This is a genomic window from Parvularcula bermudensis HTCC2503, assembly GCF_000152825.2.
Lineage (GTDB): Bacteria > Pseudomonadota > Alphaproteobacteria > Caulobacterales > Parvularculaceae > Parvularcula > Parvularcula bermudensis.
In genome coordinates, this window is record NC_014414.1 from 2,811,604 (window position 1) to 2,902,643 (window position 91,040).

Sequence of the window (91,040 nt, forward strand, 5' to 3'; positions counted from 1 at the left end):
GGGTGTCGTCGGCCAGGAAAGTGAGATAGCCGATCCCCGACACAGCGAGCGAGTTGGCGGCGACACCAGCGAGCAGCATGGTCGCGACGATGACCCGGCCCTCCTGCATCGCGAGGCGGTAGATCAGAAAGACGATCACCAGTGATCCGAAGAAGGCCGCGACGGGAAGGGCGAAAGAGCCAAGCGCCTCGGTGAGCCCCGAAAGAACCGCGCCACCAAGGACGATCACCGCGACGGCAGCCAGCGCGCCGCCCGCCGACACCCCAATCAAGGCGGGATCCGCCAGCGGATTACGGAAGAAACCCTGCATCGCTGCGCCCGACACGCCGAGGCTCGCGCCGACCGCAAAGCCCAGCACCATGCGCGGCAGGCGGATATTCAGCACAACGCCTGTCTTGACCTGTCCGGCTATATCCGACCCCGTCAAAATGGCCAAGACGTCGGGAAGACTGACCTTCAACGGTCCCAGCAGGATCCCGAGCACACCAAAGACGAGCGCCAGCACCCCGCAGGACAGGACGACCACGCGACCACGAGCGGTTCGCCGTGTGGGGTTCACCTTGGGCTTATTCACCGAGGGCGTCGGCGATCTTCTCGGCCAGCTCGGCGACCGATTGGGGTGTGCGCGGGCCGAACTGCATGACGCTGTACTGGTCGACCAGGAACACCCGTCCTTCCTGTGCCGCCGTGGTCAGCAACAGGGCCGGATGGGTTCGCACGGCCTCGATCCCGCCTTCGCGCTCCGCATGATGGGTCATGACCAGGATGATGTCGGGATCGGCGGCGACCGCGGCCTCGAGCGACAGCGCGTTGTATCCCGGCCGCCCGGCAAAGACGTTCGTGCCGCCCAGCATGTCGATAACGCCAGCGGCGGCCGTCTCATCGCCTGCGGCGCGGGGGGCGCCATCCGGCACCGACGCGAAAAAGAGAATGGAGGGTGAGATGCCAACGCGTTCGACGTCGCGACGCGCCGCGGCAATCGTCTTCTCAAGGTCGGCTTTCATCGTCTCCCCTGCGTCCTCTCGGCCCAGCGCCGTGGCAACGACCCCGACCTTGTCGAGGATGGCTTGCGGCGTGTATTCCGTCTCGAGGCTGATGATTTCGACACCGGAGGCCTCAATCTGCGCCAGGGCGGTCTCTGGGCCCGCCGCGCCGCTGATCAGCACGAGGTCAGGCTCCACCGAGAGCACCCCCTCCGCCGACAGCCGACGAACATAGCCGACTTTCGGCTTCGCGGCCGCATCGTCCGGGTAGCGGCTGTCCCGATCTGTGCCGACCACCCGATCCCCCTCCCCCAAGGCATAGATGATCTCGGTGAGATCTCCGCCTAGCGACACGATGCGGTCCTGCGCTGATGCGGTGCCGACGAAGGCGGCGGCGACAGACAGGATCGTAAGAAGACGGCGCATTCTACTGCCCTCCGGATTGAGTGAGCCGAACAAGAGAGAGCGCTCTGGTATGCATCGCAAAGAGCCGGATCACGCTCCTAATATGCGAATAATTCGCATTATCGAATGGTGATGTCCAGTGTGGTATTGCTTGTCACCAGCGCTTCCAGGCGTTCAGGCTCCTGTGAGCGTAGGACCCGCTTCAGGCCAAACTCTCGTAAGATCGTTTTCCTCTAGCTCTCCGCGACGGAGAGCAGCGCGACACGGGCTCTGCTTCAGTCGCGATAAGGCACGCTACGCGCTGTACAAGAAAGCCGTGTTCCAATCATCCAACCAGTTAGGCGAAGAGCGATTTCGTAATCGCGTTTAGTACCCTCCAATCTCACGCAATTCGTGCACACACGTGCCGGATCAGCAAAGCGGCCCGACACCAGATGATGAGCGGCTAACGGGAGGAATGGGAAAACCAACTTAATGCCACAATCAAAGGTTGTGGCGCGAGTAACGGGCCGAGAAACGAACGATTTCGCTTTTTAGTTCAATGACGTAACCGTCGCCTACCCGATCCTTGTAGCACAGTCTGACGTCGTTCTGTGGCACACGGCCCTTCCTTTCGGGCCTCCCGACTGCGAACTATCCCAGGCCAAGGCGATGGCTTACCACCCCTCGACGGCAAGATCGCCAGCTGAGCCGCGTGCTATCCCGGAGATCGTAGATTGCCGCAGAGGTCGCGGAGCCACACCAGTCGATACCCCTGCCCCCGTGCTGACTGAAAAAGCTCGAGCCTCAATGCAGGGGAGAAGTCGGTCTCCGTCACGAAGCTCACGCCTTAACCAGAAGCGCCTCCCACCGCCCCGCATCGATAAGACGCCGGCAGCAGCGGGTCAGAGTCATTCGTCGCTAGCTTGCGTCATATGTAGGCAAATCATCCAGCGCCTCGTAATCAAACGGCTCCTCGCGGAAAAGCTTCGGGTAGAAGAACGCCCGAAGATCGGCATGAAAGGCACGCACCCGGTCTTCGTAGTCGAGCATGGCACCAGCATCCGTCCCGGCAATACGCTGAAAGCGCCGCTCCACGAGCGCCGGTGGCGAGAAGAGGGCGAGACGGCCGGCCATCCGGTCACGCGCCGCACGCCCGTTGCGATAGGCCTCCGACAAGGCTTCCGCCTTCTGATCGCCGACCTGCTGGAAAGCGAAATACCACTTCCACTCGAAGGCGCGTTCCACCGCCGCGAAATCCGCCCATTCGGGGTGACGCTCGAGGAAGGCCGTCATCGTCGCCTCCTTCGGCAGATCCCAGGCGTCGTTGACCGCCTCACGCTGCGTCATGATGATCTCGCCGCCGGTGGGGACCTGTATGCTCTGCTCAATGAGGATCTTTCCAGCCGCCGGAAAGACGATGACCAAAAGGGCCCACACCCCGAGAAGCGACGCGAGGATCACCGGGGCCGGCTGCTGCCGCGCGGCGAACCAGAGGCAAACAGCCCACCACACGCCGACGGACCCGATGACGACCGCAACAGCCAAGAAAAGCCTCCCTGGCGACGTCCCGTCGACCAAGCCGCCGATGAGCAGCGGGATCAGCAGGCAAAGGATCAGCGCAGCGGCTCGCAACAGCGAACGAAGTCGCCAGAGCGATCCGTCACTCCCCGCCGTGGCGGTGAGAAGCTCATACCGCCCCACACTACGTTCGGTCGCCTGAAGATCGTAGAGCATCACGATCAGGATCAGTGGCACGACGACGGCGACCAAGAACGCGAAATCGAACCGACCGACCAGCGCAAGCACGGGATTCCCAACATCGCTTTCATAAATCTGCCCTTCGAGGGCGAGCATTCGGACGCGGTGTTTCCACGGTGCGGCATCGCGTTGGCCCATCGCGGCAAAGGCAAAGTCCGATGGCGGATCGTAGGTCAGATAGAAACCGTAATAGGCCGCCCCACCCCAATCCTCCTGCTTGGCGAGCTGGGCTGTCCGGCCTTCCCGGTCCATCTCGATCAGCTCATCGATCGTTGCTCGCTGTTCCGCAACTTCCGAAAGACCCGACCAGACGGCGAAGGACGACAGGAACAGGACGATGAGCAACCAGACGATCACCGACCGGTCCCGCAACATGAAGGCTGTTTCCCGAGAGACAGACGATGCGATGCTAATGGCTGGAGCTTTCGTGAAAGATGAAGACTGAGTGCGAGCATGAGACCGGACCAGACGATCAGCATGATGAGGGGCGATCCGGCATGGGACAGCCTGACCGAGGCGGGCGCCGCGGTGAACTCAAACTCATCTAGTACGGACCAATTCTCGGACGACACCCGCGTCCGGCGTTCGGCTTCGGTGTCGCTGCTACGGTTGATGTCATCTGCATAGGTGAGCTGTTCGGCATGAACCTCATTAAGGGACTGCACGAAATCGAAGCGCAACTGCTCCGCCTCCCGCAGGAACCGGTGGTGCATTTCGAGATCGGTCCCGGCAATGGCGCGGGACGCTGCGCCAAGAGCCAACATGGGCGAGGCCCATCCGAACCGGGAGAGGACATGGGATTGCTCCAGCTCCGCTTCCATCCGCCCTTCGGCATATTCATTCAGAACTCGCGTCAGCTCCCCTTCCGCATATTGTGCGACGATACCGCGGAAGTTAATTGGAAGCTCTTCGACCGTCTCCACATCGTACTGTTCCAGCAGGTCGTCGCGGAGGCGGGCAAAGGCGGGATCGTTTGCATTGTGGCCGTCACCGACCTCCCGAAGCGCTTCGAGAATGTCCAGATCGGTTTCGATCTTGCCCGGCACTGGCGCGATATAAGCGGCGGCACTGACGCCGATCGCGGGCACGAGCAGCGTGACCGCGATCCAGACGGCCGATAGCCCAGCCAGGACGCTCGCGCGCCGTCGCAACGCTGTGCTCGCGACTAAGGTCATCAGCCCCCAGAGGACGAGATAGACGAAATAGGAGAGCGCGATTGAGACAACGCTGAGGAAGACCTCGCCGGCAGCCAAGGCCATACCCGATACCACGAACAGCGGCACCAGGAGCAACACAATCGCCCCCACCAGCGCGACGAGCTTACCCGCCAACAATGTGCGACCGCCAACACCCTGAGCGAGAAGCGGCGCGAGGGTTCGGCTCTCACGCTCTCGAACGATGGCGCTGTGTCCCAGAAGGATGACCAGCAGCGGCGCAATGACCTGATAGACGAATGCCGGCGTCAGGAGCGCCATGCCCCCAAGATCCGCACTGGCGCGGGTCTCGGCAAACATCGCCGAGTTCTGTCGGTGTCCTTCGAGGAAGATGGATTGCCCCGTAACCGGATCGACGCCCGGATCGAAGATCGCCAACGGCACCGGGGTACGAAAGACATAGTGCCCATAGTGCACCATCCGGTGGGGGTGGCGATCCGGCTGGGCAAGGAAGGTTTCTTCCGCCTGCTCCTGCTGGTGGTCTCGCACGTGGCGATCTTCGGCAATCCGACTGGTCGTGATGATCGACGTTGCGACGATCAGTACCGCGAAGAGAACGAAACCCGCGAGGGCGAGGTGGGACCGGCGCCAATAGCGCCACTCATCCGCCGCAATGGTCAGTACGGTGTTCATGCGGCCTCCCGCTCGGCAAAGGCGCGGTGGACGGTTTCGGTATCGATGGAGCCGCCCTCCGGTGCAGTAAATTCGTCAACGAGAACCCCGCGCCGCAAAAGGCCGATCCGCCCGGCAACCTGACAGGCCCCGTACACATCATGGGTGACCATGAGGACGGTTTTTCCATCATCGGCGAGGCTGCGAGTCAGGGCGTGGAACTCATCGATGGCAATGGGATCGAGGCCGCTGGTCGGCTCATCCATCAGGAGGATGTCCGTATCCCGAAGGATAGCGAGCGCAATGGCCACCTTCTGGCGCACCCCCTTGGAGTAGCCCTTCATCTTCCGTCCTCTGGCTTCCTCGGCAAGAGACACCCGCGTGAGCGCCTCTTCTATCGCCGACGACGAACGCGGGGTTGCCGCGAGGGATAGAAAATAGCGTAGGTTCTCCCTGGCGTTCATGTGCTCATAGAGCGACGCCGCTTCGGGCAGGAACGCGATGGCTTGTCTTGCCCCTCCCACATCCTGCGGAACGCTTTTGCCATTCACCGTGACCTCGCCACCTGACGGGGCGAGAAAACCCAAGAACGTCAGCAGGGTCGTCGACTTGCCGGCGCCATTACCGCCCAAGAGCGCGTAGATCTCACCTTCTCCGACGGAAAAGGAGATGCCTCTCAGCACTTCCGCTCCGGAACGGGCCACACGGAGGTTTTCAGCTTTCAATCGCATGGGGGTGATCCTTCAGAACTTGAACGAGGCGGAGACGCGGAAATTCCGCGGCGCCCCCGGCTCGACCCAAAGCTGGGAGTAGGAGTTCGAGTAGTATTCCTCATCGAACAGATTATCGACGTCCGCCCGCAGACTGACGGCTTCGGTCAGGTCATATTCGGCGAAGGCCCGCGCGACCGTGTAGGCGGGGAGTTCGAAGTCACCGAGACCCTGGCCGAAGAAATCACCGAACTGGCCAAGGCGGTCGCCGACGTGAGTGACCCCGCCTCCTACGCGGAGGGGAAGGCCATGCACCGCGAAGTCCTTGACCAGTTGGACCGCCAACTGATGTTCGGGAATGTTGAGGAGGCGCTGACCGGCAGAGATGGTGACGCCGAAGTCAGGATCGTTAAAATCATTCTCCGTCTGCGCATCGACATAGGCGTAGGAGAACCACAGATCGAGGCCTTCCTTAATCTCGCCGTTCAGGTCGAATTCAAAGCCGGTGCTTTGCGCCTCCCCGATCGCTGTAGCGTTGAAGTTCTCATCGACCGTCGAGATGTTCTCCTGCTCGACGAGGAAGACCGTCGCCGTCCCGACTAAGGCGCCATCGCGCAGCTCGAACTTCACCCCCGCCTCGGTCGAGACAGAGGTGTTTGGATCGAGCCCGCCGGACAGGGGACGGAAGTTCTCTCCATAGGCGGCGTAAAGCGAGACGGCATCGGTCACCTGATAGACGATACCGAACTGGGGGCTGACGCGGGTGTCGCTCACCTCAGTCACGCTATCCGCCGCGCGGTTATTCAGCTTACTGCTGAAATCGTCATATCGCGCCCCGATCCGGATATCGAGGCGGTCGGTCAGGCTGATCTGGTCCTGGATGAAGATGCCCACCGATTCTTGCGTTTCCATGCGGTCGGTCAGCGGGCTGGGCGTGGGCAGATCGAACTGCCCGTAGACAGGATCGAAGATGTTGATGACCTGAAGGCGCTCGGCAACGGTCGGGTCGGTCGGGCTTTCCCCGTCCTGAATGCCGCCCCCACGAGCGCGCAGGAACACCTGATCGTTCTCGAACTCGTCCATGTCCGCACCGATCAGGATACGGTGCTCAAGATTGCCGGTGCTGAACTCACCGGCGATCTCCCCGCGAACGACGAAATAGGTCGCGTCATAGTCCCGGAAGCGCCGCTCGCGAGACATGTTCTCACCGTCAACGAACAGGAATTGGCGGGAACCGGACAGGGTAGCCGCCGTGTCGAAACCTTCGAGCGACGTGTCGCGATAGTTGACGCCGAAGAGACCGCTCCAGTTCGAGGAGAAGTCCGTCTGCAGCTCGAATTGATGGCCGATCACCTCGGCATCCATCGGGCCATTGCCGGGCTCGCCCAGAAAGGTCTCGATGGGAATCACGCCAAGCTCGTTCTCGACGGCGACGACCCCGCGGTCAAACGGCACTTCCTGGTCCGTATACTCTAGATCGTAGACAACCTTTGACCGGGGCGTGAGCTGCACAGCAACAGACGGATAGACCCCCAACTTCGTCGTTTCGATGGTGTCGCGGAAACTCTCAGCATCCTCGTAGAACCCGACGAGACGCAGCCCGATATTGTCCGCCACGACAAGGTCCACATCCGCGTCGGCACGGTAGGTGTCAAAACTCCCCGCCGAGAGTCGGATTTCGCTTTCTGGATCGAAGGTCGGTCGCTTGGTGACCAGGTTGATCGTCCCGCCCGGCTCACCTCGGCCGAGCAGCGCCGCGCGCGGACCTTTCAGCACCTCAACGCTTTCGATGCCAGCGAGGTCACGAGGACCTGCGAAACCCCGACCGGCGTTGAACCCGTTCACGAGGTAGTTGCTCGGCAGGTTCGCATCGCCCACGAAGCCGCGCAGCGCAAAGGCATTCCACAGGCCACCGAAATTGTTCTGGCGTGCCACCGAGGCGGAGAGATCCAGGGCATCGTTCAGATCGAGAGCATTCGCATTGCGCAAGACTTCGGCGTCGAGCGTCAGTTCTGCCTGCGGCACTTCGAGCGGATCGAAATCACCCTGATAGGCTTGGCGGATGCCGACGACAGTGATGGTATCTTCGTCCGCCTCCTGGGCCGATACGGGGGCCAGGAGCGCGACGGCTGAACAGGCAGTGAGAAGATACGCGGAACGGAAAAGGGACGTCATGACAAACCTCGTGACAGAGAAACGGTACAGGCAAACTTTTGTGCTGACGGTCCCGACATCGTACGAAGTCATCTGTATACTCGCGGCCTATGCCATCCGTGTGGAGAGCAGCCGCGGGATCAAGGGGAGAACAGGTCAGCGGTACACTGACCATGAGGGGGGCGCGCGGGCGTCCGCTCCCCAGAAGGCAGCCAAGGGGTTGATCTCCCTCTGAGCGGCCCAATTCAGCGGGCTCAAGATCGCTCGAGGCTCTAGCTCGCCTGCATCGGCGGGGGGGAGCCCCACATCGTCAGGCTGCGTTGCCGCGAAGAGGCAGATCTCGCATGCATGGAGGGGCGCTTCGCCGTGGCCCCCCTTACCATCATGGTGATGGACGGTGACAATAGCCTGGACAAGGGTGAATAGCAGCGCAAGCGCTGCTGTCCCCATTACCCGCCTGCCCCGGTCAACCACCTTCATGCTATTGCCCCTGCTGCCTGCATCCCGAAGCAGCACAGCAAATTGCGCGAGAGGATCCTCACTGACCTCTTGTATTGACTTCCCTTCGCTCACGCAACATCAGATGTTTCATGAAACGCGATAGTCGTCTCTCCGGCGCCCTCCACGTCCTCCTCCATCTTGCAGAGGCCGACGCCCCGATGACGTCGGAGCGATTGGCCAAGGCCATGGCCACCAATCCTGTCGTGGTGCGCCGGGTCATGGCTGGCCTGCGGGACGAGGGGCTCGTCGCCTCCGAGAAGGGTCATGGGGGCGGCTGGACCCTAACCTGCAACCTGTCGAAGACGACGTTGCGTGATGTGTACCAAGCCCTTGGCCACCCCCCTCTTTTCGGCATGGGGCACCGTAACGAAGCGTCACAATGTGCTGTCGAGCAAGCCGTGAACGCGGCACTCGGCGACGCGCTCGACGCGGCCGAGGCGGTCCTCCTTGATCGCTTCGGCAATGTCACTCTCGCCGACCTGAGCCGTGATTTTCACGAGCGAATGGTTGCTCGGCCGGATCTAGGGAAAGCAGATAGCTATGCAGACCACTGACGACCCTGTCCGAAACCCGTTCCTCACCATGTTCGACGATGCGGAGCAGGCGGCGCGGTATAAGGACGGACCGCCGAAGTTCATGCCGGGCTTTTGGGACGTGCACCGGATGACGTCGGTTCTCCTTGCCGAGCGCGTGCCGGAACATGGCCATGTGCTCGTGCACGGTGCCGGTGGCGGGCTGGAGCTGTTGTCCTTTGCCGCGGCCCACGTTTCATGGCAATTCACGGGCGTCGATCCGGCGGCCCCAATGATTGAGCAGGCGCGAGCCCTGACGGCGGAACACACAAGCCGGATCGAGCTGCATCATGGCTTCATCGACACCGCGCCGGAAGGTCCGTTCGATGGGGCCACGAGCCTCCTCACCCTTCACTTCCTTCCGATGGAGGAGCGCCGACGGACGGCCAGCGAGATCATCCAAAGACTGAAGCCCGGCGCGCCCTTCGTGGTCGTTCATTCAAGTTTTGCGCAAAATGATGCCTCAAAGCACCAATGGCTTGATCGGTATGCGGCGTTTGCCGTTGCGTCCGGCGCCGATCCCGAGATGGCAGGCAAGGCACGCGATGCGGTGGCCGCGAGTAGGGACCTGTTCGATCCGGAGACCGATGCCCAGATTCTTCTTAAGGCGGGACTGCGAGAGGTGACATCCTTCTATTCAGCGTTCACCTGGCACGGATGGGTCGGGTATGCGCCGTGACCCCTGACAGATCACTGTCCCGCCGCCGACCGCTTTATTGAATTAGGCTATTCCGAAACCGCGTCTTCGGAGTCATCAATGACGTCAACATCTTCGTCGATCGCCTTGGCGACCATAGCATTCTCAACTTCTGACTCTTGAGCGGCGGCGGGGCTGCCCGCCATGGCGAGCGCTACGATTCCGAGCGTCGTTCTACTCATCAACGACTCCTCCTGTCAGGGCCTTCCGGTTGTCAATGCAGGTAGCGCCTCAGCGTTCCGCCCGTGATACAATCACGTCTTGGCCTTCGGTATCAACACCGTGACCGATCAAAGGACAGTCACAAACCGCGCTTAAGTCCTGTGATTGCTGAACGACGAAAAGGAGTCGGGGCCGTGGATGATAGTGAAAACACACCGGTAAATCCCCGCATCGGGACGGGCGCCGCCACCATCGGCGATGTGATCGAGACCCGATTGTCGCGACGCGGGCTGCTCATGGGCCTCGGCGCAGTCGGCGCTCTGGCGGCGACCGGCTGTGCGACGAGGGGATCGCGCCCGCGGGTGTCGTCAGCCCCCATTCCGTTCCGCAGTCCGTTCCGCTTCGACGAAATCGCGCGGGGGATGGACGGGACCCACCACGTGCCGAGCGGCTACCGTGCCGACATCCTGCTGCGCTGGGGTGACCCCCTGTTTCCGGACGCTCCGGCGTTCGACGTGATGTCCCAGACCGCCGCAGCGCAGGAACGTCAGTTCGGGTATAATAACGACTTCATCGGCTTCTACCCCCTACCCACGACCGCATCGGGGGCCGCGCGCGGATTGCTCTGCGTCAATCACGAATACACGAGCACCAACCTCATGTTCCCGGGTCTGACGGACCGGGAGATCTCGGCCGCCGAATGCGACGTCGAAATGGCGGCCCAGGGCGGGTCGATCGTCGAAATTGTTCAGCAGTCCGACGGCACCTGGCAGCTCGATGTCTCGTCTCGCTACAACCGTCGGATCACGACCCGCTCCACGGCGATGGACATCACCGGGCCCGCGGCCGGGTCCGACCGGCTGAAGACATCCGACGATCCGACGGGCCAACGCGTCATCGGGACCATGAACAACTGCGCCGGGGGGATTACGCCCTGGGGTACCTATTTGATGACGGAAGAGAACTTCAACGGCAACTTCCTCGGCGAATTACCGGCGAACCATCCGGAAACGGTGAATTATGCCCGCTACGGTGTCCCCGGCGGCTGGTACGCCTGGGGCCGCCATTTCGACCGGTTCGATGTGTCGAAGGAACCGAACGAGCCAAACCGGTTCGGCTGGGTAGTCGAGGTCGACATTCTCGACCCGACTTCCGCCCCGAAGAAACGCACCGCCCTCGGACGGTTCAAGCACGAAGGTGCCGAGAGCGTGGTGGCGCCGGATGGGCGCGTTGTCGTCTATATGGGCGATGACCAGCGCTTTGATTACGTTTACAAGTTCGTCAGCGCTCGTCCGGTCGATCCCGCGAACCGCGCCGCCAACATGGACCTGCTGGACGATGGGACGCTCTACGTCGCCCGCTTCGACGCGGACGGCACGGTCGAATGGATGCCCCTCATTCACGGCAATGGGCCGCTCACCGCAGCGAACGGTTTTGCTTCCCAGGCGGACGTTCTGATCGAAACCCGCCGGGCTGCGGATCTTTTGGGCGCAACCCCCATGGACCGGCCGGAGGACGTCGAGCCGGATCCGAAGAGCGGGCGGGTCTATGTCATGCTCACCAACAATACGCGGCGCACCGAAGAGCAGGTCGATGCGGCAAATCCGCGTGCCAATAACGCGTTCGGACACATCATCGAGATCGTAGAGCCGGATGGCGACTTCACGGCGACCCGTTCCGGTTGGGAAATCCTGGTACGATGCGGCGACCCCGCCGACGGGAGCGTCGGGGCGACATGGAACCCGGAAACGTCCGAAAACGGATGGTTCGGCTCGCCGGACAATTGCGCGATCGATCCGTCGGGGCGCTTGTGGGTCGCGACCGATGGCAATGAGGGGACAGGCCTGCCGACGGGCTCTGGGCTGTGGCCACAGAGGGCGAAAGCCGCGGGACGGGACGCGCCTTCTTCCGGGCGCCGATCGGTGCCGAGCTGTGCGGTCCGCGGTTCACGCCCGATGGCGAGACACTGTTCGTCGCCGTCCAGCACCCTGGCGATGGCGACGACGCAACCTTCGAGACGCCGACCACGCGGTGGCCTGACTTTACCGATGGCATGCCCCCTCGCCCCAGCGTGATGATCATTCACAAGAGCGGGGGTGGCTTGATCGGCGCGTGATCCGACCGGGATGGTAGGCGCATTTGCGCCCTACCCGTCCCGGCGAAGCTTCCGACCGAAGGCTGGCGAAACCCACTTTGCATCGGCAGCGCGCCGCGACGATTTTATCGGCAATGCGTCGTGTGCGTACGGTGCGGCCGGGCGAGACGACCGAAATGCGCGACGGCGAGCAACGCCGCACCTCCGACGGTCACCGTCCTTTCCATGTCCTCCGATATGGGCGCAAAAGCCGCATACAGTACGGCGACATTCCCAAGCGCCGCAAGGCCGAGGAACCATCGAGCGACAGGGCGAGACCCAAACACCACCGCGATGCTGGCAAGCAGTGTCAGGACAGCCAGCGTCTGATGAACGATCGGAACCTCAGCCACCGCTACCAGGGTGGGAAGGACGATCGCGACGACCGGCAGCGCGATGCAATGAACGATGCAAAGGGTCGAAAAAGTGGCACCCAATGCATCTGCCATACGCATGCTGCGGACCGCGGCACTTTCGGATTTCGTCATGACGTCAATCTTCAAATGGAGTGAAAGCTGCGCCGACCACCTACGCAGCAGCCGGACGTGAAAGCCGAACCGATCAATCCTCCGTCACAATCTCCATTTCGTCGATCAGCCGCTGTGCGCCATCAACCTTTTCCATGACCCAAAGCATGTAGCGCGAGTCCACATGAATGGTCCGCGTCGTACGCGGATCGAAATCCCAGTCTGAGTTCACGCTTTCGATCGTCCCATCGAACAGCAAACCGACCAATTCGCCGTTTGCGTTCAAGGTCGGGGACCCGGAATTGCCGCCGGTTGAGTCGAGATTCGAGAGGAAGTTGACGGGGACGGAGCCGAGCCCCTCCAGAGCATAGGATCCATAGTCACCCGCCTCAATCACGTCGAGCTGACGCTCCGGCGCATCGAACGGCGCCTCCCCGGTCGCCTTGGCGGCGAGCCCTTCAAGCGTCGTGAACGGATCATAGCGCAGGCCATCCTGCGGGGAACCGCCAAGTACCGTCCCGTAGGTCACGCGCAGGGTAGAGTTTGCATCGGGGTAGGCAGCAAAACCCTGGCTTTCCTGCCAATCGATGATAGCACGCATATAATCCGGACGAAGTTCGGCCATGCGGCCCGCACGATCCTTTGCGGCGTTCTCAAGCGCCATCTCATGGTCGTATAGCGCGACAGCCAGCTTGATGAAGGGATCGCGGCTGCGCTCAAACTGGTCAGGGTCCGCTTCCATCAGGGCCAGCCGTGTTTCGACGTCGTCGAGTTCACTTCTGTCGTAGAAGCGATCCAGAATTTTCGACACCTTCTCCGGGTCCCAATCCCGCGGCAGATCGAGCGCCCGATCGAATGCCTCCACACGGACATTGTCGTCGGCGGTCATGTAGTCTTCGATGAACAACATCCATTCGGCCTTGTCGACGACCGGATCGTACCGACGATCAATCGCCTGCATCCCCTCACGGAAGAACGTCATGTCGCGTTCCTGATAGCCGCTTTCCCGCTCGGTGTTGGGCTTCTGGCGCTCCCTCGCCAGACGGTAGAGACGTTGCGCGGCGGAGAGAAGCTGTGGGCGCGTGGCGTTATTATAGACCCAGTTGGTCTGTTGTGCCTGGGCGCCTTCTTCAGTGAGCGCATCGACTTCGACTAATGTCGCGGCGAATTTTTCGCGCGCGCCGTCAGCCGCTATCCATTCATTCAGCGCGGCCTCCCGCGCCGCCCGGCGCTCGACCAGATTGACCCGCCGGGCGCCGGAAATCTGGCCGCCTAGATTTTTCATGTAGTTGTTGAGGCCGGCCAAGCGCGCCTCATATTTGAGGCGCGCATCGGAGCCCTTCGGCGCGGCCGTCTCGATCGCTTCGATCCACCTTGCCAGGAGGGTTTCAAAGGTCGGATACTGCCAGTCGAAAGTATGTTTCACTTCGGCCAGTCGCGTGTATCGCTGGGTTGAGCCAGGATAGCCGGCCGCCATGACGAAATCGCCTTCGTCCAGGCCGCCAGCGGAAACTTTGAGAACGTGCTCGGGCGCGAAAGGGACATTCGCGTCGCTGTGGTCGGCAGGCAGACCATCCGGCCCCACATAAGCGCGGTAGAAAGCGAAATCGCCCGTGTGTCGCGGCCACATCCAGTTATCGATGTCGCCGCCATATTTTCCGATATTGTCTCCCGGCGCATAGACAATCCGCACATCCCGTATTTCGAGACGGTCGATCAACTTGTATTGCAAACCGCCATAGAAGGACGCGACCTGACAGCGGTGGCCTGCCTGCTCTTCGCACGCCGCCACCAGCGCTTTTTCAGCTGCATCGATCGCGGCGAAGACCTCTTCACCAGACATCTCACCGTCAATGCCGCTGCGGATCTGGTCCGTGACATCGTCAACCTGTACCGTCACATAGACGCGCGTACCGGGCGCTGCTGGGAGTTCATCCGTATTCGCCGCAGCGAGGAACCCGTCGGCGAGGTAGTTGTTCTCTTCGGTCGAGTTATACTGAACCGAACCCCGAGCGCAGTGATGGTTCGTCACGACCAGACCCTCATCGGACACGAAAGACGCCGTGCAGCCACCTAGGGAAATGACCGCGCCCATGGGAAAGCCGGTCAGATCCGTCAGTGCGGCCGGATCAAGCTCCAGACCCGTCTCCCGCAGATCATCGGCGATCGCGGGCAATTGGTCCGGCGTCCACATGCCTTCGTCGGCACGGACCAAGCCGATAAAGCCGATTCCGATAGCAAGGGCGCTGGCGCCAACCTTTAAATAGCTCATAGGTCTCGATCCCTCGGAAGCGAAATGATATCTTGTTGCATGTGTGATACCCGACATGGTGAGTGTCAACGGCGAAGGCATGTGGCCTGCACCAAGTCCGCGGCCACTTCTTGTGGTGAAGAAACAGAACGGGAAAGCCGATGAACGCGCACCGTCATCCATCGACGACCGATCCGACCCCGAAACTCCCGAAGAACGCCCGTAGGGTGCTCCAAATTCTGAAAGACGCGGGCCGTCCGCTCACCGCCTACCAGGTCCTCGACGAATTGCGCGCGTTCGGTGTCACCGCCGCCCCTACCGCCTATCGCTCGCTCGACCGCCTTGTCGCCACAGGCCTCGTCCATCGTCTCGAGACGCTTAGCGCCTTCGTCGCGTGCGACCGCGCCGAGTGCCATGGGCCTGCGGCGATCGCGGTGTGCACCGAGTGCCGCCAGACAACCGAAATGACGGGGGACATGGTCCCCGGTTATCTCCAAGGCTGGGCGGATGCCGAGGATTTTGCCATCGACACTGTTGCGATCGAAATGCTCGGCCGTTGCGCGGACTGTCGGCGGAATCACCAAGACCCGTGACATTGGCGCGCTGACGCCGCTGCCTTTCAATATGAGGAATGTCGCTAGCAAGGCCACGCAAGCGCCTGAATATCACCTTGACGTCCAACGCCGCCGCTGTCATCAAATGCAATATTATTGCATTTTGCAGGATTGGCATGAACACCCATCAAGACCATCGGCTCCCAGTTACCGTCCTGTCGGGCTTTCTCGGCGCAGGAAAGACGACGCTGCTCAACCGCGTTCTCAACAACCGTGAAGGGCGCGTGCCCCGAACAAGTGGACGCTGCACGCAAAATCATCCGCAGTTTGAATGCGGATGTCCGGATCATTGAGGCGAATTATTCAGACGTGCCCGCCGATACCATATTGGACACGGGCCTCTTTGATTTCGATAAAGCGCATGAGCATCCGATGTGGGCGAAAGAGCTCTATGGGTATGCTGACCATACGCCGGAAACCGAAGAATATGGTGTCACGTCATATGTCTATCGGGCGCGTCGGCCGTTTGAACCGGAAGCCATTCATAGACTTCTCAATGGCCCGCTTGCTGGCGTTATTCGAGCCAAGGGGCACTTCTGGATCGCGACTCGCCCAGATTGGGTGGCGGAGTTCTCTCTCGCCGGGGCGCTATCGAGCATCTTACCGCTTGGCACTTGGTGGGCCAGTGTTCCGCGCGAGCGGTGGCCGGCTGGCGAGTCCATCGAAGCCTATATGAAAGACAATTGGCGGGAACCGCTCGGCGACCGACGGCAAGAGATCGTTTTCATCGGTGCAGGGATTGATTGGCCTCAGCTCAAAGCACGCCTCGACGCGGCTCTCATTCCCGAAGAGGTGCCGTACTCGCCCGATGCCGCGCCGGTGCTCCCCGACCCCTTCCCGCAGTGGCGGCGCGCCGAGCCTGCTGCGCTCGTGAAGATCGGACCGCCAAAGCCCGAAACAAACTCATCTCGCCACCGGCCGCTAGTGCTGCTCGGCTATTTGGAGCAGCAAGCTTTCAATCCGCTCCATCGCGGAGAGCGACTCCAATGGCCGGTCATTTACGATGATCGAGAACACCAGCACCTTTCCGCTTTGCGCTACTAGGTAGCCAGACAGCGCGTCGACATGGTTGAGCGTCCCCGTCTTTGCAAAGACGTTGTTTTCCAGCGCTGTTCCTCGAAATCTGTATTTCAGCGTACCGATCGGTGCGCCGCCAACAGGCAAGCTTTCACGGTAGGCATCGCCCCAGTCTTGAGCGGCCGCATATCGCAGGAGCGCTGTTATGGTGGCGGGTGTCACACGGTTATAGCTGGAAAGGCCAGACGCGTCAGCGAAATCGTAGGAGGAACGAGGGACACCGACATCGTTCAAGAAGCGTTCTATATGCAGCAGTCCGCAAAAGGATGAGGCCGTCCCCTCAATCCACCCCAATTGCCGTAGGAGGACCTCAGCGTACAAATTTTGGCTATCGCGGTTGATCGTGTTCACGATGTCGCGGATCGGCGTTGCCGGGAGCGATGCGATAACCACTCCATCGGATTTTACTGGTGGAGAAACGCGGCACGTCTTGGGCGAGTCTGGATCATCCAAGTCTGCCTTGATCGTCTCATCCGTATACTGCAAGGCCCGATGCCGTGATCGAAGCTCGCCCTGAACAGTCACACCCTCGGCCTTGAGGGCCTGTTCGAAGTACCAAACTGCCAGGTGAGCGGGGTCGTCGACGCCGAGATCGAGGGTCATTGATCGCGACCCGCTTGGCATTTCTCCGTAGAGTCTGGCGGCCCGCTCTCCCTCACGCCGCTCTAGCCGTAAGGCCAGTTCACCGCTGGACGCGCTGGTCTTTGCTTGGTTTTGAAGGGTGAAGTATCCATCCCCCGCATCAAGCCACGCCGTTTGTACTTGTGCCCCGGGCGACTCAGACGGCCGCACCCTCAGGGGAAGGATGTTGTCGTTGACGGCGATCGATGAGATCGATGTTGCATAGCCAAACTTAAGATCGTCCCAACTCCAGCCGAGAGGACGGCGTTCGTCAGCGAACCAACGGTCGTCGCCAACGATGTCTTCAATCTCCGTGATTCCGCTATCCGCCACAGCCTCAGCGAGTGTTTCCAGACATGGCATTTCGCAACCAGGTCCAAACCCGACCGTCGGGTCTCCGCGGCCGACCAGCGTCAGGCTCGGCAATCCCGAGCTTCCGCGCACTGACATAACCTGCAGCCCTCGCTCGACCGCAGACAATTCCGCCGCCGCCGCGAGCGCCGCTGCCGTCACGAACAGTTTCGCGTTCGACGCGGGCATGAACCGTTCTTCCGAACGATGGGCGATAAGGACATTGCCGTCGAGATCGGTCACCGAGATCCCATAACGCAGCCCGGCAAGAGCTTGGTGCGCGTCCATATCGCCTGCGTCACTCGCGGAGGCTGGAACAGCCATGACCATCAGTACCGCTAGACGAAGGGCAAGACGACACCAAGGGTGCAATCGCAGCCTGACTATCTTCGCGGGTTCCCTGCCGTTTGCCCTCTCGAATGAAAGATCGTTCTGCATTGGCACGCCTTAGTGATTAGACGCCTTACTAGCAGATTTTGAGAACGGCGACAGTCGGAGGTCACTTGCAACTCCCCACCGTCCGAACCTGAAAACATGCAAAAATTCATGACGCAAATTATATTCCGCACTGGATAGTACAACACTAGAGCTTTCGCCCAACTCCATCAGTAGGGAGAATTATTTCATCATGGCCGGTCTTCTCCCGAGAAAGTTGTTCGGGTATCGAGTTCGCTCTAGCCTTAACTGAGGAGCATCAGAAAAGCTCGGCGCGTTGGACCCGTCTAGCTTACTCGCCCGCGTCACGCAGAACGACTGAGGGACCTCGCCAATGCTGACGCCCGCGGCAGTGCCGAGGGTGGGTTCTTCATTGAAGCCAGAGCCAACTCAAAGACCGAACCACTTTTCGGGAGGCAGCCCCCTCACCATGAGCAGTGGTGAAGCGCATTTTGGGGATATTTTGTAGCTCGATCCCCGGTTGGAACGCACCACCCGCGCGGAACAAACGAGAAACCATTTGCTTTCAATGCTTTGGCCAATTTCTGTTGAGCAGAAAATGGCGCGAGTGACGGGCCTAGAAACGAACTTTTTCCCTTTATATATCAATGACATAATTCATGTCGAGACAAATTTTGTAGCACAGTCCCGGGCCGATTTGTGGCACAGTTCTTACCGGCCACAGTTTGCCTCTCGGCCGCTATAGGACGCCCCGATACCGGCGAACAGACTGGACATTGACATGTGACGGGCGAAAGATGATATACACACGATAAGATGTATATCTAGATCGGACATCACTATGCAAGTGTCGAAATGGGGAAACAGTTTGGCGGTACGCTTGCCCGCCGATCTCGTCGATAAACTCGGATTGAAAGAAGGCGACGACATTGAGCTTCTTTCTCTCGGGAAGCATCAGTTCGGCGTCGAGCGAGCCCTGACCCTCGATGAGCGCTTCGCGCTCCTCCGCCAGGCACGGGGCCGGTTAAGCGAGACCGTCGAGATAGATCGCGACGCCACCCATGAGCGGTGAGCCGCGGGTTTTCATCGACACGAACGTCCTTCTCTACCTTCTATCTGCCGACACCCGGAAAGCGGACCGAGCCGAAGAGATCCTGCGATCGGATCGGCTCGACCGGCGGGTCTCGACACAGGTAATCGCCGAATTCGCTGTCAATCTACACCGCAAGGCGGGTCTGGACTGGCCGACGATCCGCGTTCACATCGAGACGCTCCGCCTCGTCTGCGCCGTCGAAACCGTTCTGAGTAGAGACCAGGACACCGCGATGGAGCTCGCCGAACGATATCGCTTCAGTTGGTGGGATGCGCAGATCCTTGCCGTCGCGCAGCGCTGTGGCGCGAAAACCCTCTATTCGGAGGATCTCCAGCACGGACAGGACGTGAGAGGTCTCAGGATCGAGAATCCCTTCCTGTAGCCGTGACGACCGACGCAAAGCGTTCCCGCATCAGGCTTGACATCGTTAGCCCAGGTAGAGCGCAAGAAGAACCATACCAAGTCCGACATCTATCCAGACACAAAAAGGGATATACCATCCGGGCACGTCAGACCGGAAGAGATTGCTGTGATGGTCAAGATCCCAGCCCGCATGCAGGATGAGCGCGACCGGAATGACGACAGGATGCCAGAGCAGACCGAGAAGCGCGGCGATGCCGAAAAGACTGGCCCCGCCCAATTCTTCGACCAGCGCCCTCACCTGCCCGGTGGCAGCGGCGAAACCGATATAGGCGCCGGCAATGGCCGCGAGGGTCACGGCGCCGAGGGCGACTGACGCTTCGGGCGGCAGCAGGAGATGAGCAGGAACAAGTACGCCGAGCACCAAAGCAGCGGGAAGTATGCTGCGCATCAGCGCCGCCGTCGTGTGGATTGCCACTGTCCGTAGGAACGGCGCATTCGGAACACCAAAATCGTCAGCCCGGAGACAGACACGATCAGACCAAGTCCTGCCGAAATAATGAGCAGCGGGTGGTTAAAATCGGCGCCGTCGTCATAATCCATGACGTGAAGGCGCCAGAAGAAATCGAACAGCCGCCAGGTATCCGAACGGCGGGCACGGACGACCCCCGTATCAGGATCGATATACAGACGCGTGTTTCCGTCATCGTCGAACTGCACTTGCCAGACGGGCCCGCCCGGTCCGTATTCAGAGGGCGGATCACTCAACATCCGTACCGTGGAGACATGGCCATCGCCGGCGAAGTCGTATTCGGCCACTCGCCTCGCGAGCTCTTCGGATATCGGCGAGAGGATGATTCCCGCTTCAGCATCGACGATTGCGGTACGCGCCCCTCCGCGCAACTCCCAGACGGGCTCGCCGAGAAGACGGCTCAGCGCCGACTGCTCGACAGCGTCCATACCGGCAGCCTCCACCGCCTCCTGCAGGGAGACGATGGCGCCGGGCCGCACGGCCTGAGTTGGGTGGTCGGCAATCTTGTGTTCACCGCGGACGCGTTCGATGGGCAGAACGCTCATCACAAAGCCGCCGAGAATCCAGAGCATCACCTGGAGTCCGATGATCAGCGCAAGCCATTTGTGAAGGCGGACGGCCCATCGCAGGAGCACCATGGATCAGTGATCCATCTCGGCCATGCAGTCGCTCATCTCCGCGCCCTGATCGCACGCATGGGTGACCCGCCAGGACCCGTCGCGGCCCTGCTTGACCATGAACATGATCTCGTCACCCGCTGAGAGGGTCTCCAGATCGACATCGCGCGTGGTCCCGAAGAACATGGTCATCGCCCCCATATCGGCGCCTTCTAGCGGGCCATGATCGATCTCGATCCGACGCCCCTCGAGATCTACCGAAACGATCCGTCCCTCGCCGTGGGCCGAGCCTTCGCCCATCGATCCGCCGTGGCCGGGCATATCGTGGTCGGCCATGTCATGGGGTGCGGATGGCGTCTCAGCGCTGTCCGGCGCGGTCGCGTCACCGGATCCCCCACAGCCCGTGAGGGCCAGCATTGACGCGGTCAGTAAAATGATCGGTTTCATGAAGTTTCTCCTATCAGGTCAATTTTGCGGCACGGGACGGCGGTCGCCAGGAGCGGAAGCGTGCCGATCTTCCAATTGGCGGGAGACCCAGACCGTATAGATCACGGGGATCACGATCAGCGTCAGGAGGGTTGTCGAGATCATCCCGCCCAGCATGGGCAGGGCGATGCGGCGCATCACGTCCGACCCGAGACCTTCGGTGAAGAAGATCGGCGCCAGCCCGACAATGATCGTCAAGACGGTCATCAGCTTCGGCCGCACGCGGAGGACTGCGCCATGGCTGACGGCCCGCACAAGGGCCGTGAGATCGCCGGGGCGCTCCTCGCGCACCTGCGCATCGATATAGAGAAGCATCACCACAGCCGTCTCCACCGCGATCCCGCCGAGCGCGATGAAGCCGACAGCGACAGCAACGGAGAAGTCGTATCCGGCGATCCACAGCGCCCAGAGCCCGCCAAGAAGGCCGAAGGGGAGCGACGCCATGATCATCAGCGTCCGGTCGAGACGCCCGAAATGCAGCATGAGCAGCAGGAAGATCAGGCCCGCCGCAGCGGGAATGGCGATCTGTAGCCGGGCGGCGGCCTTCTCAAGCTGCTCGTATTGCCCTGACCATTCGATGGCGTAGCCGGGGGGCAACTCGACCGCATCGGCGACCACCTCCCTTGCTTCGGACACATAGCCGCCGAGGTCTCGGCCAGCGATGTCCACGAAGACCCAGCCCGTCAGCCTTGCGTTCTCCGACCGGATCATGGGCGGGCCCTCGGCGAAGACGATATCCGCCACCTCGCCCAGCGGGATATGCGCGCCCGACGCTCCGGGCACGAGGATGTTCTGGAGGTCCTCGGGGCGCTCACGGAAAGGACGATCATAGCGCAGAAGGATGTCGTAACGCTCTCGGCCTTCGACGCTCTGCGACAGAGGCATTCCCCCGATGGCGGTCTGGACGACCATCTGGAACGTGCCCATGTCGATATTGCGCCGGGCGAGCTCGGCCCGGTCCGGGCGGATTTCGAGATAGCGTCCGCCCAGAACCCGATCGGCGAAGGCTGAGCGGGTTCCCGGAATATCGGTCACCACCGCCTCGACCTCCTGGGCGATCCCTTCGATCTCGGCCAAATCGTCTCCCGTGACCTTGATCCCCACCGGTGTACGCACACCGGTCGAAACCATATCCATACGGATCTTGATGGGATATCCCCAGCTGTTGACGAGGCCCGGCATTTGAAGCCGGGCATTCAGGTCGTCGATCAGAGCGTCCGGCGTTATCCCGTCGCGCCATTCCTCGCGCGGCTTCAGCCGGATCCATGTCTCTATCATGGTCAGCGGCGCAGGGTCGGTGGCTGTGTCCGCCCGCCCCGCCTTGCCGAAGACGCTCTCGACCTCAGGGACGGCGGCGATGATCCGGTTCGTCTGCCCCAGGATCTCTCGCACCTTGGTCTGCGAAACACCCGGCAGGGTGGACGGCATATAAAGAAGCTCGCCCTCATAAAGCGCGGGCATGAACTCCGATCCCGTGCGCGACAGCGGGATCAAGGCGCTCAGCATCAGGAGCGCCGTGAGCCCGATGGTCAGCCACCGGAACCGCATGGCGAGGGCGAGGGCCGGCTTGTACGCCGCGACGAAGAAACGGTTCACCGGGTTCGCCTCCTCCCGCCGGATGCGCCCGCGCAACAGCCAGATCATCAGTACCGGGACCAGCGTCACCGAGAGGAGTGCTGCGAACGCCATGGCATAGGTCTTGGTGAAGGCGAGCGGCGAGAACAGACGGAAGCTCTGCCCCGTCAAGGCGAAGACCGGCAGGAAGGAGACGACGATGATGAGGAGAGAGAAGAAGACACCGGGTCCCACCTCCTTGGCTGCCGTCAGGATGGCGGCGCGCCGTTCCGCCGGGGACGGATCGTCAATTCCCGATAGCCTGCGGCTGGCGTTCTCCACCATGACGATGGACGCATCGACCATGGCGCCGATGGCGATGGCAATGCCGCCCAGTGACATGATATTTGCCGTCACCCCCTGACCGGACATGACCAGGAAAGCGCCCAGCACACCGAGCGGCAGGGTGATGATCGCCACAAAGGCCGCGCGCACATGGAGAAGAAAGATCAGCGTGACGAGCGCCACGGCGATCCCCTCCTCGATCAGCTTGTGCTCGAGGTAGGACACGGCGCCCTCGATGAGCGGCGCGCGATTGTAGACAGGCACGATCTCGACCCCCTCCGGCAACCCGTTGCGGAGTTGGTCGAGCTTCGCCTCGACCCGGTCGATCACCTCCAGCGCATTCTCGCCGTCGCGCATGACGACGATCCCGGCGACGACTTCGCCTTCGCCGTTCAGCTCCACGACACCGCGGCGCAGGGCTGGGCCCTCGACGATGCGAGCGATGTCGCCGAGGGTCACCGGCGTTCCGTCCTCGGCGTAAACGACCGCCTGTTCGAGGTCTTCCCGCTCATCCACATAGCCCGATGAGCGGACCATGAACTCCGTCTCGCCCTGCTCGATGACACGCCCGCCGACCTCTGCGCTCGCGGTCCGGACAGCCTCGGCGATCCGGCCGATGGGCACATCGAAGGCCCGCAGGCGGTTAGGGTCGATCAGCACCTGATACTCGCGCACATACCCGCCGACGGAGGCGACCTCGGCGACGCCTTCGACGCCAGAAAGCTCGAGCTTCAGGAACCAGTCCTGGATCGAGCGCAGCTCGGCGAGATCGGTTCCGCCCGTCCGGTCCACCAGTGCATACTGATAAACCCAGCCCACCCCCGTTGCGTCCGGGCCGATCTGCGGGGTTGCCGCATCCGGCAGAACATCCCCCAGCCGGGACAGCGCCTCCACCACCCGCGAGCGAGCCCAGTAGAGGTCCACATCGTCCTCGAATATGACGTAGACGAAGCTCGTTCCGAACATCGATGCGCCGCGCACGTCCTTGGTCTTCGGCAGCCCAAGAAGCTGCGTCGACAGAGGATAGGTGACAAGGTCTTCGACGATTTGCGGTGACTGGCCGGGGAAATCCGTCCGGATGATCACTTGAGTGTCGGTGAGATCCGGGATGGCATCGAGGGGGGTCCGCTGCACGGCCAACCAGCCCGCCACAGCCAACGCCGCCGCGAGGGCCAGCACGATGAGCTGATTACGGACGGACCAGTCGATGACCGCCGCCACCCAGCTCTTTGTCGGGTCATGGCCAGTGAGGGAAGGGTCGTGTTCGCTCATGATACCGCCCTAATGATTGTGTCCGGCCATGGCAGGCCGATCCGAGGCATCGTCCATCGCCATGACGTCCGGCCACACGATCCGCTCGGCGTCGCCGTCGCCATACGGGTTGGCGGGCTGACTGCCTTCCTGGACCCAGAGGCGATCCTCTCCGGCACGGAAGAGCGTCAGTCCCTCGTCGGCATAGTGTTGGGGGGCGCCTTCGAGGAGCCACGGGCGCAGGCCCTCCATCAGATCGGACAGCGCATCTGCCAGTTCCGCGGGGCCCCCCGCCTCCTGCGCCGCCCGGACTGCGCCTTCCGCATGGAGAATGATGGGCGAAAGACGCGTGTTCGCGTAGCGCGCGCGCAGCGTTTCCCCAACACCGAGGGTAGGATCGAGGAAGCTCGGCTGCACCGCATACCCATCAACCAGCGCCTCGTGAAAATAAAGCGCCGCATCAACGAAGTGATCGACCATGGCCAGCGTTTCATCCGTCATCGGCAGGTCCGAAAGGGGAACCTCCGGGCCGAGCCCGCCGCCCATCTTCGAAAACCCTTCCCGGAGGCTCGCCTCGGAATCGAGGAGGAACTGCCCGCTGGTGACGATCTCTTCGCCCGGTTCCAGCCCGGCGACGATCTCCGTTTGCCCCAGGGCCGACAGCCCCGTCTGCACCGGTCGCGGCGCGAACCGCCCGCCGCCCAGCGCCATCACCACATGGGCGCCGCGACTGTCGCGGAGGATCGCCTCGCTCGGTACCGAAAGTCGGGGCCGATCGTCGACGGCGAAGGTGACATCGGCATAGGCGCCGGTCCGCAGGGCCTGGTCGTCGTTCGACAGGACGATCCGGACGCGGCCCGTCCGGGTTTCCGGATCGATAGTGGGGTAGACGTAGTCGACCGTCGCCTCGCGCTCCGGCACGGCGGCAGCGGACACAGTGACCGTCGCGGGCGTCCCCTCGGCGATTAAGGGGAGGTCCTGCTCCGCCACCGAGGCGATGATCCACACCTCGTCGTAACGCTGTAGCCGAAGGATCACATCGCCAGGCGTGACATAGGTTCCTTCGCGCACGGACAGCGCCGATACCACCCCGTCCTCCTCCGCGGTCACCGGCATCCGCTCGATAACGGCTCGGCCCTCACGCAAGGTCGCGATGACGCCATCCTGCATGCCGAGGGAGCGCAGACGCTGCGCCGCCGCCTCGATCCTTCCGCCCGCGCCGCTGCGCAACGCCGCGAGGTAGTCCTGCTGCGCCCCGATCAGGTCCGGGCTGTAGACGCGGTAGAGAAGGTCCCCGGCTTCGACACGATCTCCTTCCGCTGTGACCGCCAGGTCTTCGATCCATCCCTCTACCCGAGAAGCAGCAACCGTCTCCGCGCGCGTGCTCGGTTCGACACGACCAAAGGCGCGGACCTGCCGGGCGAAGGAGACGACCTCCGCCGGCGCCGTCCGTACCCCCATGGTCTGGATCATGGCGGGGGATACGGCAATGCCGGCCTGGTCTCCGCCATCGACCAGGGGGGCTTCGGAGACCGGCACCAGGTCCATCCCGCAGATCGGACAGACCCCGTCTGCATCCATGGAGATGTAATGAGGGTGCATCGGACAGGTATAGGTCTCGGTCTCCTGCGCGTGGGCGGCCCCCGCGAACAGAACGATCAGAATGAGGATGAGATGTTTCATGGCGTCACCAAGAGGCTGTTGGCTTCGGCGGTCAGCGCAATCACACGCGCCCGTTCCGCGGCCAGTTGAGAACGGAGTTCGAGGGCAGCGAGCTCCGCGTCGATGACCGAGGAATAGGTACCGTATCCCGCTTCGTAATCCGCCCGGGCTGCGCGCGCCTGCTCCGCGAGCCCGGCGATCTTGGCCTCCAGCAGGTCGACACTGTCCTCTGCCGCCACGCGCGCCGCATCGAGCCGGCTCCAGGCCGCCTGGGCCATCCGGGCGGCGGTGGCGAGGTCGGATCGGGCGGCCGCCTCCCGCGCCTTCGCCGCGCGCAGCTTGGGGTCCTGATTGTTTCGCTGCCACAGGGGCACGGTGAAGGTCACCTGCGCCGAGACCCAGTCATCGCCCCGGAAAATCTCGCCCGGCAGACCGCTGCCCTCCTCCCGTTGCTGATAGGTCAGTCCCACGCCCCAATTGGGCCAGTACGCCGCCTCGGCCCGCATCGTGCCCGCTGCGGCAATATCGATCCCGGCATCGGCGAGGCGGACGGCATGGAAGGCGCTTGCCTCCCCGATCCATTGCTGCGGCTCGATGGGCGGAAGATCCGTTTGCGGCACATCGCCCACGAGGTCGATGAGCGCCGCCTCCACAGCGGCCATTTCGGCAGCGAGGTCTGCCCGGCGGCGACTCAGATCGACGCGTTCGACATCGACCTGCGCCAGCCGGAAAGCGACGGCCCGTCCGGCCGCAAGGTCGGCCTCGACCGTCTCGGTCAGGGCATCGAGGGCTTCAGCCTGTGCTTCGAGTACGTTCTGCTGCTCGATAATCCGTCGCCGGTCCGCCAGCGCGGTGATGAGACGGGCGCGCAGGGCGGCGAAGCGTTGTTCCGCCATCAATTCCAGCCGCGCCGCTTCCCCGTCGGACATTGCCGCGCCCGCCCGTCGGCTCTTCAGATTGGGGATGTCCTGCCGGACGCCGATGGCCTTGTGCGTGGGCAGAAACCGGTCGAACGCCGGATCTTCCACTGGGAGATTGTTGATGCCCAGACTGACGACAGGATCCGGCAGCCCAAGGGCCGCCCGGCCCTCCGCCCCCACCGCTTCTGTCTCCCATTTAAGGGACTGAAGCGCGGGGTGGTCGCGAAGGCGCGCCTCGAGATCGTCGACGGATTGACCGTGGGCTGAGGCGAGCAGGAGCGGCCCGGCCAGAAGGGCCGAGAACACGGGGCTGAGCGATAGGGAATGAGACATAGAAAATCCGACAGCTGAACGAACGAAGCGGACGGGCGGAGCCGCATCCGAGGGGTTCAGCGTCGGATCAAAGAAGCAAACGTTGCTTAAGGACCAGCGGCGTCTGCGCCGGGGGGGCGGTACCGGGGGGCCGGACAAAGCCTGAAGTCACCGGCGGGATACGGATTGCGAGGGCCGGCAAGGGCACCAAGGCGACGACCACCGGCGCCCGTTCGTGGGCGGCCTTAAGGGTCTGGTTCGCCGTCGCCGACGCCTGGGTCAGACAGGCATCGCATCCAGGGCATTCTGCCGGATCGGGTGGCGCATGCTCCGCCTCGCCATGGCAGGGCGGGGCCGCCTCCGCAGCGCTGGCCATGTCGGCATGACCGCCTTCGGTCAGGCAACAGGCCATGACCGGCCCTGCCATCACCAGCAGCGCCGCAACCAGGCCGAGAAGGCGAGCCGAAAGCGTCATGGAAGGGACCCTACCCGCAATCCGTTAACACCGATACCCCCTGGGTGCATTGTCACTTCTTGCGCCCCCCCAGCACGGCGACCAGTTCCTCTACCTTCTCCCGGCGCTCATCGAGATCGTCCGAACCGAGCGCGTGCTCGACGCAGGTGCCCAAGTGATCGTCCAGAACCACTTTCTCGAGGCTTGTGAGCGCAGCCTTGATGGCCTGCACCTGCCGCACGACGTCGATGCAGTAGCGGTCGCCATCGACCATTTTCGCGACACCCCGCACCTGACCCTCGATACGGGCGAGGCGCTTGATCGCGGCAGCTTTGGTTTCGTCTCTCATCGCATACTCCGTTGGGGGTATAATTGATGTGTGAACGCGGCCGGCGCAACCGGGGTTTTGCCTTTCTAGCGGTCAGTTCCGAGCTTCGCCCATCGGAACGGCATTTTTGTCAGAGCATTTCGTCTTCAGCGAAGAACAAGGCGGCGTCCGTCAGAGGAGCATGTCTTACCGCAGCTGAAAGCCACGATTGAGCTTGCCTTGCAAAACGTATACCCCACATGGGTATAAACACGAACCGAAGAGGAGCGTTCGACGTGGGTCGAGCATCGCAAGAACAGATCACCGCGCTGGCACTACCCCACCGCCGAGACTGTCTCTTTGTTCTCGCGTCCGTGATTCTGGCTGGCCTACTTCTGGGCCTTCCAGGGCGCGCTGTCGCACTGCCAACATCCGTAGACGCAACCCTAGCCCCTTTTTCGGAGACCGAGATCCATGCCGGGTCTCACAAGGCTTGCCGCGGCGCCTGTATCTTTTGCCGGTCCAGCCCCGCTCAAATACCACGAAGCGCCGAAACCGCTCCGATTGATCCGGTTGTCCTGTCGCGCACAGCAAGCGACCGACAGTTAGCGCGTAGCGAAGAGACACGGGCTCCGCGTGTTGCAACCCCTTTCAGGCACCTTCCCGATCCGGTCACTCTATTCGATTTGATTCGGTGGTGATCCTGTCTTGGCAGTCCCCAGGAGAAAACAACGCACCAGACAGGATATCAGCATGCTGAACAGACGCCATTTCATCGGAACCGCCGCTACCGCCCTTGCGGCGCAGTCCCTCCTTCCGGCCTGGGCTCAGTCGGGTCGGCAAGGAAATCGCGGCCTCGATCCGCTGACGCGCAACCAATTCGACCTGACCATCGGCCGAACGCCCGTGCGTATCGATGGGCGCGCGGGGCACGCCGTCACCGTGAACGACACCCTGCCCGCGCCCCTCATCCGAATGCAGGAAGGGGAGGACATCGTTCTGCGCGTGACCAACACGCTCGACGAATGGTCCTCGATCCACTGGCATGGCCTGCTCGTGCCGGCCTCGATGGACGGCGTGCCGGGGGTCAGCTTTCCCGGCATCGCGCCCCGTTCGACCTTCGAGTATCGCTTCCCGCTCAAGCAGGCGGGCACCTATTGGTACCACAGCCATTCGGCCTTTCAGGAACAGCTCGGGCTCTACGGCCCCCTGGTCATCGATCCTGCCCGAACCGAGGCCCAGAGCTATGACCGGGAATTCGTTATCGTCCTGTCGGACTGGACGTTTGCCGATCCCCACCGGCTTTTCGCCCAGCTGAAGAAGATGGGCGACACGCTCAATTACCAGAAACGCACCGCGGCGGATCTCGCGGCCGATGCGCGCGAAGACGGCCTCGGCGCCGCCCTCGGGAACCGGGCGATGTGGGGACGCATGCGGATGATGCCGACCGACCTCGCCGATGTGAACGGGGCGCAATACACATACCTCGTTAATGGTCATGGTCCGGACGATGACTGGACCGGCCTCTTCGAACCCGGTGAACGCGTCCGCCTCCGGATCATCAATGCGAGCGCCATGTCGATCTTCAACGTGCGGATTCCTGGCCTGCCGATGACAGTCATCAACGCCCACGGGCTCGACGTACGGCCGGTCACCTTCGAGGAATTTCAGATTGGCACCGCGGAGACCTATGACGTCATCGTGGAGCCAAAGGATCGGGCCTACCGTCTGGTCGCCGCCTCGATCGACAGTTCCGGTCAGGCGCTGGCGACGCTGACGCCACGTCTTGGGGAGACCGCGGAGGCCCCGCCCCTGAGGCCACGGCCGCTCCTCACCATGAAGGACATGGGGATGAGCAGCATGATGGCGTCCGACATGGCGACGCCCGCAGAGCCCGGCATGGAGGGTCAGGGCCATGCCCTCACCTATCCCGAGACTGGGGAACCGGGCGGCACCATGGCGGGTATGGGGATGGATCATGGAGACATGACGATGGCGGACCACCATCACCCGATGGGCGCCGGCGTCGCCAATGTCGCGATGAACCCCGTCAGTCGCCTGCATGAGCCGGGGCTCGGCCTTGAGCGCGTCCCGCACCGCACCCTGAGCTATGCTCAGCTGCGGAGTCTCCGTCCGAACACGGACCGACGACCGACCGAGCGGGAAGTCGAGATCCATCTGACCTCTAATATGGAGCGCTATATGTGGTCCTTCGACGGCGTGAAATTCTCCGAAGTCGAAGAATCGATCAAGTTCTACGAGGGCGAGCGGGTCCGGCTGACCCTCGTGAACGACACGATGATGCCGCACCCGATCCACCTGCACGGGATGTTCTTCGATCTCGTCATCCCGGACTATGATGAGGACGAGGACGGCGAGCGCTACCTTCCCGGCCTCCACACCATCCTGACCAAGCCCGGCGAGAAGCTGTCCGTGGACATCACGCCGCCCGAACGTGGTGATTGGGCCTTTCACTGCCACCTTCTCTACCACATGCATGCCGGCATGATGCAGGTCGTCAGCGTGCTGCCGCGCGACGACCGTCCACCCCTGAGCGAGATCGGGGCAGGACCGCCCCAAGCCACCCATCCAGCGGAGACGCCGGTCAAGCACGACATGGACCATGGCGAGCATGGAGGGACGCACTGATGAGAACCGCTTTTCTGATCGGCCTTCTGGCCCCCCTCACCCTGACACCCCTTCACGCCCAGGAGCAAAGCGATCCCCCTTGGGAAGCCGCCGATGGCGTTTATGGCCCGGAGGCCATGCGCGAGGCTCGCAGCCGGGTCCAGAACGAGAACGGCGACATCCGCTATGGCCTCGCCATGATCGACCGCCTCGAATGGCAGGACACGGAAGGAGACGGGACGCTCGTCTGGGATGTCCAGGGCTATTATGGTGGCGATATCAACAAGGTCTGGGTGAAGTCCGAAGGCGACTATTCGCTCACCGATGATGAGGTCGAGGAAGCGGAGGTTCAGCTCCTCTATTCGCGGGCGATCTTCCCCTATTTCGACCTTCAGACGGGTATTCGGCAGGACCTCGAGCCCGACGGGCTGTCCCACGCGGTTCTCGGCATTCAGGGGCTCGCGCCCTATTGGTTCGAGACGGACGCCGCGCTCTTTCTCTCCGAAGAGGGCGACCTGACCGGTCGCATGGAGGCCGAAGTCGAATGGTTCCTGACCCAGCGACTGATCCTTCAGCCGCGTCTCGAAGCAGGCCTCAGTGCCCAGAGCATTGAGGAACGCGATCTCGGCGCGGGTCTGACGGATGTCAGCCTCGGGGCCCGGCTGCGCTATGAGGTGAAGCGCTCCTTCGCCCCCTATGTCGGCGCCGAATGGCGGTCGCGCTTCGGGGAGACCGCAGACCTCCAGGAACGGCTGGGTCTGGAGACGGATGAGGTGGTGGTCGTCGCGGGTCTCAGGGCCTGGTTCTAGGGAGGCACCGTCGATGGCAAAAGATCAGTCCTACGAACAAGGCAGCCTGTCCCTATGGGGCACGATCGCCATGGGGACCGGCGTGATGATCGGGGCGGGCATCTTCGCCCTTACCGGGCAGGTCGCCGAGCTGTCCGGTGACCTCTTCCCCCTCGCCTTCCTCTTCGCCGCGGCGATCAGCGGCTTCTCCGCCTACAGCTACATAAAGGTCGCGAGCGCCTACCCGTCCGCCGGCGGCATCGCGATGATCCTGAAGAAGGCCTATGGCCAGACCACCGTGACGGGGGCGGCCGCCCTCCTCATGGCGTTCTCGATGATCATCAATGAAAGCCTCGTGGCGCGGACCTTCGGCAGCTACGCGCTGCGACCGTTCGGGGTGGCGGACGACAGCGTGCTGATCCCCGTCCTCGCGGTCGGTCTCGTCGTCTTCGCCTTCGTCGTGAACGTGGCGAACAACAAATGGATTGGCGGGATCAGCCAGATCGCCGCCATCCTGAAGATCGGGGGCATCCTCGTCTTCGGGATCGTGGCCATGGCGGCCGCGGGGTTCTCCTTCGAGCCCTATGAGAACGGGCTCGCCAACGACACCGGTGCCTTCGGCTTTCTCGCCGGGACAGCCCTCGCCATCCTCGCCTTCAAGGGGTTCACGACGATCACCAATTCCGGTGACGAGGTGAAGAACCCTGAGAAGAATGTCGGCCGGGCCATCATCATCTCCCTCGCCATCTGCGCCATCGTCTACCTGGTGGTGGCGTTCGGTGTCGCCTCGACCCTGTCGGTGAAAGAGATCGTCGCGGCCAAGGATTATGCCCTGGCAGAGGCGGCCCGGCCGGCCGTGGGATCGCTGGGCGTCGGTTTCACCGTGGCCGTGGCGCTGATCGCCACCGCCTCGGGGATCCTCGCCAGCGTCTTCGCGGTATCGCGTATGCTGACCATGCTGACGGAGATGAAGCTGATCCCGCACCGTCACTTCGGGATGAGTGGGCCGATCCACCGCCACCTCCTCGTCTACACCGTGGTGCTCGCCGGCACGCTGGCCGCCTTCTTCGACCTGACCCGCATCGCGGCCCTTGGCGCCATCTTCTACCTAGTCATGGACATCATCATCCATTGGGGCCTCTTGCGTCATCTTCGGGAGGATGTCGGCGCCAAGGGATGGGTGGTGATCACCGCCATTACACTCGACACCGTCGCGCTCCTCGCCTTCGTCGTCATGAAGGCGCAGCAGGACCGGTTGGTGGTCGCCATCGCGCTTGTGGGCATCGCCCTCACCTTCGTCGGGGAGCGGATCTTCCTTCAGCAAAGCCAGGGAGATGAAGCCGGAGCAGCGCGATGACCGAGCGGCTGAGGCGCATCTTCTCCTCGCCGGAGTTCGCCGTGGCACTCTTCGGCTTTCTCCTGCATTTCGTATGGGAATTCTGGCAGGTCCCCTATTATGCCGACATGCCGGACATCAGCCACTGGCAGGGTGTCCGGATTTGCACCATGGCCACGATCGGCGATGTGGTGATCGTTGTGACGGCGTTCCTCGCGGCGCGCCAGGCCACCGGCTCGCGCCGCTGGATCCCCGAGAAGGATCGGCGCGGCATGGTTGTCTTCGTCCTCACCGGTCTTGGCATCACCATCGCCGCCGAATGGGTGTTCACCGACCTCCTCGGCCGCTGGGCGTATGCGGACGGGATGCCGGTCATTCCCGTTCTCGGCACCGGCCTCACCCCGTTCCTTCAATGGCTGATTCTGCCCTTCGGCATCGTTCTTCTCTGCCGCCCCTTTCTCCGAGGTCTGCACCATGACGTCCCATGATCACTGCCGTCACAGCGGCGACACCCCCCACGCTCATGACGATACGGCGACGGACAAAGGCGCCTACGACACCATTCCGGACGGCTTCACCGGCACGGTCTATACCTGCCCGATGCACCCGCAGGTGCGGGCGCCGAAACCGGGCCCCTGCCCCTTATGCGGCATGGCCCTCGAACCCGAAGGCGTCGTCGTCGGCGAGGAGGACGATGCGGAACTGCGCGACATGTCGCGGCGGTTCTGGGTTTCAGCGATCCTCACCATCCCCCTCTTCCTCTATGCCATGAGCGACATGCTGCCCGGCCGCCCCTTAGGGCGGCTGATCGAGGAAGACTGGGCGCAATGGGCCCAGCTCCTGCTCGCGGCGCCCGTGGTCCTGTGGGGCGGGGGGCCGTTCTTCGCCCGGGGGATCCGGTCCTTCCGCACCGGCCATCTCAACATGTTCTCCCTGATCGCCCTCGGCGTCGGGGTCGCTTTCGCGTACTCGCTGGTCGCCACAGCGGTCCCGGGCCTCTTTCCCGACGCCTTTCGCGGCCATGACGGCAATGTCGCGGTCTATTACGAGGCGGCCGCGGTCATCGTGACCCTCGTCCTTCTGGGGCAAGTCCTCGAGCTCCGCGCCCGCAGCGCCACCTCGGGCGCGATCCGCGCCCTGCTCGAACTGGCGCCGCCCGAAGCGATCCGCATCGGACCCGATGGCGAAGATGTCCGCGTGCCCGTCGACGACATTCGCGAGGGGGACCGCCTCCGCGTGCGCCCGGGCGACAAGGTGCCCGTCGACGGCACGGTGAGCGAAGGCCGCTCCACGGTTGATGAAAGCATGATCACCGGCGAGCCCCTGCCCGTCACGAAGGAACCGGGCGACCGGGTCACTGGCGGCACGGTCAACGGGGCGGGCGGCTTCGTCATGGTGGCGGATAGGGTGGGTGAGGACACCGTCCTGTCCCAGATCGTCCGCATGGTCAGCGAGGCGCAGCGGTCGCGCGCGCCGATCCAGAAGACGGTGGACCAGGTTTCGGCGATCTTCGTGCCCTCGGTGATCGCGGTGGCAGTGATCGCCTTCATCGCCTGGTGGATCCTCGGCCCGTCGCCAGCGCTCTCCTATGCGCTGGTCAACGCGGTGGCGGTGCTGATCATCGCCTGTCCCTGCGCCCTGGGGCTCGCGACGCCGATGTCGATCATGGTCGGCACCGGCAAGGGGGCGCGGGAAGGCATCCTCATCAAGAACGCCGAGGCGCTTGAAACCTTCGAGAAGGTCGACACGCTCGTCGTCGACAAGACCGGCACGCTGACGGAGGGCCGCCCGGCGCTGGTCGGGATCGAGCCCACCGCCGATTTCGCCGAAGACGACCTTCTCTCCCTCGTCGCAGCGGTCGAACGGGGCTCGGAGCATCCCCTTGCCGAGGCGATCGTCCGGAGCGCCACCGACCGGGGCCTCCCCCTTCCCGACGCTTCAGGATTTCAGTCCGTGACCGGACAAGGCGCGATCGCCACCGTCGAGGGTCGCCGTGTGGCGATCGGCAACGCCAAGCTGATGACCGCCGAGGGCGCCCAGGATGCGGCCCTTGCCGAGCGGGCCGACCGTCGCCGCACCGAGGGCGAGACGGTCATGTTCGTCGCGGTGGACGGACGACCCGCGGGGCTTCTCGCCGTCGCCGACCCCATCAAGGCGACGACCCCGGATGCCATCGCGACCTTGCACCGCGAAGGGCTCAAGGTCGTCATGCTGACGGGGGATGCGCGGGCGACGGCCGAAGCGGTGGCCAAGACGCTCGGTATCGACGAGGTGCATGCGGATGTCTCGCCCGAAGACAAGTTTGAGATCGTCTCGCAACTCCAGGCCGCGGGGGCGAAGGTGGCCATGGCGGGTGACGGAATCAACGACGCCCCCGCCCTCGCCAAGGCCGATGTCGGGGTGGCCATGGGCACCGGTACCGATGTCGCGATGGAAAGCGCCGGCGTCACGCTGGTGAAGGGCGATTTGCGCGGAATCGCCGCCGCCTACCGGCTCAGCACCCTCACCATGCGGAACATCAGGCAGAACCTCTTCTTTGCCTTCGTCTACAATGCGGTCGGGGTGCCCGTGGCCGCTGGCGTCCTCTACCCATTCTTCGGCATTCTCCTCAATCCGATGATTGCCGCCGCGGCCATGAGCCTGTCCTCGGTCTCAGTCATCGCCAACGCTCTCCGCCTCAGGAGCAAGACGCTATGACCACCGCCACGAAAGGAGGTTTCCACTGACCCTCGCCATCCTTCTGTCCATTGCTCTTTTTGTCGGCACGCTGATGCTGCATTGGGAGATCCTCAACCGCGTCAGTGTGCGGACGGCCAAGCTGACCGCGCCGCGGTTCGGGATCATCTGCCTCGGCTTGATCCTGCTGCATTTCGCCGAAGTCGGGCTTTACGCCGCCGGCTTTGAGCTGGGCCGGGCCGTCGGCATCGGAACCTTCAGCAAGCCGCCCGGCGCCGATTTCATGGATGTCTACTATTTCTCGCTCGCGACCTTCACCACGCTCGGGCTCGGCAAGGCGATGCCCGAGGGGCATCTGGCCTTCATCGCCGGGGTCGAGGCGTTCAACGGCTTTCTCTGCATCTCAATGTCGGCGTCCATGCTGTTCAAGCTGATGCCGGAGGTGACGAAGTCATCAACTTAGCGACAGCCAAGGAAGCTCCAGCCGACCTCAGAACGGAGGGTCGGGAACCCCGTGTTCATCGGGAGGATGCCCCTTTTTCCGCCGCTCCGCGAGGACGGCCCCTGGGTTGCGGCTGCTCGCATGGAACGCCAGCCTTTCTTCTGATCGGTAGAAATTGCCCCTCCAATACAGGGCCTCGATCTCCGTCCGCGTGATCGGAGGACGTGTTCCTCGAGGCGGCGACGATACACGTCGAGAGTGACGCTGTGAACGCAAATCGAGCCGCAGCCCGTGTCGGTGCTCGCTCGAACCCTTCTCCTGTTTTCTACCTCTCGGGCCCCAGGATCGTCGTCGCCACTGCGACTGAGACGAGAATGAACACGAACAAGACCGCTTCCGCCGTCAGTGTGCGCTGTAGAAGTCGTGACCCGATCTCGGGCTCGGAACGCAGCCGGGCTGTCGCCACTTTCGTATTGTAAGCGCCAATAGTGAGGGCGACGAGCGCGAAAGCGAGCTTGACCAGCAGCAGCTGGCCGTAGTTCGTGGCGAACGTGGCTTCAAGTCCTCCTGCGAGCCGCAGCAGAAGACCTGTTCCAAGCGCCAACGCGAGCGGTACGACCCATATTGCCAGCTGGCTGAAGCGTTCAAGTTTGACAAGCAATTCTGGGGTGGGGGCCGATTCTCGTGGAAACAGCGTCATCGGGGCCGCAAACCAGAACGCCGCAAGCCCGACATGGACCATCACCACCACCGGAAGGAGCGGATCATCGACCGCCACGGTGTGGCCACCGAGACCGAACCCCACGATCAGCACCACCGCTCCGACGGGCGGAAGCACTCGATGAGCAACGAACCGACCGAGAATCAGTGATCCTGCGCCGAGCAGAAAAGCCAAGATTTGTGCCCTGTTCACTTCCCAAATGATCGGGGCCATGGCCCAATCTATCGGTTCCCCGAGACCGCCACTGAGCTGCATCATCATCAGTATGAAGCGCAAGGACACCGCGATCAGAATCAGGGTGCCCAGGGTAGCGACTAAAGGCACAGTCCGGACAATGCCTAAGCGATGGTGGACAACCAAGCCCGCGACCAGGAGGGTCGACGCGTAGAGTAACGCTTTTGCGGCGATCAGAAGCGCGTCGAGCGCCACAACTTCAGTCCACAATGTCGAAGCTGATACTTCCCTGCATCACATGACCGTCTTTTGCCATCGCACGCCATTCGATCAGGTAGGAGCCTGGACCGAGCTCCGGGAGGCTTGCCTGATAGGCCGATGCAAATCCGCTGTCCGGTGCGAACGACAGGGCTTCGTCTTCACTCTCAGGACCTGAGAGAGTGATACCTACGAGACGCACATCCGCAGAATAGGAGAAGCTGAATTCATCAGGTGCGACGCGGAGTGTGGCGCCGTCTTCAATGCTCGACGCCTTGATGGTCACATGGGCAAATGCCTGTCCAAGAACCAAAAAAGCGGCGGACAAGACTACGGCGAGAAAGGCCTTGGTCACGGACATTGTGTGATCTCCCTTGACCTCGTGGGCATATACCCGCCCACGGTATGTCGCAAGAGCCGTCTGCAAACTTCGGCACCCTCAATTCTGCGCTTCGCCATGGCGCGATGACGAACCGAGCGATGCGTTGCCGAATCAAGTGTCCCTAGAACTGCAGCGATACCAGCCGCGATAACCGACCGTTAGGCCGTCCTCGATCTCGAAATGCATCTCGGCCTTCTGCTGGCTCTCGCCGTCCTGGACGCGGGGCTTCTCGTCCAGCGGCCGCACCGTCAGACGCATCCCTTCCGTCTGAAAAGTTATCGGGCCTGCCAGGGCCTCGGCCGTCGTCGCATCGGAGCGGAGTTCGACCAGCCGTCCATGAATCTTCACGACCCCGGCGCCATTGCTGCCCGACAGAACAGGTCTGCTCGACGCCGTATAGGCGAAACCACAGCGGGTACCAGGCGGTAGTACCTTGTCGATCTCCGCCGTCTGCATGGTTTCGGGATCGATCGCAGGAATGGCGGCGGTGTGAATGGCCTCGTCGGCGGAGACGATTTCCGGCATCGGTTCTGGCGCCATCTCGCTTTCCATTCCCTCTCCCGGCGCAGGCCCGCCACAACCGGCGAGCGCTGCCGCCGAGGCGGCGGTGAGAGAAAAGGGGATCATGGATCGTTTGGTCATCGGTCCCTCCTCAGTCGTCCGCTTCTTCGAGATCGGCGATCAGATACTTCATCTCGGCGATCTCGCGTTCCTGGGCGGCGATGATCTCATCGGCGAGCTTGCGCACGCGCGGATCGGTGATCTGCGCCCGTTCGCTGGTCATGATGGCGATCGAGTGGTGCGGGATCATGGCGCGCATATATTCCTGATCGTTCACTGTCGCCTGGCTGCGGACGAGCCACAAGGTCAGCGCAAAGACGAACGCACTGCCGACGAAGATGCCGATATTGACCTTCATGTTCTTGTACATGGACAGCATGAAGGCGAGCATGATCACCGCCATGGCCGCCCCCATGACGAAGGCCATCCAGAAGCGCGTTTCGCTCCAAAAGATGTGCTCGAACGCATAAGTGTTGAAATACATCAGGATGAACATGACCGTGGTCGAGGTCGCAATCATCGCCGCAAAACGCCAATAGGACATCTGCATGTCGTGGCCCTCCTTTTTGTCCTTAGTGCTCATGACCGTCGTCGTGGTGACCGCTTGAGCCCATCGCTTCATAGTCTGTCTGCGTCATGCCCGGCAGGTCGGTGACGAAGGCCGTGAGGTTCCACAGCGCCTCCTCGTCATGGGACGGACCGAAGGCGGGCATGCCGGAACTCTTGATGCCGTGGTCGAGGATCCAGTAGATCTCGTTTGGCTCCCAATGGGCGGCCGCTTCGGTGAGATGGGGCGGCTCGGGCAGCATGCCTTCGGCCCAGCCGGCCCGGTCGATGCCGGGGCCGCCGTGGCAGTGCTGGCACATGGCCTTGTATTCGCCGGCGCCCGCCTCGACCATGGCTTCAGTGAAGCTCGGCGGATCGTCCGTCGGCGCGCGGGATTGGATGGAATTCTTGAGCGTCGTCGCCGCCGCCCACCGGCCGAAGGCGGAATGATCCTCCGTCGCCGCCACATTGTAGCCGCCGGAATAGACGGTGATCAGCCCGATGATCCCGGCAAGGACGATCAGCCCGACCACGCCAGCCGCGGTTCCAAGACCGAAATGTTTGTGTTTCTCCGTCATGGCTCCTCCCGGGTCTCGTGGTCTCTGACGCCTTTCCGTTGCGACAAACGGGCATACAGTCAGCGGGTATCGGTTCTCGAAGGAACGACTTCAGGCCCGCGGGGGTTCCATCCGTCCATGCGGTTCACGCACCAGAGCCGTGTGTGTCGCAAAAACGTGAGGGAAGACGCTGATGAAGACCGTGGTGATTACAGGGGCATCGGGCGGGGTCGGGCGCGCCCTCGCCAGAGCCTATGCCGATCGAGAATGCCGGATCGGGCTGATCGCGCGGGGCCGCAAGCGGCTGGAGGAAACCGCCCGCGAGGTGCGGGAGCGCGGCGGCGAAGCGCTGGTGCTTCCCCTGGATGTCGCCGATGCGGAGGCGGTGGCAAAAGCCGCCTCGACCTGCGAAGCCGAACTCGGGCCCATCGATCTGTGGATCAACGGCGCCATGGTGACCGTCTTCAGCCCGATCGAGCGGCTCAAGCCCGAAGAGATCCACCGGGTCACCGCCGTCACTTACCTCGGCGCCGTTCACGGAACGATGACCGCCCTCAACCATATGCGTCCGCGGGGGCGAGGTACCATCGTGCAGATCGCTTCGGCCATCGGCTACCGGGCGATCCCGCTTCAATCCGCCTACTGCGCCGCGAAGGCCGCGATGATCGCCTTTTCGGACAGCCTGCGGACGGAATTGCGGCATGACGGTGTCGGTATCGATGTCACCATGATGCAATTACCGGCCGTCAACACCCCGCAATTCGAATGGGCCCGCAATAAGATGCCGAAGCGGCCCCGGCCCGTGCCGCCCATCTATCGCGCCGAGGCGGTCGCCGAGGCCATCGCGGCCAAGGCGGAAAGCGGTGAACGCGAGATCTGGATCGGCCGACCGGCCATGAAGGCCATCCTTGCCCAAAAACTGGCGCCGAACCTCGCCGAGCGCATGCTCGCAGATAGCGCCTGGTCCGGACAGATGACCGACGAACCGGCCGAGGCGGGTCGGCCCGACAATCTGTTCGAGCCGGTCGAGACCGTGCCCTCGGAAGCGGAAGGGCGATTCCTCGACCGCGCGAAAGCAGCCCGCCCCATGACCCTCGGCACCACGGCGCGCAACCGGCTCCTTGCAGGCGGCGGAGCGGCGGCAGTGGGCACGGCCGCCCTTCTCCTGCGCCGGATCCTGCGCGGCCATGGCCACTGACGTCCAGGCGATGCCGACCGACCCAACGCCCGACGCCGCCTATCCGCCGCTCGCATCCTATGCGGTCATCGGCGACACGGCGACGCTGGCGCTGATCTCGGAGAGCGGCAGCATCGACTGGCTGTGCCTGCCCGATATCGACGATGCGGCCTCTTTTGGTCGCGTTCTCGATCATCACCGCGGGGGGTATTTCACCGTTGCCCCGCCGCGCTTCCATTCCGTCGAGCGGACCTATCGGGACCACACGGCCATCCTCGAGAGCCGCTACGAGACGGGCGAAGGGGTGGTCACCGTCACCGACCTCATGGTCATTCCGGATCGGCGTGGCCTTCATCCCGAACGGTGGCTGATCCGGCGGATCAGGGCCGAACGCGGCACACCGACGATCCGCTTCACTTATGCGCCGCGCCCTGACAACGGGAAAACCGTGCCGCAATGGCGAGACCATGGCACCGGCGTCTGGCAATGGCGGACGGGCAAACGCGCCCTGACCCTTCTCAGCGACATGGCCGGGGCGCCGTCGGCGAACGGCACCGTCGACGGAGGCTGCCGCCTTGAGGAAGGCGAGGAACGCCAGCTGCGGCTGGCTTTCGCTTCCCACGACGCGCTCGCCCTCCCCGGCACCGAGAGCGTCGAGCCGGCGATCGAGCGGACCGAGCGCTTCTGGCGCGACTATGCGAGCCGCAGCACCTATCGCGGACCCTACCGGGACGCCGTGGCCCGCAGCGCGACCATGATTCGTCTTCTGACCTTCAGCCTGTCGGGCGCGATCCTCGCAGCGGGAACGACCTCCCTGCCCGAAGCGCCTGGCGGCATGCGCAACTGGGACTACCGCTATTGCTGGCTGCGCGACGCGTCGTTCCTCATCCGCGCCTATCTCGGCCTTGGCTATCACGACGAAGCCAAGGCCTTCTTCACCTGGATCATGCATGCCACCCGGCTGACGACGCCCGAACTCACGCCCTGTTACAGCGTCTACGGACGGACCGACATTCAGGAGCGCCGGATCGACCGCTTCGAGGGGTATCAGAGGGCAGGCCCGGTGCGGGAAGGCAATGGGGCGGTGAGCCAGCGCCAGCTCGATGTCTACGGCTCGGTGCTTCAGGCCGCGCTCCTCTTTGCCGAGGCGGGGGGCCGTCTCGAGCGATCCGAGCAGCGCCGCCTCCGGCGCTTCGCCCAGGTCGCGAGGGAGCAATGGACCCTGCCGGAAAAGGGCATCTGGGAGATGCGGGGGCCGCCGCGCCACTACACCTACGGCAAGGCCATGTGCTGGTCCGCCCTCACCGCCTATGCCGCGCTCATCCGGCGGGGAACGATCAGGGACGATCCCGCCCCTTATGAGGCTGAGGCCGGTCGGATCCGGGACGCGATCGTCCGTCATGGCTGGAACGAGGAGCGGCAGGCGTTCACCGGCGCGTTCGGCGCGGACTTCCTCGATGCGAGTCTCCTCCTTCTGCCGCGCTTCGGGATCGTGGAAGCCGACGATCCGCGCATGGTATCGACGCGGCAAGCCATCGACGCGGAACTTCGCCGCGGTCCGCATCTCCGCCGCTATGCGGAGGGCGTCGATGGCGGCGGCGAGTCCGAAGGGACGTTCTGGGCCTGCGGGTTCTGGGCTGTGGAAGGCCTGGCCCGCGCGGGTGACGATGAGGAGGCGAGAAGCCGCTTCGAGGCCCTCCTGGCGGATGTCCCGCCGACGGGATCCCTCAGCGAGGAGCGCGACCCCGACACCGGCGCGCTTCTCGGCAACCTCCCCCAGGCCTTCTCCCATGCGGCGCTGATCAACGCGGCCCTCACTCTCAAGGAGGCATCCTCATGATCGACACTTTGATGGACCAATGGCCAGCGATCGCCCTTTGGGGTCTCGCCGCATCGGCGGTCATGTCGACCCTGCTCGAGGGCAGCAGGCTCCTCGGCTGGTCGCGCATGAGCCTGCCTTTCCTGTTCGGGACCTTCGTGACGGACCGGCGGGATCGCGCGATCGTCATCGGCTATGGCCTCTATCTCTTGGGCGGCTGGCTCTTCGCCATTCTCTACGCCGCCGCCCTGTTCAGCGTGGGGACGATAAGCTGGTGGGCGGGCCTCGCCATCGGCACGGCGCATGGGCTGTTCCTGATCGTCGTCTTCCTGCCGATCTTGCCGGTCATCCATCCCAGGCTCGCCACGTCCTATGACGGGGCCCACGCATTGACCCAGCTCGAACCGCCCGGACCCTTCGGGCTCAATTACGGCCGCGCGACACCCCTGACGACCGTCCTCGCCCAGGCGCTGTTCGGAGCCGTGCTGGGCCTTGGTCTTGGCTAGCCCGACCCGTCGTCGGTCAGCCGGTAGACCGGCCCCGCGCCATCGCTCGTGACCTGCCGCAGGAGATCGATGCGCTCGCCATCCCAATGGTATCCGAAGTGGCGGGCCTGGACGGGCACCCCCATCACGTCGGGCCAGAAGGCGGCGAAGCATTCCCCGCCTGGGTTGCGGACGCTGGGATAGACGATGCCGTCCTCTTCCCTCTCCCGCATCCGGGCGGCAAACAAATGGGGCGCGGCGTAGTCCTCAGGGTCGAGAAAACAGGAAGTCGTTGCTAGCCCCAGCCCACAGAGTACCATTCTATCAATCAATGACCTTCCGGCACGCGCTCAATCGAGGAAAGTCACCATGGAAAGAATTGATCCGGCTAATCTTGCCGGGGAAGTGGAACGCATCCCCCGGCGAGCGCGACCACCATGTGATGACTGCCGAAGATGCTGCGACGTTCGAGGCAGCCCTCAACCGGAATGCGACGGTGATGCGCAGTGCCAAGACCGCTGCCGCAGTCTATCGGGCTCGAGTGGTGCATGCCGATTGACAGCGGGCAATCGCTTCAGGCCGTCTGCGGGACGGCTCACTTCATTTACATTGAGCACCACGCGTTCAGCGTACCTATTGCCCGAACTCCGGCGCATTCCTTACTCGGAGGAATAACACGACGACCCGTGGAACTGCCAGAATTGCACGGCGCGGCCGCGCGACCCTCGGTCAAGCGTCTCCGTCTTTGGCATGGCGGCATCAATGTGTGGACCGAAATCCTGACGCTGATGTCGAAATTCGGGGGGCGGACCCTGCTTTCCCGGCAGAAGGCCCTCTCCCTCTTGGGCGCGGCCGCGCGACAAACGAGGCGGCCTCATGGTCTCGCCCTTCGGGCGACCGGCAGATCCTCTCTCGGAACTGCGCGGATCGATCTCTTCCATCCCGATGTCTATCGCGCAACCGCCGCCATGAGCATCGAGGCCGCCCGCGCCTTGCCGGAGGCCGGCGTTCACTATTCGCATCGGGCATTAGGCGCCCCCTGGCACCCGCATGCCCTCCGGAGGCAAGGGTTCACCGTGACGCTCCGGCGGACCTAAAGGGTCGGATGGACAGCCCGCCGGGTTGATACTATACCCCAGTATATTATGCACCTGTCTCAAAATTCTGACCGGCTCCGCGCCCGGCTGCGCCGGATCACGGGCCAGCTCGGCGCGGTCGATGACGCTCTCGGCGGCGAAGCGCCCTGCGCTGCCGTGCTGCAGCAACTCGCCGCGGCCCGCGGCGCCCTCAACGGCCTGATGGACGAGATCATCGAGGCGCATCTTCGCGAGCATGTCGCCGCCCCCGACCTGTCGCCTGAGGACCGGGCCGCCGGAACCGAAGAGCTTCTCGCCGTCATCAGGCGCTACGCGAAATGAGCAGTATGTCCGATACCGCCGCCCTTGGCCACGATCACGTCTATCTCGGTGACGCGCATGATCGGAACATGCGGCGGACGCTGTGGGTCGTTGCCCTGACCGCCGTGATGATGGTCGGCGAGATCATCGCCGGCAGGCTTTACGGCTCCATGGCGCTGCTCGCGGACGGTTTCCACATGGCGACCCATGCCGGGGCCCTCGGGATTGCGGCCGGGGCCTACCTCTATGCCAAGCGTCAGGCGACGAACCGAAAATTCTCCTTCGGCACGGGCAAGGTGGGCGACCTGGCGGGCTTCGCCTCCGCCCTCATTCTCGGGCTCGTCTCGCTTGGCATTGCGGCCGAATCCTTCGGCCGGCTGATCGATCCCCGCGAGGTCGCTTTCGATCAGGCGACCGTCGTCGCGATCATCGGGCTGATCGTGAACCTCGTCAGCGCGGCGCTTCTCGGCGGCGATCACCATCACCATGGCCACGATCATCAGCACGAGGGCCACCATCACCATGGCCATGACAACAATCTGCGGTCGGCCTATTTTCACGTCCTGGCCGATGCGCTGACGTCCGTTCTCGCCATCGCAGCGCTCCTCTCCGGGAGATTTCTCGGATGGGTGTGGCTCGACCCGGTGATGGGGATCGTCGGCGCTCTCGTCATCGCCCGCTGGTCCTGGTCGCTTCTCAAGGATACCGCCGGTGTCCTCCTTGACCGCACCGATCCACATCTCGAGGAGCATATCCGCGAGGCCGTCGCCGGAGACGCCGCGATCACCGACCTACACGTCTGGCGCATCGCGCCGGGCGCCCATGCGGCGATCGTCAGCGTCACGGGGACCGAGGACCCAGCCCCGCTGCGCGAGAAGGTGTCGAGCCTGTCCGGCGTCGCCCACCTGACCGTGGAGGTCCGCTAGCATGCCCGGCGCCTCAGCACTGGCCGCCACCTGCATAAGCCTGTCGACCGACGCGTTCGCCGCCTCGGTCGCCCGCGGCACGGCCATGCGGGAACGGAACGTGCCGCGTGCCGTTCGCATCGGTGCGATCTTCGGGACGACCGAGGGGCTGATGTGCCTCGGCGGCTTTCTCCTGGCGCTGACGCTCGGCGGCGTGATCGACCGGATCGATCATTGGGCGGCACTGGTCCTTCTGACGATCATCGGGGCACGGATGATCCGGGAGGGATTCGGCCCTGACGATGACGGTATGACCGATGATGAACGCCGGAGCCTTCTCGGTACCATCGCCACCGCCCTTGGCACCAGCATCGACGCCGCAGCCGTCGGCGCGGCCTTCGCCTATGCCGGCGCGCCCCTGATCGTCACTCTGTTTGTCGGACTGACCTCCTTTGCCGCGAGCACCATCGGGTTCGCGCTCGGCCCCTCGATCGGGCTGCGCTTCGGCAAGCGCGCCGAAATCGCCGGCGGCGCCGTTCTGATCCTGATCGGCGTGTCGATCTTCTGGCAGCATCTCGCTGCGCCGCCGGTCTGACCTCGCAGGACGAGCGTTCGCAGAACGTCCTTGTTCATGCCAAGCGTGTCCTTCGGACAAGATTCGCGTGAACAACACGCTACTTTACTTAGCTCTGCTCAGATCTTTCCCCAGTGAGCAGGCTCGGGCCTGGCCACTTCTCCGCGTCTAGCTGAAGCGTCGCAAGCACCTATCGCCTCTGACCGTGTTTGAGAGATCTTTCGCGCTCGACCTCGGCGAAGCGATCACCCGGCGGCTGCTCGTCGGCTTCGCCCTCGTTGCGGTCGGCGCGGGGGTCATCTTTACCGCGCCGCGTTGACGCGAGCCGAAGCGCCTCGCGTCATGCTGGCCAGCGGCGATGGAGCGGATCGACTATATAGACATGGCGGTGACCGCCGTCGACATGCTCGCCCTCCTGCCAGTGAGGATGATCCGTCGGCAGATCGTCATGGGTGTGTACAAGGCCGTCCGTGGCCTCCTCGGGCCACACCCGCCAGGCGACCAGCGCCGCAACGGCCGCCACACCAGCGAGAACGAGCGCCGTCACTGGCAGCCCCAGCTCGACGCCAAGCCAGCCGGCGAGCGGATAGCTGACGAGCCACATGGCATGGGAAAGCGCGAAATGCGCCGCATAGACCGCTGGCCGGTCCGCGCCGTGGGCGGAGCGTTTGAGAGGCCGGCCGGAGGGCATCTGCACGGTGGCATAAAAAAGGCCGAGCACAGCCCAAAGTAAGACGAGACCGGTCAACCCGTGGATCAGGGGGAAGATCAGAAGGCCAGCTGGCAATCCCGTTGCCGCCAGTAGCATCACCGGACGGTCGGGCACGCGGTCGAGGACGCGGGGCAGCAAAAGGGCCGCCACTATGGATCCCCCACCAAAGCCAGCGAGGGCGAGGGCCACCTCTCCCTCCCCAAGGCCAAGCCCCGACTGCACAAGGACCACGGTGTTCACGATCACCATGGCGCCGACGGCGGACACCGCGAGGGACAGGGCGAGCAGCGCTCGCAGGCGCGGCGTCGCGAGGTAGATCCGGGCGCCCTTGCTCACCCGCTCACGGAACGGCGCGACGCGGTCCTGGCGACGCCCCGGCAGCACGACCGAGACCACGAGCGCCGCCGACGCCACGAAACCGATCGCCGTGCCGAAGAACAGACCGCCGGCACTGACGACAAGAAGGAGGAGACCCGCCAGTGTCGGGCTCAGAAGGTTTTCGAGATCATAAGCGAGCCGGGAGAGAGACAGGGCCCGTGTGTAGTCCTTTTCCTCCGGGAGAACGTCGGGGATCGTCGCCTGAAAGATTGGCGTGAATGACCCCGAGGCCGTCTGCAGGAAGAAAATCAGCACATAGATCTGCCAGACCTCGGTGACGAAGGGCAGGAAGCAGGCCGTCCCTGCCCGGACGAGATCGAGCGCCACCAGGAGCCGCCGCCGCGGCAGCACCTCAGCCAGCGCACCCGCCACGGGCGCGGCGAGAACATAGGCCACCATCTTGATGGCGAGGGCCGTCCCGAGAACCGCGCCGCCTCTTTCGCCGGCGAGGTCATAGGCCACGAGCCCAAGGGCGACCGTAGCGAGACCCGTGCCGATGAGCGCCACGATCTGCGCCAGGAAGAGATGTCGATAAGCGCGGTTCGCGAGAACGGAGAGCATGGTGGAGACTAGTGCACCTCCTTATAGTCGCCGCGCACCTTGAGCGTGACCGTCACGGTCTCGCCGCTGCGGTTCCGCCAGAACCAGCCATGGGCGCCGTCGAATTCGGCGGTGAAGCTGCCCGCGTCCTCGGTGACGGCGCGACCCTTCTTGTAGCTGTGGAAGCCGCCGCCCTGCGGATAATCCGCGTGGAGATCGTAATTCAGGTGCCCGGTGTCGACGGTCCATTCATATTCGGCCGCGGCGCCCTCTTCCATGACGAGTTTGATCTCGGTCGCGGCATCCGGCGCGAGCGTGGCAGACTGCTCGTCCTTCCAGATCGGCGCCGCGGGGACCGGAGCGGCGGGCTCTTCCGGGGCGGGCGTTGTATCGGGTGATGGGGCCGCGGCAGGCTCGCTGGCCGTGACGTCGGGCTCCGTGACAACTGGTTCGACTACGACCGGTTCTGCAAGGGCTTCGTCGGCGGCGGCCTCTTCGGCGAGCTGCTGCTTGATCTCGCCCATCTGGGTGAGGCCGAGGGCCCGGCCGATCCGGGTCGGATCGATCCCGTATTCGCCCGGCAGCACCGCCACCACCAGAATGACCGCGGCGATCATGAGGGCAATGACAGTCGAGCGCAGGAGCTGCGCCGTCGAAGGCAGTTCGTCTTTCTTCGGCATATTGGCGTTATACATGATGACCTCGGCAGGGATTTAGGAAATGATGAGACCGGTGATCTGATAGCCGATCAGGACGAAACCGGCGGCCATCAGCAGCATGTTGGCGGTATAGGCATGGCGCAGGAAGCTCGGCGTCCGGCGCCAGAAGCCCATGATGATGAGGATCGCGCCCAGCGCCAGGAGCTGGCCGACCTCGACGCCCACATTGAAGGCGAGAAGGTTCGGCAACAAGCCATCCTCGGCGATGTCGTAATCGATGATCTTGCTCGCGAGTCCCATGCCGTGGAACAGCCCGAACAACAGCGTCGCCGCCTTGGTGTTGGGCTGAAAGCCGAACCAGCGCTGATAGGCGCCCATATTGTCCAGGGCTTTATAGACCACGGACAAACCGATGATGGCGTCGATGATGTAGGAATTGATCCCTACACCGAAATAGACCCCCGCCAGCATGGTGGTCGAATGACCGATGGCGAAGAGACTCACATAGGTCGCGATGTGCTTCATCCGATAAAGGAAGAAGATCACCCCGAGGAGGAAGAGGATATGGTCGTAACCGGTGACCATATGCTTCGCCCCCAGATAGAGGAAGGAGATGAGGTGGACCCCCGTGATCTCCTGGATATAGCCCTTGTCGCCCTCGGCAACGGCATGGGCGGCGGCCTGCTCGATCCCCAGACAGAGGACGGACAGGACGAGGGCCAACGCGAACAGGGCGCCGCGATGGAGGCGAGGCAATCGAGGTGACGACATCGTTGCTCCTTCGGATCGAGTGACAGGGTTCTGGATCATTCCGCCGGCACTCCCGCGGGCGGCATGACGGGTTCCTCGCGCCTGCGCTCCGCACCGTGAACGATACGGTAGAGGGCCGGCAGGACGAGCAGTGTCAGCAGTGTCGAGGAAATAATGCCGCCGATCACCACCGTGGCGAGCGGCCGCTGCACCTCGGAGCCCGCGCCGACATTGAGCGCCATGGGCACAAAGCCGAGGCTTGCGACCAGCGCCGTCATCAGGACGGGGCGAAGGCGCTGCAGCGCTCCTTCCGTGATCGCTTCGAGAAGGGGCTCCCCCCGTTCCCGGCGGGCCTTGATGAAGCTCAGCATCACGACGCCGTTCAGCACCGCGACACCGGAGAGCGCGATGAAGCCCACCGCCGCCGAGATCGAGAGCGGCATGCCCCGCAAGGCCAGCGCCGCGACCCCGCCGGTCAGCGCCAGGGGCACACCGGAAAAGACGATCCCGGCATCCCGTGCCGTGCCGAACAGCATCAGGAGCAGGCCGAAGATCGACAGAAGCGCCGCGGGCACCACTACGGAGAGCCTCTGGCTCGCCGAGACGAGCTGCTCGAAGGTGCCGCCGTAATCGACCCAGTACCCGGATGGGATCTCGCCCTCGGCAGCCACGCGCGCGCGCAGCTCGCCGATGAACGAGCCCAGATCGCGGCCCCGGACATTGGCAGTGACCACCAGACGCCGCTTGCCGTTTTCGCGGCTCACCTGGTTCGGACCCGGCGCAATCTCGACGCTCGCCACTTCGGTCATGGGGACGAACATGAGATCATCATCGCCGCGCCGCGATGCCGGCAGCGGAATTGGCAGCCGCTCGATGGCCGCGACGTCGGTGCGCACGTTCTCCGGGAACCGCACCACAATGTCGGAGCGGCGATCGCCCTCGAAGAACTGGCCGACCACTTCGCCGCCCAGCGCCACCGACGCGACCCGCTGCACGTCCTCGACATTGAGCCCGTAGCGGGCCAGCGCATCGCGGTCGGGGTGGATGGAGAGGACCGGCAGCCCGGTCACCTGCTCCATCTGCACATCGACCGCCCCCGGCACGCTGGCGAGGATGCCCTGCACGCGGTCGGCCGTCTCCTGAAGAACCTCAAGATCGTCGCCGAAGATCTTGACCGCGACATCGGCGCGGACACCGGAGATGAGCTCGTTGAAGCGCATCTCGATGGGCTGGGTCAGCTCATATTTACTGCCCGGGATGGTCTCGACCGCTTCTTGGAGCTCGGCCACGAGCGTCGCCTTCGGCTTCCGAGGATCGGGCCATTCCTTCCGCGGCTTCATGATGACGAAGGTGTCGGCGACGCTTGGCGGTACCGGGTCGGTCGCAATCTCCGGGGTCCCGATCTTGGCGAAGACGCGCTCCACCTCGGGGAACTCGACGATCCGCGCCTCCAGCATGGACTGCATCTCGATGGCCTGGGTCAGGCTGGTGCCGGGAATGCGCAAGGCGTGGAGCGCCACATCCCCTTCATCCAGGTCAGGAATGAACTCCGAGCCGAGGCGGGTCGCCCCGAACCCGGCGATCATTACCAGGACCAGCGCGACCGCCACCACCGCATAGCGGAGACGCAGCGCCGCATTGAGGGCCGGCGCGTAGAGACGCTGTGCCCCCCCCATCAGCCAGCTTTCCTTCTCTTCCACCCGTCCACGGATCAAGAGCGCCACCGCGGCCGGAACGAAGGTCAGCGACAGGATGAGCGCACAGGTGAGCGCCAGCACCACGGTGAAAGCCATGGGGTGGAACATCTTCCCCTCGATCCCCGTCAGCGCGAAGATCGGCAGATAGACGACCGCGATGATGATGACCCCGACGATCGACGGCCGGATGACCTCGCTCGACGCGCTCGCTGCCAGCTTGAACCGTTCGTCCCGGGACAGAAGTCGGCCGAGGCGTTTCTGTTCCTCCGAGAACCGTCTCAGACAGTTCTCGACGATGATCACGGCGCCATCGACGATCAGCCCGAAATCGAGCGCCCCGAGGCTCATGAGGTTCCCTGATACGTCGTTCTGCACCATGCCGGTGATCGTCATCAGCATGGCGAGGGGAATGACGGCCGCCGTCAGGATCGCCGCCCGGATGTTGCCGAGGAGGAGGAACAGCACGAGGATGACGAGCAGCGCCCCTTCGACGAGGTTCTTCTCCACCGTGTGGATGGTCCGATCGACCAGGGTCGAGCGGTTATAGACCGGGGTCATCTCAATGCCCTCGGGCAGCCCCGGCGCAATCTCGGCCAGACGCTCATCGACCGCGACCGACACCGTGCGGCTGTTCTCGCCGATCAGCATGAAGGCCGTGCCAAGCACCACCTCTTCGCCGTTCTGGGTCGCCGCCCCGGTCCTGAGCTCATTGCCGAGACCGACATCGGCCACATCGCTGAGGCGGACACTGACCGAACCCGTATCGGCGACGACGATCTGCCTCAGATCGTCGAGGGCCTGGGCCTGGCCGGGTACGCGGATGAGGTTCTGCTCGCCATTGCGCTCGATATAGCCCGCGCCGGTATTGGCGTTGTTGCTCTCGACCGTTTCGATGAGATCGGAAAGGGTCAGCCCATAGGCCGCCAGGGCCGACCGGTCGGGGCGGATATGGATTTCCTTCTTGAAACCGCCAATCGTGTTGACCTCAGTGATCCCTTCGACGGTGCGCAGTTGGGGCAGGACGACCCAGTCATTGATCGTCCGCAAGTCCATGGCCGTGTACGGATTGCCATTCTCGTCCGTCGCCCCCGTGGCAGCCGAGACGATATACATATAGATCTCGCCAAGGCCCGTCGCGATCGGTCCGAGCTCCGGCGTCACTCCTTCGGGCAGCACGTCGCGCACGGATTGGAGCCGTTCAGCCACCAATTGACGGGCGAGATAGATATCGGTGCCGTCGTCGAAGACGACGGTCACCTGGCTCAGCCCGTAGCGGGAGACCGACCGCGTGTAGTCGAGACCAGGCAGGCCCGAGATCGCGGTTTCAACCGGAAAGGTGATGCGCTGTTCGGTTTCGAGCGGGGCAAAGCCCGGCGCCTCGGTGTTGATCTGTACCTGGACGTTGGTGATGTCCGGCACGGCATCGATCGACAGACGCTGGAAGTTGTAAATGCCGAGTCCCGCAAGCGCGAGCACCAGCACCATGACCAGCCAGCGCTGGCGGATCGAAAATTCGATGATCCGTTCAAGCATGATCCGCTCCTAGTGGTCGTGGCTGGCGCCGGACTTTTCGATGTCGGCTTTGATGAGGAAGGAATTACCCGCGGCATAGGTCGTGCCCGGCTTGAGACCGCCCAGGACCTCGACATAGTCGTCGTCCCGCTCCCCGAGATCGAGCATGCGCACCTCGTAGGTCTCGCCGATCTTGGCAAAGACGACTGTGAAGTCGCGGAAGCGTTGTAGTCCTTCGGTCCTCACGGCGAGCGGCACCTGCCGGGCCTCCGTCACGACGGTGCCGACCACCCGCATGCCGGGGCGGAAGCCCGAGCCTCCGGGCAAGGGCACTCGGGCGATGAGGGTCTGCGACCCCGCGCCCGACATGGGCAGGAAGCCTTCGATTTCGCTCTCGACGGACATGTCACTGCCTGCAAGACGTATGCTGACGGATTGACCTGGCTGCACGCGCACCGCATCGCGCGGGAAGACGTGCAGCTCCGCCTCGAGGCGATCGAGATCGCCCAGCCGGAACATCGTCCGTGTGCCCGCGACGTCGCCGGGGTTGGTCCGCCGCTCCAAAATGGTGCCGGCAAACGGGGCCCGGACCACATAGGTCTGGAGGCTGCTGGCATTCTGCACACGGGCCAGCGGCTGGCCGGCGTCGACGACATCGCCGAGGGTCACCATCACCTCCTGCACCGTGCCGGCATAGGGCGCGCCGACCTCGGCCTCGGCTTCGGGTGCGATGCGCACGCTGCCCAAGAGTTCGACGGTGCGGACGATCTCGGCCGGTCCCGCCTCGGCAAGAACGACCCCTGCAGCCTCGGCCACGCTGTCCGAGATAGTCGTGCGGCCCTCGAAACTGTCATAGGACCAGCGATGGGTCTCGCCGTCATAATCTGCTTCGACATTGACGACGAAGGAATGCGGCTCAGTCACGACACCGTCGCCCATGAGATAGTCCTGCTCCGGACGGAAGGAGAAGACATTGGTCTCGCCGTCCAGCCGCTCCAGCGTCACGGTCAGGCCGACCTGGGCGGGCTCGAGGGGCTCGCCGCCGAGAAACGGATAGATCCTGTAATGTGGATCGACGCCCGCCTCGAAGATCGTCATCTCGAGCGCGAAGTCCCCTTCGCTGAGAAGCCGACCCCCATGGGGGGCTTCAAGTTCAGCCATTTCGCCATGGGCCCCGATCTGGGGCGCGGCATCGCTCAGGCCGCCGCAGGCAGAGAGGAGGCTCCCTGCCGCCCCAAGGGCGGTAACGGCGAGAAGCGAGGAAAGGATCTTACTCATTGTACTGACTCCGTGTCCGGGGCGGTCGCGCCCGGCGCGACCAGGCGCCGAAGCGCGGCCATGTTGACGTAATAAGTTCGCAAGAGCTCGAGCCGGTCTTCCCGCAAGGCGGTGAGGCTTTCCTGGGCATCGGTCACGTTGAGATAGGTGAAGGCGCCGCGGCGATAGCCTGACTGCGCCAGATCGAGCGCCCTGCGCGCTTCGGGGAGAAGCTCTGCTTCGAGGCTTTCCAGCCCCAAAAGCGCGTCTTCGGCGGCCCGGCGATAGCCCATCGCTTCGCGCATCAGGCGCTGGCGTGCCGCGGCGGTGACCGCTTCGGCCTGGCGCCGCTCGGCGGCGGCCTTTGCATGGGCGGCCTCCGCCCGCCTCCCCGTTCGCAAAGGAACGGAAATGCCCGTCACGAGCGCCACATCGTCTTCGAAACCGAAATTCCGGACACCCACCGACCAGGTCACATTGGGGGCGGCCTGCGCCCGGGCGAGGTCTGCGAGGGCCGCCGCTTCGCGTTCCATGGCTTCAAGACGTCGGATCTGCGCAGCGTTCTCGATCGACATGCCGTCATCTGCCGCCCGCTGTACCTCATCGAGAAACGCCGTCTCGACGGCGAACGCGCCCGTGCCGCCCCAATAGGCGGCAAGTTGCGCTTTTTGGGCCGCGGCGAGACGGCGGGAGCGGGAAACCTCGCCCTTGGCCGCAAGCCGGTCGGCGCGAGCGCGCGACGCCGCCAGTTCAGGGTCTCGGGCCGCCTGCACCCGATCGCGGATCTCGTTTTCGAGGCGCGTGGTAATAGCGAGCCGATCGCAGCTGATCTCCGCGCGGCGGGTCGCGAGCGCTGCCTCGAGATAGAGCGTTTCGACCTCATAGGCGATCTCCGCCTCGGTCAAGGCCAGGGCCGACCGGGCCACCTCGAGGCCGCGCGATGCCACAGCGCGCCGCGCCGCCTTCTTTCCGCCCCGCTCCCAGGTGTGGTTGTAGCTGCCGGTCACCTGCAGGTTGTCGACATCCTCACCGAGCCCAATGCCCGGGAAATCCTCCGTCTGCAGCGTTACCGTGTCCGGGGGACCATACTCCGCGATGCGGGCTTCGGCCCGCGCGGCCTCGACGGCAGCAGCGATGGCCTCGGGGCGAAGGTCGGCGCCGCGGGCGCGGTTGGTCGCCTCCGCCAACGTCAGCACGGGTGCGGCGGGGCTCGCGTCGCAGGGATCTTGGGTCTGGGCGAGCGTATCCCCCGACCACAGGCCGACCGCGCCGGCGGCCGCCAGTATTCTGAATATCATGGGTGTGGACTCCGGTCCGAGGTGAACGACAGGGCGCGCGGGCCGTCACGCGGTCCCGGCGCAGATCATCTCAGAGCGGGGTTCAGTCGGGGTCGGGGTCCCCGAATCCGTGGCGGGCAGAAAGGGCAAGGTCCTCGGGCAGCGACCGCGGGTGGATCCGCGCCACCTCGGGCAGGAGGGGCGGCTCCACGATCAGGGCGGCGGCGTGATACTCGGCGGCATGCCCGCCCGTAGGCGCGTAAGGTTCGTCGTCCTCATCACCATTCGGATCATGGTCGTCGTGAGCATCGACGTCATGGTGATGACCATGGCCACGCTCGGCCAGTTCAAGATCGAAATGCTCGGCCGCATGCCCCACGCTGGTCGCCGTCGAGGCGACCGCGATCAACACGCAAAGCAGTGCAGTGGCGATCCTGGACATGAAGGCCATGTGTCATGAATAGATGTGATTTGTAAACATCGCCTTGAATATGAGGGATGACGGGGGTCCAGGCGGGCCGATCCGTCAACGCTGCGGCTCCTGCCCCGCCGCACCACGCGACCCCTCGTCGGTCAGCCGGTAGACCGGGCCCGCGCCATCGCCCGTGACCTGCCGCAGGAGATCGATGCGCGTCCCGTCCCAATGATAACGCCAATGGCGCGCCTGGACGGGCACGCCCATGACGTCGGGCCAGAAGGCGGCGAAGCATTCCCCGCCCGGGTTCCGGACACTGGGATAGATGATGCCGTCCTCGCCCCTCTCCCGCATGCGGACAGCAAACAGATGGGACGCGGCGTAGTCCTCAGGGTCGAGAAGATCGCCGGGCGCGTCCGGTCTCAGGTCCAGAAGGTCCGCATCGAGATGACCGGTCACCTCACGCAGGTCCGCGACCCAGCCCGGCGCCTCTGCCGTCGCCTTGAGGAAGAGCCCGATATGGTGGGCGGTCTCGGCCACCGCCGTCTCGAGCTCCCGGGCGCCGTAAAAGGCGCCGGAGCGCCCAGTGTGGAAGCGGCCCGGCCGGTCGGGGCTGCAATGGGTGAAGGGCGCCATGACATAGCTGGCGCCCGGCCCGCCGACCCGTCGGGCGGGCGGCACGAGATCGAGCTGACCAATGGTCTCGGCAGCGCGCGGATTGGTGCGGGCCTCGGCCTGGCCCAGCAGCGCCCAGTCCTCAGGATCGGCAATGTCCTCGAAGAGGTCGATTGGCGGATAGGCCGAGTTGATCAGCCGGTAGTAAGGCCGCCACCGAACCCGTGTGTGGGGAAAGCCTTCCTCACCCCCGGTCACCAGGGACTGCGCTGGGCGTCGAGATAGCGGCGCACCCGCATGAGATCGGTGAGCTGTCCGCCCAGCATCATGTCAAGGGCGCTCCGCGCGCCGAAGGCCGCATTGGGCTTGCGGATCCAGGCATAGCCCCGCGCCTTCTCCTTGAAGAGAAGCCGCAGCGCCTTGTGGATGCCCACCAGATTCGACAGCCGGGCCGCAAGATCGGGGCCCACACGGCCCGTCTGGCCCTGCTTCCAGCGCTGGAAGGTGCGCGGGGAAATATCGCCCAGAAGGGTGGACGCCTCCTGATCGCTGAGATCCCAAAGCGCGAACAGACGGATCACCGCCCGCTGCAGGGCGGCGACCTCCGCCTCCGTAAAATGCGGCGCGCCGGGCGGCGGGGCCTGATCGATGGGGTGCAGTTGAACCATACCGGCTCCTGACGTTTGTCGTCATATTGGCGTATAACTGACATTTGTCAAGATGGCGCGTCCTCTCGGACCAGGCTCGCGTGCACGGAGCCCGGCCGGGCCGGTCTCCGCCCGTTGAACGTATACGTTCAACGGACTTGATCCTCCGCGCTCGTGTGCCATCCGGCACGTTCAGACAGGCGGCCGAGGCCGCCTGACTCGCGGGGTCTTGTTTTCCCTCTTGACCGGGGGAGGCGCCCGTTTGTCGCGCGAAGCGGTCTGGCCGCAAGGGCGGCGGGAAGTCCCTTGCTCGTGGCGACCCGCCACGTTCAAATCGGACAAGGACTGATCTCGTCGGCACGTGGTCAATCGAGGAGAGCCTCTATGCAAAGTACCGATCCACCTGATCTTGCCAAGGAAGCGGAACGCAGCCTCGGCGAGCGCGACTGCCATGTAATGAATGCCAAGGATGCCGAGGCGTTCGCGGCCGCCCTCTACCGGAAACCGACGTTGACGGACAAAGCCAAAGCTGCCGCCGCAGCCTATCGCGCTCGGGTGGTGCATGCCGATTGACGGCGGGCAATGGCTTCAGATCGAACGCGACAAGGCCCGCTTCATTTACATTGAGCAGCAAGCGTTCAGCGTACTTATCGCCTTAGCTGGGGCACGTTCCTCACTTGGAGGAACATGACGGCAAACTTTGGACAAAAACCACAGCGCCACCAAGAGGATCGTCCGCGCGGAGACTTTTGACAGCACAAAAATATCCGGTTCAAATGTGCCCACAACCTGAGGCTGTGGCGAGTGACGGGTCTAGAAACGACTATTTTATAACTATACATCAATATCTTAGATGTTGCATACCCCGAATTTGTAGCACAGTAGGAACGCGATCTGGGGCACAATCGACGTTCTTTACTGGACTGCCTACGCGCGGAAAGGAGCCCTCTAAATCGTCACAGCTTTCCAAAGGGTGCACGGTTAGACAACAAAGAACGAACGCATCAAATCCGCCGTTGTCCGGGCTGGAACGCTGTTGTCGTCACCAACAGTACTTCGGCCCTATGCCCAGCAGTTGAGGATGCTGGAACGACCACGGGTTGCCCCTCGTTTGTGCTTCATGTCCACGAATGAACGTGACCCTGACGAAACGACGACGGGAATTCTCAAAGAGGTGCTGCGGATCGCGCACCATGACGAGGAGTCTGGCGGAAGCGCCGGCAAGGACCGCTTCGCCGTAGGCGACGTCATTGAGGTCTTTGGTGAGCGCGCTTTCGGCCCATTTCTCATCGTCCTTCCCCTCATCGAGATGTCGCCTGTCGGCGGCATTCCAGGCGTCCCAACCTTTCTCGCCCTGATTATCGGGTTGGGCGCCGCACAGCTCGCGCTCGGGAGAGAATGCCTGTGGCTCCCCGGCTTCATCGAGAACCGTTCGGTCAAGTCGAAGCGGGTGACCGGCGGCGCCCGCAAGCTTCGCAAGATAACGAATTGGATCGATCGGCATACCGGGGAGCACTGGCATCGCCTCGTCGGCAAGACAGGCACCAAGGTCACCGCGGTTATGATCATCGCGCTCTGCCTCACCGTACCGCCCCTCGAGTTCGTCCCTTTCGCCTCCACGGCGCCGATGGCTGCGATTCTCGCTTTCGGCGTGGCGCTCTTGGGACGAGACGGACGGCTGATGGCGATGGCCTTCGGTTTGACCGCGTTGGCGCTTGCTGTCGTCGTCTACATGCTGTTCGGTAGACTACTTGGTGACTGAAAAGGCCTGCGCGAGGATTACCATTTCGGTCCTTCGATAAGCATCCGACGCAGCGCGCCGAGCGCCCGAAGTTCAGGCCGATGGGCAACATTGGGCAAATGTAAACTGGTCGCCGTTCGGTCCCAATGTCGCCGGACGCAAACTCCCTCCGTCTCATCTAAAAACGGAGGATCATATGCATCGCACTCACCTACTCTCCTTAACAGGCGCCGCTCTACTCGCCATCTCAGCCGCAGGCGGCTTCGCTCTCGCCGGTGATGACGACGAAGCAGCCGAGGCTGCGGCACTCCATGATCGGGCAAAAATCAGCTTGGCAGAGGCCGTCGCCATTGCGGAAGAGCGGACCGGTGGACGAGCGGCCGAGGCCGAATTCGACGTCGAGGACAACGCCCTCCTATGGACCGTCGAAACCATGACCCGCGATGGCGCGGAAATGGAAGTCGAGATCGACGCCGTCAGCGGCGCGATCCTCGAGGTAGAAAGCGAAGAAGACGACGACTGATCAAGCGAGCTGGCGAAGATTGGGATTTCTCAATCTTCGCTGCACCGTCAAGCAATGCGCCGGGCGTCAAGGTCTTTCCGAGAAGGGGATCGGCATGCGACCGCTGGCATCAACAATCTGGATCGGCCTCGCCACTCTGGCCGGTTGCGCGGGCTACGCGCCTGCTCCGCTCAATCCGCCTGTTTTGGCGAGCGCGCTTGCAGCGCGACGGGTCGATGACGCCGCGGTCGCTCAGACCCTGGTCGGCATCGCGCCCAAAATCCACTGGGACGGCAAGGCTTGGACCGAGCCGTCGCTTCTGGCGGCGGCGATCCTCTATCATCCCGATCTGTCGGCCAACCGCACGGCGATCGCCTCCACCCGGGCGGATCTCAAGGCAGCAAGGGTCGCACCCGGACCGACTCTTTCCCTGACGGCAGAATACGCCCTCAACCCGGGGGGCGCCTCGCCTTGGCTTGCCGGGCTTGTCTCCGACCAGGTACTCGATTTCGGCGGTCGTCGCACCGGACGTATCGGGCAAGCGGAAGCCGCCCTCGCCCGCGCGCAATTCGACTATGAAGCCGCGCTCTGGCGGATACGGATGGATATCCGTCGCGCGATCGATGACTTCGGGAGCGCGAACGCTCGCCTCGAAGTGCTCGACGAAATCGCCAGCTTGCGTCAGCGGCAACTCGCGTCGCTTCGGGCCCAGCTCGACGCCGGAGCCGTCTCGCGCCTCGATGTCGAACAGGCGCGGGCGGATGCCGCCGCCGAGCTGCGTCTGCGCGCCGAAGCAATATCGGGTCTCGACCAAGCGCGGGCACGTCTGGCCGGCGCGACCGGCATCACACCGGACATGCTGGGCCGCCGCCCGATCTTCCCCGAGTTGCCGCTTTTCGATCTTCCGTCTCCGTCAATAGGGACCGATGCGGCGACGGCGGCCGTCTATCGGCGGAGCGAAATCCTGACCGCCGCCGCGGATTATGATCGTGCCGAAGCCGCGCTGAGAACAGCCGTCGCCGCACAATATCCGCAAGTGTCGGTGGGGCCCGGCTACACCTGGGATCAGGGCGTGAACCGCCTGCCCGTCACTTTGGGCCTCTCCTTCCCGTCACTCGATGGCAACAAAGCCGCCATCCTCGCCGCCGAGAAATCGCGCGACGCCTCGGGTGTCCGTCTGGAAGCGTCCGTGCAGACCGTGCTGGCCTCCGTCGATCAGTCGCAGACGGATTATGCCGCCGCGCTTGCCGTCTCTGACACCCTCGCGAACGAAATCCTGCCTGCCGCCCGGGCGCTCGCGGCGCAGGCGGATGCCGAGCTCGACGCCGGGTCGATCAACCGCAGCAATTGGGCGGCCTCGCGGCTGGGGCTGCTTCGCGCGCGACTTGATGTCCTCGACGCCCGCATCACCGCCCTGTCCCGTGAACGGGATCTCGAGGACGCGCTGCGACAGCCTCTGACCGGATCGCTTGCCGACGACGAGCCAGCCGCCCTTCTCCAAGGATACTCCAAACCATGATCGTTTCCCTGATATGCCTCTTGCATGCCGCGACCCTCGGCGTGCCCGTCACCATGAGCCCAGAGGATCAGACGCGTCTCGGTGTGGAAGAAACCGTGATGACGGCGACAGAGGCCCCGCAGGCCCTCCCCGCCATCGTGCAGGTGCTTGACGCCGGGGCGCTCGCCGCGCTCGACGCGGACCTCGCGACCGCCCTTGCCGCGGCGGGGGCATCCCAGCGAGACTACCAGCGGACACTGGGACTTGCCCGGAACGACCAAAGCGCCTCTCGCGCTGCGGTCGAGGCAGCGCGGTCGAAGGCAGAAGGCGACGAAGCCAGGGCATCACTCCTTCGCCGTCGGCTGGCCCTGGAGTGGGGCCCCGCCATCGCCGCCATGTCGGCGCAGGATCGAGCGAGCCTGCTCGACGCCATCGCCACCGGCGATGCCGCCCTGCTGCGCGCGGACAGCCTCGAAGCGCCGGGCGGCCTTGTCGGCACCGTGACAATCACGCTGCCGGATAGGCAGACCGCGACAGCGGAGCCGATAGGCCTAACCGGCAGTGCCTCGACCCGTCTACAGACCATCGGCACACTGGCGGTCCTTCGCGGCCCAGAAGCCCTGTCCCTGCGATCGGGACGCAGTCTTGGCGGCACCATCGATTCGGGCGAGTCCCTGACCGGCATTCTTCTCCCGCGCGAGGCGATCGTCCGCCTCGACGGCGATGCCTGGGCGTATGTCGAGACGGGTCCCGACACTTTTTTCCGACAACAGATCGTCTCCCCCCGGATCGTTGCAGACGGCTGGCTCGTCACGACCGTGTTCACCCCTGGCGACCGCGTCGTGACCAGCGGTGCCGGCGCCCTTCTCGCCGTTGAGCGGGCGGATGAATCGGCGGAGAGCGAGTGATGCTGCGCGCGATCCTTGCCCTCTGCCTGCGCCACGCCCGTCTTACGATCCTCCTTTCGGCTCTGTTCACGGCGTATGCGGCCTATCTCTATTCGCGGGCGGAGTTCGAGGTGTTCCCGGAATTCGTCCCTGCGCAAGCGAGCGTCCAGGTCGAGGCCCCCGGCCTGACCGCAGGCCAGGTTGAGCTTCTCGTCACCACGCCGATCGAGAACGTCCTCAACGGGGCTACGGGCGTGGAGGACGTCCGCTCCCAGTCCATTCAGGGGCTCGCTGTGGTCGATGTTACCTTCCGCCGCGGCGAGGACCCCTACCGTGCACGCCAGGTCGTGGCGGAGCGTCTGGCGGAGGTCTCCGGCCGACTCCCGGCGTCGGCCGGGGCGCCGACGCTGTCCCCGCTCACCTCCTCGACCATGGACCTCCTGAAGATCGGGTTCCGCAGCGACACGCTCTCGCCGATGGAGCTACGAGACATCGCGCAATGGACGATCCGCCCGCGGCTTCTCGCGACGCCCGGGGTGGCGCGTGCCACGCTCTTCGGCGGCGAGCTGCCGCGGATCGAGGTCCGTGTGCGTCCGGAAGACCTATTCGCCTATAACCTCTCCCTGACGGATGTCTCGCAAGCGGTCAGGGACGCCACGACCATCCGCGGCGGCGGCTTTGTCGAGACGGCCGCCCAGCGTATCACCATCGAGCCCCGCACCGATGCGGTCACCGCCGACGACCTGGCCGCAGTCGTCGTTTCGCCGAGCACGGACGGCCCGATCCGCCTGCGCGACGTCGCCGACGTGACGGTCGCCCCGACTCCGAAATTCGGCGACACGCTGATCATGGGGAAATCCGGCGTCTTGATCACCACGGCGACGCAATATGGCGCCAACACGCTGACCGTCACGCATGCGGTCGAGGCGGCGATCGAGGACCTTCGGCCGTCCCTTGAGGCACAGGGCATCACCATTTATCCCGACCTGCACCGGCCAGCGAACTTTATCGAATCGGCGCTGGCAGGCATTCGAGACGACCTCCTAATCGGGACCGTGCTGATCGTCCTTGTGCTGCTCGCCTTTACCCGGAACCTGAGGGTCGCCTTCATCGCGTTCGTCTCGATCCCCCTATCGCTGCTCGCCGCGACGACGGTGTTCGACCTCATGGGACAGACCATCAACACGATGATCCTCGGCGGCCTTGCCGTGGCGCTTGGCGTGGTCATCGACGATGCCGTGATCGGGGCGGAGAACATCTTGCGGCGGCTCCGGGAGCGCAAAGACAGACCCGTTGCCGAAGTGATCCTCGACGCCAGCGTGGAGGTCCGCGCGCCCGTCATCTACGCAACCTTGATCCTTGCCCTGACAATGCTGCCCGTGGTGTTGCTCACCGGGCTGCAGGGCGCCTTCTTCGCGCCGCTCGCGCTGGCCTTCATTCTCGCAACATTTGCCTCCATGGCCGTTGCGATCACCATCACACCCGCCCTCTCACTCCTCTTGCTGGCACATCGCGTGCCGCCGTCGGAGCCGGGCTTCCTGCATTGGGTCAAGCGAGGCCATGCTGCGCTCTTGCATCCCCTCCTCCCCCGCCCGCGCCTGGCGCTGGCACTCTCCGCCGTCATCGGGCTCGCCGCGGTCATCGGGGTCACCCGTTTCGGTGCGGAGCTCCTGCCGCAGTTTCGTGAGGGGCATTACGTCCTCGCCGTGGTCGGGCCGAGCGGCGCATCTCTCGAATGGATGGAGGATGTCGGCGGACGCCTCTCGAACGACCTTCTGGCGATCGACGGCATCGCGACGGTCGAGCAGCAGATCGGGCGTGCCGAAGCGGCGGAGGATACCTTTCCGCCCAATGAGAGTGAGTTCCATGTCGAACTTCAGCATGTCAGCGGACCGGAAGAAGACCGCATCCTGACCGCCATCCGCGACGTCCTCGGCAGCTATCCCGGTCTCGAGACGGAAGCGATGACCTTTCTGGGCGACCGGATCGGCGAGTCACTTTCGGGCGAGACGGCAGCCATCGTCGTCAGCGCCTACGGACCAGATCTCGACGCTCTCGATCAGGTAGCCGCACGGATCGCCGCGACCATAAAATCCGTGGACGGCTCAACGGACGTCCGGATTCAGACGCCACCGGGCGCGCCGGTCATGGCGGTCGAGCCGGACCGCATGGCGCTCGGCGTCCACGGCATCAGCCTCGGAGACCTCGCCGATACCGTCGAGATGGCCTATCAGGGACAGAGCGTTGCGCAGGTCTCGGACGGACAGCGGATCACGGACATTGCGATTACGCTTCCCCCGGCCTATGCCATCGATCCGGAAGCCGTCAGCAGCCTGCCGATCCGTGGCTCGACCGGCACGCTCGCCGCGCTCGGCACGGTCGCGCAGCCCTTCTTAACGACCGATCGGGCGGCCATCACCCATAATGCGGGGCGCCGGCGCCAGGTCGTGACCGCGAATGCAACCGTTCGCGACGTCGCGGGCATGCAGCAAAGGATCAGCGCCGCGATCGGCGCTCAGGTCAGCCTGCCGAAAGGCGTCTATCTCGAATATGGAGGCGTCGCGGAGGGTCAGGCTGCCGCGCAGCGCGAACTCCTCATCAATGTCGGAATCGCGGCCATCGGCATCGTCATCCTGCTGGTGGTGGCTTTTGGCGGCGGCCGTGCGGCGGCGCTTATTTTCTCGACGGCGCCCTCGGCGCTGGCGGGAGGTGTCTTGATGGTCTGGCTCGAAGGGGGAACGTTGTCGCTCGGCGCGCTCGTCGGCTTCGTCACCCTGTTCGGGATTGCGGCGCGCAACGGCATCCTGCTGGTCTCGCATACCGATCACCTTGTCAGCCATGAAGGGCATGCCTTCGGCGAGGCAACGATCCAGCTCGCCGCGTCGGAACGATTGACCCCGATCCTGATGACCGCCCTCGTGACCGGGCTCGGCATGCTTCCCCTGGCGCTGCAGAGCGGCGAGGCGGGCCGCGAAGTGCAAGGCCCGATGGCGGGCGTAATCCTTGGCGGCCTCGTCACCTCGACGCTGATGACGTTGTTCCTGCTGCCGCCCCTGATCCTCGCCTACCGCCACGGACGAACGCAAGGCACACTGACGCCTCCATACAAGCCGGTGGAGGCGACGTGACACGAATCCTGGTAATCGAAGACGATGAGGAAACCGCTAGCTTCATTGCCAACGGCCTGAAACAGGAAGGTTTCGCGGTCGATACGGCGAAGACCGGTACGGACGGTCTCTTCCAGGCCACCGAGAGCCCGCCGGACCTCGTCGTCGTGGACAGAATGCTGCCGGGTCTTGACGGCGTTTCAGTCATTAAAGCCTTGCGGGCGGCGGGGGTGAAGATCCCCGTCCTTTTCCTGACCGCCATGGGCGCCGTGGAGGACAGGGTAGCAGGCCTTGAAGCGGGCGGCGACGACTATCTTGTCAAGCCGTTCTCCTTCATGGAACTGCGCGCGCGGGTAACCACCCTCCTGCGGCGCCCACCGCTCAAGGACGAAATCACCCGCCTCGAAGCGCGCGGCGTCACCGTCGATCGGCTGACCCGCCGGGTTACCGCGGGAAGCCAGACCGTCGATCTTCAGCCCCGAGAGTATCAGCTCCTCGAGTATCTGCTGCTGCATAAGGATCAGATCGTCACGCGAACCATGCTTCTTGAGGAGATCTGGAGCTTTCATTTCGACCCGGGCACGAACATCGTCGAGACGCATTTGAGCCGTCTGAGGGCCAAGCTGTCCGAGGCTGGCACTTCGGCCCTGATCCGGACCGTGCGCGGGGCAGGATACGTGATCGATGCGGATTGAGCTCCTTCTCCGCTCATCGAGCCTCAGACTCTCGATCGTCTATTCGGGCATCCTCCTCCTTGCCTTCGCAGCTACAGGACTTCTCGTCTATGCGAGCAGCGAACGGGCGGCGGTCGAACAGGCGCGCGAGCGAATCGAACTCGAGGTCTTCGCCCTCGAAGAGGAGCTGCGGACCGAAAGCCTGGAAGCCATGGCTGCGGCCATCGAAGCGCGCACAAGCCGTCCCGGCGCCCTTGAATACTGGCTGACGGCGCCGGACGGGCACCACCTTGCGGGCCGTCTCCGGATCGCGGAGGGCCCCAATGGCTGGCGTGAGATCGAAACCGAAGGGGTTGCGCCGTTCGGCGACACGGACATCCTCACCCTGACGAAAACGCTGCCGGGGGGCGCGACCCTCTCCGTGGGCGAAGACCTGACGCGCGCGCTGTCGGTCCAAAAAGAGACGCTCCTGACACTGATTCAGGTCGGCGCGGCAGCGGCCTTGCTCGCGCTCCTTGCCGGAGTCGTCGCCACGTTCAGAACGCTCGCGCGCATGCGGATGATCCGCGCCACCCTCGGACGCGCAAGTGAAGGCGACCTCTCGGCCCGAGTGCCGACGTCCTCTTCCCTGTTCTCCACCGACCTCGACGAGATTGCCCTTGGCCTCAACCGGATGCTGGGTCGGACCCAGGACCTCGTCGCGGGGTTGCGGCGGGTCACGCGCGACGTGGCCCACGACCTTAGGACCCCCCTCTCCCACCTTCGCCAGCGGCTGGAGCGGGTCGGGGCAGCCGACACCGACGGGGAGCGTCAGGAGGGCCTCGCCCTGACCGAAGCGAAAGTGGAGCAGATCCTCGCGAGCTTCGATGCCATTCTGCGCCTCGCCGAGATCGAAGCAGGCGCCTCGCGGGACCGGTTTGTTCCCGTTGACGTCGCGACACTCTGTGAGCCGCTTGTCGATGCCTATCAGCCAGATGTCGAAAACGGCGGCCGCACCCTCACCCTCTCGGCCGATCCTGCGCCCGCTTTCGGCGACGCGCTGCTGCTCACTCAGGCCATTGCCAATCTGATCGAGAACGCGATGCGCCATACGCCGCCGGGAACGGCCATCGGCGTCTCGTGCGGAACGGGCGCAGACGGCCGGTCCCATCTCACGGTTACCGACGACGGGCCGGGCATTCCCGACGGTCACCGCGAGGCCATGCTCGAACCCTTCGCCCGGCTCGATCCAAGCCGCTCGACCGCCGGCACGGGCCTTGGTCTCAGCATCGTCGCGGCGGTCGCCACCCTTCACGGTGCGGACCTGGCACTCAGCGACGCCGGACCGGGCCTGTCGGTCCGGATCACGTTCCCTTACTTGCGAGACGCACCATGAGACGACGATCTGCTCCGCTCTTGATGGCCCTCGCGCTGGCAGGATGCGTCTCGGTACCGGATGTCCGAAACCTTCAGATTGTCGACGACGGCGCCCTGCTGCGCTCGGGTCAGCCAACCCCGCTTGGCCTCGCCGAGCTGCGAGACCGCTATGGTGTCCGTATGGTGATCAATCTCGATCGCGGCACGTCGGATGACGAGATGGTCGTCGCGCTGGCGCTGGGCCTCGACTATCTCGCCATCCCCACGGCCACCTACGGCCTTGAGCGCGAGAACCTCGTTACGCTCCTTGCGGCGCTGCGCCAGGCCGAACGCGACGGGCGCACGCCCGTTCTCGTTCATTGCCGCAGCGGACAGGACCGCACCGGTGCGGCTGTCGCCGTCTTCCGGACCATCGAGGAAGATTGGTCGGCGGAGGACGCGGAAGCCGAGATGCAGCGCTATCGTCACTGGACGCACGAAATCCTCTTTCCGCACCTTCCGGACATTGCGGAAGAGGCGGAGCACTTCAAAGCGCATTGGGAAGAGGCGATCCAGCGCACTGGCACCGTGCCCGTTATCCGTCCGCCCATGCGTTGGATGGGGACGGATGATCCGGCAGCGGGGGTCGCCAGGCAAAGCGGCGTCACCGTAAATGCTGAACCGGGCGTGCGGTGACATGACTGTGGAGCCGAACCTCCCCGGCAAAAAAATCGGTTCAGCTTTCACGCGGACCGTCGCCTTGGTGGCAGGCCTCAACCTTGGCTATTTCTTCATCGAGATCATCGTGGCGCTCAGGCATGGCTCGGTGTCCCTCTTTGCTGACGGGATCGACTTTTTCGAGGACACCTCCATCAATGTGCTGATCTTGCTCGCATTGTTCCTCGGCGCGGGCTTCCGGCGGAGAGCCGGTTACGTTCTCGCAGCATTGATCCTCGTGCCAGGGCTCGCGGCCCTGGTCGCCGCAGTCATGAAAGTCGTTGACCCCGTCATTCCATCGGGCGAGGCTCTCGGCCTCACCGCCGCGGGTGCGCTCCTTGTCAACACGCTGTGTGCCCTGCTGCTTGTCCGCTTTCGCAAAAGGAAGGGGGCGCTGGCGAAGGCCGCCTTTCTCTCCGCGCGCAACGACGTGGCAGCCAATGCCGCAATCATCGGGGCAGGGATCATCACCGCGCTTCATCCGTCGATCTGGCCCGACCTGATCGTGGGCGCCGGAATTTTCGTGATGAATCTCGATGCAGCCGGGGAGGTCCTGGAGGCCGCGCGGCGGCCGGAAACGACGCCCCCCGAAGCATAGGCAGACCCTGTCACCGGACAGACCACCATATGTTCAATTGGATCACCGCCTTCATCGAGCGCAGCGGTTATTTCGGCGTTGCCCTGTTGATTTTCACCGAAAACGTTTTCCCACCGATCCCGTCGGAACTGATCGTGCCGCTTGAAGGGTTCAACGCCGCTCAGGATCAGATGAGCCTGATCCTCGCCATTCTCGCCGGATCGGTGGGTTTGTTCGCCGGTGCCATCTTGTGGTACTATCTGGGGAAGAGGATCGGAGCAGACAGGCTCAAGCGACGGGCGGCGAAACACGGCCGCTGGTTCACCATGACGCCGGTCGAGTTCGATCAGGCCTGCGCCTGGTTTTCCCGTCACGGAGACAAAGCCGTCATGATCGGACGTCTTAATTCCTGCCGTTCGCACACTGATTTCTGTTCCAGCCGGCATCACGAACATGTCGCCGCGCCGCTTCTATCTATATACGGCCACCGGAACGTTCGCCTGGACCGCGTTTCTCACGCTTGTCGGTTTCTGGCTGGGCGAGAACTATGACGCCGTCGAGGCCTGGATCAATCCGGTCTCGAACGTCATCGCAGCAGGGCTTGCCGGATGGTATCTCTACCGCGTCGCGACCTTCCAACGACGCGTCAGAGGCTCCTCTGCCCAGTGACAGGACTTCTGCTCCACGAAACCCCAACCTGGACAATCGGCTCGTGTCAGCGGACACTCGCAGAGCAAACCGAGCCGAGAAACTCCTGCGCTCGGACCGGCCCGACCGATGGGCCTCGACGCAGGTGATCGGCGAATTCGCTGTCAGTCTCCATCGCAAGGCGGGGCTCCACGGGTCGGAGATCCGCGTTCACAACGAGACGATCCGCCTCATCTGCATCGTCGAGGCGAGCGATGGCAGTGTTGTGGGCGCCCGGATAATCGCCGTCGCCCTCCGTTGTCGCGCGACGAACCTCTATTCGGAGGATTTGCAGCATGGACGGGACGTGGCAGGGCTTAGGATCGAAATTCCGTTTGCGGACAAGTGACGACGGCAAGCCCCTTCTCGCTCGGCGAGGGAATTACGATTTCGCTTCGTCCTGATGCCCGAAAAGCTGGGCGTCCCGATGGGCCCGGTTCTGATGCTCGAACTCGAGGGTCGAGTGGCCGATTCCGAAATCGTTCCGCAGGCGTTGCTTGATGGTCCGCTTGATTTCCGCTAGACGGGGCCAGCCGTCCTCGGTTAGGACCACATGGGTATCGAGCGCGGCCTCGTGCTCCTGCATCTGCCACAGATGCACATGATGGAGGTCGGCGACCCCCTCGATCTGGCTGAGGCGGGCAATGACCTTGTTGCCATCGAGATCGGGCGGGCTGCCGAGCATCAGGGTGCGGATGGGGCTGCCGATCTCCTTGAAGGACAGATAGAGAATGTAGCCCGCAATCAGCAGCGTGACGAGGGGATCGATCAGACGCCAGTCGTAGAGCAGGATCGCAGTACCGCCGATGATCACCGCGACCGACGCCAGCGCATCGGAGAGGTTGTGCAGGAACAACGCCCGGATATTGGCGCTGCCTTTCTGCATCGACCAGGTGAGCCAGGCGGTCAGCGTGTCGATGACCAGCGCGAGACCACCAAGGGCGACGACCGTCCATCCTCCCACCTCGGGCGGGTCGACCATCCGCATGACACCCTCATAAACCAGATAGATCCCGACAATAATCAAAGAGGTGTAGTTGATCAGCGCTGCGACGATCTCGATACGGCCATAGCCGAACGTCATCCGTTCGTCGGCGGGCCTCCGTGCAATCTTGCGGGCGGCGAAGGCGATCACCAGCGACGCCATGTCGGAGAAATTGTGGAGGGCATCGGCGATCAGGGCGAGGCTGCCGGAGAGGATTCCGCCCACGATCTGACCGACGGTCAAAAGCGCGTTCGCCCAGATGGCGATCGACACCCGCCGGTCGCCGCTTTCGGGGTCGAGATGGGGGTGATCGTGCGCACTCATCGGCTGGCTCCTCCTTCGTCAGCTACGTCGCGCGGCCGAAGTGGTCGGCTGTCCTTTGTTATGGGCCCTGCGCAGCCGGACGGTTGGCCCAGTTCTCCGCGAGCCTGGCCAATGATGGACCGCGACGACCACAGAAAGAGGCCGGCAAGGGCCATGGCCATCAAGAGGTCAGGCCATGCCGATCCGGTGAGCTTGACAAGTCCCGCGGCCATGATGACGCCGACATTGCCAGCCGCATCGTTGCGCGAACACAGCCAGACCGAGCGGACATTGGCGTCTCCCTCACGCCACCGCAGCAGCAGGAACAGGCTCGCAAGATTGGCGGCGAGCGCGAGAAAGCCGATGGCCCCCATGGTGCCGCCTTCGGGCACGGTGCCCTCGAAGAAGCGGCCGATCGCAAGCGCAAGGATGACCATCGCCATCACGGCGAGCGTGGCGCCCTTAAAGAGCGACGCCCGCGCCCGGACCACGAGGCTCGACCCGATCACCGCGAGGCTGATGGCGTAGGTTGCGCTGTCACCGGCGAAATCGAGCGCATCGGCCTTCAGCGCCTGCGACTGCGCCGCAAACCCGGCTGCCATCTCGACGAGAAACATCACGGCATTGATGGCGATGATCCCAAGCAGGACGCGCCGATAGGCGGGCGATGCGCCGTCAAAATTCTGGGGGCCGCAGCAATCGGACATCCGCCAAACTCCTCACCGTTGAAGGGCGGCGTCCTAAGCCCTACAGTCTCTGTAGAGGCAAGCTTGGAGATATCATGGCCGCGAAACGCACGATCGGCGTCCTGTCACGCAAAACGGGGGTGAAGGTCACGACGATCCGCTTCTACGAACAACGCGGATTGATAGACGATCCCGGTCGCACGCCGAGCGGCCAGCGGGTCTACGGTGCCGACGCCGTCGACCGGCTCAACTTCGTCCGCCATGCCCGTGACCTCGGCTTCTCCATGGATGCCATCGAGGAGCTGATCGCCCTTCAAACCCGGCCTAGCAGTGATTGCGCCGCGGTCGACGCCATCGCAAGGCGCCAGCTGGCGGCGGTGCGCGACCGCCTGAATCGGCTCGAAACGCTGGAAGCGGAACTGAAGCGCATGATCGCCTCCTGCGAAGGGGGGTCGGTCGGGGACTGCACGGTCATGGAAACCCTTGGCGACCATCGTCGCTGTCTGACCGAAGATCACGAGGCCGGTGAGACCGCCAACCCGGCCCGGAAGGGTTGACCCTCTAGGTTGGGAACCCAAACAAGCTGCTGATCAGACTTGATTATCTGGGGATGGGATGAGTCTCTTTGCAAGGAGGCCTGCCATGTCGGATTTGTTCTGGTTGTCGGATGAAGCTTGGGAAGCGTTGGAGCCGCATTTGCCGCGGGGAAAGCCGGGCAAGCCCCGCGTGGACGATCGGCGGGTGATCAGCGGCATCCTTCGCGTCCTGAAGACAGGTTGTCGCTGGAAGGACTGTCCTTCCGAATACGGTCCATCAACCACGATTTACAATCGTTATAACAGGTGGTCGGGGCGCGGCATCTGGCAGCGGATCTTCGCGAAGATGGCGGCCCGGGGTCCCGTACCCGAAGAGCTGTCGATCGACAGCAGTCACGTCAAAGCTCACCGCTCCGCAAGCGGCGGAAAAGGGGGGAAGAAAATCAGGCGGTCGGCCGCTCGCGCGGCGGCAGAACGACGAAAATCCATGCTCTGGCCGATGATTGCGGCCGACCGGTCGCTTTCGTCCTGACACCGGGGAACGTCGCCGACATTACCGTCGCCAAGCAGATCGTCGGGGCCGTCACCCCGTCGCAGAGGCTTCTCGCCGACAAAGCTTATGACGCTGAACCCTTCCGACTTTGGCTCACGGACCGGGGGACCGAAGCCGTCACCCCCTCCACAGCTTCACGCAAGATCCCCTATCCGCTTGACCGAGCGGCTTACAAACGACGGAACATCATCGAACGGCTGTTCTGCCGACTGAAGAACTGGCGACGCATCGCGACGAGATACGACCGCCTCGCAAGAAACTATCTCGCCGCGATCGCTCTCGTTTCCCTCGTCGCCACTTGGATCGAATGAGTCCCCAACCTAGCGGCTGTAGAAATTACATCCTTCTTCGTTGTTTTTTTAGACTATTGCTGTAGGCCAGCTCCATGATTGCCGCCCGCCCGACCCTGCCGGTCTTTCGGATGCTGCTCACCGTCCTTGTGGCGGTGGGTCTGCTGCTAGGACCGTTGACGGCGGAGGCGGCGCACGAGGACCCCGAGGCCGTCCATTGCGTCGAGCACCAATGCGCCGCCGATCCGGCCGACCATGCGCCCGATGACGGTCACGAGCACCACAAGGCCCATGGCTGCAGCAGCTGTCACCTTCACCTCTATGCATCGTTTCTTGAAGCGCCGCATCAATCGGTCTTCGGCGCGCTGAACCGCCCTCTCCGGAGCGGCAACGCGCCCCGTCTTGCTGGCCCCGAAGGACCCCTCCGCCCTCCCCGCGTATGACCTGATACTTTGCCTTACGGCACGTCTTCTGGTCATTAACGCGAAGGAATACCCATGAACACCCGACATCTGAGCGGGGCCGCCCTGGCGGTCCTCGCGAGCCTGTCCGCCGCTAACGCGGCCGCACAGACGCTTTGCCCCCTATCGGAGGAGCTGCGGCTACTCGAAGACAGGGCGGCCCCTTACACGCTCGACGCGGCTCTTGCCGCGATCCGGGACGCCTCGCCCGAGGTGCAGTCAGCGGCGCTCGAAGCCGTCGCGCGGCGTTACGAGGCGCAGCAGGCCAGCCTTTGGACGAACCCCGTCGTCTCGGTCGAGGCCGAGAACTTCTACGGTGACGCGTTCGGCAGCGCGAACCCTCTTTCGGGCTACGACTTCGCCGAGACGACCGTGTCGATCGGACAGACCTTCCGGCTCGGCGGCAAGCGGCGGCTTGAGCGCCGCGCGGCCCTCGCGCGGACCGCTTTGGCCGAGGCTGACAGGGACGCGACGCTGCGCGCGCTGCAGCGCGAAGCGGCGGCGATTTTCTACGAGCTAGCCGCCGCGCAGGAAGGTGCGCAGCTGGCGGCCGAAGCCGCCAGGTTGTCGAACGAACTCGCCGATGCTGTCCGCGCGCGGGTCGACGCCGGCAAGTCCCCGAGGACGGCCCTCGACAGGGCCATCGCGGCGCAGGCCGATGCGCGGGCCGCTGCGGCGGCTTCTGCCGCGCAGGCAGAGCAACTCGCCTACGCGCTGGGCTCGTTCTGGGGACGCCGCGATCCGGTCGAGATCGCCGGGGCGAGCCTCTTCGCCCCCACCGTGCTGCCGTCCGCCGAGCTGGTCGCGAACCAGGTCGAGACCCATCCCGAGCGGCGGCTGGCCGACGCCCGCCGCGATGCTCGGCTCGCCGAGCGTCGCGCGGCACGCGCGCAGGCCAATCCCGACGTAACGGCGAGCTTAGGCGTCCGCCGTTTCGAGGCGGACGGGACGGAAGCCCTGGTGGCGGGCGTCAGCCTGCCGTTGCCGCTGTTCGACCGGAACCAAGGCAACATCCGCGCGGCCTCGACGCGGGCGCGCGGTGCCGCCTACGAGGCTGACGTCACGGCGGCACGCCTTGCAGCGTCGGCTCAGCGTTCGCTCAGCACGGCAGCCATCCTAGAGACCCGCCGTGCCGCGCTGGTCGACGACGCCTTGCCCGCCGCCAGGAGAGCCGCCGAGGCCGCGCGCACCGGCTACCGGGCCGGCAAGTTCGACCTCACCACGGCGCTCGCCGCGCAGACCAGCCTCATCACAGTGCAACGCAGCGCCATCACCGCCGCCTTCGCCGCCCGCGACGCGGAAGCCGAAGTCCGCGCCCTCGCTGCCCTCCCCCCCTTCTCACCGAGCTTCTGTCAGGAGACGGACCGATGAACATCTACAAGACGATCAGCCTGCTGGCGCTCGCCGCCTCCCTCGCCGCCTGCGGCGCGGAGGGCGAGGAAGACCTTCGCCCATCCCAGCAATCAGAAGCCGTGACCGACGATCATGGCGACGAGGGCGAGCACGGTGACGAAGAAGGCGACACCGTCGAGCTATCCGCTGAAGACGCATCCGCTCTTGGCATCCAGCTCGCGACGGCGGGGCGGACGGTTATCGGCGGTGAGACCGATCTGCCGGCAGAGCTGTCCTTCGCGGCGGACAAGATCGCGACGATCGCGCCGCGCGTCGGCGGCGTCGTCCGCTCGCTGGATGCGACCGAGGGCGACCTCGTCGAGGCGGGGCAGGTTCTCGCCGTGCTCGACAGCGGACGCCTCGCGACGCTCATGTCGGACTACCATAGTGCCCGGGCCGCCGAACGCTACGCTCGGGCCACGCTCGAGCGTGAGAGCGGTCTGCGCGATCAGGGCATCACGTCGGAATCGGAGTTCGCGCAGGCGCGTCAGGAAGCGACCATGGCCGTCGCACGGCGCGAGGCCGCCGAGACGGCGCTTCATGCGGCGGGCATCGACCACGAAGCGATCGAAACGGCACAGGCGGGCGCGGACGGCGCAGCGGGGCGCTACAGGATTACCGCGCCCATTGCAGGCCGCGTCATCGAACGGCGGCTCTCGCTCGGCCAGTCCGTCCAGGCAGGGGAAGATGGAGGCTCGCCGGCCTTCGTCGTCGCCGACGACAGCGTCGTTTGGGCCGACGTGCAGGTCTACGCCGCCGATCTCGGCGCCGTCCGGTCCGGTCAGACGGTTATCTTGAAAGGCGAGTCGGGCGCCGCCATCGCCGAGGGCGAGGTTGCCTTCGTGACCCCGCAATTGGCGGAAGGATCGCGCACGGCGACGGCCAGGGTGGTGCTAGACAACCCGGAGGGGCTTTTGCGCCCAGGCCAGTTCGTCACGGCGAGCATCGCGACCGGAACGGACGGCGAGACGCTGACCGTGCCCAAGGGCGCCGTCGTGGTCTTCGAAGGCCAGGACGTCGTCTTCACCCGCAGCGAGCACGGCTTCGCGCCCGTTCCCGTCGAGACCGGACGGCAGGTCGGGGACCGGCTCGAGATCGTATCAGGCCTCGCCGCCGGCGACCGGTTCGTTACCGAAGGCGCGTTCACCCTCAAAGCAGAGCTGGAGAAGGACGCATTCGGCGACGGTCACGGTCACTGAGCCGAGACCCCGAACGCGCACTTTCTCCTCACTAGGACACACACCATGCAAAACTTCATGTACCGCGTTGCGGGCGGCCGGCTCCTCGCCGGGCTGGCCGCCGTAGCCGTCACCATCGCCGGCATTTGGGCCTTCCGATCACTGCCCGTCGACGCCTTCCCCGACGTCACCCCTTCCCTCGTCCAGGTCTTCACCGAGACCGAGGGCCTCGCGCCCGAGGAGGTCGAACGCTACGTCACCTACCCGCTGGAGACCTCGATGTCGGGCCTGCCGAAGCTCGAGGAGATCCGCTCGGTCTCGAACTTCGGCCTCTCCGTCCTCAACATCTACTTCGAGGACGGGACCGACGTGTACTTCGCCCGGCAGGTCGTCGGCGAACGCCTGGCCGAGGCGCGGGAGGCGATCCCGGAAGGCTTCGGCGAGCCCAAAATGGGGCCGATCAGCACGGGGCTTGGCATCATCCTCTACTACAACCTCGTCGACGAGACCGGCGAGCGCAACCTCGTCGAGATGCGGGAGATTCAGGACTGGCTCATCAAGTATCAGCTGCAGTCAGTGCCCGGCATCACCGAGGTCCTGTCGCTCGGCGGCCTCGAGAAGCAGTACCAGGTCAAGGTCAACCCGGAGGCGCTGCTGCGCTACGATCTGACCGTCCGAGACGTCATCACCGCGCTCGAAGCCGGCAACCGCACCACCGGCGCCCAGTACCTCGAGATAGACGCCGAGCAGTACGTCGTGCGCGGCATCGGCTTGGCCGAAGACATCGCCGACCTCGGCGCCGCCATCCTGAAGACCGTGGACGGCACGCCCGTCCGGGTCGCAGACGTCGCGCAAATCGAGGTCGGCGGCGGCGTTCGACAAGGCCTCGCCACTGCGGACGGCCAGGGCGAGGTCGTTGCCGGCATCGTCCTGAAGCTCTATGGCACCAACACCTCGGACGTCATCGAACGCGCGAGCGAACGCTTCGACGAGATCAACGAGACTCTGCCGGAAGGCGTGCGAGCCGTCGCCTACTACGACCAAGCGACGCTGGTGAACGCAGCCTCCTCGACCGTCACGACAGCCCTCTGGCAGGGTGCGCTGCTGGTGGCTGTCCTGATCTTCGCTTTCTTGGGCGGCTGGCGACCGAGCCTCGTCGTCGTCCTGTCGATCCCCTTCTCGGTCGGCTTCGCCTTTCTGGGCATGAAGCTCTTCGGCGTGTCCGCGAACCTCATGTCGCTCGGCGGCGTTGCCATCGCCATCGGCATGATGGTCGACGGCGCGATCGTCATCGCCGAGAACGTCGATCGCATGCTGCGGGAACGGCCGGACGCCGACCGCAGGACGGCGGTCGCCGAGGCCACGATCGAGGTCATCGCCCCGCTCCTCGCCGCCGTCGCGGTCGTGATCGTCGTCTTCCTGCCGCTCTTCGCCCTGCAGGGCGTCGAGGGGAAGACGTTCCGGCCCCTGGCCGCGTCCGCCGCGCTCGCTATGTTCGGTTCGCTGATCTACGCGGGCCTGATCGCCCCGGCGATCGCCGGATGGGTGATGCGATCGGGTGGTGAGAACACGAAAGCGCCCAGGAAGACTCCCGCGAAAGCACCCGTCGACGAGGATGGTCGGGTAGGCCGGGCTATCCGCCCGCTCGCAACGTTCTTCGTCAGGCGTCGCGCGGCCGCCCTGGGCCTTGCCGGTGCCATTCTCCTAATCGGCGCCGTGGTCTTCCCCCGGCTCGGATCGGAGTTCACGCCGACCCTGGAGGAAGGCGACATCCTGCTCCGAACGACCATGGCGCCGTCGATCTCGCTCACCGAGGCAAAGGCGACCATGACCCGCGTCGAGCAGCGCATCTTGGAGGCGTTCCCCGAAGTCGAGCGCGTCGTCACCCGGATCGGTCGCGGCGAGGTCGGTGCCCATGCCGACCCGACTAACAGCGGCGAATCCTTCCTGGCGCTCAAGCCGAAAAATGAGTGGCGCAAGGGTTTCTCGCCGGACGACCTGCGCGCGGCGCTCTCTGAGGAGCTGTCGGACTTCCCCGGCATCCTCGTGAACGTCAGCCAGCCGATCGCGATGTCGGTCGACGAGCTGTTGACCGGCACGAAGGCGGAGCTGGCCGTCAAGATCTTCGGTCCCGACACGGACGAGCTGATCTCGGCCGCGGGATCGCTCCAAGGGATCCTCGGGGAGGTCCCCGGCGCGGCGGACGTGCAGATGGACCAGGTCACGGGCGCGCCGCAGTTGCAGGTCGACCTCGACCGGCAGGCGCTCTCCCGCTTCGGCATCACCGTTGAACAAGCACTCTCGACCGTCCGCGCCGCCATCGGCGGCGAGGAGGCCGGCACCGTCTTCGAGGGAGTGAGGCAGTTCCCGGTCGTCGTCCGTTATACGGAGGAGACTCGGGACACGCCCGAGGCGGTCCGCCGTCTGGTGCTCGAAGCACCGGACGGGGCGCTCGTCCCGCTGGAGGCTGTCGCAGACGTGCGCTCTGTCGTCGGGCCGCGTCAGATCACGCGAGAGGAAGGCCAGCGCTTCATTACAGTGCAGGCGAACGTGCGGGGCCGCGACATCGGCTCCTTCGTCGAGGAGGCGCAGGGCCTCGCCGCCACCCAGCTTGACCTGCCGCCGGGCTACCGCGTGGTCTGGGGTGGTCAGTTCGAGCTGCAACAGCAGGCGAACAAGCGCTTCGCCGTGGTCATCCCGATCACGCTCGGCATCGTCCTATTGATTCTGCTGATGACCTTCGGGCGGTTGAAGTCGGCGCTCTTGATCCTGCTCAACATCCCGCTTGCCCTCGTCGGCGGGGCGCTTGCGCTATGGATCGTGGGATTGCCGGTCTCGGTGCCCGCCACGGTCGGCTTCATCGCGCTGTTCGGCATCGCGCTCGGCAACGGCATGGTCTTGGTCAGCTATCTCGATCGCTTCGCGCGCGAGGGTCAGGACTTGGATGTCTTGGCAGTGGACGGCGCGGTGCTGCGCGCCCGGCCCGTCCTGATGACGGCGCTGACCACCGCGCTCGGCCTCGGCCCCCTCCTCTTCGCCAGCGGCGTCGGGGCGGAGGTGCAGCGGCCCTTGGCGACCGTCGTCGTCGGCGGGCTCGTGACCTCGACCGTGCTGACGCTGCTCGTGCTGCCCGCGCTGCACCGATGGTTCGCGCCGAGGGCCGGAGGTCTCACCGCGCCGACGAACGGGCTGTCCCTGCAGCCCGCGGAGTAGTCTCACCGGGTCGCGCCTCCCATGGCGCGGCCCGGATCCCTGCATTTCTCACGGTGGCAGCAAAGGAGACGACGATGACGGGTCACGGACCGGGCGGTATGCTCGAACGCGTCTTGCGGTCGCCGAAGAGCTCGGCGTTCCTGACGGTCGGCGCGATGGTCCTCGCCTTCGCCTGGGTGAACTCTCCCTACGCCGACGCCTACGAAGCGCTCCACCACGCCCCGGCCTCCGTCCGGATCGGTGCCTTCGAACTCGGCAAGCCGATGATCTCCTGGATCAACGAAGGACTGATGGTGTTCTTCTTCTTCCTGATCGGCCTCGAGATCAAACGCGAGGTCGTCGAGGGACAACTGTCTTCGCTCTCGCAGGTGGCGTTGCCGGCGCTCGCAGCCGCTGGCGGCATGGCGGTACCCGCGGCGATCTACCTCGCCTTCAACATGGGTGATCCCGAAGCCGCACGCGGGTGGGCGGTCCCCGTCGCGACCGACATCGTGCTCGTTTTGGCCTGCATCGCCGCGCTCGGCCGGCGAGTGCCGACCTCGCTCAAGGTGTTCTTGACCGCGCTAGCGATCTTCGACGACTTCGGGACCCTCGTCGTCATCGCGGTCTTCTACTCCGAAGGGCTCAGCGCGCCCGCCCTGATCGCTGCGGGAGCCGCGTTCGCCGTCTTGGTCGGCTTCAATCGGTTCCGCGTCGGGAGTCCCACGGCCTACGCCGTCGTCACGATCGTCCTTTGGCTCGCGCTCCTCGAATCGGGCGTCCATGCGACGTTGGCCGGCGTCCTCGCGGCTTGGACCTTGCCCATGAGAGTGGGCGGCCGAAAGTTCCTCCACCAGATCGAGCACGACATGACGCCTTGGGTCGCGTTGCTCATCGTGCCCATCTTCGCCTTCTTCAACGCCGGCATCGCCCTTGGCGGCGTCACGGCGGAGACCTTGCTCGGTCCGGTCAGTCTCGGCGTCGTGCTCGGCCTGTTCGTCGGCAAGCCGGTCGGGGTCGTCGCGGGAACGTGGCTCGCCGTCACGACGAGGCTCGCCGAGCTACCGGCGGGCGTGACCTGGCGCCAGATCTACGGCGTCGCGATGCTCGCGGGCGTCGGGTTCACGATGAGCCTGTTCGTCGCCTCGCTCGCCTTCGAAGCGCCAGGCGCCGTGCTGAACACCAATCTGAGCGTGCTGATCGGTTCCGGACTTTCCGCGGTGGCCGGTCTCATCGTCTTGGCACGGGCGACGAGGGGTTCATGAGAAACGTAGCAACGTTCTGCTTCCGCATCGAAGACCGTTCGAGGCGGATGAACAGAACCGTATCTGCTTGCGCCTGTTCGCTACGAGCGATCAGCGAAGAAAGGTCTTCATGTTTCAGGTTCTGAAGGGAGACGGCCGGGACGTTCTGGCGGCTCGCTTTGCGGGAAGGCTCGCGCGCGAGGACATCGAGCGTTTCGCGAATTGGCTGGAAAGCGAGATGCGCGAACGCGTCGACGCAGGTCTGCTCGTCGTCATGGAGGAGCTCGAGGGCTACGAGAGGTGGCAAGCGGCGCTCTCTGACCTGAAGGCGGATCTGCGCTATAATGACCGGTTCGCGAAGATCGCCATCGTCGGGAATGCGCGCTGGGAAGAAGCGGTAACGAAGGCCGCAGAGCCGTTCGCCGAGGCAGAGCTTCGAAATTTCGACGCCGAAGAGCAAGGCACCGCCCTCGCCTGGTTGCGCGACGGAGATCGACTAGACCGATAGGAAAAGCCTTATGGGACAAGGACACGACCACGGCGTCGCGCCGACGGCGGGGAACGAGCGCAAGCTCGCGATAGCCGCCGCGCTGACCGGCGGCTTCATGCTGGCAGAGGTCTTCGGCGGGGTGATCTCCGGCTCGCTCGCGCTGATCGCGGATGCCGGGCACATGCTGACCGACTTCGCTTCGCTGCTTCTAGCCCTCGGCGCCGTCCGCCTGTCGCGGCGGCCCGCGACCTGGAAGCGCAGCTACGGCTATGACCGCTTCTCGGTCCTCGCCGCCTTCGTGAACGGGCTGTCGCTGTTCCTGATCGCGGCCTGGATCTTCTACGAGGCGATCAAGCGGTTCCGGGAACCCGTCGAGGTGTTGGGCGGGCTCATGTTCTGGGTCGCGGTCGCGGGGCTCGTCGTGAACATCGCCGCCTTCTGGATGCTGACGCGGGGCGAGGGTTCGAACCTCAACGTCCGAGCCGCCGCGCTGCACGTGCTGGGCGACCTCCTCGGCTCAGTCGGCGCGATCGTCGCTGCGATCGTCATCATGCTGACAGGGTGGATGCCCATCGACCCGATCCTGTCGGTCTTCGTGACCCTGCTCATTCTGCGGGCCGCCTACAGGGTGGTGACGGAGAGCGCGGCGATCCTGCTCGAGAGCGCCCCGGAGGGCCTGGAAGCCGAGAAGATCCGCGAGGTCCTGCTCGAAGGAGTCGAGGGCGTCACCGGCGTTCGCCACGTCCATGCCTGGTCGATCACGGAGGAGCGTCCGATGCTCACCCTGGAGATCGACGCCGCGTCCGGCAGTGATCCAAGCGCCGTGCGCCGCGCCGTGAAGACGCTGCTCCACGAACGTTTCGACGTCGACCACGTGACGGCGGAGGTGGACGTCGCCGCGGCCCCGGTCTCCCCATGAGCGTGCTGGCCACGGATCAAGTTCGCCGCTTCTACGATCGGCGGGCGGGAAGTTACGATCTCCTGACGATCGGCTTCCGCGCGCTGGGGTTCGGGCGGCACCAGGCGCGCCTGATCGCAGGTCTGGAACTCTCGCCAGGCGACATCGTGGTCGATCTGTGCTGCGGCACCGGGGTCAACCTGGAAAGGCTCTCCGCCGCCGTCGGAGAGGCCGGAAGGGTCGTAGCCGTCGACCTGTCCGAGGGGATGTTGGGCGAAGCTCGGAAGCGGGCAGGCCGCGCTGGTCTCGGCAACGTCGATTTCGTCCAGGCCGATGTCTGCGAGTTCGATTTCCCCGCCTCGACGCGCCCGGTCCTCTCGACGTTCGGCCTCGAGATGGTGCCCAGCTACGAGGAGGTCGTCGCGCGGACCTATGCGACGCTGCCCGCAGGCGGGCGTCTGGGCCTTCTCGGCTTGAAACGACCGGAAGGCTGGCCGGACTGGCTGATCGAGGCGGGCGTCGCGCTGACCGCTCCCTTCGGTGTCAGCCGGGACTATGAGGACTTCCGCCCCTGGGTCGCCGCCGACGCGCGCTTCGAGCGGGTCGCGTACCGGGAACACCTCGCCGGCGCGGCGTACAGCTACGTCAGCCGGTCGGGGACCAGCGGACAGGCTCTTCTTTTTTAAACGTCACGCCGCAGCGTGCGAAGAACCGGGACAGCGCCGATTTGTCCGTGTGCACCCCGTGCTCGGCTTCCAGCCGCGCCGCCAGATCCACGAGCCGTTCATCAGGTTCCGCCAGCCGCTGAGCCACCAGCCAGTCCCGGTGCGGATCGAGCTTCGAGGGCCGCGGCTTGCGGGCCGGCGCCTCTACCTGTCCCGTCTCGCGCCAGTGCCGGACCCAGCAGACCGCCGTCGCAACTCCGATCCCGAACCGACGTCCCGCCGCTCTCGCCGAAAGGCCTTCATCGGCATGGGCTGCGATCACTCGGCCCCGCAGCTTCGTCCCATATCCTCTTGGCATCGCCGCCTCCGCTACAGCACGGTGACGCTGAATCACAATCCGCATCATTTGTGAATCGGATCACAAACAACTCGCTCTAGAGGCCCGCACCAACCCAGTCGATTTGCACCCGTAATAGTTCTTACTGTCTGAGACCTGAGCATATTCTAATCCACCGATCAGTCGCAAAGCGAAATATGTCCACAGCCGTCAAGCTTCATTCCCCCTGATTAGCACTAGGTCCGCCCACCACTACCTGGCGTGCGGCGATCCTCGTTCCAGTAGGACACGCAAGGTATTTTACCGGGGTCGCAACGATCGGCATATCTACGCGCGATCTCGGTCACCTCGACGAGTAGCCCGTCCTCAAGCGTGATCGGGTCGAGACCCAGGCCGAGCAATTGCCGATTCTCGACATGGAGGTCGTTCTCGTCGTCCTCCTTACGCGGATTGGCGACGTTCTCGACTTTGGCGCCAGTCAGATCAGCTATGAGATTCGCCAGATCACGCACACGATGGGTCTCCGTCATCTGGTTGAGGATACGAACGCGTTCGCGCGAAGCGGGCGGGTTTTCGATCGCCAGATGGATGCAGTGCACCGTGTCCTGAATATGGATGAAGGCGCGGGTTTGACCGCCGCCCCCATGGACGGTGAGCGGGTAACCGACTGCCGCCTGCATCAGGAAGCGGTTGAGAACCGTGCCATAATCGCCATCATAGTCGAACCGGTTGATGAGACGCTCGTCGCGCCGCGTTTCGTTCGTCTGTGTGCCCCAGACTATCCCCTGATGGAGGTCGGTGATCCTGAGCCCATCATTCTTGTTATAATACGCGAACATGAGCTGATCCTGGGTCTTGGTCATGTGATAGATCGACCCGGGATTGGCGGGATAGAGAATCTCCTTCTGCACCTCTTCGCCCTGCGGCGTTTTGAGATGCACGGTGAGATAGCCCTCTGGAATGCGCATACCGGCTGTGCCGTACCCATAGACCCCCATCGTCCCGAGATGGACGATATGGGTGGAGGATTGCAGACCGCATTCGACCACCGCGGCGAGGATGTTGTGCGTGGCGTTGAGGTTGTTATCGACCGTGTAGCGCTTGTGCGCAGACGACTTCATCGAATAGGGCGCCGCACGCTGCTCGGCGAAATGGACGATTGCATCCGGCGCGAAAGCCCTCAGCAGTCCGACGAGTTGATAATAGTCTCGAGCGACATCGAACGCGTCGAACGCGATTTTCCGGTCGGTCAGTTCCTCCCAAGCCGCAAGACGTGTCGATATCGGCGCGATCGGCGTCAGCGACGCCACTTCCAGCTCTATGTCGATCTTGCGCCGCGAAAGATTGTCCACGATGCGCACATCATGTCCGGCCTCCGACAGATGCAACGCCGTCGGCCAGCCACAAAAGCCGTCGCCACCAACTACAAGGATTTTCATGTCAATTTCCTGCACTTACCTTCAAATTTTCGATGCCTGCATCCACTCTCTTCCACCGGGTACAGACGTCCGTTGGACACAGATCGCACGCTCCCTACGCGTCGGTCCGACCACGGAGTGAGCGGTCTGCGATCCACCAGAACGAAGCCCAAGCCGTTCCCGCGGCCCAACCCGCGAACACATCGGTCGGGTAGTGAACGCCGAGGTAAACCCGGCTGCACCCAACCAGCAGCGTCACCAAAACGGAGAAAAAAATGATGATGAACCGTAGTCTCTTCTGTCGTGCTGCTTGTGCGACGATGGCGCCGACCGTCAGATAAGTCGTCGCCGAAAGCATAGCGTGCCCGCTGGGAAAACTCGGCGAGAGCGCGGTAACGAGATGGGGAACCACATCCGGCCGGGCTCGGTCGAACAGCATCTTGATCAGTGTACTGGCTACTATGCCGCTGAGCACGGACCCCAGGAGGATTGCCACGGACAAACGCTGCCGAAGAACAAATAGGCAAGCGCACGCAAACAGTACAATCAGTGTAAGGACTGTGTAACCCCCCAGTGCCGTGAGATCCGTCATTGATGTGACGAGCCAATCGGGCCCGAGAGGACGGTCGGGGTCGACGGGATCGCGAAGCGCGACCAAGAGAGCCTGATCAAGATGCTGATATTCCTGTTCAGCCACCTCCTCCATCAGCCAGAGAAAAATGAGTAGCCCGGCACTTCCGAAGGCGATCCCAATGGGTATGGGGCCCGCCCAACTTGTTATCTTGAGCTTGTCTCGGAGCATATTGTTATCTCCTGTTGTTTAATGTCACAGCATTAGCAACGCCCCGAACGTCACCAAGGCGACGCCGAGCACTTGTTTCGGCGACAGAACCTCGCCAAAAAAAATAACGCCCATTACCGCGACAACTGCGACGCTAAGCTTGTCGATCGGTGCAACGCGGCTTGCGGGTCCCAGCTGCAGCGCCCGGTAGTAACAGAGCCATGAGGCGCCGGTTGCCAGGCCCGAAAGCCCGAGGAATGCATAGCTTCTGGTACTGATAATCGATATTGCGTCGTGAGTGGTTGTTCGCCACGCGATGGCCCCTGCAAAGATCACGATGACAACAGTGCGGACAAACGTTCCGTAGTCGGCGGGAACATTCTCGATACCGACCTTACCAAAGATCGTTGTCAGCGCGGCGAACGCGGCAGCGAGGATCGCCCAGAACTGCCAGTTTTCCGTCATCGTCATGGACCTTTGCGATATGAAGTTGGGTTTCCGATCAGGCGGCATGAACTCCCTCGTTCCGGAGTGGTGCCGACTCTTCCGGTGACCGCTCGGGTCTGCGGCCAAAACGCAGGTAGAGCGGCGGCAGCAGCAAGAGATTGACCAGGACGGAGAAGGCAAGACCCGACAATATCACGATCGCCATCGGATACTCGATTTCCTGACCGGCCTTGACGCCCCCCACAATGAGCGGAAGAAGCGCCAGCCCCGTCGTGCAGGCCGTCATGAGAATTGGCGCAAGCCGCTCTTCGGCACCTTGCGCCACAAGATCGGGACCAAAGGGCACGTCTTCGACCTCTTCGAGATGACGAAAATGGCTGATCATCATGACACTGGTACGCGCCGCGATCCCGAGCACCGTCACAAATCCGATCAGAGAGCCGAGCGACACTACGCCGCCACCGATAAGGGCGCCAAGGACGCCACCGAATAATGCACCACCAAGACAAGCGATAATGATGATGGCGACCCGGACGGAGCCGAACAGGGCGTGGAGAATAAGAAAAATGGCGATGAAAGCCGCCCCCATAGCGGTGAACAGTGTCGACCGGGCGGCGCTCAGCTCGGCATATTCGCCAAGCAATTCGGGAAAGTAACCCTGCTCGAACACAATGCCGGCCAACGCCGCCTCAACATCCTGCGCCACAGCGCCGACAGGACGCCCAACCGCATTGACGCTCACATCGATCCGGCGAGAAGCATTCTCACGTGTGATACCATTGGGCGACGGCTGCACAGTGACATTCGCGACAGTCGTCAGCGGGACGAGGTCGCCATTTGGGGCCATCAATCTCAGCTCACGGAGGCTTTCGAACGAGGTCGCAATCGCGTGAGGCCCACGAATGACGACGTTGACTGGAATCTGATCCGCATAGATCTGACCGACCCGCTCCCCACTAAGGAGCGTTGATGTGGCGCGACGGACGTCCGCTGGTGTAATCCCTAAGGCTGCTCCGGCGTCGGGTCGATACTCGACTTCGATTTCGGGAACGTAGGTTAGGTGTTGTGCATGCACGTCCGCGGCGCCGTCGATTTGAGCCAGGTGCTCTTCGACTTCGGCAGCCTTGGAGATGAGCGTGTCGAGATCCGGTCCGGAAATGCGGACCACGATCGATGCGCTGGTTCCCGTCAAGACTTCCTTGATCCGTTCCCGGAGGTAGGTGAGAAGATCCCGATAGAGTCCGGGGTAGCCGTCCACCACCGCCTGAAGTTCTTCGACCTTCGCTTCGTAATCGACCTCGGGGTCGAGACTGATCCAAAGTTCTGTGAAATCGATCCCCACAACCTCGTCCGCCACCTCCGCACGCCCGACATGGGCTCCGAAATTCCGGACGCCGTCGACCGATTGTAGTTCGTCCGACGCCCTCATGGTGATACGATTCATTGCCGGAAGCGACGTTCCAGGCCGTTCGAGCCAGTGCATCAGAAAATCGTACTCGCGGAATTTCGGGAGCAACTCCTGGCCCAGGAAGGGATAGATCGCACACGCGGCGGCGACCGAAAGACCCAGTGCCGTCATGGCCGCGCGGGGACGGAAAAGCAGACGCTTCAGCGATCCTTCGTAGGAAGATTTCAGTGTCCTCACCAAGCGGGAGTCACGTTGTTGCTGTGCCGTGTTCCTGGGCAGCAACAAAAGGGCGAGAGCCGGGGTTACGGTCAATGCAACCGCGAGCGAGGCGCCGATCGCCGTGATGTAGGTAAGCGCAAGCGGCTTGAAGAAGGTGCCTGTAAGGCCCGTCAGTGTAAAGACGGGAACAAGTGCGGCAGCCACCAGCAAGCTCCCGAAAACCACGGCCGAACGGACCTCCGTCGAGGCATCGCGTACGACAGCGAATGACGACCTCGGAAATCCCGTTTCGGCATTCAGTCGGAGCCGACGGACTATGTTTTCGACATCAATGATAGCGTCGTCGACGACTTCGCCCAGCGCGATCACGAGGCCTGCCAAGACCATTGTATTGATGACGCCGCCTGCCGCCTGCAGGACGAGCGCCGCGGTAAGTAGCGACAGTGGAATCGCGGTGATGCTGATCAGCGCCGATCGCCAGTCGCTCAGGAAAAGCAACAAAACCACTATTACCAGACCACAGCCGATCAGGAGCGCGTGATTGAGGTTGGCAATCGAGTTCTCGATATACGTCGCTGGTCTGAAGATCGTAGGATCGACCCTCACACCCTCGAGAGCAGGCATCAGGTCATCGAGCGCCGCCTCAACACCACGCGTGACGTCGAGCGTGTTACCCCATGGCTGTTTTTCGACGATCAGCAGGATGCCAGGGGCACCATCGACGATCGCATCACCGATCGGCGGCGGCGACCCCTCCACTACGCGTGCGACATCGCCCATTCGAATAGGCATCCCACCACGATTAGACACAAGAACGCGTTCCAGATCCTCTGTCGTCTGAACAGCGGGCACATGCGTTACCGATAGTCGTTGGTTGGCGCCTTCTACGAATGATCCGCCTGTAACCGCGACCGCATTCGATGCCGCCAAGCGAAGATCGTCGATGGTCAGTCCGAAACCGCTCAGTTGGGTTGGATCAGCGACAATCTGAAATTCGCGATCGCGTTGTCCCCAAACCGCGACATTTGCAACACCGGGGACCGACATGAGGCGCGGTCTCACGGTCCAGACCGCCAGCGTGGAGAGCTCCATCTGAGACAGCGTGTCTGACTGCATCCCGATTTTCAGAACGCGACTCGTCGAAGACAAAGGAGATAATAGCACCGGCGCACGTGCCGCCGTCGGCAGCGTTGGTGTCGCAAGCGCCACCCTTTCCTGCACGAGTTGACGTGCCTCCATGAGATCGACATTGCGGTCGAAGATCACCTTCACCGACGAAAGACCGAGTACGGATTTAGACCGGATGGTGTCCAGCCAGGCGACACCATTGACGGCGTTTTCGAGGGGGGCAGTGACAAGTTCCTCGACTTCCAGGGCCGAGAGCCCCGGCGCTTCGGTCTGTATCTCGACCAGCGGTGCGGCAAATTCCGGAAAAACGTCGAGCGGCGCATTGCCCAGACCGCGAACGCCGAAGACCACGAGCGCTATCGCAAGAGCCACCGTGATGAAGCGAAGCTTGAGCGCCGTAGAGATGATACCCTGAATCATTTACCGATCCCAAATTCTGTGCCGGCCAGCTCAGCCACGCCGACCGTCACGACATCGGTACCAGCGCCAGGTCCCACTGAGAGGAAGGCATCATCCTGCTCGACGAAAGCGACCCGGACCCTTCGACGCGCGAAACGAGACTGCGCGATGCGTTCGTACACCCACGTTCCTCCATAGATGTCGCGGAACAGGGCCGACTGCGGAATGACCAAATGGTCTGCGGCTTCACCCACGCCAAGAGCCACATCGACCGGCACTCCCACATACCAAGTCGCTGGAATCGATTCAGGTTTGACGAAAACGTTTGTGACATTTCCGCCAGCCCCCTGAGTGGGCGCCATGCCGACACGCCTGCCGATCACAGGCGCGCCATTCGCCTGTCCAATCTGCGTGATGACAGCGTCGCCATGCCCAATAACTCCGACTTCCGTGGCGAGAACCGCCACCCGGACGATCAGTCGGTCCGTATCGACCATGCGGAATAACGGGTCGCCGGCCTTCACCGATTGCCCGGGACCCACCGAATATGATGCAATCGTCCCACCGATCGGCGCACGAACGGCGATACCTCCCGCCTGCCCCCCGTTCAATCTCGCCCTTTCGCTGTTGTATGCGGCCTCTGCACGTGCAACCTCTGCCTCGGCAAGTTCCCGCTCTTCCGCACTCGCGCCTTGCACCGCAATCAGCTCCTCCGTACGCTGCAAGCGTGCTCGTGCGTTTTCCAACTCTTTTTGGAGAACCGCGAGGTTCTCGACAGGACTGATGCCGGCGGGCGCAGACCCCAGCGCAACCAGCGACAGCACCCGGTCACCGCTGGCGATCGTCGCCCCTGTGGGAACCCATTCCAGGTCGGTCGATGCAACGATGGCATCGAATGGCGCTGCGATCTGCGTGCTGGCGCCCGGCGCCGCCTCAATGGTACCCGGAAAGGACCGTCTCGCCGCCACGTGCCGCGTCGAAACGGGTTGGGTTTCGATCCCTAACCGGATAATCGCGTCATCGGTCAATGACAGCGTCGTCAGTTCTTCTTCGGGCCTGGCCCCGGCGACGGTGGCTGGCGCTTCCTTCGTGGGTGCCGCCGCTTCGCCGCCGCAGCTAGCCAGTATGACAAACGCTGCGATTCCATATAGTGAGCGCCTCATCGTTCGCCCTTTCCTGGGGTTGGCAAGAGAGCGGGGCCGGCACCCATAGCATACTGTAGGTCCGCCCATGCCATCGCTGCGGCGGCGGCAGTGTCGGCTTTAGCCTGCTGTATGGCGACGAGGTCACGGCGGGCTATCAATACATCGGTCAAGGTCGCCCGCCCGAGTTCAAATGACTTTTGGGTGAGCGTCAGTCGATGTTCCGCAGACGGTAAAATATCATTGGCATAGTCTGCGTCCTGCTGCAGGGCGTTTTGATACGCGAGCCGCGCCGAGGTGACCTCTTCTCTCGCAGTTCGCGATAATGCTTCGAGCCGTGCTTCGCTTTCCTCAACTCGGGCGGCGGCCCGGCGACGCGCCGCCTGGCCGCGATCGAATATGGGAATCGCCAGACCGCCGCCCCCGCTGAATTGTAGTGGCTCGGAAGGTTGCTTTGCGAGATCAACATAACCACTCGGCGCCAGAGCGTCGACAACACGGCCGTGGCCATCGCGCAGAGCAGCTTGCCGGCGTCGTTGCGCGGCCAGGACATCGGGCCGGGCGGAAAGTGCCGCGTCGATTAGGCCAGACAAGGAAGGAAGCTGGCTGTTCGGCGGCGCCATTTCTTCGCTCAAGGTCGCGTCACCGAGAGGCATACCTAAATAGGCTTCCAATGCCGCTTTAGCGATCTCCGCGTCCGCCCGAGCACGCTCTGCCGCAGCGCTGGCTGCAAGCGCGGTCGACCGGGCGGCCACGGCATTCAGCCCGGTGCCACGTCCGACATCTGCAGAATTCCGTGCGATGTTAGCGAGTTGCCCGAGCGCGTCGGCATCGGCTGCCAGCAGGACCGCCCGACGCTCAGCGGCCTGCGCCACAGTGAAAGCATGTCGAACATCCCGGATGAGCGTGATGCTTGCGTGCAAAGTATCAAGCTCGGCCGCTTCAAGCCTTGCTCGCGCTGCTGCGATCTTCGGGCCCCTCGTTAGAAAATCAAACGGCACGACGATCGATCCTTCGACAACACCAGCGCCGACTGGGTCGAGAAGGGTCAGGGTAGGGTTTGGCAGGGTCTGGGCGCCAAGGAGATCCGCGGCCGCAAGCCGCTCACCCGCCGCGGCGATACGCAGTGCGGGATGGTCTCGCAGCGCGACTGCAACGGCGCGGTCAGACGTCAGCGGCCGATCGCTGAGAGGGGCTTCTTCATGTGAGGCGGCGGTGATACCGAAGGCGGATTCGCCCTTCTCACCCTGCTGATGCGCGCAGCCGAGCAGGCTGATCGTCGCCGCGGCAAGAGCCGCACCTCGAAATGACCGCGCGAACTGGACCATAGGGTGTCAGCCTCCCGGAGGAGAGGCTAATGAGGCCCGTTTACGCCCGCCTGAACCCAAGCATACAATCTTGTATAGTTCATCTTCCCAGCGCGGAATGCCTTACACTACGAACGGAAAGACAGGAAACGGACCGGATGCGCGTCTTGATAATCGAAGATGACCACAAGATGGCGCACTATCTAGGTGACGGCTTGACTCGAGAGGGCCATCAGATTCAAGCCATCTCTACCGGGCCCGACGGGCTAGAGATGGCGCTGGCGCAGGACTTTGACGTCGTGGTGCTGGACCGGATGTTGCCTGGACTTGATGGCCTTTCTCTCTTGAAGCGCTTACGTGCGGCAGGTCGCAAAATGCCTGTTCTGCTTCTAACGGCGATGGGCGGTCTCGATGACCGAGTGGAAGGACTTGATGCGGGGGCGGATGATTACTTGGTCAAGCCTTTCGCATTTTCCGAAGCATATGCACGGCTCAATGCACTCGTTCGGCGCCCTCCAATTGCCGGCAATCCCACCACGTTGACGGCTGCTGATCTTCACATGGATCTCATCGCCCGAACGGTTTCGCGCGGCGGCGTTTCCCTCGATCTCGGACCGAAGGAGTTTCTGCTTCTTGAAATTCTACTCCGGAATAAGAACCGTGTCATGACGAAAACAATGCTGCTTGAACGTGTTTGGAGTTTTCATTTCGACCCTCAGACGTCTTTGGTGGAAACCCATATCAGCCGCCTCCGGGCCAAAATCGATCGACCCTTCGCGTCCGCGCTCGTCGAGACCGTTAGGGGAGCAGGCTATGTCATCAGGGCATCCTGAGCCTCTACGGCGCGATCCCTTCATACGGCTGACGTTCATCGTGTCCGCAATCTTCATCGGCGTATTTGCCACCACAGCACTTATCGGTTGGGGCGTGGTGAGAGAGGCGCTCCACGCGCGCGTGACGGCCGAGACAAGGGCCGGGCTCGCGGATCTGGTCGACCGCTTCGAGATGGGGGGGCCGGAATCGGCAGCCAGCTTTTTGAGCACGAGGCTCAACAATGGCAGAGTCGAACATGTCGCCGGAACGGTTGTCGACCCTGAAGGCGCGGTTGTCGGCGGCGTCGCCCTGATCCTTCCGTCCGATGATGGCTTCACAAGACGATCGGCGACCGACCTCAATGCGAAAATCGATGAGGATATATTCTTTGTAGGTACAGCCACACGCGACAGATATCGCCTCGCCTACGCCTATTCGTTCGATGAGGCGGATGCAATCGGAACGCTTGTGGCGGTGACATTCGGGGTATCGACCTTCGTCGCGACGCTCGCGGCAATCGGCGGCGCGCTCACGCTATCTCGAGGCTTCCGCCGGCGCTTACGATGCATTGAATCAGCTTTTGCCGCTGCTGCTGGTGGCGATTTCACGGCCCGCGCTGACGTCATTGGCAAGCACGATGCGCTTGATGCACTGGCGGAAAGCACAAACCGGTCGATCGGCGATCTCGGCGAGAACATGGCAAGAGTAAAGCGGGTGACGGATGACATCGCACACGAACTTCGGACGCCCATCGGCCGAACGCTGATTCTCATTGAGGAGGCGCAAAGGCAGACTGTTGACGCCAATTCGCTGGGCCGGCTCGCCGAAGCGCACCGCGAACTCCTCCATTTAGCGGGAACTTTTGACAGCTTGCTGACTATTGCACAAATCGAAAATCGAAATCGCCGCGACCGATACGGTATTCTTGATCTGCGGGATATTGCCACGAGGGTGTATGAAGCGTTCGACCCCGTAGCGGACGCCGCCGACCATTGTCTTCGGCTTGAAGTTTCATCTGAAGCCGTGTGCGTAAAAGGGGATGAAGACCTGTTACTGCGTGTTCTAGCCAATTTGCTGGAAAACGCTATTCGCCACACCAATTCAGGTACGGCGATCGTACTTCGGGCGACGAGCGCAGCCGACAACGCTCAACTGATCGTTACGGACAACGGACATGGTATTCCGGCGGACGATTGTGAACGAATGACCGAACGGTTCGCACGGCTTTCTCCCGAGCGAGCCCCTGGGGGCACGGGTCTTGGCCTCGCATTGGTAAAAGCAGTGGCGATTGCCCATGACGGCACTCTCTTGCTTGACGACGCAAACCCCGGCCTTCGGGTAACGCTCACCATACCGTTAGTCCGTTAAACGACTTTCATTGCGCGTCCTGCGGACCAGGCTCGCGTGAACGGAGCCCGGCCGGGCCGGTCTCCGCCCTTCGGGCGTTGATCCTTCGCGCGGGCGCGCCTCTCGGGCGCGCGCTGGGACAGGCGGCCGAGGCCGCCTGACTCCGGGGTTCTCGTTTTCCCTCTCGGCCGGGGGGCGGCGCCCGTCCATCGCCCGAAGCGGTCCGGCCGCAAGGGCGGAGGCTACTGGGTCGTCTT

General features: G+C 63.8%; 87 protein-coding genes and 3 pseudogenes (1 of these 90 running past the window's edge). 48 read left to right on the plus strand and 42 right to left on the minus strand.

Going from position 1 to position 91,040, the window contains the following annotated elements:
- The 6 genes from PB2503_RS13125 to PB2503_RS13150 all read right to left on the minus strand — a co-directional run.
- Window positions 1–574: the 5' portion of a FecCD family ABC transporter permease gene (locus PB2503_RS13125; RefSeq protein ID WP_148235295.1), read on the minus strand. Its footprint begins 488 nt before the window's first position; 574 of the gene's 1,062 nt are visible here — the first part of the coding sequence; the start codon lies at window positions 572–574; its stop codon lies off the left edge, out of view.
- A complete protein-coding gene (locus PB2503_RS13130) occupies window positions 567–1,409 on the minus strand; it encodes a heme/hemin ABC transporter substrate-binding protein (RefSeq protein ID WP_013301752.1) in 843 nt (280 codons plus the stop codon). Before PB2503_RS13130 ends, PB2503_RS13125 begins: the two co-directional genes overlap by 8 nt.
- A gap of 879 nt (window positions 1,410–2,288) precedes the next feature.
- Window positions 2,289–3,503 carry a DUF3526 domain-containing protein gene (locus PB2503_RS13135; RefSeq protein WP_013301753.1) on the minus strand — a complete coding sequence of 405 codons (1,215 nt, stop codon included), beginning with the start codon at window positions 3,501–3,503 and terminating at the stop codon, window positions 2,289–2,291.
- Window positions 3,482–4,975, minus strand: a complete 1,494-nt coding sequence (locus PB2503_RS13140; RefSeq protein WP_013301754.1) for an ABC transporter permease — start codon at window positions 4,973–4,975, stop codon at window positions 3,482–3,484. The genes PB2503_RS13135 and PB2503_RS13140 overlap by 22 nt, the downstream gene beginning before the upstream one ends.
- Window positions 4,972–5,685, minus strand: coding sequence for an ABC transporter ATP-binding protein (locus PB2503_RS13145; RefSeq protein WP_013301755.1), 714 nt, complete (start codon window positions 5,683–5,685; stop codon window positions 4,972–4,974). The genes PB2503_RS13140 and PB2503_RS13145 overlap by 4 nt, the downstream gene beginning before the upstream one ends.
- Window positions 5,686–5,697: 12 nt before the next feature.
- The gene (locus tag PB2503_RS13150) at window positions 5,698–7,839 is read right to left on the minus strand and encodes a TonB-dependent siderophore receptor (protein WP_013301756.1); all 2,142 of its coding nucleotides are present in this window, start codon (window positions 7,837–7,839) and stop codon (window positions 5,698–5,700) included.
- On the opposite strand from PB2503_RS13150, the gene PB2503_RS14625 reads away from it, so the two are divergent.
- The 3 genes from PB2503_RS14625 (at window position 7,838) to PB2503_RS13165 (ending at window position 9,570) form a co-directional block, all read left to right on the plus strand.
- The gene (locus PB2503_RS14625; RefSeq protein ID WP_013301757.1) at window positions 7,838–8,053 is read left to right on the plus strand and encodes a hypothetical protein; all 216 of its coding nucleotides are present in this window, start codon (window positions 7,838–7,840) and stop codon (window positions 8,051–8,053) included. The genes PB2503_RS13150 and PB2503_RS14625 overlap by 2 nt on opposite strands.
- Window positions 8,054–8,408: 355 nt before the next feature.
- Window positions 8,409–8,873: an Rrf2 family transcriptional regulator gene (locus PB2503_RS13160; protein WP_013301759.1), complete on the plus strand. Its 465-nt coding sequence runs from the start codon at window positions 8,409–8,411 to the stop codon at window positions 8,871–8,873.
- Window positions 8,860–9,570, plus strand: coding sequence for a class I SAM-dependent methyltransferase (locus PB2503_RS13165; RefSeq protein WP_013301760.1), 711 nt, complete (start codon window positions 8,860–8,862; stop codon window positions 9,568–9,570). Before PB2503_RS13160 ends, PB2503_RS13165 begins: the two co-directional genes overlap by 14 nt.
- 47 nt (window positions 9,571–9,617) lie before the next feature.
- Here the strand turns inward: PB2503_RS13165 and PB2503_RS14760 are convergent, their stop codons facing one another.
- Complete coding sequence (locus PB2503_RS14760; protein ID WP_013301761.1) at window positions 9,618–9,770, minus strand: hypothetical protein; 153 nt, start codon at window positions 9,768–9,770, stop codon at window positions 9,618–9,620.
- Window positions 9,771–9,911: 141 nt separating this feature from the next.
- Between PB2503_RS14760 and PB2503_RS13170 the strand changes: the two are divergent.
- Window positions 9,912–11,866: pseudogene (locus PB2503_RS13170) on the plus strand (PhoX family protein).
- Between the two features lie 104 nt (window positions 11,867–11,970).
- Here PB2503_RS13170 and PB2503_RS13175 read toward each other — a convergent pair.
- Window positions 11,971–12,372 (minus strand): MerC domain-containing protein, encoded by a 402-nt coding sequence (locus tag PB2503_RS13175; RefSeq protein ID WP_013301762.1) that lies wholly within the window; start codon window positions 12,370–12,372, stop codon window positions 11,971–11,973.
- 73 nt (window positions 12,373–12,445) lie between these two features.
- Complete coding sequence (locus PB2503_RS13180; RefSeq protein ID WP_013301763.1) at window positions 12,446–14,623, minus strand: S46 family peptidase; 2,178 nt, start codon at window positions 14,621–14,623, stop codon at window positions 12,446–12,448.
- 140 nt (window positions 14,624–14,763) lie between these two features.
- Between PB2503_RS13180 and PB2503_RS13185 the strand changes: the two genes are divergently transcribed.
- From PB2503_RS13185 to PB2503_RS15225, 3 genes and pseudogenes are all read left to right on the plus strand, one after another.
- Window positions 14,764–15,195: a Fur family transcriptional regulator gene (locus PB2503_RS13185; protein ID WP_013301764.1), complete on the plus strand. Its 432-nt coding sequence runs from the start codon at window positions 14,764–14,766 to the stop codon at window positions 15,193–15,195.
- Between the two features lie 137 nt (window positions 15,196–15,332).
- Window positions 15,333–15,509, plus strand: coding sequence for a GTP-binding protein (locus PB2503_RS15220; RefSeq protein WP_202944385.1), 177 nt, complete (start codon window positions 15,333–15,335; stop codon window positions 15,507–15,509).
- Window positions 15,430–16,083 (plus strand): annotated as a pseudogene (locus tag PB2503_RS15225) (CobW family GTP-binding protein); the annotation flags it as partial. The gene PB2503_RS15220 and the pseudogene PB2503_RS15225, both read left to right, overlap by 80 nt.
- Before the next feature lie 54 nt (window positions 16,084–16,137).
- Here PB2503_RS15225 and dacB read toward each other — a convergent pair.
- On the minus strand, window positions 16,138–17,589 hold the full coding sequence (gene dacB / locus PB2503_RS13190) for a D-alanyl-D-alanine carboxypeptidase/D-alanyl-D-alanine endopeptidase (protein ID WP_158305857.1): 1,452 nt from the start codon (window positions 17,587–17,589) through the stop codon (window positions 16,138–16,140).
- A gap of 913 nt (window positions 17,590–18,502) precedes the next feature.
- On the opposite strand from dacB, the gene PB2503_RS13195 reads away from it, so the two are divergent.
- Complete coding sequence (locus PB2503_RS13195) at window positions 18,503–18,733, plus strand: AbrB/MazE/SpoVT family DNA-binding domain-containing protein (RefSeq protein ID WP_013301768.1); 231 nt, start codon at window positions 18,503–18,505, stop codon at window positions 18,731–18,733.
- Window positions 18,723–19,136, plus strand: a complete 414-nt coding sequence (locus tag PB2503_RS13200) for a PIN domain-containing protein (RefSeq protein WP_013301769.1) — start codon at window positions 18,723–18,725, stop codon at window positions 19,134–19,136. The genes PB2503_RS13195 and PB2503_RS13200 overlap by 11 nt, the downstream gene beginning before the upstream one ends.
- Window positions 19,137–19,181: 45 nt before the next feature.
- Here PB2503_RS13200 and PB2503_RS13205 read toward each other — a convergent pair whose 3' ends face one another.
- The 8 genes from PB2503_RS13205 to PB2503_RS13240 all read right to left on the minus strand — a co-directional run bounded on the left by PB2503_RS13205 (window position 19,182) and on the right by PB2503_RS13240 (window position 27,596).
- Window positions 19,182–19,565 carry a hypothetical protein gene (locus tag PB2503_RS13205; RefSeq protein WP_013301770.1) on the minus strand — a complete coding sequence of 128 codons (384 nt, stop codon included), beginning with the start codon at window positions 19,563–19,565 and terminating at the stop codon, window positions 19,182–19,184.
- On the minus strand, window positions 19,565–20,284 hold the full coding sequence (locus PB2503_RS13210; RefSeq protein ID WP_013301771.1) for a PepSY domain-containing protein: 720 nt from the start codon (window positions 20,282–20,284) through the stop codon (window positions 19,565–19,567). Before PB2503_RS13210 ends, PB2503_RS13205 begins: the two co-directional genes overlap by 1 nt.
- Window positions 20,285–20,287: 3 nt before the next feature.
- On the minus strand, window positions 20,288–20,710 hold the full coding sequence (locus PB2503_RS13215; RefSeq protein WP_013301772.1) for a copper-binding protein: 423 nt from the start codon (window positions 20,708–20,710) through the stop codon (window positions 20,288–20,290).
- A gap of 18 nt (window positions 20,711–20,728) precedes the next feature.
- Complete coding sequence (locus tag PB2503_RS13220) at window positions 20,729–23,920, minus strand: efflux RND transporter permease subunit (protein ID WP_049782017.1); 3,192 nt, start codon at window positions 23,918–23,920, stop codon at window positions 20,729–20,731.
- A 9-nt stretch (window positions 23,921–23,929) separates the two neighbouring features.
- Window positions 23,930–25,582 carry an efflux RND transporter periplasmic adaptor subunit gene (locus tag PB2503_RS13225; RefSeq protein ID WP_013301774.1) on the minus strand — a complete coding sequence of 551 codons (1,653 nt, stop codon included), beginning with the start codon at window positions 25,580–25,582 and terminating at the stop codon, window positions 23,930–23,932.
- Window positions 25,579–26,814 (minus strand): TolC family protein, encoded by a 1,236-nt coding sequence (locus PB2503_RS13230; RefSeq protein WP_013301775.1) that lies wholly within the window; start codon window positions 26,812–26,814, stop codon window positions 25,579–25,581. The genes PB2503_RS13225 and PB2503_RS13230 overlap by 4 nt, the downstream gene beginning before the upstream one ends.
- 67 nt (window positions 26,815–26,881) lie before the next feature.
- Entirely contained in the window at window positions 26,882–27,268 is a 387-nt protein-coding gene (locus PB2503_RS13235) for a hypothetical protein (protein WP_013301776.1), read from the minus strand.
- 52 nt (window positions 27,269–27,320) lie between these two features.
- Window positions 27,321–27,596, minus strand: coding sequence for a metal-sensitive transcriptional regulator (locus tag PB2503_RS13240; protein WP_013301777.1), 276 nt, complete (start codon window positions 27,594–27,596; stop codon window positions 27,321–27,323).
- A gap of 711 nt (window positions 27,597–28,307) precedes the next feature.
- Here PB2503_RS13240 and PB2503_RS13245 point away from each other — a divergent pair.
- The 6 genes from PB2503_RS13245 to PB2503_RS13270 all read left to right on the plus strand — a co-directional run bounded on the left by PB2503_RS13245 (window position 28,308) and on the right by PB2503_RS13270 (window position 35,445).
- On the plus strand, window positions 28,308–30,203 hold the full coding sequence (locus PB2503_RS13245) for a copper resistance system multicopper oxidase (protein ID WP_013301778.1): 1,896 nt from the start codon (window positions 28,308–28,310) through the stop codon (window positions 30,201–30,203).
- Window positions 30,203–30,991 (plus strand): copper resistance protein B, encoded by a 789-nt coding sequence (locus PB2503_RS13250; RefSeq protein ID WP_013301779.1) that lies wholly within the window; start codon window positions 30,203–30,205, stop codon window positions 30,989–30,991. The genes PB2503_RS13245 and PB2503_RS13250 overlap by 1 nt, the downstream gene beginning before the upstream one ends.
- Before the next feature lie 13 nt (window positions 30,992–31,004).
- Window positions 31,005–32,327 (plus strand): APC family permease, encoded by a 1,323-nt coding sequence (locus tag PB2503_RS13255; RefSeq protein WP_013301780.1) that lies wholly within the window; start codon window positions 31,005–31,007, stop codon window positions 32,325–32,327.
- Entirely contained in the window at window positions 32,324–32,794 is a 471-nt protein-coding gene (locus PB2503_RS13260; protein WP_013301781.1) for a hypothetical protein, read from the plus strand. The genes PB2503_RS13255 and PB2503_RS13260 overlap by 4 nt, the downstream gene beginning before the upstream one ends.
- Entirely contained in the window at window positions 32,781–35,003 is a 2,223-nt protein-coding gene (locus tag PB2503_RS13265; RefSeq protein ID WP_013301782.1) for a copper-transporting P-type ATPase, read from the plus strand. The genes PB2503_RS13260 and PB2503_RS13265 overlap by 14 nt, the downstream gene beginning before the upstream one ends.
- 73 nt (window positions 35,004–35,076) lie before the next feature.
- A complete protein-coding gene (locus tag PB2503_RS13270; protein ID WP_013301783.1) occupies window positions 35,077–35,445 on the plus strand; it encodes an ion channel in 369 nt (122 codons plus the stop codon).
- A gap of 304 nt (window positions 35,446–35,749) precedes the next feature.
- On the opposite strand, the gene PB2503_RS13275 is transcribed toward PB2503_RS13270, so the two are convergent.
- From PB2503_RS13275 to PB2503_RS13295, 5 genes are all read right to left on the minus strand, one after another.
- Entirely contained in the window at window positions 35,750–36,589 is an 840-nt protein-coding gene (locus PB2503_RS13275) for a CopD family protein (RefSeq protein ID WP_148235297.1), read from the minus strand.
- Window positions 36,579–36,938 (minus strand): copper resistance CopC family protein, encoded by a 360-nt coding sequence (locus PB2503_RS13280; RefSeq protein WP_013301785.1) that lies wholly within the window; start codon window positions 36,936–36,938, stop codon window positions 36,579–36,581. The genes PB2503_RS13275 and PB2503_RS13280 overlap by 11 nt, the downstream gene beginning before the upstream one ends.
- A gap of 132 nt (window positions 36,939–37,070) precedes the next feature.
- Entirely contained in the window at window positions 37,071–37,601 is a 531-nt protein-coding gene (locus PB2503_RS13285) for a DUF6692 family protein (RefSeq protein WP_041535021.1), read from the minus strand.
- Between the two features lie 10 nt (window positions 37,602–37,611).
- The gene (locus PB2503_RS13290; RefSeq protein WP_041535022.1) at window positions 37,612–38,070 is read right to left on the minus strand and encodes a DUF305 domain-containing protein; all 459 of its coding nucleotides are present in this window, start codon (window positions 38,068–38,070) and stop codon (window positions 37,612–37,614) included.
- Window positions 38,071–38,092: 22 nt separating this feature from the next.
- Complete coding sequence (locus tag PB2503_RS13295; protein WP_013301786.1) at window positions 38,093–38,644, minus strand: c-type cytochrome; 552 nt, start codon at window positions 38,642–38,644, stop codon at window positions 38,093–38,095.
- Between the two features lie 172 nt (window positions 38,645–38,816).
- Here PB2503_RS13295 and PB2503_RS13300 point away from each other — a divergent pair, with 172 nt between their 5' ends.
- From PB2503_RS13300 to PB2503_RS13310, 3 genes are read left to right on the plus strand one after another with little or no spacing between them, the layout of a single operon-like run.
- Entirely contained in the window at window positions 38,817–39,821 is a 1,005-nt protein-coding gene (locus tag PB2503_RS13300) for an SDR family oxidoreductase (protein ID WP_013301787.1), read from the plus strand.
- On the plus strand, window positions 39,811–41,640 hold the full coding sequence (locus PB2503_RS13305) for a glycoside hydrolase family 15 protein (protein ID WP_013301788.1): 1,830 nt from the start codon (window positions 39,811–39,813) through the stop codon (window positions 41,638–41,640). The genes PB2503_RS13300 and PB2503_RS13305 overlap by 11 nt, the downstream gene beginning before the upstream one ends.
- Complete coding sequence (locus PB2503_RS13310) at window positions 41,637–42,125, plus strand: hypothetical protein (protein ID WP_013301789.1); 489 nt, start codon at window positions 41,637–41,639, stop codon at window positions 42,123–42,125. The genes PB2503_RS13305 and PB2503_RS13310 overlap by 4 nt, the downstream gene beginning before the upstream one ends.
- Here PB2503_RS13310 and PB2503_RS13315 read toward each other — a convergent pair.
- Window positions 42,122–42,424: an RES family NAD+ phosphorylase gene (locus tag PB2503_RS13315; protein ID WP_049782018.1), complete on the minus strand. Its 303-nt coding sequence runs from the start codon at window positions 42,422–42,424 to the stop codon at window positions 42,122–42,124. The two genes, PB2503_RS13310 and PB2503_RS13315, sit on opposite strands and share 4 nt — an antisense overlap.
- A gap of 11 nt (window positions 42,425–42,435) precedes the next feature.
- On the opposite strand from PB2503_RS13315, the gene PB2503_RS14815 reads away from it, so the two are divergent.
- The 5 genes from PB2503_RS14815 (at window position 42,436) to PB2503_RS13340 (ending at window position 45,001) form a co-directional block, all read left to right on the plus strand.
- The gene (locus tag PB2503_RS14815) at window positions 42,436–42,663 is read left to right on the plus strand and encodes a hypothetical protein (RefSeq protein WP_013301791.1); all 228 of its coding nucleotides are present in this window, start codon (window positions 42,436–42,438) and stop codon (window positions 42,661–42,663) included.
- Between the two features lie 127 nt (window positions 42,664–42,790).
- Window positions 42,791–43,201: a hypothetical protein gene (locus PB2503_RS13325; RefSeq protein ID WP_013301792.1), complete on the plus strand. Its 411-nt coding sequence runs from the start codon at window positions 42,791–42,793 to the stop codon at window positions 43,199–43,201.
- Between the two features lie 48 nt (window positions 43,202–43,249).
- Complete coding sequence (locus PB2503_RS13330; RefSeq protein ID WP_013301793.1) at window positions 43,250–43,522, plus strand: metal/formaldehyde-sensitive transcriptional repressor; 273 nt, start codon at window positions 43,250–43,252, stop codon at window positions 43,520–43,522.
- Window positions 43,519–44,427 (plus strand): CDF family Co(II)/Ni(II) efflux transporter DmeF, encoded by a 909-nt coding sequence (dmeF, locus tag PB2503_RS13335; RefSeq protein WP_013301794.1) that lies wholly within the window; start codon window positions 43,519–43,521, stop codon window positions 44,425–44,427. Before PB2503_RS13330 ends, dmeF begins: the two co-directional genes overlap by 4 nt.
- Before the next feature lies 1 nt (window position 44,428).
- The gene (locus PB2503_RS13340) at window positions 44,429–45,001 is read left to right on the plus strand and encodes a manganese efflux pump MntP (protein WP_013301795.1); all 573 of its coding nucleotides are present in this window, start codon (window positions 44,429–44,431) and stop codon (window positions 44,999–45,001) included.
- A 319-nt stretch (window positions 45,002–45,320) separates the two neighbouring features.
- On the opposite strand, the gene PB2503_RS13345 is transcribed toward PB2503_RS13340, so the two are convergent.
- The 9 genes from PB2503_RS13345 to PB2503_RS13385 all read right to left on the minus strand — a co-directional run bounded on the left by PB2503_RS13345 (window position 45,321) and on the right by PB2503_RS13385 (window position 55,460).
- Window positions 45,321–46,631 (minus strand): MFS transporter, encoded by a 1,311-nt coding sequence (locus PB2503_RS13345; RefSeq protein WP_013301797.1) that lies wholly within the window; start codon window positions 46,629–46,631, stop codon window positions 45,321–45,323.
- An 8-nt stretch (window positions 46,632–46,639) separates the two neighbouring features.
- Window positions 46,640–47,305: a hypothetical protein gene (locus tag PB2503_RS13350; RefSeq protein ID WP_013301798.1), complete on the minus strand. Its 666-nt coding sequence runs from the start codon at window positions 47,303–47,305 to the stop codon at window positions 46,640–46,642.
- A gap of 18 nt (window positions 47,306–47,323) precedes the next feature.
- The gene (locus PB2503_RS13355) at window positions 47,324–48,040 is read right to left on the minus strand and encodes a HupE/UreJ family protein (protein ID WP_013301799.1); all 717 of its coding nucleotides are present in this window, start codon (window positions 48,038–48,040) and stop codon (window positions 47,324–47,326) included.
- A 35-nt stretch (window positions 48,041–48,075) separates the two neighbouring features.
- Window positions 48,076–51,249, minus strand: a complete 3,174-nt coding sequence (locus PB2503_RS13360; protein WP_013301800.1) for an efflux RND transporter permease subunit — start codon at window positions 51,247–51,249, stop codon at window positions 48,076–48,078.
- 9 nt (window positions 51,250–51,258) lie between these two features.
- Window positions 51,259–52,506: an efflux RND transporter periplasmic adaptor subunit gene (locus PB2503_RS13365; RefSeq protein ID WP_013301801.1), complete on the minus strand. Its 1,248-nt coding sequence runs from the start codon at window positions 52,504–52,506 to the stop codon at window positions 51,259–51,261.
- The gene (locus PB2503_RS13370) at window positions 52,503–53,783 is read right to left on the minus strand and encodes a TolC family protein (RefSeq protein WP_013301802.1); all 1,281 of its coding nucleotides are present in this window, start codon (window positions 53,781–53,783) and stop codon (window positions 52,503–52,505) included. The genes PB2503_RS13365 and PB2503_RS13370 overlap by 4 nt, the downstream gene beginning before the upstream one ends.
- Window positions 53,784–53,865: 82 nt before the next feature.
- Entirely contained in the window at window positions 53,866–54,204 is a 339-nt protein-coding gene (locus PB2503_RS13375) for a hypothetical protein (RefSeq protein ID WP_148235298.1), read from the minus strand.
- 84 nt (window positions 54,205–54,288) lie between these two features.
- Window positions 54,289–55,050 (minus strand): RES family NAD+ phosphorylase, encoded by a 762-nt coding sequence (locus PB2503_RS13380; RefSeq protein WP_013301804.1) that lies wholly within the window; start codon window positions 55,048–55,050, stop codon window positions 54,289–54,291.
- Window positions 55,047–55,460, minus strand: coding sequence for an antitoxin Xre-like helix-turn-helix domain-containing protein (locus tag PB2503_RS13385; RefSeq protein ID WP_013301805.1), 414 nt, complete (start codon window positions 55,458–55,460; stop codon window positions 55,047–55,049). The genes PB2503_RS13380 and PB2503_RS13385 overlap by 4 nt, the downstream gene beginning before the upstream one ends.
- 363 nt (window positions 55,461–55,823) lie before the next feature.
- Here PB2503_RS13385 and PB2503_RS13390 point away from each other — a divergent pair, with 363 nt between their 5' ends.
- The 13 genes from PB2503_RS13390 to PB2503_RS13445 all read left to right on the plus strand — a co-directional run bounded on the left by PB2503_RS13390 (window position 55,824) and on the right by PB2503_RS13445 (window position 67,513).
- Entirely contained in the window at window positions 55,824–56,012 is a 189-nt protein-coding gene (locus PB2503_RS13390; protein WP_013301806.1) for a hypothetical protein, read from the plus strand.
- A gap of 547 nt (window positions 56,013–56,559) precedes the next feature.
- Complete coding sequence (locus PB2503_RS13395; RefSeq protein WP_013301807.1) at window positions 56,560–57,201, plus strand: exopolysaccharide biosynthesis protein; 642 nt, start codon at window positions 56,560–56,562, stop codon at window positions 57,199–57,201.
- Between the two features lie 175 nt (window positions 57,202–57,376).
- Complete coding sequence (locus PB2503_RS14175; protein ID WP_013301808.1) at window positions 57,377–57,703, plus strand: PepSY domain-containing protein; 327 nt, start codon at window positions 57,377–57,379, stop codon at window positions 57,701–57,703.
- A gap of 94 nt (window positions 57,704–57,797) precedes the next feature.
- Window positions 57,798–59,201 carry a TolC family protein gene (locus PB2503_RS13405; RefSeq protein ID WP_148235299.1) on the plus strand — a complete coding sequence of 468 codons (1,404 nt, stop codon included), beginning with the start codon at window positions 57,798–57,800 and terminating at the stop codon, window positions 59,199–59,201.
- Window positions 59,198–60,088, plus strand: a complete 891-nt coding sequence (locus PB2503_RS13410) for an efflux RND transporter periplasmic adaptor subunit (RefSeq protein WP_013301810.1) — start codon at window positions 59,198–59,200, stop codon at window positions 60,086–60,088. The genes PB2503_RS13405 and PB2503_RS13410 overlap by 4 nt, the downstream gene beginning before the upstream one ends.
- Window positions 60,088–63,195 (plus strand): efflux RND transporter permease subunit, encoded by a 3,108-nt coding sequence (locus tag PB2503_RS13415; protein ID WP_013301811.1) that lies wholly within the window; start codon window positions 60,088–60,090, stop codon window positions 63,193–63,195. The genes PB2503_RS13410 and PB2503_RS13415 overlap by 1 nt, the downstream gene beginning before the upstream one ends.
- Complete coding sequence (locus PB2503_RS13420) at window positions 63,192–63,869, plus strand: response regulator transcription factor (protein WP_013301812.1); 678 nt, start codon at window positions 63,192–63,194, stop codon at window positions 63,867–63,869. Before PB2503_RS13415 ends, PB2503_RS13420 begins: the two co-directional genes overlap by 4 nt.
- Complete coding sequence (locus tag PB2503_RS13425) at window positions 63,859–65,223, plus strand: sensor histidine kinase (protein ID WP_013301813.1); 1,365 nt, start codon at window positions 63,859–63,861, stop codon at window positions 65,221–65,223. Before PB2503_RS13420 ends, PB2503_RS13425 begins: the two co-directional genes overlap by 11 nt.
- The gene (locus tag PB2503_RS13430; protein ID WP_083811095.1) at window positions 65,220–65,879 is read left to right on the plus strand and encodes a phosphatase domain-containing protein; all 660 of its coding nucleotides are present in this window, start codon (window positions 65,220–65,222) and stop codon (window positions 65,877–65,879) included. Before PB2503_RS13425 ends, PB2503_RS13430 begins: the two co-directional genes overlap by 4 nt.
- Entirely contained in the window at window positions 65,857–66,498 is a 642-nt protein-coding gene (locus tag PB2503_RS13435; RefSeq protein ID WP_013301815.1) for a cation diffusion facilitator family transporter, read from the plus strand. Before PB2503_RS13430 ends, PB2503_RS13435 begins: the two co-directional genes overlap by 23 nt.
- Window positions 66,499–66,527: 29 nt before the next feature.
- Complete coding sequence (locus tag PB2503_RS13440; RefSeq protein ID WP_013301816.1) at window positions 66,528–67,028, plus strand: DedA family protein; 501 nt, start codon at window positions 66,528–66,530, stop codon at window positions 67,026–67,028.
- The gene (locus PB2503_RS15100) at window positions 66,931–67,146 is read left to right on the plus strand and encodes a DedA family protein (RefSeq protein WP_013301817.1); all 216 of its coding nucleotides are present in this window, start codon (window positions 66,931–66,933) and stop codon (window positions 67,144–67,146) included. Before PB2503_RS13440 ends, PB2503_RS15100 begins: the two co-directional genes overlap by 98 nt.
- Before the next feature lie 43 nt (window positions 67,147–67,189).
- The gene (locus PB2503_RS13445; RefSeq protein WP_148235300.1) at window positions 67,190–67,513 is read left to right on the plus strand and encodes a PIN domain-containing protein; all 324 of its coding nucleotides are present in this window, start codon (window positions 67,190–67,192) and stop codon (window positions 67,511–67,513) included.
- 33 nt (window positions 67,514–67,546) lie between these two features.
- Here PB2503_RS13445 and PB2503_RS13450 read toward each other — a convergent pair whose 3' ends face one another.
- Together PB2503_RS13450 and PB2503_RS13455 are read right to left on the minus strand one after the other, a co-directional pair.
- Window positions 67,547–68,473: a cation diffusion facilitator family transporter gene (locus PB2503_RS13450; RefSeq protein WP_013301819.1), complete on the minus strand. Its 927-nt coding sequence runs from the start codon at window positions 68,471–68,473 to the stop codon at window positions 67,547–67,549.
- Complete coding sequence (locus PB2503_RS13455) at window positions 68,470–69,159, minus strand: cation efflux transmembrane domain-containing protein (protein WP_013301820.1); 690 nt, start codon at window positions 69,157–69,159, stop codon at window positions 68,470–68,472. The genes PB2503_RS13450 and PB2503_RS13455 overlap by 4 nt, the downstream gene beginning before the upstream one ends.
- 74 nt (window positions 69,160–69,233) lie before the next feature.
- Here PB2503_RS13455 and PB2503_RS13460 point away from each other — a divergent pair, with 74 nt between their 5' ends.
- From PB2503_RS13460 to PB2503_RS13505, 10 genes and pseudogenes are all read left to right on the plus strand, one after another.
- Entirely contained in the window at window positions 69,234–69,695 is a 462-nt protein-coding gene (locus PB2503_RS13460; protein ID WP_013301821.1) for a MerR family transcriptional regulator, read from the plus strand.
- A 58-nt stretch (window positions 69,696–69,753) separates the two neighbouring features.
- Window positions 69,754–70,538, plus strand: a pseudogene (locus tag PB2503_RS14455) (IS5 family transposase).
- Window positions 70,539–70,612: 74 nt separating this feature from the next.
- Entirely contained in the window at window positions 70,613–70,960 is a 348-nt protein-coding gene (locus tag PB2503_RS13470) for a hypothetical protein (protein WP_041535024.1), read from the plus strand.
- 54 nt (window positions 70,961–71,014) lie between these two features.
- Window positions 71,015–72,349, plus strand: coding sequence for a TolC family protein (locus PB2503_RS13475; protein WP_013301824.1), 1,335 nt, complete (start codon window positions 71,015–71,017; stop codon window positions 72,347–72,349).
- Window positions 72,346–73,569 (plus strand): efflux RND transporter periplasmic adaptor subunit, encoded by a 1,224-nt coding sequence (locus PB2503_RS13480; protein ID WP_013301825.1) that lies wholly within the window; start codon window positions 72,346–72,348, stop codon window positions 73,567–73,569. The genes PB2503_RS13475 and PB2503_RS13480 overlap by 4 nt, the downstream gene beginning before the upstream one ends.
- A 45-nt stretch (window positions 73,570–73,614) precedes the next feature.
- The gene (locus PB2503_RS13485) at window positions 73,615–76,761 is read left to right on the plus strand and encodes an efflux RND transporter permease subunit (RefSeq protein WP_013301826.1); all 3,147 of its coding nucleotides are present in this window, start codon (window positions 73,615–73,617) and stop codon (window positions 76,759–76,761) included.
- A gap of 98 nt (window positions 76,762–76,859) precedes the next feature.
- Complete coding sequence (gene nhaA / locus PB2503_RS13490; RefSeq protein ID WP_013301827.1) at window positions 76,860–78,005, plus strand: Na+/H+ antiporter NhaA; 1,146 nt, start codon at window positions 76,860–76,862, stop codon at window positions 78,003–78,005.
- Between the two features lie 109 nt (window positions 78,006–78,114).
- Window positions 78,115–78,492 (plus strand): SpoIIAA family protein, encoded by a 378-nt coding sequence (locus PB2503_RS13495; RefSeq protein ID WP_013301828.1) that lies wholly within the window; start codon window positions 78,115–78,117, stop codon window positions 78,490–78,492.
- Between the two features lie 10 nt (window positions 78,493–78,502).
- A complete protein-coding gene (locus PB2503_RS13500; RefSeq protein WP_013301829.1) occupies window positions 78,503–79,393 on the plus strand; it encodes a cation diffusion facilitator family transporter in 891 nt (296 codons plus the stop codon).
- Window positions 79,390–80,058 carry a methyltransferase domain-containing protein gene (locus PB2503_RS13505; RefSeq protein WP_013301830.1) on the plus strand — a complete coding sequence of 223 codons (669 nt, stop codon included), beginning with the start codon at window positions 79,390–79,392 and terminating at the stop codon, window positions 80,056–80,058. Before PB2503_RS13500 ends, PB2503_RS13505 begins: the two co-directional genes overlap by 4 nt.
- On the opposite strand, the gene PB2503_RS13510 is transcribed toward PB2503_RS13505, so the two are convergent.
- From PB2503_RS13510 to PB2503_RS13540, 7 genes are all read right to left on the minus strand, one after another.
- Window positions 80,018–80,431 carry a helix-turn-helix domain-containing protein gene (locus tag PB2503_RS13510; protein ID WP_148235303.1) on the minus strand — a complete coding sequence of 138 codons (414 nt, stop codon included), beginning with the start codon at window positions 80,429–80,431 and terminating at the stop codon, window positions 80,018–80,020. The genes PB2503_RS13505 and PB2503_RS13510 overlap by 41 nt on opposite strands.
- A gap of 179 nt (window positions 80,432–80,610) precedes the next feature.
- The gene (locus tag PB2503_RS13515) at window positions 80,611–81,813 is read right to left on the minus strand and encodes an NAD-dependent epimerase/dehydratase family protein (protein WP_041535755.1); all 1,203 of its coding nucleotides are present in this window, start codon (window positions 81,811–81,813) and stop codon (window positions 80,611–80,613) included.
- A 94-nt stretch (window positions 81,814–81,907) separates the two neighbouring features.
- On the minus strand, window positions 81,908–82,594 hold the full coding sequence (locus PB2503_RS13520; protein ID WP_013301833.1) for a phosphatase PAP2 family protein: 687 nt from the start codon (window positions 82,592–82,594) through the stop codon (window positions 81,908–81,910).
- Window positions 82,595–82,618: 24 nt separating this feature from the next.
- Entirely contained in the window at window positions 82,619–83,044 is a 426-nt protein-coding gene (locus PB2503_RS13525) for an EamA family transporter (protein WP_041535756.1), read from the minus strand.
- Between the two features lie 31 nt (window positions 83,045–83,075).
- Window positions 83,076–86,195, minus strand: a complete 3,120-nt coding sequence (locus PB2503_RS13530) for an efflux RND transporter permease subunit (RefSeq protein ID WP_013301835.1) — start codon at window positions 86,193–86,195, stop codon at window positions 83,076–83,078.
- Complete coding sequence (locus PB2503_RS13535) at window positions 86,192–87,337, minus strand: efflux RND transporter periplasmic adaptor subunit (RefSeq protein ID WP_013301836.1); 1,146 nt, start codon at window positions 87,335–87,337, stop codon at window positions 86,192–86,194. The genes PB2503_RS13530 and PB2503_RS13535 overlap by 4 nt, the downstream gene beginning before the upstream one ends.
- Window positions 87,334–88,644 carry a TolC family protein gene (locus PB2503_RS13540; protein ID WP_013301837.1) on the minus strand — a complete coding sequence of 437 codons (1,311 nt, stop codon included), beginning with the start codon at window positions 88,642–88,644 and terminating at the stop codon, window positions 87,334–87,336. Before PB2503_RS13540 ends, PB2503_RS13535 begins: the two co-directional genes overlap by 4 nt.
- A 137-nt stretch (window positions 88,645–88,781) precedes the next feature.
- Here PB2503_RS13540 and PB2503_RS13545 point away from each other — a divergent pair, with 137 nt between their 5' ends.
- Together PB2503_RS13545 and PB2503_RS14180 are read left to right on the plus strand one after the other, a co-directional pair.
- Window positions 88,782–89,456, plus strand: coding sequence for a response regulator (locus PB2503_RS13545; protein ID WP_013301838.1), 675 nt, complete (start codon window positions 88,782–88,784; stop codon window positions 89,454–89,456).
- Window positions 89,437–90,804, plus strand: a complete 1,368-nt coding sequence (locus PB2503_RS14180) for a sensor histidine kinase (protein ID WP_013301839.1) — start codon at window positions 89,437–89,439, stop codon at window positions 90,802–90,804. Before PB2503_RS13545 ends, PB2503_RS14180 begins: the two co-directional genes overlap by 20 nt.
- Window positions 90,805–91,040 lie beyond the last annotated feature (236 nt).

Bases quoted from the DNA above. Each gene is read 5' to 3' on its own strand.
- PB2503_RS13130 (WP_013301752.1), bottom strand. From the start codon at position 1,409: ATGCGCCGTCTTCTTACGATCCTGTCTGTCGCCGCCGCCTTCGTCGGC.
- PB2503_RS13135 (WP_013301753.1), bottom strand. From the start codon at position 3,503: ATGTTGCGGGACCGGTCGGTGATCGTCTGGTTGCTCATCGTCCTGTTC.
- PB2503_RS13140 (WP_013301754.1), bottom strand. From the start codon at position 4,975: ATGAACACCGTACTGACCATTGCGGCGGATGAGTGGCGCTATTGGCGC.
- PB2503_RS13145 (WP_013301755.1), bottom strand. From the start codon at position 5,685: ATGCGATTGAAAGCTGAAAACCTCCGTGTGGCCCGTTCCGGAGCGGAA.
- PB2503_RS14625 (WP_013301757.1), top strand. From the start codon at position 7,838: ATGACAAACCTCGTGACAGAGAAACGGTACAGGCAAACTTTTGTGCTG.
- PB2503_RS13150 (WP_013301756.1), bottom strand. From the start codon at position 7,839: ATGACGTCCCTTTTCCGTTCCGCGTATCTTCTCACTGCCTGTTCAGCC.
- PB2503_RS13160 (WP_013301759.1), top strand. From the start codon at position 8,409: ATGAAACGCGATAGTCGTCTCTCCGGCGCCCTCCACGTCCTCCTCCAT.
- PB2503_RS13165 (WP_013301760.1), top strand. From the start codon at position 8,860: ATGCAGACCACTGACGACCCTGTCCGAAACCCGTTCCTCACCATGTTC.
- PB2503_RS14760 (WP_013301761.1), bottom strand. From the start codon at position 9,770: ATGAGTAGAACGACGCTCGGAATCGTAGCGCTCGCCATGGCGGGCAGC.
- PB2503_RS13175 (WP_013301762.1), bottom strand. From the start codon at position 12,372: ATGACGAAATCCGAAAGTGCCGCGGTCCGCAGCATGCGTATGGCAGAT.
- PB2503_RS13180 (WP_013301763.1), bottom strand. From the start codon at position 14,623: ATGAGCTATTTAAAGGTTGGCGCCAGCGCCCTTGCTATCGGAATCGGC.
- PB2503_RS13185 (WP_013301764.1), top strand. From the start codon at position 14,764: ATGAACGCGCACCGTCATCCATCGACGACCGATCCGACCCCGAAACTC.
- PB2503_RS15220 (WP_202944385.1), top strand. From the start codon at position 15,333: ATGAACACCCATCAAGACCATCGGCTCCCAGTTACCGTCCTGTCGGGC.
- dacB (WP_158305857.1), bottom strand. From the start codon at position 17,589: ATGGCTGTTCCAGCCTCCGCGAGTGACGCAGGCGATATGGACGCGCAC.
- PB2503_RS13195 (WP_013301768.1), top strand. From the start codon at position 18,503: ATGCAAGTGTCGAAATGGGGAAACAGTTTGGCGGTACGCTTGCCCGCC.
- PB2503_RS13200 (WP_013301769.1), top strand. From the start codon at position 18,723: ATGAGCGGTGAGCCGCGGGTTTTCATCGACACGAACGTCCTTCTCTAC.
- PB2503_RS13205 (WP_013301770.1), bottom strand. From the start codon at position 19,565: ATGCGCAGCATACTTCCCGCTGCTTTGGTGCTCGGCGTACTTGTTCCT.
- PB2503_RS13210 (WP_013301771.1), bottom strand. From the start codon at position 20,284: ATGGTGCTCCTGCGATGGGCCGTCCGCCTTCACAAATGGCTTGCGCTG.
- PB2503_RS13215 (WP_013301772.1), bottom strand. From the start codon at position 20,710: ATGAAACCGATCATTTTACTGACCGCGTCAATGCTGGCCCTCACGGGC.
- PB2503_RS13220 (WP_049782017.1), bottom strand. From the start codon at position 23,920: ATGAGCGAACACGACCCTTCCCTCACTGGCCATGACCCGACAAAGAGC.
- PB2503_RS13225 (WP_013301774.1), bottom strand. From the start codon at position 25,582: ATGAAACATCTCATCCTCATTCTGATCGTTCTGTTCGCGGGGGCCGCC.
- PB2503_RS13230 (WP_013301775.1), bottom strand. From the start codon at position 26,814: ATGTCTCATTCCCTATCGCTCAGCCCCGTGTTCTCGGCCCTTCTGGCC.
- PB2503_RS13235 (WP_013301776.1), bottom strand. From the start codon at position 27,268: ATGACGCTTTCGGCTCGCCTTCTCGGCCTGGTTGCGGCGCTGCTGGTG.
- PB2503_RS13240 (WP_013301777.1), bottom strand. From the start codon at position 27,596: ATGAGAGACGAAACCAAAGCTGCCGCGATCAAGCGCCTCGCCCGTATC.
- PB2503_RS13245 (WP_013301778.1), top strand. From the start codon at position 28,308: ATGCTGAACAGACGCCATTTCATCGGAACCGCCGCTACCGCCCTTGCG.
- PB2503_RS13250 (WP_013301779.1), top strand. From the start codon at position 30,203: ATGAGAACCGCTTTTCTGATCGGCCTTCTGGCCCCCCTCACCCTGACA.
- PB2503_RS13255 (WP_013301780.1), top strand. From the start codon at position 31,005: ATGGCAAAAGATCAGTCCTACGAACAAGGCAGCCTGTCCCTATGGGGC.
- PB2503_RS13260 (WP_013301781.1), top strand. From the start codon at position 32,324: ATGACCGAGCGGCTGAGGCGCATCTTCTCCTCGCCGGAGTTCGCCGTG.
- PB2503_RS13265 (WP_013301782.1), top strand. From the start codon at position 32,781: ATGACGTCCCATGATCACTGCCGTCACAGCGGCGACACCCCCCACGCT.
- PB2503_RS13270 (WP_013301783.1), top strand. From the start codon at position 35,077: ATGCTGCATTGGGAGATCCTCAACCGCGTCAGTGTGCGGACGGCCAAG.
- PB2503_RS13280 (WP_013301785.1), bottom strand. From the start codon at position 36,938: ATGTCCGTGACCAAGGCCTTTCTCGCCGTAGTCTTGTCCGCCGCTTTT.
- PB2503_RS13285 (WP_041535021.1), bottom strand. From the start codon at position 37,601: ATGACCAAACGATCCATGATCCCCTTTTCTCTCACCGCCGCCTCGGCG.
- PB2503_RS13290 (WP_041535022.1), bottom strand. From the start codon at position 38,070: ATGCAGATGTCCTATTGGCGTTTTGCGGCGATGATTGCGACCTCGACC.
- PB2503_RS13295 (WP_013301786.1), bottom strand. From the start codon at position 38,644: ATGACGGAGAAACACAAACATTTCGGTCTTGGAACCGCGGCTGGCGTG.
- PB2503_RS13300 (WP_013301787.1), top strand. From the start codon at position 38,817: ATGAAGACCGTGGTGATTACAGGGGCATCGGGCGGGGTCGGGCGCGCC.
- PB2503_RS13305 (WP_013301788.1), top strand. From the start codon at position 39,811: ATGGCCACTGACGTCCAGGCGATGCCGACCGACCCAACGCCCGACGCC.
- PB2503_RS13310 (WP_013301789.1), top strand. From the start codon at position 41,637: ATGATCGACACTTTGATGGACCAATGGCCAGCGATCGCCCTTTGGGGT.
- PB2503_RS13315 (WP_049782018.1), bottom strand. From the start codon at position 42,424: ATGGTACTCTGTGGGCTGGGGCTAGCAACGACTTCCTGTTTTCTCGAC.
- PB2503_RS14815 (WP_013301791.1), top strand. From the start codon at position 42,436: ATGACCTTCCGGCACGCGCTCAATCGAGGAAAGTCACCATGGAAAGAA.
- PB2503_RS13330 (WP_013301793.1), top strand. From the start codon at position 43,250: ATGCACCTGTCTCAAAATTCTGACCGGCTCCGCGCCCGGCTGCGCCGG.
- dmeF (WP_013301794.1), top strand. From the start codon at position 43,519: ATGAGCAGTATGTCCGATACCGCCGCCCTTGGCCACGATCACGTCTAT.
- PB2503_RS13340 (WP_013301795.1), top strand. From the start codon at position 44,429: ATGCCCGGCGCCTCAGCACTGGCCGCCACCTGCATAAGCCTGTCGACC.
- PB2503_RS13345 (WP_013301797.1), bottom strand. From the start codon at position 46,631: ATGCTCTCCGTTCTCGCGAACCGCGCTTATCGACATCTCTTCCTGGCG.
- PB2503_RS13350 (WP_013301798.1), bottom strand. From the start codon at position 47,305: ATGTATAACGCCAATATGCCGAAGAAAGACGAACTGCCTTCGACGGCG.
- PB2503_RS13355 (WP_013301799.1), bottom strand. From the start codon at position 48,040: ATGTCGTCACCTCGATTGCCTCGCCTCCATCGCGGCGCCCTGTTCGCG.
- PB2503_RS13360 (WP_013301800.1), bottom strand. From the start codon at position 51,249: ATGCTTGAACGGATCATCGAATTTTCGATCCGCCAGCGCTGGCTGGTC.
- PB2503_RS13365 (WP_013301801.1), bottom strand. From the start codon at position 52,506: ATGAGTAAGATCCTTTCCTCGCTTCTCGCCGTTACCGCCCTTGGGGCG.
- PB2503_RS13370 (WP_013301802.1), bottom strand. From the start codon at position 53,783: ATGATATTCAGAATACTGGCGGCCGCCGGCGCGGTCGGCCTGTGGTCG.
- PB2503_RS13375 (WP_148235298.1), bottom strand. From the start codon at position 54,204: ATGTCCAGGATCGCCACTGCACTGCTTTGCGTGTTGATCGCGGTCGCC.
- PB2503_RS13385 (WP_013301805.1), bottom strand. From the start codon at position 55,460: ATGGTTCAACTGCACCCCATCGATCAGGCCCCGCCGCCCGGCGCGCCG.
- PB2503_RS13390 (WP_013301806.1), top strand. From the start codon at position 55,824: ATGCAAAGTACCGATCCACCTGATCTTGCCAAGGAAGCGGAACGCAGC.
- PB2503_RS13395 (WP_013301807.1), top strand. From the start codon at position 56,560: ATGTCCACGAATGAACGTGACCCTGACGAAACGACGACGGGAATTCTC.
- PB2503_RS14175 (WP_013301808.1), top strand. From the start codon at position 57,377: ATGCATCGCACTCACCTACTCTCCTTAACAGGCGCCGCTCTACTCGCC.
- PB2503_RS13405 (WP_148235299.1), top strand. From the start codon at position 57,798: ATGCGACCGCTGGCATCAACAATCTGGATCGGCCTCGCCACTCTGGCC.
- PB2503_RS13410 (WP_013301810.1), top strand. From the start codon at position 59,198: ATGATCGTTTCCCTGATATGCCTCTTGCATGCCGCGACCCTCGGCGTG.
- PB2503_RS13415 (WP_013301811.1), top strand. From the start codon at position 60,088: ATGCTGCGCGCGATCCTTGCCCTCTGCCTGCGCCACGCCCGTCTTACG.
- PB2503_RS13425 (WP_013301813.1), top strand. From the start codon at position 63,859: ATGCGGATTGAGCTCCTTCTCCGCTCATCGAGCCTCAGACTCTCGATC.
- PB2503_RS13430 (WP_083811095.1), top strand. From the start codon at position 65,220: ATGAGACGACGATCTGCTCCGCTCTTGATGGCCCTCGCGCTGGCAGGA.
- PB2503_RS13435 (WP_013301815.1), top strand. From the start codon at position 65,857: ATGCTGAACCGGGCGTGCGGTGACATGACTGTGGAGCCGAACCTCCCC.
- PB2503_RS13440 (WP_013301816.1), top strand. From the start codon at position 66,528: ATGTTCAATTGGATCACCGCCTTCATCGAGCGCAGCGGTTATTTCGGC.
- PB2503_RS15100 (WP_013301817.1), top strand. From the start codon at position 66,931: ATGTCGCCGCGCCGCTTCTATCTATATACGGCCACCGGAACGTTCGCC.
- PB2503_RS13450 (WP_013301819.1), bottom strand. From the start codon at position 68,473: ATGAGTGCGCACGATCACCCCCATCTCGACCCCGAAAGCGGCGACCGG.
- PB2503_RS13455 (WP_013301820.1), bottom strand. From the start codon at position 69,159: ATGTCCGATTGCTGCGGCCCCCAGAATTTTGACGGCGCATCGCCCGCC.
- PB2503_RS13460 (WP_013301821.1), top strand. From the start codon at position 69,234: ATGGCCGCGAAACGCACGATCGGCGTCCTGTCACGCAAAACGGGGGTG.
- PB2503_RS13470 (WP_041535024.1), top strand. From the start codon at position 70,613: ATGATTGCCGCCCGCCCGACCCTGCCGGTCTTTCGGATGCTGCTCACC.
- PB2503_RS13475 (WP_013301824.1), top strand. From the start codon at position 71,015: ATGAACACCCGACATCTGAGCGGGGCCGCCCTGGCGGTCCTCGCGAGC.
- PB2503_RS13480 (WP_013301825.1), top strand. From the start codon at position 72,346: ATGAACATCTACAAGACGATCAGCCTGCTGGCGCTCGCCGCCTCCCTC.
- PB2503_RS13485 (WP_013301826.1), top strand. From the start codon at position 73,615: ATGCAAAACTTCATGTACCGCGTTGCGGGCGGCCGGCTCCTCGCCGGG.
- nhaA (WP_013301827.1), top strand. From the start codon at position 76,860: ATGCTCGAACGCGTCTTGCGGTCGCCGAAGAGCTCGGCGTTCCTGACG.
- PB2503_RS13495 (WP_013301828.1), top strand. From the start codon at position 78,115: ATGTTTCAGGTTCTGAAGGGAGACGGCCGGGACGTTCTGGCGGCTCGC.
- PB2503_RS13500 (WP_013301829.1), top strand. From the start codon at position 78,503: ATGGGACAAGGACACGACCACGGCGTCGCGCCGACGGCGGGGAACGAG.
- PB2503_RS13505 (WP_013301830.1), top strand. From the start codon at position 79,390: ATGAGCGTGCTGGCCACGGATCAAGTTCGCCGCTTCTACGATCGGCGG.
- PB2503_RS13515 (WP_041535755.1), bottom strand. From the start codon at position 81,813: ATGAAAATCCTTGTAGTTGGTGGCGACGGCTTTTGTGGCTGGCCGACG.
- PB2503_RS13520 (WP_013301833.1), bottom strand. From the start codon at position 82,594: ATGCTCCGAGACAAGCTCAAGATAACAAGTTGGGCGGGCCCCATACCC.
- PB2503_RS13525 (WP_041535756.1), bottom strand. From the start codon at position 83,044: ATGACGATGACGGAAAACTGGCAGTTCTGGGCGATCCTCGCTGCCGCG.
- PB2503_RS13530 (WP_013301835.1), bottom strand. From the start codon at position 86,195: ATGATTCAGGGTATCATCTCTACGGCGCTCAAGCTTCGCTTCATCACG.
- PB2503_RS13535 (WP_013301836.1), bottom strand. From the start codon at position 87,337: ATGAGGCGCTCACTATATGGAATCGCAGCGTTTGTCATACTGGCTAGC.
- PB2503_RS13540 (WP_013301837.1), bottom strand. From the start codon at position 88,644: ATGGTCCAGTTCGCGCGGTCATTTCGAGGTGCGGCTCTTGCCGCGGCG.
- PB2503_RS13545 (WP_013301838.1), top strand. From the start codon at position 88,782: ATGCGCGTCTTGATAATCGAAGATGACCACAAGATGGCGCACTATCTA.
- PB2503_RS14180 (WP_013301839.1), top strand. From the start codon at position 89,437: ATGTCATCAGGGCATCCTGAGCCTCTACGGCGCGATCCCTTCATACGG.